The 115,343-nt window shown below is 51.8% G+C and carries 90 protein-coding genes, 1 other RNA gene and 1 riboswitch (2 of these 92 cut by a window edge); of the genes, 64 read left to right on the top strand and 27 right to left on the bottom strand.

Annotation, left to right across the window (positions count from 1 at the left end; translation table 11 throughout):
- Positions 1-779 carry the 5' portion of a RibD family protein gene (locus Q4606_RS12635; protein ID WP_303607746.1) on the bottom strand. 100 nt of this gene lie to the left of the window's left edge, so only the first 779 of its 879 coding nucleotides appear in the window; it begins with the start codon at positions 777-779; its stop codon lies off the left edge, out of view.
- Between the two features lie 116 nt (positions 780-895).
- Here Q4606_RS12635 and Q4606_RS12630 point away from each other — a divergent pair, with 116 nt between their 5' ends.
- Positions 896-1,312: a helix-turn-helix domain-containing protein gene (locus Q4606_RS12630; RefSeq protein WP_303596144.1), complete on the top strand. Its 417-nt coding sequence runs from the start codon at positions 896-898 to the stop codon at positions 1,310-1,312.
- A 30-nt stretch (positions 1,313-1,342) separates the two neighbouring features.
- On the opposite strand, the gene galU is transcribed toward Q4606_RS12630, so the two are convergent.
- On the bottom strand, positions 1,343-2,179 hold the full coding sequence (gene galU, locus Q4606_RS12625) for a UTP--glucose-1-phosphate uridylyltransferase GalU (RefSeq protein WP_303596143.1): 837 nt from the start codon (positions 2,177-2,179) through the stop codon (positions 1,343-1,345).
- Between the two features lie 319 nt (positions 2,180-2,498).
- Between galU and Q4606_RS12620 the strand changes: the two genes are divergently transcribed.
- From Q4606_RS12620 to prpF, 10 genes are all read left to right on the top strand, one after another.
- Complete coding sequence (locus Q4606_RS12620; protein WP_303607745.1) at positions 2,499-3,653, top strand: ShlB/FhaC/HecB family hemolysin secretion/activation protein; 1,155 nt, start codon at positions 2,499-2,501, stop codon at positions 3,651-3,653.
- A 115-nt stretch (positions 3,654-3,768) separates the two neighbouring features.
- On the top strand, positions 3,769-5,319 hold the full coding sequence (locus tag Q4606_RS12615; protein WP_303607744.1) for a glucan biosynthesis protein G: 1,551 nt from the start codon (positions 3,769-3,771) through the stop codon (positions 5,317-5,319).
- 38 nt (positions 5,320-5,357) lie between these two features.
- Entirely contained in the window at positions 5,358-5,627 is a 270-nt protein-coding gene (locus tag Q4606_RS12610) for a hypothetical protein (RefSeq protein ID WP_303607743.1), read from the top strand.
- Positions 5,620-7,743, top strand: coding sequence for a glucans biosynthesis glucosyltransferase MdoH (gene mdoH / locus Q4606_RS12605; protein ID WP_303607742.1), 2,124 nt, complete (start codon positions 5,620-5,622; stop codon positions 7,741-7,743). Before Q4606_RS12610 ends, mdoH begins: the two co-directional genes overlap by 8 nt.
- Before the next feature lie 50 nt (positions 7,744-7,793).
- The gene (locus Q4606_RS12600) at positions 7,794-9,380 is read left to right on the top strand and encodes a glucan biosynthesis protein (RefSeq protein WP_303607741.1); all 1,587 of its coding nucleotides are present in this window, start codon (positions 7,794-7,796) and stop codon (positions 9,378-9,380) included.
- A 119-nt stretch (positions 9,381-9,499) separates the two neighbouring features.
- The gene (locus Q4606_RS12595; protein ID WP_303596137.1) at positions 9,500-10,180 is read left to right on the top strand and encodes a GntR family transcriptional regulator; all 681 of its coding nucleotides are present in this window, start codon (positions 9,500-9,502) and stop codon (positions 10,178-10,180) included.
- Positions 10,181-10,227: 47 nt separating this feature from the next.
- Positions 10,228-11,115 carry a methylisocitrate lyase gene (gene prpB, locus Q4606_RS12590; RefSeq protein WP_303607740.1) on the top strand — a complete coding sequence of 296 codons (888 nt, stop codon included), beginning with the start codon at positions 10,228-10,230 and terminating at the stop codon, positions 11,113-11,115.
- Between the two features lie 25 nt (positions 11,116-11,140).
- Positions 11,141-12,271: a 2-methylcitrate synthase gene (gene prpC / locus Q4606_RS12585; protein WP_303607739.1), complete on the top strand. Its 1,131-nt coding sequence runs from the start codon at positions 11,141-11,143 to the stop codon at positions 12,269-12,271.
- A 75-nt stretch (positions 12,272-12,346) separates the two neighbouring features.
- Positions 12,347-14,959, top strand: a complete 2,613-nt coding sequence (gene acnD, locus Q4606_RS12580; RefSeq protein ID WP_303607738.1) for a Fe/S-dependent 2-methylisocitrate dehydratase AcnD — start codon at positions 12,347-12,349, stop codon at positions 14,957-14,959.
- A gap of 69 nt (positions 14,960-15,028) precedes the next feature.
- Complete coding sequence (prpF, locus tag Q4606_RS12575; RefSeq protein WP_303607737.1) at positions 15,029-16,207, top strand: 2-methylaconitate cis-trans isomerase PrpF; 1,179 nt, start codon at positions 15,029-15,031, stop codon at positions 16,205-16,207.
- 85 nt (positions 16,208-16,292) lie between these two features.
- Here the strand turns inward: prpF and Q4606_RS12570 are convergent, their stop codons facing one another.
- Positions 16,293-17,054, bottom strand: a complete 762-nt coding sequence (locus Q4606_RS12570) for a PEP-CTERM sorting domain-containing protein (RefSeq protein ID WP_303607736.1) — start codon at positions 17,052-17,054, stop codon at positions 16,293-16,295.
- A 277-nt stretch (positions 17,055-17,331) separates the two neighbouring features.
- Between Q4606_RS12570 and prpD the strand changes: the two genes are divergently transcribed.
- From prpD to Q4606_RS12555, 3 genes are all read left to right on the top strand, one after another.
- Positions 17,332-18,816, top strand: a complete 1,485-nt coding sequence (prpD, locus tag Q4606_RS12565; RefSeq protein WP_303607735.1) for a 2-methylcitrate dehydratase — start codon at positions 17,332-17,334, stop codon at positions 18,814-18,816.
- A gap of 170 nt (positions 18,817-18,986) precedes the next feature.
- On the top strand, positions 18,987-19,280 hold the full coding sequence (locus Q4606_RS12560; RefSeq protein ID WP_303607734.1) for a hypothetical protein: 294 nt from the start codon (positions 18,987-18,989) through the stop codon (positions 19,278-19,280).
- 81 nt (positions 19,281-19,361) lie between these two features.
- Positions 19,362-19,709 (top strand): PEP-CTERM sorting domain-containing protein, encoded by a 348-nt coding sequence (locus tag Q4606_RS12555; protein ID WP_303607733.1) that lies wholly within the window; start codon positions 19,362-19,364, stop codon positions 19,707-19,709.
- A gap of 65 nt (positions 19,710-19,774) precedes the next feature.
- On the opposite strand, the gene Q4606_RS12550 is transcribed toward Q4606_RS12555, so the two are convergent.
- Together Q4606_RS12550 and Q4606_RS12545 are read right to left on the bottom strand one after the other, a co-directional pair.
- Positions 19,775-20,815, bottom strand: coding sequence for an ExeA family protein (locus tag Q4606_RS12550; RefSeq protein ID WP_303607732.1), 1,041 nt, complete (start codon positions 20,813-20,815; stop codon positions 19,775-19,777).
- Between the two features lie 31 nt (positions 20,816-20,846).
- Positions 20,847-21,755: an XrtA system polysaccharide deacetylase gene (locus tag Q4606_RS12545; RefSeq protein ID WP_303607731.1), complete on the bottom strand. Its 909-nt coding sequence runs from the start codon at positions 21,753-21,755 to the stop codon at positions 20,847-20,849.
- A gap of 319 nt (positions 21,756-22,074) precedes the next feature.
- Here Q4606_RS12545 and Q4606_RS12540 point away from each other — a divergent pair, with 319 nt between their 5' ends.
- The 16 genes from Q4606_RS12540 (at position 22,075) to Q4606_RS12465 (ending at position 42,963) form a co-directional block, all read left to right on the top strand.
- Entirely contained in the window at positions 22,075-23,481 is a 1,407-nt protein-coding gene (locus Q4606_RS12540; RefSeq protein WP_303607730.1) for a TIGR03013 family XrtA/PEP-CTERM system glycosyltransferase, read from the top strand.
- A 39-nt stretch (positions 23,482-23,520) separates the two neighbouring features.
- Entirely contained in the window at positions 23,521-24,159 is a 639-nt protein-coding gene (locus tag Q4606_RS12535; protein WP_303607729.1) for an XrtA/PEP-CTERM system exopolysaccharide export protein, read from the top strand.
- Positions 24,159-25,748, top strand: a complete 1,590-nt coding sequence (locus tag Q4606_RS12530; RefSeq protein ID WP_303607728.1) for an XrtA system polysaccharide chain length determinant — start codon at positions 24,159-24,161, stop codon at positions 25,746-25,748. Before Q4606_RS12535 ends, Q4606_RS12530 begins: the two co-directional genes overlap by 1 nt.
- Positions 25,748-26,623, top strand: a complete 876-nt coding sequence (locus Q4606_RS12525) for a polysaccharide biosynthesis protein (protein ID WP_303607727.1) — start codon at positions 25,748-25,750, stop codon at positions 26,621-26,623. The genes Q4606_RS12530 and Q4606_RS12525 overlap by 1 nt, the downstream gene beginning before the upstream one ends.
- Before the next feature lie 3 nt (positions 26,624-26,626).
- Complete coding sequence (locus Q4606_RS12520) at positions 26,627-27,982, top strand: hypothetical protein (protein WP_303607726.1); 1,356 nt, start codon at positions 26,627-26,629, stop codon at positions 27,980-27,982.
- Between the two features lie 8 nt (positions 27,983-27,990).
- The gene (locus tag Q4606_RS12515) at positions 27,991-28,986 is read left to right on the top strand and encodes a polysaccharide deacetylase family protein (protein ID WP_303607725.1); all 996 of its coding nucleotides are present in this window, start codon (positions 27,991-27,993) and stop codon (positions 28,984-28,986) included.
- On the top strand, positions 28,983-30,809 hold the full coding sequence (locus Q4606_RS12510; protein WP_303607724.1) for a carbamoyltransferase C-terminal domain-containing protein: 1,827 nt from the start codon (positions 28,983-28,985) through the stop codon (positions 30,807-30,809). The genes Q4606_RS12515 and Q4606_RS12510 overlap by 4 nt, the downstream gene beginning before the upstream one ends.
- A gap of 21 nt (positions 30,810-30,830) precedes the next feature.
- On the top strand, positions 30,831-31,958 hold the full coding sequence (locus Q4606_RS12505) for a GNAT family N-acetyltransferase (protein WP_303607723.1): 1,128 nt from the start codon (positions 30,831-30,833) through the stop codon (positions 31,956-31,958).
- Positions 31,948-33,063 (top strand): FemAB family XrtA/PEP-CTERM system-associated protein, encoded by a 1,116-nt coding sequence (locus Q4606_RS12500; RefSeq protein WP_303607722.1) that lies wholly within the window; start codon positions 31,948-31,950, stop codon positions 33,061-33,063. The genes Q4606_RS12505 and Q4606_RS12500 overlap by 11 nt, the downstream gene beginning before the upstream one ends.
- Positions 33,060-35,405 (top strand): glycosyltransferase, encoded by a 2,346-nt coding sequence (locus Q4606_RS12495; protein ID WP_303607721.1) that lies wholly within the window; start codon positions 33,060-33,062, stop codon positions 35,403-35,405. The genes Q4606_RS12500 and Q4606_RS12495 overlap by 4 nt, the downstream gene beginning before the upstream one ends.
- Entirely contained in the window at positions 35,405-37,300 is a 1,896-nt protein-coding gene (asnB, locus tag Q4606_RS12490; RefSeq protein WP_303607720.1) for an asparagine synthase (glutamine-hydrolyzing), read from the top strand. The genes Q4606_RS12495 and asnB overlap by 1 nt, the downstream gene beginning before the upstream one ends.
- A complete protein-coding gene (locus Q4606_RS12485; protein ID WP_303607719.1) occupies positions 37,297-38,460 on the top strand; it encodes a glycosyltransferase family 4 protein in 1,164 nt (387 codons plus the stop codon). The genes asnB and Q4606_RS12485 overlap by 4 nt, the downstream gene beginning before the upstream one ends.
- Complete coding sequence (locus Q4606_RS12480; RefSeq protein WP_303607718.1) at positions 38,457-39,914, top strand: oligosaccharide flippase family protein; 1,458 nt, start codon at positions 38,457-38,459, stop codon at positions 39,912-39,914. Before Q4606_RS12485 ends, Q4606_RS12480 begins: the two co-directional genes overlap by 4 nt.
- Before the next feature lie 29 nt (positions 39,915-39,943).
- Complete coding sequence (locus Q4606_RS12475) at positions 39,944-41,071, top strand: glycosyltransferase (protein WP_303607717.1); 1,128 nt, start codon at positions 39,944-39,946, stop codon at positions 41,069-41,071.
- Positions 41,072-41,138: 67 nt separating this feature from the next.
- On the top strand, positions 41,139-41,867 hold the full coding sequence (locus Q4606_RS12470; RefSeq protein ID WP_303607716.1) for a GDSL-type esterase/lipase family protein: 729 nt from the start codon (positions 41,139-41,141) through the stop codon (positions 41,865-41,867).
- Complete coding sequence (locus Q4606_RS12465) at positions 41,848-42,963, top strand: acyltransferase (protein ID WP_303607715.1); 1,116 nt, start codon at positions 41,848-41,850, stop codon at positions 42,961-42,963. Before Q4606_RS12470 ends, Q4606_RS12465 begins: the two co-directional genes overlap by 20 nt.
- A 50-nt stretch (positions 42,964-43,013) precedes the next feature.
- Here the strand turns inward: Q4606_RS12465 and Q4606_RS12460 are convergent, their stop codons facing one another.
- Both Q4606_RS12460 and Q4606_RS12455 read right to left on the bottom strand, forming a co-directional pair.
- A complete protein-coding gene (locus Q4606_RS12460) occupies positions 43,014-44,069 on the bottom strand; it encodes an acyltransferase family protein (RefSeq protein WP_303607714.1) in 1,056 nt (351 codons plus the stop codon).
- A 34-nt stretch (positions 44,070-44,103) separates the two neighbouring features.
- A complete protein-coding gene (locus Q4606_RS12455) occupies positions 44,104-45,444 on the bottom strand; it encodes a putative O-glycosylation ligase, exosortase A system-associated (protein ID WP_303607713.1) in 1,341 nt (446 codons plus the stop codon).
- A gap of 879 nt (positions 45,445-46,323) precedes the next feature.
- Between Q4606_RS12455 and Q4606_RS12450 the strand changes: the two genes are divergently transcribed.
- On the top strand, positions 46,324-47,463 hold the full coding sequence (locus Q4606_RS12450; protein ID WP_303607712.1) for a hypothetical protein: 1,140 nt from the start codon (positions 46,324-46,326) through the stop codon (positions 47,461-47,463).
- 17 nt (positions 47,464-47,480) lie between these two features.
- Here the strand turns inward: Q4606_RS12450 and Q4606_RS12445 are convergent, their stop codons facing one another.
- The 5 genes from Q4606_RS12445 to Q4606_RS12425 are packed head-to-tail and all read right to left on the bottom strand — an operon-like array spanning position 47,481 to position 54,720.
- The gene (locus Q4606_RS12445; RefSeq protein WP_303607711.1) at positions 47,481-48,461 is read right to left on the bottom strand and encodes a glycosyltransferase family 2 protein; all 981 of its coding nucleotides are present in this window, start codon (positions 48,459-48,461) and stop codon (positions 47,481-47,483) included.
- Positions 48,458-49,828 carry a hypothetical protein gene (locus Q4606_RS12440; protein WP_303607710.1) on the bottom strand — a complete coding sequence of 457 codons (1,371 nt, stop codon included), beginning with the start codon at positions 49,826-49,828 and terminating at the stop codon, positions 48,458-48,460. The genes Q4606_RS12445 and Q4606_RS12440 overlap by 4 nt, the downstream gene beginning before the upstream one ends.
- On the bottom strand, positions 49,803-51,536 hold the full coding sequence (locus Q4606_RS12435) for a hypothetical protein (RefSeq protein ID WP_303607709.1): 1,734 nt from the start codon (positions 51,534-51,536) through the stop codon (positions 49,803-49,805). The genes Q4606_RS12440 and Q4606_RS12435 overlap by 26 nt, the downstream gene beginning before the upstream one ends.
- On the bottom strand, positions 51,530-52,132 hold the full coding sequence (locus tag Q4606_RS12430) for a DapH/DapD/GlmU-related protein (RefSeq protein ID WP_303607708.1): 603 nt from the start codon (positions 52,130-52,132) through the stop codon (positions 51,530-51,532). Before Q4606_RS12430 ends, Q4606_RS12435 begins: the two co-directional genes overlap by 7 nt.
- Positions 52,133-52,134: 2 nt before the next feature.
- A complete protein-coding gene (locus tag Q4606_RS12425) occupies positions 52,135-54,720 on the bottom strand; it encodes a hypothetical protein (protein WP_303607707.1) in 2,586 nt (861 codons plus the stop codon).
- Positions 54,721-55,234: 514 nt separating this feature from the next.
- On the opposite strand from Q4606_RS12425, the gene Q4606_RS12420 reads away from it, so the two are divergent.
- Positions 55,235-56,044, top strand: coding sequence for a THxN family PEP-CTERM protein (locus Q4606_RS12420; RefSeq protein WP_303607706.1), 810 nt, complete (start codon positions 55,235-55,237; stop codon positions 56,042-56,044).
- Positions 56,045-56,096: 52 nt separating this feature from the next.
- On the opposite strand, the gene Q4606_RS12415 is transcribed toward Q4606_RS12420, so the two are convergent.
- From Q4606_RS12415 to Q4606_RS12370, 10 genes are all read right to left on the bottom strand, one after another.
- Positions 56,097-56,936, bottom strand: a complete 840-nt coding sequence (locus Q4606_RS12415) for a PEP-CTERM/exosortase system-associated acyltransferase (RefSeq protein WP_303607705.1) — start codon at positions 56,934-56,936, stop codon at positions 56,097-56,099.
- A gap of 106 nt (positions 56,937-57,042) precedes the next feature.
- Positions 57,043-58,665 (bottom strand): FAD-binding oxidoreductase, encoded by a 1,623-nt coding sequence (locus tag Q4606_RS12410; protein ID WP_303596100.1) that lies wholly within the window; start codon positions 58,663-58,665, stop codon positions 57,043-57,045.
- A gap of 255 nt (positions 58,666-58,920) precedes the next feature.
- Positions 58,921-60,342 (bottom strand): exosortase/archaeosortase family protein, encoded by a 1,422-nt coding sequence (locus Q4606_RS12405; protein ID WP_303607704.1) that lies wholly within the window; start codon positions 60,340-60,342, stop codon positions 58,921-58,923.
- 120 nt (positions 60,343-60,462) lie between these two features.
- Positions 60,463-61,224 carry a DUF4114 domain-containing protein gene (locus Q4606_RS12400; protein WP_303596098.1) on the bottom strand — a complete coding sequence of 254 codons (762 nt, stop codon included), beginning with the start codon at positions 61,222-61,224 and terminating at the stop codon, positions 60,463-60,465.
- Between the two features lie 29 nt (positions 61,225-61,253).
- A riboswitch (cyclic di-GMP riboswitch) is annotated at positions 61,254-61,334 on the bottom strand.
- Between the two features lie 191 nt (positions 61,335-61,525).
- The gene (locus Q4606_RS12395) at positions 61,526-64,162 is read right to left on the bottom strand and encodes a tetratricopeptide repeat protein (protein WP_303607703.1); all 2,637 of its coding nucleotides are present in this window, start codon (positions 64,160-64,162) and stop codon (positions 61,526-61,528) included.
- 51 nt (positions 64,163-64,213) lie between these two features.
- Complete coding sequence (gene prsR / locus Q4606_RS12390) at positions 64,214-65,587, bottom strand: PEP-CTERM-box response regulator transcription factor (RefSeq protein WP_303596096.1); 1,374 nt, start codon at positions 65,585-65,587, stop codon at positions 64,214-64,216.
- Positions 65,588-65,689: 102 nt separating this feature from the next.
- Complete coding sequence (gene prsK, locus Q4606_RS12385) at positions 65,690-67,852, bottom strand: XrtA/PEP-CTERM system histidine kinase PrsK (RefSeq protein ID WP_303607702.1); 2,163 nt, start codon at positions 67,850-67,852, stop codon at positions 65,690-65,692.
- An 87-nt stretch (positions 67,853-67,939) separates the two neighbouring features.
- Positions 67,940-68,899: an SDR family oxidoreductase gene (locus Q4606_RS12380; RefSeq protein ID WP_303607701.1), complete on the bottom strand. Its 960-nt coding sequence runs from the start codon at positions 68,897-68,899 to the stop codon at positions 67,940-67,942.
- The gene (locus tag Q4606_RS12375) at positions 68,899-69,714 is read right to left on the bottom strand and encodes a lysophospholipid acyltransferase family protein (RefSeq protein WP_303607700.1); all 816 of its coding nucleotides are present in this window, start codon (positions 69,712-69,714) and stop codon (positions 68,899-68,901) included. Before Q4606_RS12375 ends, Q4606_RS12380 begins: the two co-directional genes overlap by 1 nt.
- A gap of 23 nt (positions 69,715-69,737) precedes the next feature.
- Positions 69,738-70,658, bottom strand: a complete 921-nt coding sequence (locus Q4606_RS12370; protein ID WP_303596092.1) for a D-hexose-6-phosphate mutarotase — start codon at positions 70,656-70,658, stop codon at positions 69,738-69,740.
- Between the two features lie 124 nt (positions 70,659-70,782).
- Between Q4606_RS12370 and Q4606_RS12365 the strand changes: the two genes are divergently transcribed.
- The 18 genes from Q4606_RS12365 to Q4606_RS12280 all read left to right on the top strand — a co-directional run bounded on the left by Q4606_RS12365 (position 70,783) and on the right by Q4606_RS12280 (position 88,064).
- The gene (locus tag Q4606_RS12365) at positions 70,783-71,424 is read left to right on the top strand and encodes a 2OG-Fe(II) oxygenase (protein ID WP_303607699.1); all 642 of its coding nucleotides are present in this window, start codon (positions 70,783-70,785) and stop codon (positions 71,422-71,424) included.
- A gap of 105 nt (positions 71,425-71,529) precedes the next feature.
- Positions 71,530-71,626: signal recognition particle sRNA small type (ffs, locus tag Q4606_RS12360), an RNA gene on the top strand.
- A 154-nt stretch (positions 71,627-71,780) separates the two neighbouring features.
- Positions 71,781-73,685 carry a DNA polymerase III subunit gamma/tau gene (dnaX, locus tag Q4606_RS12355; protein ID WP_303607698.1) on the top strand — a complete coding sequence of 635 codons (1,905 nt, stop codon included), beginning with the start codon at positions 71,781-71,783 and terminating at the stop codon, positions 73,683-73,685.
- Positions 73,686-73,689: 4 nt separating this feature from the next.
- Positions 73,690-74,013 (top strand): YbaB/EbfC family nucleoid-associated protein, encoded by a 324-nt coding sequence (locus tag Q4606_RS12350; RefSeq protein WP_144776667.1) that lies wholly within the window; start codon positions 73,690-73,692, stop codon positions 74,011-74,013.
- A gap of 33 nt (positions 74,014-74,046) precedes the next feature.
- Entirely contained in the window at positions 74,047-74,649 is a 603-nt protein-coding gene (gene recR / locus Q4606_RS12345) for a recombination mediator RecR (protein WP_303596089.1), read from the top strand.
- 44 nt (positions 74,650-74,693) lie between these two features.
- Positions 74,694-75,842, top strand: coding sequence for a ribonuclease D (rnd, locus tag Q4606_RS12340; protein WP_303607697.1), 1,149 nt, complete (start codon positions 74,694-74,696; stop codon positions 75,840-75,842).
- Positions 75,839-76,132 (top strand): YcgL domain-containing protein, encoded by a 294-nt coding sequence (locus tag Q4606_RS12335; RefSeq protein ID WP_303596087.1) that lies wholly within the window; start codon positions 75,839-75,841, stop codon positions 76,130-76,132. The genes rnd and Q4606_RS12335 overlap by 4 nt, the downstream gene beginning before the upstream one ends.
- Positions 76,129-76,575: a YcgN family cysteine cluster protein gene (locus Q4606_RS12330; protein ID WP_303596086.1), complete on the top strand. Its 447-nt coding sequence runs from the start codon at positions 76,129-76,131 to the stop codon at positions 76,573-76,575. Before Q4606_RS12335 ends, Q4606_RS12330 begins: the two co-directional genes overlap by 4 nt.
- Positions 76,575-76,919, top strand: a complete 345-nt coding sequence (locus tag Q4606_RS12325) for a hypothetical protein (protein ID WP_303607696.1) — start codon at positions 76,575-76,577, stop codon at positions 76,917-76,919. The genes Q4606_RS12330 and Q4606_RS12325 overlap by 1 nt, the downstream gene beginning before the upstream one ends.
- 30 nt (positions 76,920-76,949) lie before the next feature.
- The gene (locus Q4606_RS12320) at positions 76,950-78,980 is read left to right on the top strand and encodes a vWA domain-containing protein (RefSeq protein WP_303607695.1); all 2,031 of its coding nucleotides are present in this window, start codon (positions 76,950-76,952) and stop codon (positions 78,978-78,980) included.
- Between the two features lie 39 nt (positions 78,981-79,019).
- The gene (locus Q4606_RS12315) at positions 79,020-79,862 is read left to right on the top strand and encodes a MoxR family ATPase (protein ID WP_303596083.1); all 843 of its coding nucleotides are present in this window, start codon (positions 79,020-79,022) and stop codon (positions 79,860-79,862) included.
- Between the two features lie 22 nt (positions 79,863-79,884).
- Positions 79,885-81,063: a VWA domain-containing protein gene (locus Q4606_RS12310; protein ID WP_303607694.1), complete on the top strand. Its 1,179-nt coding sequence runs from the start codon at positions 79,885-79,887 to the stop codon at positions 81,061-81,063.
- Between the two features lie 352 nt (positions 81,064-81,415).
- Positions 81,416-81,976, top strand: a complete 561-nt coding sequence (locus tag Q4606_RS12305) for an AraC family transcriptional regulator (protein WP_303607693.1) — start codon at positions 81,416-81,418, stop codon at positions 81,974-81,976.
- Between the two features lie 21 nt (positions 81,977-81,997).
- Positions 81,998-83,386 (top strand): lipopolysaccharide assembly protein LapB, encoded by a 1,389-nt coding sequence (locus tag Q4606_RS12300; RefSeq protein ID WP_303607692.1) that lies wholly within the window; start codon positions 81,998-82,000, stop codon positions 83,384-83,386.
- Positions 83,383-86,229, top strand: coding sequence for an outer membrane protein assembly factor BamD (gene bamD, locus Q4606_RS12295; RefSeq protein ID WP_303607691.1), 2,847 nt, complete (start codon positions 83,383-83,385; stop codon positions 86,227-86,229). The genes Q4606_RS12300 and bamD overlap by 4 nt, the downstream gene beginning before the upstream one ends.
- Entirely contained in the window at positions 86,222-86,620 is a 399-nt protein-coding gene (locus Q4606_RS12290; RefSeq protein ID WP_303607690.1) for a hypothetical protein, read from the top strand. The genes bamD and Q4606_RS12290 overlap by 8 nt, the downstream gene beginning before the upstream one ends.
- Positions 86,621-86,622: 2 nt before the next feature.
- Positions 86,623-87,003, top strand: a complete 381-nt coding sequence (locus Q4606_RS12285) for a hypothetical protein (protein ID WP_303607689.1) — start codon at positions 86,623-86,625, stop codon at positions 87,001-87,003.
- A complete protein-coding gene (locus Q4606_RS12280; protein WP_303607688.1) occupies positions 87,000-88,064 on the top strand; it encodes an AgmX/PglI C-terminal domain-containing protein in 1,065 nt (354 codons plus the stop codon). The genes Q4606_RS12285 and Q4606_RS12280 overlap by 4 nt, the downstream gene beginning before the upstream one ends.
- A 17-nt stretch (positions 88,065-88,081) precedes the next feature.
- On the opposite strand, the gene Q4606_RS12275 is transcribed toward Q4606_RS12280, so the two are convergent.
- Positions 88,082-88,573 carry a MaoC/PaaZ C-terminal domain-containing protein gene (locus Q4606_RS12275; protein WP_303607687.1) on the bottom strand — a complete coding sequence of 164 codons (492 nt, stop codon included), beginning with the start codon at positions 88,571-88,573 and terminating at the stop codon, positions 88,082-88,084.
- Positions 88,574-88,758: 185 nt separating this feature from the next.
- Between Q4606_RS12275 and Q4606_RS12270 the strand changes: the two genes are divergently transcribed.
- From Q4606_RS12270 to dinG, 8 genes are all read left to right on the top strand, one after another.
- Positions 88,759-90,435 (top strand): AMP-binding protein, encoded by a 1,677-nt coding sequence (locus Q4606_RS12270; protein ID WP_303596074.1) that lies wholly within the window; start codon positions 88,759-88,761, stop codon positions 90,433-90,435.
- A gap of 5 nt (positions 90,436-90,440) precedes the next feature.
- Positions 90,441-94,181 carry an ATP-dependent RNA helicase HrpA gene (gene hrpA, locus Q4606_RS12265; protein WP_303607686.1) on the top strand — a complete coding sequence of 1,247 codons (3,741 nt, stop codon included), beginning with the start codon at positions 90,441-90,443 and terminating at the stop codon, positions 94,179-94,181.
- A gap of 123 nt (positions 94,182-94,304) precedes the next feature.
- The gene (locus Q4606_RS12260; RefSeq protein WP_303596072.1) at positions 94,305-95,426 is read left to right on the top strand and encodes a beta-ketoacyl-ACP synthase III; all 1,122 of its coding nucleotides are present in this window, start codon (positions 94,305-94,307) and stop codon (positions 95,424-95,426) included.
- Between the two features lie 145 nt (positions 95,427-95,571).
- Positions 95,572-96,279, top strand: coding sequence for a VacJ family lipoprotein (locus Q4606_RS12255; protein ID WP_303596203.1), 708 nt, complete (start codon positions 95,572-95,574; stop codon positions 96,277-96,279).
- A gap of 29 nt (positions 96,280-96,308) precedes the next feature.
- On the top strand, positions 96,309-97,799 hold the full coding sequence (locus tag Q4606_RS12250; RefSeq protein ID WP_303607685.1) for a DUF3336 domain-containing protein: 1,491 nt from the start codon (positions 96,309-96,311) through the stop codon (positions 97,797-97,799).
- Between the two features lie 100 nt (positions 97,800-97,899).
- Positions 97,900-99,642, top strand: coding sequence for an ExeA family protein (locus Q4606_RS12245; protein WP_303607684.1), 1,743 nt, complete (start codon positions 97,900-97,902; stop codon positions 99,640-99,642).
- A 3-nt stretch (positions 99,643-99,645) separates the two neighbouring features.
- Positions 99,646-100,383 carry a general secretion pathway protein GspB gene (locus tag Q4606_RS12240; RefSeq protein WP_303607683.1) on the top strand — a complete coding sequence of 246 codons (738 nt, stop codon included), beginning with the start codon at positions 99,646-99,648 and terminating at the stop codon, positions 100,381-100,383.
- A complete protein-coding gene (gene dinG / locus Q4606_RS12235; RefSeq protein ID WP_303607682.1) occupies positions 100,383-102,599 on the top strand; it encodes an ATP-dependent DNA helicase DinG in 2,217 nt (738 codons plus the stop codon). The genes Q4606_RS12240 and dinG overlap by 1 nt, the downstream gene beginning before the upstream one ends.
- 240 nt (positions 102,600-102,839) lie before the next feature.
- Here dinG and Q4606_RS12230 read toward each other — a convergent pair whose 3' ends face one another.
- Positions 102,840-105,542 carry a LuxR C-terminal-related transcriptional regulator gene (locus Q4606_RS12230; RefSeq protein ID WP_303607681.1) on the bottom strand — a complete coding sequence of 901 codons (2,703 nt, stop codon included), beginning with the start codon at positions 105,540-105,542 and terminating at the stop codon, positions 102,840-102,842.
- Between the two features lie 254 nt (positions 105,543-105,796).
- Here Q4606_RS12230 and cysB point away from each other — a divergent pair, with 254 nt between their 5' ends.
- Positions 105,797-106,774 (top strand): HTH-type transcriptional regulator CysB, encoded by a 978-nt coding sequence (gene cysB / locus Q4606_RS12225; protein ID WP_303596066.1) that lies wholly within the window; start codon positions 105,797-105,799, stop codon positions 106,772-106,774.
- Between the two features lie 23 nt (positions 106,775-106,797).
- Here the strand turns inward: cysB and Q4606_RS12220 are convergent, their stop codons facing one another.
- Positions 106,798-107,520 (bottom strand): phosphoadenylyl-sulfate reductase, encoded by a 723-nt coding sequence (locus Q4606_RS12220; protein ID WP_303596065.1) that lies wholly within the window; start codon positions 107,518-107,520, stop codon positions 106,798-106,800.
- A 242-nt stretch (positions 107,521-107,762) separates the two neighbouring features.
- Here Q4606_RS12220 and thrH point away from each other — a divergent pair, with 242 nt between their 5' ends.
- Positions 107,763-108,377, top strand: a complete 615-nt coding sequence (thrH, locus tag Q4606_RS12215) for a bifunctional phosphoserine phosphatase/homoserine phosphotransferase ThrH (protein ID WP_303596064.1) — start codon at positions 107,763-107,765, stop codon at positions 108,375-108,377.
- Positions 108,378-108,406: 29 nt separating this feature from the next.
- On the opposite strand, the gene pabB is transcribed toward thrH, so the two are convergent.
- Positions 108,407-109,792, bottom strand: coding sequence for an aminodeoxychorismate synthase component I (gene pabB / locus Q4606_RS12210; protein ID WP_368497466.1), 1,386 nt, complete (start codon positions 109,790-109,792; stop codon positions 108,407-108,409).
- Positions 109,793-109,979: 187 nt separating this feature from the next.
- Between pabB and Q4606_RS12205 the strand changes: the two genes are divergently transcribed.
- Together Q4606_RS12205 and Q4606_RS12200 are read left to right on the top strand one after the other, a co-directional pair.
- Positions 109,980-110,576 carry a hypothetical protein gene (locus Q4606_RS12205; protein ID WP_303607680.1) on the top strand — a complete coding sequence of 199 codons (597 nt, stop codon included), beginning with the start codon at positions 109,980-109,982 and terminating at the stop codon, positions 110,574-110,576.
- Between the two features lie 172 nt (positions 110,577-110,748).
- Positions 110,749-111,627, top strand: a complete 879-nt coding sequence (locus tag Q4606_RS12200) for a DUF6160 family protein (RefSeq protein WP_303596062.1) — start codon at positions 110,749-110,751, stop codon at positions 111,625-111,627.
- A 54-nt stretch (positions 111,628-111,681) separates the two neighbouring features.
- On the opposite strand, the gene Q4606_RS12195 is transcribed toward Q4606_RS12200, so the two are convergent.
- On the bottom strand, positions 111,682-112,248 hold the full coding sequence (locus Q4606_RS12195) for a hypothetical protein (RefSeq protein ID WP_368502315.1): 567 nt from the start codon (positions 112,246-112,248) through the stop codon (positions 111,682-111,684).
- A 349-nt stretch (positions 112,249-112,597) separates the two neighbouring features.
- Here Q4606_RS12195 and Q4606_RS12190 point away from each other — a divergent pair, with 349 nt between their 5' ends.
- Both Q4606_RS12190 and Q4606_RS12185 read left to right on the top strand, forming a co-directional pair.
- Complete coding sequence (locus Q4606_RS12190) at positions 112,598-113,635, top strand: DUF58 domain-containing protein (protein ID WP_303607678.1); 1,038 nt, start codon at positions 112,598-112,600, stop codon at positions 113,633-113,635.
- Positions 113,632-115,343 carry the 5' portion of a DUF3488 and DUF4129 domain-containing transglutaminase family protein gene (locus tag Q4606_RS12185; RefSeq protein WP_303607677.1) on the top strand. It continues 388 nt past the right edge of the window, so only the first 1,712 of its 2,100 coding nucleotides appear in the window; the start codon lies at positions 113,632-113,634; its stop codon lies off the right edge, out of view. Before Q4606_RS12190 ends, Q4606_RS12185 begins: the two co-directional genes overlap by 4 nt.

Here is a 115,343-nt window from a genome sequence, read left to right as displayed (position 1 = left end):
TCAATTTCCGGCAGGGAAAAGGCCGGCCTGCCACTGCCGATAATCATGGGAGCCACCATGACATGGAGCCGGTTTAACAAGCCAGCTTGCAGGAAAGACGAAACAGTCATGCCACCGCCTTCTATAAAAATCTTTCTCAGCCCGAGATCAGCAAGAACCTCAAGAATACGTTTCGGGTTCGCGAGTTCTTTTCCACTGCCGAGGCAAGGAATATCGATTACCGAACTCCTGCCGTAACCATCAATCATGCCAGGACTATAGTCGCCAGCAACCAGGCGCAGTGTCGGTGCAGCTCCGTCGGTAAACAGGTGATGGCTTTCAGGTACCCGACGATGACGATCAATAACAATTCTTACCGGATTGGCTCCGCTGGCACAGCGCACGGTCAGCCGGGGGTTATCCGTCGTTGCCGTGCCGGCGCCGACAATCACAGCATCGGAAAGGGCCCTGATGCGGTGCAGGTGGGTAATCCCATCGCCGCCGTTGATAAAACGGGAATTCCCGGTAACCGTTGCGATCCGGCCATCGAGACTTTGGCCGAGCTGACCGATAACGTGCCAGGGTGCGGATTCAGCAAGTGGACGGCACAAGGGTAAAAAAACACTCAGTAATGCGCGGGCTTCTTCTGTTGCTTCCTGCAGCAGCCGCCATTCTCCATTGCGGTGCAGCTTGAGTACCGGCTTATCGGAGTCTTGACGCGTTAGCGTTGCACCCGAAAGGTTCTCTGCTTGCAGAATAAGATTCCAGGCGGCTTCTGTGTCCAGTGCTTTAAAAGTCATAAGTTTCCTGGGTGGTTGCGTTCAAATCAGTATAGGCAGATTGTGCATAAAGCTATATGTACGTTACATTTCCTGATTAACTCACTTTTCCTGATAATTTTGCAGAGGCGAATACCATGCGTTACCTGCAGACATTCAACCGCCGGTTACGGCAGATGCGCGAGGCAGGGCGCTTATCCTGCCAGGATGTCGCCGAGATTTGTGGTGTAGAAGAAGCGCAGGTAATACGCTGGGAAGCTTCAGATGCCGGGCAACGTACCTATCCGGATTTAGCGGCGTTGTTGGATTTCTGTATAAAAACAGATACACCTCTGGAAGATCTGCTGGATCTGACAGCCCCCGGCGACGGTGGACAGCTCGAATTACCGGGGCTGGTGTTCAGCAACAGCGATGATCTCTCAATGGCGTTGAAAGAACTGGAGCAGGTGATAGACAGGGTTCAGCTTTCGGAGGAAGAGGCAGAAATGCTGCGCCGTTTCCGCAAGACGACTGCGGAAAATCGGCGCATGATATTGCAGATTTTGGGTACCTGAGCAGCAAATCGATCAGCTTGCTGCCCTTTATTACTGTTTCTTGTAGATGTTTTCGTATACGTAGTTGGTCGCTTCCACGAAGCCGTCAATGCTGCCGCAGTCGAATCTCTGGCCCTTGAACTGGTACGCCAGTACACAGCCATTTTTAGCCTGTTCCAGCAGCGCGTCAGTAATCTGAATCTCACCGTTTTTTCCCGCCGGCGTGCGTTCCAGAATGTCGAAAATATCCGGTGTCAGAATATAGCGCCCGATAATCGCCAGGTTGCTCGGCGCATCCTCTGGTGACGGCTTCTCAACCATGTCGGTAATGCGGTAAAGGCCATCTTTCATGGACTCACCGGCAATCACGCCGTATTTGTGGGTTTCATCAGCGGGGACTTCCTCGATCGCAACAATAGAGCAGCGGAACTGGTTGTACAGCTTGACCATTTGGGCCATAACGCCGTCTTCACCTTCACCAGGACCTACGCAAAAGTCGTCTGCCAGCACAACCGCAAATGGATTATCGCCCACCAGGTTGCGACCGCTCAGAATGGCATGGCCCAACCCTTTCATCTCAACCTGGCGGGTAAATGCAAAGGTATTGTTATCGATAAGATCGCGGATAGAGTTCAGCAAGTCTTCCTTGCCTGATCCTGCAATCTGATGCTCCAGCTCATAGCTGATGTCGAAATGATCTTCAATAGCGCGCTTACCACGCCCGGTAACAAATCCGAACTCATGAATACCGGCTTCGGATGCTTCTTCAACGCCGTATTGCACCAGCGGTTTGTTAACGATGGGTAGAATTTCTTTCGGCATCGCCTTGGTGGCTGGCAGGAAGCGGGTGCCGTATCCGGCAACTGGGAAGAGGCATTTTTTGATCATTCGGTTCATCCTTTGGTCAAGATTTGCAGCGTTTCCATGATTTGAATTGAGTTTAGCAAGTTATTTTGTGTGAAAGGAGAGGGTGCCGCGGGGTTCATTACATTTTGTAATTGCCGGGACGGGTAACTGTGTTCCCGTGATTTGCCTGATATTTCTCACATTTTACATCTGAATGTCGCCATAACCGGCTGTTTTTAATTATATTAAAATTGTAACTTTTGGCAGTTGCTACTGGATTCTGTCGGTGCGTTTTTTTAAAGTAGCAGGGCTATATTTAAAGCACCGTAATTCTTTCTTTTCATTTCATCGAGGCTTTTTCGTGGGACGCACTCTGCTGGCAGCCCTGATTTTTGGTTTTTTTACTTACCAGGTGTCAGCGAACAATTCGAAAACGCCCGCAGACTCCGCCTTGTGGGATCTCTATCCTGCAGATTTACTGCAGTCGGTCACCCAATATGTCGCTTCCCATATGGAGTTTTCAGGTAACTCCAGCCAAACCAACGACAGGTCTGATGGCAGCATAAACCTGATCAGCAATGATCTGATCTGGTCACAGCATGTGCTTGGTCTCAATTTCAGCGATTCTGTTGCCCGTGAGGGTCGTGCCGAATCTACAACACTGGCGCTGCGGTACGCTTTTCCCCTCGCAGGGAGCAATTTCCGGATCGATCTCGAGAATAGGGATTATGCGGGCGCAGTGAGCGGTTCAGGGCAGCGTTATGATACGCGTGGTGAGTACCGCAACCTGAAGGTAACGGGAAATCGATCGCTTTGGGCGTGGCAGGGCATTGAAATCGACAGTGTCTTTTCACATTCCAGTGGCAGTAGCAGTGCGTTCGAAGAGGCTTTGTGGGTTGAGAGCTCCACGCATCGGCTTTCGAGCTTTGGCCTGCAGGGCTCGGCGTCACGGGATCTGTTAGGCGGCCTTTATGCGACAACCTCGCTGACTGCTGTAGGTGGGGTTGATTCGGAAGAAATTGTGAATTCATCCGGCCGCCACAGCGATGTGGATGGCTTTCACAGGCTGGCCGTGGCAGCGTCTTTGAGTAGAGAAGTGTTGAGCTGGAATCTCGGGCTTAACGGGCGTTATCAGTTTGCACCTGACGACCTGCCAGCCTCCGAATACCTTCGCATAGCTGGCCCGGGACTGATGCGGGGCTTTAATGGGCAGTCGGTGCACGTGGCAAAAGGTGGATGGCTGCGAATGAACGCCCGTAGTCCGGATTATCACTGGCCGTTTGTATCCGAGCTCAATTCAACCATCACATTTTCCCTGCTGCAGGGGTGGGCACCGTATTCGGCCGCCCAATCGGATCGTTCTGGCACCACTAGTACCGGAGAGATTTCTCTGCAACTTTACTCCAGGGATTTTCGCGCCGACCTGAGTATTGGCCAAATGCTCAATGCCTCCAACGAGGCCTTGCTGATGCCCACCAGCCCTGATCTATCCTTATCATTCACTGTTGGCATCTGACTGCCGTTCCTGCTTTTGTTTATACCCTTTTTGACTCCTCGTTACTAAGATGTCACTTGAGGCCTGCCATACAGCGGGTGTTACATTTGAACGCTGGTTTACAAGGAGTTTCGTAATGACTGGCTCACGGCTATCCGTATTTTTTACTCTGATCACGTTGATAACATGTTCCGGTTACGCTCAGGCGTTCGGGTTCAAGGACGTAGCAGACAAAGCCCGAAATTTGGCCGGCGAAGCCTACCAAAAGCCAGCCCAGGCCCCCGACTTCCTCAGAAACCTTGGCTATTCCGACTACCAGTCAATTCGATTCAAGCCTGATCAGAGCCTCTGGCGGGCCAGCGGATCACGGTTTCAGGTAATGATGATTCCACAAGGTAGCTTTTACTCCAACGCAGTTGGTCTCAATGTGATCGATAGTGAAGGGGTCCGTCCGGTGGAGTTTGATAAAACCCGGTTCGATTACCCCAGCCCGGAACTTGAAAAGAGGGTTCCTGCTGATCTCGGATATGCCGGGTTTAAATTGACTTATCCTTTATCAGGGAAGGATGCTCAGAACCAGTTTCTGGTTTTCGGTGGTGCAAGTTACTTTCGTGGCGTGGGGGCAAACCAGACTTTCGGGCTTTCAGGGCGAGGCATAGCCGTGGATACGGGCTTGCCATCCGGTGAGGAATTCCCCGCATTTACTGAATTCTGGATGGAGCGTCCCAAAGCGGGCGCCGACGTTATGGTGGCTTACGGTTTGTTGAACGGCCCGAGCCTCACAGGCGCCTACCGCTTCGAAATTCATCCGGGAAAAAGCACGAGAATGGATGTCACCGCGCAACTGTTTTTCCGGGAAGACATCGATCAACTGGGGCAGGCACCTTTAACTTCCATGTTTTTCTACGGCGAAAACACCCTGCGCCCCAGAGGTGAGTGGCGCCCGCAAGTGCATGATTCAAAGGGTTTGCTAGTTAGTGATGGGGTCTCTGGGGAGTGGCTCTGGCGCCCACTTGTGAACCCGGCAAAGCTGCAGTTGAGTTATCTTCATGTTGAGGGTCTTGAAGGTTTTGGTCTGATTCAGCGTGATCGGGAGTTTGATGACTTTCAGGACAGCGAAGCCCGGTATGACCGCCGGCCAAGCATGTGGGTAAAACCACTCGGCGAAGATGATAGCGGTTGGGGAAAAGGTGAAGTCGTACTTGTTGAAATTCCGTCAGGTGCAGAGTCGAACGATAACATTGCTGCCTTCTTCAAGCCTGATCAGGCGGCGGTAGCTGGTGCAAGCCGCAACCTGAAATACTCGGTAACCTTCGGAGAGCCTGATATTACCGGGCAGCCCAATGCCCGGGCTGTAAGGACATTTGTTGGTCATGGAAATGCGAACGATGACTCGGGCGAAGCCTTGAGGTTGATTGTTGATTTCAAAGGCGGTGAGTTAGCCGGGCTGCGACCAGGTGCGGCTGTTGTCAGCCAGGTCAGCGGAGGAGAGGGCGTTGAAGTCATTGAGCACTTTGTAGAATACATCGAAGCCAGCGATGTATGGCGCCTGTCGATCCTGGCAGAGCCGACCACCGGGCAGCCATTCAGGTTGCGAGGCTTGCTTAATAAGGATGACAAACCCGTTACGGAGACATGGACCTATTTCCTCGGACCTGAAACAGACCTTCGCGGGAACCCCCGGTAGCTGGAACCAGAAGCGAAATAACAGGCAAGGAGACAAGCATGGAAGACATTTCCTTTCAGCAGGTTTTTGGCCGTGTATATAGCTATCTAAGTGAAGCAGGCGTCGAAATGACCAGTGAGCGATGCCGACAAATGCTGCAACTTATTGATGATGCTATGGCCGAAGTGGGAGAAGACAAGGGCGGGCATCGCCTTTTGGAAAACGTAATGGACCGGTTGCCTGATTACTTCTCTATCCCCGGGGCAATCATTCCCGCAGTAGCGCCACCGTTGTGCCGGGGCAGTATCGGGTACCGCAGCCGTGGATAACACATTAACGGCAGGCTCTGAAAAACACCGCTGGCGACTCGTTGCGAATATCCGACGGGCGGTATTGATGCTCTTTGTCTTTGGTCAGACTACAGTGGCATCCTATTACCTGCTCTGGGTATTGCCTTACCACGGGGGCACCCTGCTGGAATTGGGGATGCTGGCACTTTTCGCGATCCTTTATGCCTGGATTGCCGTCGGTTTCTGGACGGCAGTATTCGGCTTTCTGATTCGACTGATGGGCGGTGATCGCCATTCGATACTCAAGCGTCATAAAGAAGCGGAGTTGCTGAAAACACCGCTGGCAAAAACGGCCGTGCTACTGCCTATCTACCATGAGCCGGTGCACTGGACGCTGAGCGGTCTTAAAGCCGTATACCGGGATATCGAACGTACCGGCCAGATCGAGCATTTTGAATTCTACATACTTTCCGATAGCCGAGACCCTGACGTCTGGCTGGAGGAGCAGGTTGCATGGAATCAACTGGCCAAAGAGCTTGGCGGTGAGGGGCGCATCTTCTATCGCCGGCGCCCGGTAAACCTTAATTATAAAAGTGGCAACGTGGCCGACTTTCTCCGTCGTTGGGGAAAGCGTTGCAAGTATATGGTCGTGCTCGATGCAGACAGCCTGATGACGGGCTCCACCATTGTTCGCATGGTGAGGCTGATGGAGCGCGAGCCTGGCGTGGGTATCCTGCAGACCAACCCGAATATTATCAACGGTCATTCCTTGTTTGCCCGGGTTCAGCAGTTTGCCAACAGGTTTTACTCTACGTTGTTCGCCAGTGGCCTTGCAGCCATTCAGATGGGTGATGCGGCATTCTGGGGCCACAACGCCATTTTGCGTATCGAACCTTTCATGAAGCATTGCGGGCTACGCAAGCTACCGGGTATCGGGATCTTCGGCGGCCCGATCATGAGCCACGATTTTGTCGAGGCGGCTTATATGGGGCGGGCCGGCTACGAAGTCTGGCTGGAACCAGGTCTGGGTGGCAGCTTCGAAGAGTCTCCGCCAACCCTGGCCGACGAACTGGCACGAGACAGCCGATGGGCCAAAGGTAACCTACAGCACCTGTGGGTTATGTTGCGGGAGCCGGGCCTTCGGTTTGCTCATCGTATGGCGTTTCTCAACGGTATTATGGCGTACGTCGCTTCTCCTTTGTGGTTGGGGTTTCTGATTCTCACCACCATTGCGGCTGCCGATATGACACTGTCGCCCATCGAGTACTTTCCCGAGGGTCATCAGGGGCTGTTCCCGCTCTGGCCTGAGTGGAGGCCGGAATGGGCTCTGGGTCTTGCGCTGAGTACGCTGGCTTTGCTGTTTTTCCCGAAGTTTCTGGCCATTCTTGATGCCGTGATCCACAGGTTTACAAAAGAATTTGGCGGTCTTTTCCGGCTGTTCTGCAGCGTGATGCTGGAAATCGTGATTTCAGTGTTGCTGGCTCCAGTGCGTATGTGGGCGCACAGCCGCTACGTGGTATCGGCATTACTGAATGTTTCTTTGCAATGGGCGGGGCAGAACCGGACGGAAGAGACAAGCTGGAAGGAGGCTTTTATCACCCAGCTGCCTGGCATGCTTCTGGGCGGCGGATGGTCGGCATTCGCCTGGAGCCTGGATACCATGTTTTTCCTGTGGTCATTACCCGTGGCTTTGCCGCTGATCCTGGCCGCGCCGACGGCGGTGTATCTCAGTCGCAACTCCCTTGGCGAGGCGCTCAGAAAATGCCGCCTTCTGCTCATACCTGAAGAAATTAGAGCCATGCCACTGCTTGAAGACGCAGTCGCGTTTCGCTCTCGTGCCGTTACCGGCTCTCCACTCACACCCCTTGAGCAGGCCGTATTGAGGCTTGATCACAACTGTTTGCACCAGGCCTTGGCCTGGGATCACCGTTTGGGTTCTCGTGAGGTGGAGCTGAAATCGTGTGTGGCGCGCTGCCTTGGCGAAGGGCCGAATGCCTTATCACGCGCGGAAATGAGCCAAGTGGCAAGAGACCGCCAATCCCTGAAGGCATTGCATGAAGGTGCGTGGAGAGCTTCCCCCGCCAGTTACTGGGGCCGCGCCATAGGGCGCCTCAATACCCAGGCGAAAAGCTCGGGCGAAAGAAACATCGTTTGATACGAGTTGCACTTTAAGTCTGCCAGTTTGTCATTAAGAGGTGAGAGTTTATGGAACGACGAACGCTTATGAAAACCCTGATAGCCGGGCTTGGGGCCAGCGCGTTGCCGCTCAGCTCTGTGGTGTGGGCACAGGACACACAGCCTGGCACTGGCAATAACGAAAAACCCTTCAGCTATGCCTGGTTAAAAGGCTATGCACGGGACCTGGCAGCGCATCCTTACATTTCTCACGAGGGTGAACTGCCCCAGAGTCTGAAACAGATCTCCTGGGACGACTATCAGGCCATCCGTTTTCGCGAGGATCACGCGTTGTGGGCGGATAGCGAGTCTGCCTTTCAGGCGCAACTTTTCCATCTCGGACTGTATTTTCAATCGCCGGTTACAATCCATGAAGTCATTGACGGGAAAGCGACAGAGCTCCGCTACAACCCGGATTTTTTCGATTATGAAGGTGAGCAACCACTGGGGGACTTACCGGGCAATCTGGGTTATGCGGGCTTTCGGCTTCATTACCACACCAACTTCTCTCTGGATCTTGCGGCCTTCCTTGGTGCCAGTTACTTCCGCGCGGTGGGGTCGGAAATGCAGTACGGCATGTCTGCCCGAGGCCTAGCCATTGATACCGCTGTGGAAGGAGACGAAGAGTTTCCGAGATTTAGCGCCTTCTGGCTGGAGAAGCCTCAGCCGGGCAGCCAGGTGATCCGGGTTTGGGCCTTGCTTGATTCGCCGAGCACAACAGGTGCTTATGCGTTTGTTCTGGACCCCGGAAGCAACATGGTGATGGACGTTGATGTGGCGCTTTACCCACGGACGGAGATCAAACGGGCTGGCATTGCGCCTCTTACCAGTATGTATCAGGTTGGTGAGAACGATCGACGCATGCACTACGACTGGCGCCCGGAAATCCATGATTCCGATGGTCTGGCTATGCTGTCCGGCACCGGCGAATGGCTCTGGCGACCGCTTGAGAACCCGGCACATCTCCGTTTTAACAGCTTTACTGATAACAATCCCAAAGGCTTTGGTCTGCTGCAGCGTGACCGTAATTTTGACCACTATCAGGATGATGGGGTGTTTTACGAGCGCCGTCCGAGCGTTTGGGTGGAGCCGAAAGGCGAGTGGGGCAATGGCAGTATTGATCTGGTTGAAATCCCCACAGTGGATGAAACCTTCGATAACATTGTTGCATTCTGGCATCCGGAGCAGCCACTGCAGCCAGAGCAGGAATATTTGTTCTCATATCGATTGCATTGGGGGGAGCGGGCACCCGTCAACCCTCGTGAACTTGCGACGGTTCAGGCAACCCGCACAGGGTTGGGCGGTGTGATCGGGCAAAAGCGTGAATATTTCTCCTGGCGATTTGCCGTGGATTTTGCCGGAGGCGTGCTTGATATGCTGGGTGGCGATGCCGAGGTAGAAGCGGTCATCAGCGCCAGCCGGGGAGAGGTGGAAATAACCTCTGCGCGTCCATTGTCTGCAATCAACGGCTATCGGGCCATGTTCGACCTTGTGCCCGGCAATTCTGAAGAGCCCATCAACATTCGCATGTATTTGCGCCTGGGCGATGAGCCTCTTACTGAAACCTGGGCATACCAATACACGCCGCCACCGGCCTCTGAACGCAAGCTCTACTGATCAACCGTTGATCAGTGGCGAATGATCCGGGATTGTTAACAATGCGACTCAGGTATTGTTGACAATATCCGGTATCCGGCGTAGATTTCGACAACCTCAGCTATTATTGTTGACAAAATATGTCGGAACTCGCTTCACAAACCTACACCCGCGCCGATGAGGCTTTCGATTGTCTGCAAACAGCAATCGTCAAAGGGGATCTTGCACCGGGTGACAAAATCGGTGAGCTGGATCTCTGCTCCCGCTTCGAGCTGACGCGTGGCCCGCTTAGAGAGGCTCTTGGCCGTCTCGAATCCCGCGGCCTTCTGGTTCGTCGCCCCCATGCCGGTGTAAAGGTTGTTTCCGTCAGCGCCTCCGAGTTGGTGGAACTCTACCGCATAAGGGAAGTTATGGAGGGCTTGGCGGCGCGTCAGGCTGCCGAACGCATGACTGACCAGGAGATTGCCGACCTTCAAGCCACTCTGAATGCCCATGAAGCCATGATCGACGAGGCTCGCGGCCAGGCCTATTATCAGGCTGAGGGTGACTACGATTTCCACCATCGCATTGCCACAGGTAGCCGGAACACGAAACTGGCCCAAATGCTCCTCGGCGACCTCTATTACATGGTGCGTATGTACCGTTACCGTTTAAGTACCTCCGCCGGGCGTCCCCACCTTGCACTCGGGGAACACCGTCGTATTGTTGAAGCCATCGCCCAGCGTGATGGCGAACTCGCAGAATTTCTCATGAAAAGACACATCAACGCAGCACGCAAAAATATCGAAAAAAAGATTGAAGAAGGTCTTTTAACTATCTGAATTAAATAGCTAATCAAACGAACTATATCAAAAGAGAGGGAAATGATATGTCCAGCAAGCTCTCCCCGGGCGCACGTTTTCGCAAGGCCCTGAACGACAACAAGCCCCTGCAAATTGTAGGAACCATCAATGCCTACGCTGCCATGATGGCGGAGAAAGTCGGCCATCAGGCCATCTATCTTTCCGGCGGCGGTGTGGCGAATGCCTCCTATGGCCTGCCAGACCTGGGTATGACCAGCATGAACGATGTAGTGGAAGATGTGCGCCGCATTACCGCAGCCACCGACCTGCCGTTGCTGGTGGACATTGATACCGGCTGGGGTGGGGCATTCAACATTTCCCGCACCATTAAAGAAATGGAGCGCGCGGGCGCTGCTGCGGTTCACATTGAAGACCAGGTGGCGCAAAAGCGTTGCGGACACCGTCCGAACAAGGAAATTGTCTCCAAAGAAGAAATGGTCGATCGCATCAAAGCGGCTGCGGATGCTCGTGAAGACAAAGATTTCTTCATCATGGCCCGTACAGACGCGTTTCAGAAAGAAGGCCTTGAAGCAGCCATCGAGCGTGCGAAAGCCTGCATTGAAGCCGGCGCCGACGGTATTTTTGCTGAAGCCGTTACCGAACTTGAGCATTACAAAGCCTTCTCTGAGGCTCTGGGTGATGTTCCACTGCTGGCCAACATTACCGAGTTTGGCGCAACACCGCTTTATAACCGCAAAGAACTGGGCGAATCCGGCGCAAGCATGGTGCTGTATCCGTTGAGTGCCTTCCGTGCCATGAACAAAGCGGCGGTCACCGTATACGAGAATATTCTTGAGAAGGGCGATCAGAAAGATGTTGTTGATCTGATGCAGACTCGTATGGAACTTTACGATTACTTGAACTATCACGACTTCGAGCAGAAGCTGGATCAACTGTTCCAGCAATCCAAATAATTAAATAATTACGGGAGAGTGACCCATGGCAGAAGCAAAAAAACTTGGTGGCGCTGGCCTGCGCGGACAGGTCGCGGGCGAAACGGCATTGTGCACCGTTGGAAAAACCGGCACAGGTCTGACCTATCGCGGTTACGACGTAAGCGATCTGGCGGACAATGCCCAGTTTGAAGAGGTGGCTTACCTGCTGCTGCGCGGCAAGTTGCCGAACCAACAGGAACTGGATGCATACAAGGCAAAACTCCAGAGCTTGCGTGGGCTGCCCGAAGCCTTGAAGACCGTTCTCGAACAGATTCCCAAAGACGCTCACCCCATGGACGTGATGCGTACCGGCTGCTCCATGCTGGGCAACCTGGAAACCGAGATGGACTTCAGTGAGCAGGACGACAAGATCGACCGTCTCCTGGCAGCCTTCCCGGGCATTATTACCTACTGGTACCGCTTTGTTCATGACGGCGTGCGCATTGATACCGAAGGCACCTGTGACTCCATTGGCGGCCACTTCCTTGAGTTGCTGCATGGCAAAAAGCCAAGCGAGCTGCATGAACGGGTGATGAACGTATCCCTGATCCTTTACGCCGAGCATGAGTTTAATGCCTCTACCTTCACCGCACGCGTTTGCGCATCGACCCTGTCTGATATTCACAGCTGCGTAACCGGTGCGATCGGTACGCTTCGCGGCCCACTGCATGGTGGCGCCAACGAAGCAGCCATGGAGCTGATCCAGAAGTTCCAGAGCGCTGAAGAAGCGGAAGAAGGCTTGATGGGTATGCTGGCGCGCAAAGAGAAGATTATGGGCTTCGGCCACGCGATCTACAGCGAATCCGATCCACGTAACGTGATCATCAAGAAGTGGTCTGAAAAATTGGCTAACGAAGTAGGTGACACGGTTCTGTATCCAGTGTCCGTTCGTTGCGAAGAAGTCATGTGGCGCGAGAAGAAGCTTTTCTGCAACGCCGACTTTTTCCATGCGTCGACTTACCACTTTATGGGCATCCCGACCGAACTGTTTACGCCAATCTTTGTTATGTCCCGCGTATCTGGCTGGACTGCCCACGTAAAAGAGCAGCGTGCCAATAACCGGATTATCCGCCCGAGCGCGGATTACACCGGGCCGGAGCATGCAGAATGGCTGCCGATTGAGAAGCGGGCATAGAAAGATTTCCCCCTCTCCCTAACCCTCTCCCACAAGGGGAGAGGGGGCCAACATATTTCGATCAAGGGTATCTCCATGAACACCAACTACCGCAAACCCCTTCCAGGCACCGACCTGGACTATTTCGATACCCGCCAGGCCGTGGAAGATATCCAGGCCGGCGCCTATGACAAGCTTCCGTATACGTCCAGGATTCTGGCTGAACAACTCGTTCGCCGTTGCGACCCTGCTGCACTGACGGATTCTCTGAAACAGCTTATTGAGCGTAAACGGGATCTGGATTTCCCTTGGTATCCGGCTCGCGTGGTCTGCCACGACATACTGGGTCAGACCGCTCTGGTTGATCTGGCTGGCCTGCGTGATGCTATCGCCGAAAAGGGTGGTGACCCTGCCAAGGTGAACCCCGTGGTTCCCACGCAGCTGATCGTGGATCACTCCCTCGCGGTTGAACATGCTGGCTTCGAGAAAGACGCGTTTGAAAAGAACCGTGAAATCGAAGATCGTCGAAACGACGACCGCTTCCACTTCATCAACTGGACCAAAACTGCGTTCAAGAACGTGGATGTGATCCCGCCGGGTAACGGCATCATGCACCAGATTAACCTGGAGAAAATGTCTCCGGTGGTGCAGGCCCGTGCTGATGGTGAAGGCAAAAAGGTCGCCTTTCCGGATACCTGTGTAGGTACTGACAGCCATACGCCAATGGTTGACGCCCTGGGCGTTATCTCTGTGGGTGTGGGTGGCCTGGAAGCCGAAAGCGTAATGCTTGGCCGTGCCTCCATGATGCGCCTGCCGGATATCGTAGGTGTTGAACTCACCGGTAAGCTTCAGCCGGGCATTACCAGCACAGACATGGTACTGGCCCTGACCGAGTTCCTGCGCAAGGAGCGTGTCGTCGGTGCCTATCTGGAGTTCTTTGGTGAAGGTGCAGACAGCCTGACCGTAGGTGATCGGGCCACCATCTCCAACATGACGCCGGAGTACGGCGCCACTGCAGCCATGTTCTACATCGATGGCCAGACTATTGATTACCTGAAGCTTACGGGCCGTGAAGACGAGCAGGTGGCTCTGGTAGAGCAATACGCGAAAGAAACCGGTCTCTGGGCCGACGCCCTTAAGACCGCCGAGTACGAGCGAGTTCTGAAATTTGATTTGTCTTCGGTCAGCCGCACACTGGCCGGCCCATCCAACCCTCACGCCCACCTGCCGACCTCCGAGCTGGCAGAGCGTGGCATTGCAGGCGAGTGGGAACTGGAAGAAGGCAAAATGCCGGATGGTGCCGTTATTATCGCGGCCATCACCAGTTGTACGAATACCAGCAACCCGCGCAACATGGTGGCTGCAGGCTTGATTGCCCGTAACGCCAACAAGCTGGGCCTTACCCGTAAGCCCTGGGTTAAGTCTTCCCTGGCACCGGGTTCCAAGACCGTCAAAATGTACCTAGAAGATGCTGAATTGCTGCCCGAGCTGGAAAACCTCGGCTTTGGTGTCGTCGCATTTGCCTGTACTACGTGTAACGGCATGAGCGGCGCACTTGACCCAGCGATCAGAGATGAAATTGTTGATCGTGACCTGTATGCAACTGCAGTGCTTTCAGGCAACCGTAACTTCGACGGCCGGATTCATCCATACGCGAAGCAGGCATTCCTTGCATCGCCACCGTTAGTTGTGGCTTATGCCATTGCGGGCACCATCCGCTTCGATATCGAAAAAGATGCGCTAGGGTACGACAAAGACGGAAACCCGGTCACTCTGAAAGACATCTGGCCGGATGACGCGGAAATCGACGCCATAGTGAAAAAGTCGGTGAAGCCGGAACAGTTCCGCAGCACCTACATTCCGATGTTCGACATCACCCGTGATGCCCAAGCCAACGCCAATCCGCTTTATGACTGGCGCAAGATGAGCACCTACATTCGTCGCCCGCCATACTGGGAAGGTGGCATGGTTGGCGAGAAAACCCTCAAGGGTATGCGCCCGCTGGCGGTGCTGCCAGACAACATCACTACAGATCACCTGTCGCCCTCCAATGCCATCATGATGGACAGTGCTGCCGGTGAATATCTGCACAAGATGGGCGTACCAGAAGTCGATTTCAACTCGTACGCAACTCACCGTGGCGACCACCTGACCGCACAGCGCGCAACCTTTGCCAATCCCAAACTGTTTAACGAAATGGTTCAGGATGAAAACGGTAATGTGAAGCAGGGCTCTTACGCGCGTATCGAGCCGGAGGGTAAGGTCACCCGCATGTGGGAAGCCATTGAAACCTACATGGATCGCAAGCAACCGCTGATCATTATTGCCGGTGCTGACTATGGCCAGGGCTCTTCCCGTGACTGGGCGGCCAAAGGCGTCGCTCTGGCGGGTGTTGAAGCGATTGTGGCAGAAGGGTTTGAGCGTATTCACCGTACCAACCTGGTGGGTATGGGCGTGATGCCCCTGCAATTTGAAGAAGGCACTACTCGCAAAACCCTCGATATTGAAGGGACTGAAACCTTCGATGTGGAAGGCACGCCAGCTCCCGGCGCCAAGCTGACGCTGGTTATCCATCGCAAGAACGACAGCACCGAACGGGTGCCGGTAACCTGCCGACTGGATACCGCAGAAGAGTTGTCTATCTACTCAGCTGGCGGTGTGTTGCAGCGTTTTGCCCAGGACTTCCTGGAATCGGAAGGCGCAGCATAAAAACGGAGCCCTGGCTGCCGGAAAGTAAAGCCAGGGCTCCGGCTTCAATATCCTAATGAGAGCAACGAAATGACTCACGCTCCGCAAATCAGAATTCCCGCGACCTACATGCGTGGCGGCACCAGCAAAGGCGTCTTTTTTCGCCTTGAAGATCTTCCTGAAAGGGCCCGCACCCCGGGTCCCGCTCGGGACAACATGTTGCTGAGAGTTATTGGCAGCCCCGATCCCTACCAGAAGCAAACCGACGGTATGGGCGGCGCTACATCCAGCACCAGCAAAACTGTTATTCTGAGCAAAAGTACCCAGCCGGATCACGATGTGGATTACCTGTTTGGTCAGGTGAGCATCGATAAGCCTTTTGTGGACTGGAGCGGCAATTGCGGCAACCTGACCGCAGCCGTGGGCGCCTTTGCGATCAACAGTGGCTTCGTGGCCAAAGATCGTATCCCGGAAAACGGTACAGCGATCGTGCGCATATGGCAGGCCAATATCCGTAAAACGATCATTGCCAATGTGCCGATCACCAATGGTGAGGTTCAGGAAACCGGCGATTTTGAACTGGATGGCGTCACCTTTCCCGCCGCCGAGGTTCAGGTAGAGTTTATGGACCCCGCCGACGGCGAGGGCTCCATGTTCCCGACTGGCAATCTGGTCGATGAACTGGAGGTGCCAGGCGTTGGCACTCTGAAAGCCACCATGATCAATGCCGGCATCCCGACCGTGTTTATCAATGCGGATGAAGTTGGTTATAAGGGCAGGGAACTGCAGGATGACATCAACAGCGACCCCAAAGCCCTGGCAATGTTTGAAACCATCCGTGCCTATGGCGCCCTGAAAATGGGGCTGATTCAGAACATTGAAGAAGCTGCCTCTCGCCAGCACACGCCAAAAGTGGCTTTCGTGGCTCCACCGAAGGATTACACGTCATCCAGTGGCAAGAATATCGCCGCCGGTGATATTGATGTGCTGGTGCGTGCGCTGTCCATGGGCAAGCTGCACCACGCCATGATGGGTACAGCGGCTGTAGCTATAGCAACCGCAGCGGCCATTCCGGGCACGCTGGTGAACCTGGCTGCAGGCGGTGGTGATCGTACTTCAGTCACGTTTGGTCATCCTTCAGGCACCCTGCAGGTAGGCGCAGAAGCTAAGGAAGTGAACGGTCAGTGGACGGCCACCAAGGCTATCATGAGCCGCAGTGCCCGGATTCTGATGGAAGGATGGGTAAGGGTTCCAGAGGATAGCTTTTAAGCAAAAGCCATTTGGTCTTTCGACCAAATGGCTTTCATTTTCAGGAGAGTCTATTTAACTGCTTGAGACTCTGCATCAGGTCCTGTCAGGAGCGACGCGCCAAAAATCGGCGTCTTGCTCCAAAACCAATCAATCCCATCGCCAGCAGTGCCAGAGTTGATGGCTCAGGAACCGGTTGCGGATCCGGATCTGGTGTAACCTGACCAATGTCGCCGATTACCATATCATCGAATGCGAAAAAGTCACCGCCACCCGCATTGGTAAATGAAATGCTGGTGTATGTTTCCTCGAGATCGTAGAAACCGAAGAATAGAGTTGCATTAGCGCTATTCGGGATATTCAGAGAATGGGGGACCGTAAGCTCTGAGGTTTCTCCAACGGAGCTGGTGAGGTTCAGTATCATCTGATCGGTCACAAAGTCTCCGATATCGATACCGTTAAAGCCAAAGGCGCTCACCGGATCCACAAAATCAATCGTAAAGGCTCCCGTGGTGACTTCCCAGTAATTGACCCCGGATGTTGGAAAGCGTCCGGGACCTGAATTGCCAATAGAGCCTGTACCGGTTATCGTCGCATCCAGAGTTGTCCCGGTGCCGGGAAAGCTCAGGCTAAGAGGTGAGCTGTCGCCGGAAGAGAAGGATTCAAAGTCTTCGTTTCCCACACCGGAAAGATTTGACAGGAAATCATTCCTGGCTTGGGTAGAGTTAGGCCCTAGCACCCCAGCGGTCGCAGGATCTTCCCCGAAAAAAGTAATTGGTGCAGCCACTGCATTTGCTGCACCGCCCAAAAGAACAAGCGCCATTGATGCGCCTGCGATACGTCCACCGAATTGAAATTTCCTGCTCATTGGTTTCGTCCTTATCTATTTTTTTTGCCCGGTGTGCAATTGGGCGTTAAGAGGCCTCAAGCCTGCACCATGATTTAGCAATCAAGGGGCCAATACATAAATTTCTATTTAAATCAGTAGGGTGAAAATATCTTCACAGTCAGAAGTGTGAACAAGTGTTAAATTACCTGACAGTTTTTCTGGCTGTCGGGTCGGTATGTCGGGCTCGTATACACTGAATTTCCGGACAAAAAGGCTAGACTTCATTGGTGCGACCTAAACAAAGGAGAGTAACCCTGTGTCAGCAACATTCGATCTGAACGAACGCCCGGATTATGACGAGGTCCTACAGAAAATCGCTGACTACGTGCTTGGCTACAAGATTGCCAGTGACGATGCCTGGAAGACCGCACGTCACTGCCTGATGGATACCCTCGGGTGCGGCTTGCTCGCTCTGCGTTTTCCTGAATGCACTAAGCACCTGGGACCTTTGGTTGAGGGTACGGTTGTACCTCATGGATCCCGGGTGCCGGGTACGTCATTCCGTCTCGACCCCGTAAAGGCGGCATGGGACATCGGCTGCATCGTACGTTGGCTGGATTACAACGACACCTGGCTGGCGGCTGAGTGGGGTCACCCTTCGGATAACCTGGGTGGCATTCTGGCGGTTGCAGACCACCTGTCCCAGAAGCGGGTAGCTGAGGGTAAATCCCCTATCGCGATGAAAGCGGTTCTCGAGGCCATGATCATGGCCCATGAAATACAGGGCATTCTGGCACTGGAAAACTCGTTCAACAGGGTAGGGCTGGATCACGTTGTGCTGGTAAAAGTCGCCTCAACAGCAGTGACTGCCAAGCTTATGGGGGCTAACCGGGAGCAACTACTTTCCGCGCTTTCTCATGCCTGGGTGGATGGGCAGGCGCTGCGTACTTATCGTCACGCCCCTAATGCCGGGTCACGCAAGTCCTGGGCGGCGGGTGATGCGACATCACGGGCAGTTCGCCTCGCGGATATTGCCATGCGCGGTGAAATGGGTATTCCCAGCGCCCTCACGGCGCCCCAGTGGGGCTTCTACGACGTGTTGTTCAGCAAAACCAACAAGGATCAGGCTCTGAAGCCGGAAGACAAGCGTGAGTTTTCATTGCCTCAGGATTTCGGCTCCTACGTCATGGAAAACATCCTTTTCAAAATTTCCTTCCCTGCCGAATTTCACGCCCAGACGGCTGCGGAAGCTGCTGTAACGCTTCATCCACAGGTCAAAGACCGATTGGGCGAGATCGATCGAATCGTCATCACCACGCACGAGTCCGCAATCCGTATTATTTCCAAGCAAGGTAAACTGGCAAACGCAGCCGATCGGGACCACTGCCTGCAGTATATGGCTGCAGTACCACTGATTTTTGGCAATCTTAACGCAGAACACTACGAAGACAGCTTTCATGAGGCTAACCCGATAATTGATACGCTGCGTGAAAAGATGGAAATCATTGAAGATGAGCGTTACACCCGCGAATATCTTGAGGCAGACAAGCGCTCTATCGCTAACGCTATTCAGGTGTTTTTCAACGACGGCTCAAGTACTGACAAGGTTGCGGTGGAGTATCCCATCGGCCATCGCCGGCGCAGGAAAGACGGTATTCCGCTATTGGAAGAAAAATTCAAAGCAAATCTCTCAACCCGCTTTGTCGGGCAGCGTTGCCAGCAAATTTTTACCCTCTGTAATGATCAGGAGACGCTTGAGCGGACGCCAGTCAATGAGTTTGTGGGTTTGTTTGTCGTGTGAAGGCTTTACTAGGTAACAATGAGTGTCAGGAACCTTTACACTCCAAGTGTCTGATAGAAGTTAAATTTCTGAATATGATAGGTTATTTATTTTGGCATAGGGTTTGCAATTCTGTTGTAAAGGTCGCTTTAGGTTACTGCGACTAAACCAGGATGCTAGGAGTAGTACCAATGAAAACAGCCATTAAATTAGCAGTAGCGGGATTGACACTGAGTGTGTCTTCATTGGTTAGTGCCGTGCCAGTACTGACAATCAGCGATGAGGGCAATGCTGCCGCTACAGCTGCAGAAACGGCGTTTCTGTCGACATTAGGTGGAAGTGGTCTTACTGAGACCTTCGACAGAGGGTACACCGTAGGTGCACAGGATCTGACAATTGATTCAGTTCTTGTTGCGGGGACTTCTTTCACTAGCGTCACGCAGGGAGTAGGTGGTGCTTGTGATAATGGCAGTTTCAACTGTTAGGACGGGCTTGCTGTTCTCAACAACAGCGCCTCCCCATTCAGCGGTCGCTTTTCACTATCTTCGCCTAACTGGCTCGACAGTATGGATGCTCGTGAAATGGAAATTTCACCAACCGCAGGCTATAACGCTATGGGCTTCTATATGACCGATCCGAACGATTCGGGTGGCCGTTTCTCCATAGGCGGTGTGGATTTCAGTTTCGGTGATATTTTTGGCAGTGCGCTGGGTAGTGGTAAGGTTTTCTACATCAGCTTGTTTGATGCTGCCGGTCTTGGTGATATGAGCATTTTCTCTAACGCCAATGGCGACGGCTATGGGCTGGATAACGTAACCATTGGTTCTGTTGCGGTGCCAGAGCCAGGTACATTTGCACTCTTGGGACTTGGATTGTTGGGTCTTGGTGTTACACGGAAAAGAGCGTCGAAATAATCGTTCAGGGTTAGTTTGAACAAAAAATCCCGGGCTTGCCCGGGATTTTTTCGTTATAACCGGGCTTATTTGCGCCCGGGTGAGAGCGGTTTCACGTTGTCCGGCGTTCCAAAGCTTTGCTTTGGAGTGGATTGTTCTTCCGGGAAGGCATTGGCAAGGCGGCTCTCAATTCTCTCCAGTGCTTCTGCCATCCGCAGCAATGCGTTAGCCGCGCCGGCTAGCTCGCCTGTGTGTTGGTCGCTTTGTGCTTGTGCCGGGTGTTCCCGCTTCCGGAGTTCGGCTGTTTTGGGCGAATTCGTCGGTAGCTCGTCCCCCAGCAAATCCTTGCGAATGGATTTGAGATCATGGGGGTCAATAAACGGGCGGTCTTCCGAATAGGCGCACATCATCATGCCGTCGCACAACTTGTTGATCAGCCGTGGTATGCCTTTGCTCAGCTTGTGGATTTCGCGAACCGTATCGCCATCAAAAAGCTTGTTACCGCCGTGGCCGGAAACCAATAGCCGGTAGTCGATGTACTCGGCTGTTTCTGCGTAAGTGAGCCCTTCCAGGTGAAAGAACAGTTTTACACGCTGAGCGAGCTGGGGGATGTCCAGAACCGCTTGCTTCAGTTCCGGCTGGCCAAGAAGAATGACGCGCATTGAAGGCCCGCCCATGCTTTCCATGCCGGCCAGCATGCGGATGTCTTCCAGGTTTTCCCGGGTGAGATTCTGCGCTTCGTCGATGGTTAGTACCACCGGAGTGCCAGCGGAAGCCATTCTCTCCAGGTAATCTGTAATCTGAAACAGCATGGCAACCTTGCTGTCGTCGGCCACCTGCAGCCCGGCTTTCCGAAGAATCAGGCCAAACAAATCCTTTGATTCAAGATTGGTATAGGCAATATTGAGCAGCTTCAGATTGCCTTCAAGATTACGGACTGTCTTTTTCAGCAGGGTAGTTTTGCCCGAGCCAATCTCACCACTGATCACCACGAAGCCTTCAGAGCTCCAGATCGCTGAAGACATGTACACATAAGCCCGCGAATGCTGCTGGCTCATGTAAATAAAATCGTCTTCCGGTGTGATGCGGAAGGGGTGTCTGTGGAGACCGAAAAATTCAAGATACATATTCAGTTCCTATTCAGCTCTGTGCCCTGAATCAGGCGAGGCGGATCATCTGATCGCTGCGCAGCAGGGTTTTGTCTGGTTCATAGGCATTATAGCTTTCGCTCACGGTTCCGAACCGGAAATCACCGAGTAGTCGTTCGAGGCGATCGTGGCACTGATCAAGGTTAGTATAATGCCGGAAGCGTGAGAACCAGCTTGCGTTATTGTAACGTGGCTGCTCCGGGTCTATCTCCCAGGGGTGCAGATAAAACATCTGCGGGCGCGCTCCGAACCCCGATGCGTTGCGGAACAGGTAACGAAACACCGGGTAGGGGAACTGACGGAAATAACCGCCACCGGCGGCAGGTATGGAAAGCCCCATTATGTGGGCGGTGGTCAGTGGGAACTCACGGATGATTGCTCCGCTGGCAGTTTCTATCGAGTAGGGTGCAGACGGTGAACCGGGAATACCGTAACGGTCGTGTCGAATCGGGAAAATGCTCGAATCCCAAGTAAAGCCGGCCTCACTTAGTACATCCAGTGCCCAGAGTGATTCCCGGGTAATGGAGTAGCTCGCGGCTCGGTAACCTTCTACGGCTTTGCCTGTGATGTCTTCCAGCAAAGCTTTGGAGCGAATGGTTTCTTCACGAAACACGTCCTGAGTCTGATTATAAATCAGCTGGTGGCTGTACCCATGGGAGGCAATTTCGTGGCCGTGGTCAGACAGCTTGCGGATAAGAGCAGGAAATCTCTCGGCTACCCAGCCTAATACAAAGAACGTTGCCTTTACTTGATGTTTATTAAACAGGGATAGCAGGCGCTCCGTATTCTGTTCCACTCGTGAGGGCAGAGAGTTCCACTGGTCCGGATGAATTACTCCAGAAAGGGCTGCAACGTGGAAGTAATCTTCTACGTCTATACTCATGGCGTGCAAGGGTGAAGATGGTTCCGTACCGGGCATGGGATCTCCTGTCCAATGGTGCTGATAGCCTATGTTACTGACCATCTGTTTGCACCGATTGTTCAATTTTCACCTACTGACCGTGCAAATACAATTCTTGAAGCGAGTAATTTCCCGTTGCCAAGAAAAACAATGTAAAACTGTGTTACCAAAAGATACAATGAGTTGTGATTACGTCTTGGTCAGCGCAAAATAGGCCATAGAATAACAGGGAACCGGTGGCGCGGAGTCGCTCTAGTGTCAGGTTTGAGTGTTCGCCGCCGGAGAATTTGATGTTGGTCTGGCGCATGGAGTTGTGCAGACGACAAGGAAGTTCGGCGTGTCTTATATACGGTTTCGGAAGCATTACCTTCATATCCCTTATCTGGTGCTTGCGGCACTGGAGTTCGTTGCTTTATATTTGATTTTTACCTTTCTTGGGCTTCTGCTTTCGAGTGCAGGCGTTGGTTATCCTTCTGTAATCACAAGTCCTCTGTCGTCAGTCCTTTTCGCATTGATCCTGAGCTGTGGAACGCTTGCCATGGGCGGTTATCTTGCCATGGTTCATGAAAGCCTTTCCGCATTGTTTTTCCGCACTTTGGTCGCTTACTGTTTTGTGGGTGGCATCGGCCTGAAATTGCTCTACGTTATTGTTCCATCAGCTGACCCTGGAAGTACGAATCTGTTTTGGGCCGTTCTTCTGGCGTCGTTGGTGGTGATCCTGCTGCGTCTGGTTTTCCTCAAGATCGTTGACTCTGAGCAGCTCGTTCGCCGCGTCGTGATTTTTGGCGCCGGCGCTTTCGCAGCGAGCTTGCTGGATGAATATGAGCGAAATATGCGTGCTCTTGGTGTGCGGATCATTGGTTGTATCTCAGAAAACCCCGATGGCGCAGTGGATGCAGACAAATTGCTACCCACCCCCTATGACTTTTACCAATTCTGCCGTCAAAACCGGGTTTCCGAAATTGTCATTGCCCAGCAGGAGCGTCGGCGCAGTGAAGGTGGATGGTTGCCGGTACCAGAGCTGATGGAGTGCAAACTTCGGGGGATTGCCATAACCAGCGGCATCGATTTTTATGAGCGCGAACTGAAAAAAGCGAAACTGGATATGGTCCACCCATCATGGATTGTGTTTTCAGAGGGATTCAAGGCCTCAAAAACCCGCGATTTTGCAAAACGCTCTCTGGATTTACTCATCAGCCTTACGCTTCTAGGGGTGATGCTACCGTTTATTATTCTTACCGCCATTGCGGTGTTTCTGGAAACCGGACGCCCCATCCTTTACAGCCAGACCAGGGTTGGGATGCTGGGTCAAGAGTTTCGAATCTACAAGTTTCGTAGTATGCGTCAGGATGCAGAAAAAGATGGTAAAGCTCGCTGGGCATCCGCCAACGACAACCGTGTAACCAGGGTGGGCGCATTCATACGCAACACACGCCTGGATGAGCTGCCGCAGATCTATAATGTGATCAAAGGCGAAATGAGTATCGTTGGGCCGCGCCCGGAAAGGCCGGAGTTTGTCTCGGAACTGAAAGAAAAAATTCCGTTTTATGACACCCGGCATTATGTAAAGCCTGGCTTAATGGGCTGGGCACAGCTTAAATATCCCTATGGAGCATCGGTAGAAGACGCCCGGGGCAAGCTGGAGTACGATCTTTACTACTCCAAAAATCACAGCCTTTTGATGGATTTCCTCATCATGATCCAGACAGTGGAAGTAATCCTCTTGGGGAAAGGCGTTCGGTAATAAACAGACGAAGAAAAAACAAGGATTTGGAGGGCGTTTATGACTATTACTACGTTAATGCGAGCGGGATTAATTGCAGTTCTCGGGCTGTTCATTGCAGCGTGCTCTGGCCTGCCGTCTTCAGCTGAAATGCCGCCGGCATCAGAACTGGAAGCTGAGCCTTACGAAATTGGTGTAGGAGATACCGTCTCTGTGCACGTATGGCGCAACCCGGAGCTGGGTCAGTCCATCGTTGTTCGGCCAGATGGTTTTATATCTTTGCCTCTGATGGGGGATGTAAAGGCGGAGGGTAAAAAACCTGAAGACCTGGCCTCTGAGATCAGCACCACACTGGGGGAATATATTCGCACCCCGGAAGTTACCGTGATGGTCATAAATCCGCTAAGTAAAGAATTCCGAAACCGAATACGTATTACCGGACAGGTTGCTTCACCGCAATCCGTTGCCTTTCAGCCAGGCATGACCGTTCTGGACGTAGTATTGATGGCCGGTGGTATTACCGATTTTGCCGCCGATAGCCGTGCCACCCTGCATCGGCAGATCGATGGTGAGTACAAGAGTTTTGGCCTGGATCTTGAGGCCATTCTCACTGATGGTGACATGCGCACGAATCACAGCCTGCAGCCGGGCGATGTCATCAGCGTGCCCCGTAAACAACTGTTCCGGGGCGAGCTCTGATGGATATACAGTTCATAATTGATACCCTTCGTGCGGTAAAGCTTGAGCTATACCGGCACAGGCTGGCAGCGGTCATCATCTTTATGACCGTTACAGCAGGGGTGTTGACGCTGGGCTATGTAACACCGAAGAGCTATACCTCGCAGGCGGTGCTGTACGCAGACCAGTCCAATATCCTCCAGCCGCTGCTTCGGGGCCAGGCTGAAGTTACCCAGTTGGACCGCATCAACGAAGCGCGGGAAATGATGCAAAGCCGTTCATTTCTGGAGCAGATCGCTCTGGATACCGGGCTTATAAGGGGCGGTGAAACGGATGCGGACCGTAATGGAAAGATCAGTGCACTGCGTAAGCAGGTTGGTATTCGGGTATCCAACCGAAATTTTCTTGAGCTGAGCTATACCAGCGGAAACCCTGATGAGTCCTTCCAGGTTCTTAGTGCAGTGCTCAACCGCTTTGTTGAGCGTACCGTGCGTAAAAAGCGTTCCGAAAGTCAGGGAGCGTTCGAGTTTATCGATTCCCAGGTAAAAACCTATCAGGGCCAACTCGAAGAGGCCGAGCAACGGCTGAAGGAATTTAAATCCGGCAATCAGGATGGAACCGAAAGCAGTGTGCTCGCCAGGATTGAAAGCCTGCGAAGGGATATTGAAAATCTGAAGCTGGAAATTCAGCAAACTGAATCCGAAGTGCAGCTTACCCGCCGGCAGCTTGAGAACGAGCAGCCAGTGCGTCGCATTACTATCGACCCTGGCAAGTCCTCTGCCGAACGACGATTAGCCAATATGCGGCAGGAGCTGGATTCGCTGCTGTTGCGTTATCACGAACGCCACCCGGACGTCGTCAGTATTCAGGATCAGATTGCTGACCTTGAAAAGAGGGTGTCCACGCAAACCGATGATGATCGGGATGGTGGTGTAACCGAGGTTATGGAAAACCCGGTATACGAAAATCTGAAAATACAGCTGTCTGACAGCACCACACGTCTGGCGGTGCAGAAAAACCGTTTGGCTTCGCTGGAAAGGCTCCTGGTCGAAGGGTTCGAACGTTCCCAGCGGGTCGCTGAGAATCAGGCCCAGCTTTCAGAGCTCACGCGGGACTACGACGTTACCCGTGGCGTATATGAAGACATGCTTCAACGCAGGGAAAAAGCCAGGCTGTCCATGACTCTGGATGTACAAGGTGAGGGCGTAAGCTACAAGATTCAGGAACCGGCCTCCTACCCGACACACTGGGATGGGTTGCAGCTCTATCAAGTCGGCCTTGCCGGACCCTTCCTGGGTAGTGCCATGGTGCTGGGTTTGCTGGTTATGCTGGTGATGTTTGATCAGCGTTTACGCTCACCCCGGGCGCTGCAACTGGCGTTGCCGGAATCCATCCCAGTGCTGACCACCATTCCTCACTACCGTAGCACCTGGAAGGACCGTTTGCTGCGCAAGGATGTTCTCTCGATCCTGATCATACTGGCGGTTTTCATGGTCGCGTATTTAGCCGTTCTCGTCTTCAGTGTAATGGGTATTACCCCGGAACAGCTGATCAATAAAGCCAGCGAATTAATCGGGCTGGTATCTGGAGAAGCGGGAGGAGGCAATTGATGGATGACAACAAACTCTACAATGCACTTCTGAAAAGCCAGGATGAGCGCCGTCAGTTCGAGCGAGACAGGGGAGAAGCAAAAGCTGAGGATGGTTTTCGTAAAGAACGACCATACGCCGGCTCGGATCGGGACAAGCCGAACTGGACTCGTTTAGAGCATGATCGCAATGAATACCCGCCCACCGTTTACGATTCGTCGATGTCCCTTGGGTTAATCAGCAACCCCAATCCTTGGAGCCGTGAACAGTTGCGGGAGCGGAAAATAATTTATTCCGGCATGCCCGATAAAGAAGTAATGGACGCCTATCGCGAGCTGCGTATACAGCTGCGCAACCGCGCCGGCGAAGGCAATTTCACAGTGATGTTCAGTAGCCTGGGTAGCGGCTCTGGTGGGCTTCTGACGGCGTTTAATCTTGCCGCGTCTTTTGGGCTGGATTCCCATAGCTCGGCATTGCTCGTGGATTGCGACCCTTACAGCAATGAGCTGGAAGGCCTGGTTTCAGCTCCGATGGAGTATGGCGTTACGGATTTCGTTGGCGATCGATCGCTGACTATTAAGTCCATTATTTATCCCAGTGGTGTTGAGCGTCTTTCGGTGATTCCTGCGGGTACCCAGGCATCCTCTGCAGTTGAGTTGTTTTCTGCCGTACGAATGCGGGAACTGATTACTGAGCTGAAGGCCCGTTACCCGGATCGGTGCATAGTGCTGAATGCACCCCCTTTCCGGGAAAATACAGAGGGACGGATTCTTGAGCGCTTTGCCGATCAGATTGTCTTCGGTGTTCCTTTTGGAGAAGTTACCGGAGAGATCATAGCGGATTCTGTAGATGCACTCGGGTCTGAAAAATTCTCCGGCCTGATTTTTCAGGAGTAGCCCATGGAATCCAGAGCAAGGAACGCAGGCAAGTCCCGTATTACCCTTCGCTATTTGGGTGTTTTCTGCGCAGCCTGGCCACTTTCGGTGGCAGCGCAGAGCTTCAGTGATAATGTCGAAACATTCTCTGGTTCGGCCTCGGTGTTTACGGGCGTAAAACACACCCGAACGGATCAGGGAACGTCAACTGACACCAACACGGAACCCACGCTGGGTATCTCGGGGCAGATAGGTGGCTCGCTGGAAAGTGGGGCCAATTCACTTGCTTTGCTATATGGCGGAACTCTGGAAACAGATCAGGAGGGGTCCGGAGGCGGACTGAGAGACAACAGCTCCATCACCGGCGCCTCCCGCTATGCGTACTTTGATCCCGGTAGCCGCGTCGATTTCAATCTAGGCCACACGGTCAGCTCGGTGCGCAACGACACCGGGTTCGTGATAAACCCCTCCAGTTACGATACCCGGAATACCTTGAGTGCGGGTGCGGGGCTGCGTTTTTATCCGGGTGAACTTTCGACCCTGAGGTTTTTTGCCCAGGCAGGGCGCAGCTTTGGCGAAGATAACCTTAATGACCAAAAATCCTATACCGTTGGTAGCGAGCTTTCGCGAAGATTAAGTGAGCGTTCCACAGGTAGCCTTAACGTCAGTCGCAGCTGGTCTGATGAAGACAATACAGACATCACCATTGATTCCGCACAACTGGTATACAGCCTGCAGTTGGAAAGCGGGTCCTTCAGTGTCGGGGGCGGGGGCAGCAAAGCAGAAATCGAGTATGCCGGCGGTGGCACCACGAGTGAGTATGACGCGATGACGGGTTTCGTAGAGCGTGCCTGGGTCACCACCGACTGGAGTTCCGCTGTGAAGTACGACCGCAGTATGTCTGATAGCGCCACCGATTTGTCCCTGAACGTACCGCCTGAGTTTTCATTCATGCCGGATACCGTAAGGTTGAGAGACCTCACGGTCAGCGATTCACTGTCTATTACCCACAACAACCAACGGGTATGCGATGCCTGCGACCTTGGGGTATACGCTGCAGGTGCCATCCTGGAATCGCAACTTTCCGGAGCTACGACTCATGAGTACCGTGCCGGTATTAATCTTGGTTTCCAGTTAGACGCGCTTCAGAGGCTCAACTTCGGATATAGCTGGGAAGGCGATGCAGATGAAGATGCTGATGTGATCGTTGACGAAGTCCACCGAATCAACATGGGCTGGACCCGTCAGCTTGCTGAACACACAAGCTTTGGTGTGCAGCTCTATCAGTCTTATCTCCGTTCGTCACTGAGAAATAATCAGGACCAATACGAGCTGCGCTTTGTGTTGAGTCGCGGTTTCGCAATGAGCGGTCAGCGTTGATCCAAATTATGTTTGAACAAAAGAAAGAAATACGCCTGCCTCCGGAGACACCGCCACAACTGATCGTGGTGATTGATACTGAAGAAGAATTCGACTGGAGCGCGGAGCCAGATGCTAACGCCAATCGTGTGTCAGCCATGGCGCACATCGATCGGGCCCAGGAAATCTTCAACGAGTACGGCATTTGCCCCTGCTACGTAATTGATTACCCGGTAGCCAGTCAGCCCCAGGGGTATGGACTGCTGAAGCAATTCGCAGAAAAAGGACAGTGTGAAATCGGTGCGCATCTCCACCCCTGGGTAAATCCTCCTCAGGAGGAAGCGGTAACCCGGTCGAACATGTATCCGGGGAATCTTCCAGAAGCTCTGGAGCGGGAAAAACTCCGGATTCTTAGTGAAACCATTGAGCAGAATTTCGGCAGGGCGCCAGTGGCGTATAAAGCCGGTCGATACGGTTTTGGGCCGAATACCACGGGCATTCTCCAGGAGCTGGGGTTTGATATTGACCTGTCTGTCTGTCCACCCCTGGATTCCCGGGCGGATGGAGGCCCGGACTACCGCAAATATAATGCATACCCATTCAGGTTCGGCGGTGCAGACCGACCGATTCTGGAGATTCCCTGCACCGGAGGGTTTATCGGTTGGGCGAGCCCGTTAGCTGTTCCACTGTATGAGGTTGCGCAACGACTGCGCAAATTCAGGGCGCCGGGCATTCTGGCCCGTGTCGGTGCGGTAGACAGACTCATGCTGTCACCGGAAGGCTTTACGCCAGCAGAACACATCAAGCTTACCCGGGCCCTTTACAAGCAGGGCGTGCGCACTTTTACCTGGAGCTTCCACAGCCCGAGCGTTGTGCCAGGCCACACGACTTATGTTCAGAATGAAGCCCAACTGAAGGCGTTTCTGGACAGCTTTCGGCAGTTTTTCGATTTCTTTTTCAATGAATTAGGCGGACAGGCGTCTTCGCCAACCCGCATTCGCAAGTATATGGAGAGTAAGGCATGAAGGTGCTCGGGATATCCCCGCTAGACAAAGACTCAACGGTTTCAATTGTTGAGGATGGCAACATTCTCTTTGCCGCTGGAGAAGAACGGTTTTCGAGAGTAAAGCAGCAATCCGGCTTTCCACGCAAGGCACTGGAGAAGGCACTTTCATACACTGGTCTCTCCATGAGCGATTTTGACCAGGTGTGCTATCCGTTCCTTACTGCGGAGAATGAACAAAAGCTATTCACGAAAAACCTGGAAGATGAAAAAGCTTTTATCAAAGCATTCCAGCCCAAGGATCTTGGCCCTCAAATCAAAGAGGCACTGGGCCGCGTTCCTGATCGTAACCAGCCGATTCATGGCCTTGAGCACCCGAACGCCATTATGGAAAAGGGCTTTCTCCATAACTCCTACTACAACATGGCAGGCATTCAGAAGCTGGCGTCTAACAATGCAGCTCTGAAATCATCCAGGCACTGGGGTGAAGGTGCTACAGAGTCCTTCCGGCAATGGGAAGCTGAACTCAATCAAGGCTTGAACGAAATGGGCTGGACGAAGCCCGTAAAACGCATGGATCATCATCTATCCCACGCGGCCAACAGCTTTCTGTGCAGCGGCTATGAGCGTGCGCTGTGTGTAACCCTGGATGGTTATGGCTCAGGGCTTGCTGGCTCGGTTAGTGAAGCCCGCGATGGTAAGATTCATCGTCTGCATGGCTTGCCGTATCCAAATTCGCTGGGAACCTTGTACGAACACGTTACCTCGAGCCTCGGGTTCAAGCCCAGTCGCCACGAAGGCAAGATTGTCGGTCTGGCTTCGTACGGTGACCCGAGCATCCTGGGTGATATTCTGCTCTCTCGCATTGAACAGGCTCCGGGCGATTTCCGGATCTACGAAGCCAATAACGTGTTCTTCTCACGTTACCTCGCTTCGAAGTTTCCGAAGATCGACGTTGCAGCAGCCTATCAGTATGTCCTCGAAAAAGTGGCAACCAACTATATCCGCTACTGGGTCGAAAAAACCGGCATCGACACCATTGTGCTCTCGGGCGGCGTAACCGCGAATGTAAAACTGAACCAACGTATTTTTGAAATCGAAGGCGTGAATAACATCTTCGTGTACCCGAATATGGGTGACGGTGGCTGTGGCACCGGCGCTGCGCTCTATCACAGCTGGCCAGGTGGCGTTAAACCCTCTATTACCAACGCCTACATGGGGCCGGACTATTCCGAAGCCGAAATTGAAGCGGCTCTGAAAGCCGAGAACCTGAAATATCGCCGTCCGGAAAATCTTGCAGCAGAGGTTGCAGCGTTAATTCATGGCGGTGAAGTGGTGGCACGATTTGATGGTCGGATGGAATACGGCCCCAGATCGCTGGGCAACCGCTCCATTCTTTACCATGCCCGTGAGCCGGAAGTGAATCAGTGGCTGAACAAGCGTCTGGGCCGAACTGAGTTTATGCCGTTCGCACCGGTTACTCTCTACGAAGCCCGGGAGAAGTGCTACCACAACATAAAAGGCGCGGAGCACGCTGCGGAGTTCATGACGATCACCTTCGATTGCACTGATTTTATGCGTGAAAATTGCCCTGCTGCTGTTCATGTAGATGGTACAGCCAGACCGCAGCTTATCCAGCGCGAGGCCAATCCCGGTTACTACGACATCCTGAAAGAATACGAAAAACTCAGTGGTATCCCGAGCCTCATCAATACCAGTTTCAATATGCACGAAGAGCCGATCGTGAATTCTCCGGAAGATGGTGTCAGAGCCTTTATTCAGGGTGCTCTGGATTATCTTGCGATAGGGCCATTCCTGGTAAAACACCCGAACCCGGGGCACTGATCTGGTAGCGGATGTAACGCCATGACAGCAGGATTGCTGACAGTGACTACAGAGCCAGCGGCCGCGTGCGCAACTTTGCGAAGCGACTGGCTGGATCTGGAACGCCGGGCACAACCCACGGTGTTTCTTTCTTGGCAATGGCTCGGGCACTGGCTGAGTGTCTACAAGCCGGATGCTCTGGTACTGCGCGTAATGGAGGGTGAGCGCCTGATTGGTCTCGGATTAGTGGTCGAAACCGATGAGCGTCGCCACGGTGTGCTGAAATCCCGGTGTCTGCGCCTGCACCAGACAGGGCATAAACTGCTGGACCAGATCTGGATTGAGTACAACGGATTCCTGGCCGAACGGGGTAAAGAAGACGCCGTGGCAAAAGCCAGCCTGGAATATCTGTGCAATACCATGCCCGGTTGGGACGAGTTCATTCTGGGCGCCATTGATGCCGCTGAAGCGGACCAATACGCCAAAATCACAGGCCTATACAAACATCTGCGCTGGGAAGCGCCGTGTTTCGGGGTGGACCTAGATGGCTTGCGCCGCAACGGCGGCCACTATCTTGATACGCTTTCACGTAACACCCGCCATCAAATCAACCGTTCCCACCGACTGTACGGCGAACGAGGCGAAGTGAGGCTGGTGCGCCCGGATTCACTCGAAGAAGCGCTGGCCGTGTTTGACGCCATCGGTCCCAGGCACCTTGAGCGCTGGGGACACGGCCCTGATCAGAGCGGATTTGCCAACCCGGATTTCGTGCGTTTCCACCGCGAGTTGATTCGTGAGCAGTGGGCAGATGGGGGGGTTGACCTGATCTCTGTGATGGCCGGCGATGAGGAAATTGCCTTTTTCTATAATCTGCTGCACAACCAGGTGGTGTACTTTTACCTGGGCGGGATGGCCGTAGAAGACGATAATCGCCTGAAGCCGGGGTTAGTTGGCCACAGCTTGTGTATTGAGGACTACCGCCACCACGGTTTTCATTATTATGATTTTATGGGCGGTGATGAGCGCTACAAATCCAACCTCGGCCACTTCCATCGCAATCTGGTTCAGGTCGCGTTGCAGCGCCCGCGCTTCAAACTGAAGCTTGAAGACGTGGCAAGGCGGGCAAGGAACCGCTGGCTCGGGGAGGCGGGTACTGGCTATGAGCGTTGATATCCAGGTTCGGGCTTCACGCTTCAACGTTTTCCCGGCACACGAATACGATGAGTATGTGGCAGAACACCATCAGGCAACGCCTTACCATCTGAGTGCATGGCTGCAGGCGACCGAGAGTGCCTATGGCCATACCAGCTGGTTGATTACCGCGCATCACGAGGGGAACTTATGTGGTGTGCTGCCGATGGTAGAGGTAAAGCCCCCTATCGGAGGCGGCAGCCTGGTTTCACTACCATTCTGCGATCTTGGCGGCGTGCTAGTAGACAACGCTGGCATTCGTGAACGGCTGATTGCCGAAGCCAAAGTACTGGCAGACACAAATCACATCAAAATTCTGGAGCTTCGTGAGGGCGGACCGGTCCTTGAAATGGGGCAGGGGGATCCAGAAAAGCAAGGCAAACTGACGGTCCAGGCGCTGCCAGCGCACACCAAAGTACGAATGTTGTGTGACTTGCCCGAAAACAGCGAAGCCTTGTTCAAAAGCTACAAGCCCAAATTGCGCAGCCAGATCCGCAAGGCGGAAAAAAACGGTCTAAGGGCCGAGCTGCGCACGGAACCAGATGCCGTAAACCTGTTTTATGCTGTATTCAGCCAAAACATGCGCAGGTTGGGGTCACCGGTGCACAGTCTGCAGTGGTTTCAGGATCTGAAAGCCTCCTATAGCGATCAAATGTTGATCGGCGTTGTGTTTCAGGACGAGAAACCGGTAGGCGCGGGTATTGTGCTTTTGGGAAGCAAGCAAGCCTGCATACCCTGGGCGTCTACGCTGGAAGAGTTCAACCGGCTGGCGCCTAATATGCTCCTGTACTGGACACTGCTCAGCCACGTATGCGATCTGGGGTACACCTGCTTCGACTTTGGTCGCTCCACTCTGGGAGAAGGCACTTATCGCTTCAAGAAACAGTGGGGTGCAGAACCCTACGCATTAATATGGACTGAATATCGCAACGGAGATCAAGTGCAGAACAGCTCTGATGCGAATGGCAACAGGACCTCTGGCGTATCCCGCCTAAGGCCTTTTGTTGAAAATATCTGGCGACAACTGCCGCTGCCGTTTACCAATTGGCTGGGCCCAAAACTGAGACGATACATCACCTTATGACGTTTGTACTGCTGTTAACACTGTTGTGCCTTGCTGTTCCTGTGTACGTGTATTTTGGTTACCCGTCCATACTGTGGCTGCTGACGCGAGGCCTGCCGGATATCACACACCGCCGTGGCGACCAGAAGCCCTCTGTCGCAATGGTTATCTCCTGCTACAACGAAGAGGATGTAATCCGCGAGAAGTTGCAAAACGCCCTGGAGCTGGATTACCCGCGAGAACTGCTTCAGATTATCGTGGTGTCTGATGGCTCAGACGATGGCACAGACGAGGCGGTACAAGAGTTTGAGAATCAACGAATAGTACTGATCCGGCAGGAAGGTCGGTTGGGTAAAACCATGGGCATCAACCTGGCCATGGAGCAGATCGACGCAGACATCACCGTGTTCAGTGACGCAAACGCCATGTACGCCAGCGATGCGATCAGTAAACTCGTGCGCAATTTTGCTGATCTGGACGTCGGGTATGCCGTAGGCGCTGCGCTTTATACCGATGGCGACCAGGGCGCCAGTGCCCACAATGAAAACCTCTACTGGCGCTACGAGCTAGCGATCAAAGCCATGGAATCTCGCCTGCATTCCGTAGTGGGTGGAGACGGTGCCATCTACGCTATTCGTACCAAGCTCTGGACACCCTTGCAGCAGCAGGACATTAACGATTTCGTAAACCCGTTGCAGATCATCGCCAAAGGCTACCGGGGTGTGTTCGATGCTGATGCAAAGTGTTTTGAAGAAACCGCCGGCGATTTCGACCGGGAAGTGGCCCGCAAGGAACGAATAGTAAATCGCAGTATTCGCGGGCTTATGCGGATAGGGCAGGTAATGAATCCTGCCAAGGCCGGGATTTTTTCTTTTGAAGTTATCTCACACAAATTACTGCGCTGGCTGATCCCGCTGTTCCTGCTCGTGGGAGTAACCGGTAGCATTGTTCTGGCTTTTGCCGGCTTCGGTCTGTTTCAGCTTATTACCGCCGGAACGCTGTTGATCCTTGCTCTGACGTTGGTGGGGCACCTGTCCTCTGACCGAAACAAACTGCCAACCTGGATCGCCACGCCTTATTACTTTGTGATGGTGAATGGTTATGCCGTAAAAGGCATAGTGAGAGCCCTGCAGGGGCGAACTCAAGTTACGTGGAACAGTGCCAGAAACACCGAAAAAGGAATTTCCGGAGAGTTAGGCGCCGAGGCTAAGCTACGGGTACTTGAGTTCATTACCCCTGCGGGCTTCTACGGTGCAGAACGCTGGGTTCTGGCGCTCGCCAATAATATTAACCGGGATGATGTTATCTGTGACCTGGCGGTGACCCGGGAGTCTCCTGACCAGGATTTGTCAGTAGCCGAATACTACCCACACGATGACGGCCAGCAAGTTCATTATCTTGATATGCACGGCCGCTTTGATTTCAGGGTGGTTACGAGTTTGTGCGACGTCATCCGAAACCGCCAGATCGACGTTATTCATACCCACGGCTACAAATCCGACATACTTGGGCTTCTTGCCGCGAAGCGGACGGGTATCGCATGTGTAAGTACACCCCATGGGTTTTCGGGGAATGTAGGCTTCAAACTTGCGACCTTCATCCGTATTGGCACCCACATGCTTCGTTACTTTGACCGGGTTGTTCCTCTTTCTGAGGAACTGATGGATGATATGAAGCGGTTCAAAGTGCCACAGTCCAAAACCGCGTTTATCCGGAACGGTGTCGACCTCACAGAAATCGACGCGGCGCTGGCAGGCCTGCCTGAAGATAACGACCTCAACAAAGATTCACGAATCATCGGTTTTATCGGCCAGATGATCCCCCGAAAAGGCATACCAGACCTGATTGCAGTATTCGATCAGCTCTATCAACAGGCGCCAGACCTTCGCTTGCAACTCCTCGGGGATGGCGCTCAAAGGACCGGGTTGGAGCTGCAGGCCGCTGAATTGAATAGCGCTGACGCGGTTGAGTTTTTGGGTTTCCGCAGTGATCGGCTGGAACTGCTCTCAAAGTTCAGCCTGTTCGTCATGACCTCCTCTCTGGAAGGTATTCCCCGGTGCATGATGGAAGCCATGGCCGTAGGAGTGCCTGTGGTCGCTTATGATATTCCCGGTGTCGATCAGTTGGTGGAGCATGGCAAAACCGGACTGCTTGCGCCGTTCGGAGACAAGGCCGCACTCGAAGCATGTTGTAAACAGGTTCTCGATGACCCTGAGCTGGCCGGAACTCTCAGCCGCAATGCGCGTGAAATGGTTAACCAGCGCTATTCAGCCGCCCGCATGGCAGACGAATACGAGGTTCTGTTCCGAAAGCTGACAGAAAGGTCAGAGAGCATTGTGTCGAAACCTCAGGAGGCCAACTAATGTGTGGGCTGGCCGGTTTCCTGCGCACTGGTTCAATTCCTGACAGGGATGCACACCAGCGCTGGCTCGATAACATGGGGCAGGCAATCATTCACCGCGGCCCCGATGCCGGTGCAACCTGGCTTGACGACTCGGTTGGGCTGGTACATCGCAGGCTGAGCATTCTTGACCTCAGTGATGCCGGCACTCAGCCCATGGTGTCTGCTTCTGAGCGTTACGTGATTGCCTACAATGGCGAGATTTATAACTTTCAGGAATTACGTGACGAACTCATCAGCCAGGGCCACAGTTTCCGCACAAGAACTGATACGGAAGTTCTGCTTGTCCTTTACGAAATCCATGGGCCGAAATGTCTTCAGCTGCTGAATGGCATGTTTGCTTTGGCCATCTGGGACCGCACAGCTCGTAAACTGTTCCTGGCTCGGGATCGCCTTGGTAAAAAGCCATTGTACTTTTACGAAGCTGATGGACAGTTTGCGTTCGCCTCGGAGCTGAAAGCCTTAACCCCGGCCCCCTTTGTTAAAACTGAACTGCGCCATGACGCCATCAAAGACTTTTTCACCTACCAGTACGTCCCAGACCCGAAAACCATCTACAAAAACGTCCACAAACTGGCCCCCGGCTATTGGTTAGAGACGGACGGCATCCAAACACATCAGGAACAATACTGGGATGTATCTTTCGGGACGCCTTCAAGTGCCAGCCTGGGTGAATTGGAGGACGGCCTGTACAACCTGATTGATGACGCGGTTCGCCTGCGCATGGTCAGTGACGTACCCCTTGGAGCCTTCCTGAGCGGCGGCATCGACTCGAGTGCCGTTGTTGGTTTAATGGCTGGCCACACCAGCAAGCCGGTTACAACCTGTGCCATCGGGTTTGATTCAAAACGGTTTGATGAAGTCCATTGGGCAAAAAAAGTTGCGGAGCAATTCAAAACCGATCATCACGAATTCACGGTAAAGGACAATGTTGCAGAGAGTCTGAACAGCATTGCACGCTTCTTTGACGAACCCTTCGCAGACCCTTCCTTCGTGCCTACGTATTTTGTTTCACAGTTGGCGCGCCAGAAAGTCACTGTGGCACTGGCTGGTGACGGTGGTGACGAGAATTTTGCGGGTTATAGCAAATATTACACAGACCAGGTTGAAAACCGGTTACGGGGCCTGTTCCCGGCAGGAATTCGCCATAGCCTGTTTCCCGGGCTCGCCCGCCTCGCAGGAATGGTACACAGTGGCCCCACAAGGAAGGCTAAATCCCTTCTGGGAACCCTGGCACTGGAGCCGGATGAAGCGTTTTTTATCACCAACAGCTTTTTCCGTAGAGATGTGTGGAACGATTTGGTGACAGGGGAGCTGAAACGGGAAACCGGGGATTACGACCCTGCTGACATTACCCGCGCTCATTACAAGAATGCAGACACCGACGACCACCTATCCAGCATTCTCTATACAGACATAAAAACCTACCTCCCTGGGGATATTCTGGTGAAGGTTGACCGCATGAGCATGGCGAATTCGCTGGAAACCCGAGCTCCGCTTCTTGATTACCGGGTGGTGGAGTATGCCGCGCAGATACCAGCGGCCCTGAAACTTCACGGGAAAGAGAAAAAATACATTCTGAAAAAAGCTTTTGAGCGCATGCTGCCGGAAGACATTCTGTATCGTAAAAAAATGGGTTTCTCTGTGCCCTTGGCACATTGGTTACGCCATGAACTGAAACCTACCGTTGAGCAACTTTTGCTACCTTCAAATAGCGGTGTGGCCAACTTCTTTGAACCTGCAGGCATCCAAAAACTCTGGCGAAAACACCTGGCAGGCGATGACCAGTTCACACAGGAACTCTGGTCGCTACTGGCCTTTGAACTCTGGTGGCAGCAGTATCAGGTGAGCGTATGACGGTCGAGAAGGACAAGACAGTAATACAGCCGCCCAAAACGATACTGAGGGTCCTACACCTTACCTTCAACATGGGCATCGGCGGCACAGAACAGGTTATCCGGCAGCTTGTTCAGGGCATGGAGTCGGAAGGGGTTGAGTCTGAAATTCTTTGTATGGACGGTCAGATAGGATCAATTGGTGAAACGCTTGAAAAGTCGGGTATCCCGGTTCATAAACTGGCGCGAAAACAAGGGTTTGACCGATCGTTGATTAAAGCAATCCGGAAGCGGGTGAAGGAAGGGCAGTTTGATGTGGTGCACTGCCATCAGTATACGCCCTGGATATATGGGTGGTTGGCTTCTCTTGGAACGCAAGCCAAGGTGGTTTTCACAGAACATGGTCGCTTTTATCCTGACAGATACCGCTATAAAGCAATGTTTGTTAACCCTATAATGGCAATGCTTACGCCAGCGGTCGTGGCAATTTCAGGTGCAACCAGAGAGGCTCTTACAAGGTACGAATTTATACCGAAGCGAAAGGTACGAGTAATCTACAACGGAATCGCCCCTTTATGCAGGAGCGAGTTTGAATCGAAGAAAATCCGTAACGAGTTAGGAATTCCAGAAAAAGCATTTGTTGTGGGTACTGTTTCCCGGTTGGATCCTGTCAAGAACCAGCAGATGATGCTGCGCGCGTTTCGGGCTTTTTCGGAAGTACACCCAGATTCGTACCTGTTAATGGTGGGTGATGGGCCCGACAAAGCCATGCTTATGGCATTGGCTGAAAAGCTTGGAATTGATGGACGAACAATATTCACAGGCTTTATCAATAAGCCTGAACATCACTTGTCAGCTATGGATGTATTTCTTCTCTCTTCCCATACTGAAGGCACATCCATGACCTTACTGGAGGCTATGAGTTTGGGTATACCTGCAATAGCTACACGAGTGGGAGGGAATCCTGAAATAGTAGTGGATGGCATAACAGGAATACTGACGGACTCGGGGTGTGCGGCGGATTTTAGCAATGCAATGAGCAGGTTTGCCGAGAACAAACAGCTTTGTGAAGATTTTTCCAAAGCGAGTAGCAAAGTGTTTACCGAGAAGTTTACCCAGAAACGGATGATTCAATCATACATAATGGTATACGACGGTTCGGAGTTGTTGAGCACACCATGAGTACGATCAGAAGGCTGTGTCAGAGTTCCGGGTTGTTAGTAGGTATCCGCCTTTTCCAACGTTCTTTGGGGCTAATCAGTACACTTTTATTGGCACGGGTTCTTATGCCAGCGGACTTTGGTGTCGTGGCGGTTGCGGCACTGATCATTCATTTTTCGGAAGTCCTTTCCAACACAGGTATTCAACAGTATATCGTTCAGGCAGAAGAGGCGAACGATGAAACGATCAATACGGCGTGGACGCTAGATCTGATCTTGAAAGGCTCCGTTTGCATACTTCTATTTTGTTCTCTTCCAGGTATCAGCTGGTTTTATGACGACCCGAATATTGTTTACGCTGTTGGGGCCCTTATTCCGGTAATTTTAATCAGGGCCATGACAAACCCAGAACTTCATGTACAGCGTCGAAACTTAAGTTATGGTGTTATTTTCAGAATTGGCGTTATTTCGAAACTGATTAGTTTTCTAATGGTGATCGCGATTGCACTGATAACGCGGTCATTCTGGGCGATCATTGTCGGTGATCTCGTCACGAGTATCGTAAGTGTCTCCTTGAGTTATTTTTATTGCGCTAGACGCCCGAGTTTATCTCTTCGGAATGTGAGTAGGCAGTGGCTATTCTCAAGATGGATGCTGGCTAGGGGAAGTGTTGGCTATATCCGTGCACAAGTTGACACGCTCCTTATTTCGCAATTTTATTCACTTTCGCAATTGGGAAAATTCAATGTTGCAAGAGAATTTACCATTATGCCAGCGAATGAAATTATTCAGCCGGCCGTAGAACCGCTTTTAGCAACGTTTTCCAGCGTCCGGACGGATTACCAGAAACTAACACAACAGATCTCTCTCGCACTATTGGTCATATCGATATTTACAGCCCCTTTTGTTGCTTTCATATACCAGTTTTACGAGTCAATTGTATTCTACCTTTTAGGTGAAAATTGGAGTGAAGCTGCGCCATTAATGCAGGCCATGACGCCTCTGTTGTTTGCATTTGCCCTTGGAGGCATTCTTAATAATGTTTGTTTCGCGCTAGCAAAGATTAAAATCGTCTTTTGGTATGATGTTGTATCATTGATATTGATTTTTGGCACATTGTTGTCTGCTCAAGGTATTGCACTCATTAGTTTTATCTGGTTGAGAAGCTTTATTGGCCTTGTCGCAGTTATTATCTTTCTTTATATCTGTAGTCGCCTCGTCAGGGCAAGTTTTGCTGCTCAGATAATACTTTTGGTGGTTCCTTTAGTAGCATCGTTTGCTACAGCCTCGTTGGCATATCTTATGATTTTCCAGAACAGTTTCCTATTACTAGTCCTTAGCGGTGTATTCTTTGTTTTGTGCTATGGCATCGTGATGCTGGCTTTGGCGTGCTTTCTATCAAGATGGAGTCCTACCTGGAACTATATATACAAATACAGCCTAAAATTCTTGCATAAGTTGGGCAAAAAATTCTGAATTCACTGAGTTAGATTGAAAGGAATCTCATGAAAATTGCAATCTTCAGGACGGACTCCTCCACACAAGATCCAGCTTCATATAACTCTCAGGAAATGGGTTTAGCAAAGGGGTTTAAAAATCTCGGACACATTGTAGATATAATCATGGCGTCGTCATCTGACCGATACAATGAACAAGTTGTAGAGGGAAGCAAGGGCGCTATAAGGGTGCTTGAGCTTCCCTTTCGCTTGATCCCAGTGCTAAACGAACCCGTTTATCTAAAAGTTGGCAGGCTTCTGAGTAGAGAACAATACGACTACGTCCAAATAAACGAAGAAGGAAATTTTTCGTCTTACCTTATAGCTCGAGTTTGCCGAAAACATGGATTGAATTTCGGTATATATCAAGGAATGTATCGTGTCTTATCGGGACGGCGATGGACTCTCTACGAAGCTTTTCACCACAGGTTTTTTCGACCAATGCTGAGAAAGCATTCAGTAGGTGCGTTTTGCAAGACCAGTGAGGCTAGGAGGTTCTTGGATTCAAAGGGCTATGAAAATACTCATGTAGTGCCGGTAGGGCTGGATTTTTCTAAATTTGATAATGGTAAGAATCAGGATTGGAGAGCCCGCCTAAACATCGGAGCAAGTGAACAGCTTATTTTGTACGTGGGTAGGCTTGAGCAACGAAGGAACCCTTTGTTTATTGCCGAACTGGCGAGTAGCGCAAGAGGTGACCAGCATTTTGTAATTGTGGGTGAGGGGCCCTCCAGGGTTGATGTTGAAGTAGTCCAAAAGGAACGTAGCCTTAACAACCTTCACCTGATTGGTCTGCTGAGCCAGCAAGAGTTACCTTCTCTTTATGAGCAGGCTGACGTACTGATTTTGCCAAGCGACTATGAAATCTATGGAATGGTAGTGGCTGAGTCCCTCTTTTTCGGTACGCCGGTGCTAAGTACTAGAACTGCCGGACCGGTAGACATTATTGAGAAAGAGATTCAGGGGTGCCTTATGTCGAATATGGATGTGGAAAATTGGCTTACAACCCTAACGAATTACAGGGCATTTTTTCGTGATAGAGATAATGTTGCTGAGCGAATATCTTATGCAAAAAGTCGATTTGATTGGACGGAAATCGCCCGAGAATACCTTGTGCTCATATCCGATGCACAGTGATGTTACGAAGTTATTCAGTGAAAGGGCTGTGTTAAGCATACAATATTATTACTTTGAGAGGTGATGAGTGCTAACTGGAGCATTTAAGTTCAATGTTCTGATTCTCTCGCTTATATTGGCCACGCTAGGATATCTTACGTATCTAGTTTTCGAAGGCCGGACTGACCGAGATGGAAAGGTTACATATTTTCTCAAAAATACTGAGATAATCCAGCTTCGGCGGCTTGTTGACCTTCCTGACACTGCCATTCCGTTCTATGGAGACAGTCTTGTACACGGACTTGCTGTAAGTCGTGCAAATTTCTCATTAGAGAATTTCGGGATCGGCCACGATCATTCAAGCAACCTCTTGCATAGAGTTCGAGAGGGTGTCAACCATACACGGCTTTCAGAGTACGCCGTTGCTATAGGTATAAATGATATTAGCAACGGAGTGGCTGTTGGTAAGCTTTATCATAATATAGTAGCAATTGTTGAATCGCTTGCATTTTCCGATGCTATTTACTTACATACTGTTTTGCCTGTGGCAAACACTCGTGCCTCAGCTTCAGTAATTAACGAAAAAGTACGCAAAATCAATGATCTTCTATCCGGATTGTCTGTTCGTCATAAAAATGTAGTTATTGTTAATACTTACAAAGCGCTTGCGCCGACTGGCTTTCTTCCTGAAAATCTCCATATTGGTGATGGTTTACACCTAAATTCTTCGGCAAATCGTAAATGGATAGGCTTGCTTTCGGATGTACTAAGTGATCGACAACGTAAGGGTTGGGTTGATGGCAACAGAAAAAATTAACCTAGTGCAATTGACATGGTTGCGCGGGTTGGCGGCTTTCTGGGTGGTTTGTTCACATGTTAATCGGGCTGCAGAGGTTAAATATACACCACATGATGTGCCATCTCACAATATACTCCTTTCGGTTTTTGACTTAGGTACATTAGGCGTTGCTCTTTTTTTTACGCTCAGTGGTGTTACCCTTTTTTTAAGTAACCGGAAGATTTCAATAGAGTCACCCTTTCAATTCTATATTAAACGCTTTTTTAGGATTTGGCCTGCATACTTTATAGCGCTAGTAATCTACATTTTTGCAGGATTTATATTTAGAGAATGGTATGTTAGCGATCCCAATCTTTGGGTTGCCAAACAATTTACGGCCGATTACACCGGTTTAGATGTTGTTCAGTATTCACTTCTTACCTTCAATTTTACGGGGCCGAGTGGTTTGTTTAATAACGCTTTTTGGAGCTTGCCTGTTGAGTTTCAATATTATCTAATGTTTCCTATTCTTATTCTGATGCTGGGTCATATAGGAATTGCGGGGCCACTAATATTTGGTGCCTTTGTTTATTTAATATATAGATCTGGACTTGTTAATTTGCACAGTAACCTTGTATTTATTTTCGCTTTTACATTCTGTTCTGGGGTTTGTATTGGTTCAGCCTATAAAGAACTAGACTTTCGGATTAGCCTTGCGACTTTCTCAGTTACTAGTCTATCGATTCTGATTTTAAATGTTCTTATGGTGAATGGGATTGTCTCTCTTGAAGCATATATTATAATTCCAAGTGAGTGGGTATTTTTTGGAATTTCGGCTGTGGCGTTAGTGTTTTTGGCAACTTTTACCGAAATAAAATTACCTTTAACGTTAGAAAAATTTTTAGTGCGCTATGGAGAAATCTCTTATAGTACTTACCTTTATCATAATCTCGTCATCGGATTTCTTGTGATCGGAATGGGATTTTTTAATATTAATGATCCAAAACTAAAGTTAGCATACCTTTTCTTCACAACTTTGTTTATCACTTATTTCTTTTCGTTAATCTCATATCGATTTGTGGAGCAGCCATTTATAAAGCTAGGAAAAGTTGTCTCTAATAATTTGTTTTCATAGGTTTAGACTTAAATTTAAAAATGTGTTCTAACACCATTTTTGGATCAAAGTTATCTTCCGCCGTTTATTCGGCTGTATAAGATTGGTGCAATCCGTTTTAACGAATACCCTGCTACGACAGAAATAAGTATAGATAGGGGTAATGTTAAATAAAATAACAAGGAATCAGATACAAGAAGGCTCGCTATATTAATGCTGAAGGTGCTGATCGGTTTTATGTGATAAAGGAAGATAAAAAAGGAAAACGACGAAAGCCAGGTTAAAGTTTGGTTATCTCGAAGAGATTTTGATGCTATATAAAGTGTCGGTAATCCTAAAAGGATTATGGTCTTATAGAGAATGAGCGTAGCAGTGCCACCTCCATGAACTCCGTACCAGACCGAGAAATGTGGAGCTAAAATAACACGTAATATTGAAAGCGAAATAAATACTGGAATGATAACGCGTTTATGATTATCAATATTTATAAGTAGGTTTTCAAATGATGTTAGATTCTTTGCGAAAAAACAGCCTATAGAGAAAAAAAACAGTACCTCTATATTGACGAAATACCAACCGCTTAATTTTGGAAATACCTGGAATTCAACTAGCCATGACAGAAAAATAAGGATGAGGGTGTAGATAGGAAACCGGGTTATTAATATGTGAAGAATTGGGCAGAGTAATAGTACAATAATAATTAGGTCTCGAAGGAACCAAAATTGAATCGAGTTTGGATGAAGAAAATGATAGCCAAATAGGGAGAGCGAAGTTGAAATAGCTCTATATTTATAAAATTCTAATGCTAGATCATGGAAGAAAACAATAGAAACTGCTATTAAATAAGGGATAATGAGTGACCAAAAACGCTTAGTTAGTTGTAGCCAATAGTTCCCAAGTTTTGAAAAGTTTAGAAAATAAAAAAAACCAGCAGCAAAGCCAAAAAATGGAACTGCTACTCGAGCTAATGAGTTGGTAATCCATTCCTGGAGGTAATAGTTAAGATCTAAGCCCGTGCTTATGTCAATGTAGTGTTTGGAATTGTAATGAATTGCTACAACTAAAACTATGGCAATTAAATTCGCAGTCTTTAAGGTATCGCTAATTTGTTTTGTTAATCTAGCCACAGTAAGAAGCGCCCGAATAAGTATTAAAGTAGAGTTATTTAGGTGGTTTGGTTCTCGACAAGCTTTTTCTTCCGCGCGATGATGAAGGTGCCTCGCTTGAGGCCGCTGTAACATTCTGAAGCGCCGATGATATACCTATAAAATAAAATATCCATGGTGCGTAAGCTACTCCTATGAACATGCCGCAGACACAATAAATTATAATTATTTGATGGAGGACGGTTGCCAGATTTCGCAACGAACTTTCGCAATTTTCATCCCGGCTTAGTTTCCAGTTTAGATACCATGACCGGTAGATAAGCAGCATATAAACTAAAAGACCAATATATCCTTGTTCCCCTAATACTTCGAAAAATACATTGTGAAATGCTTTTGGTGTTGTTTCCTTTATTTCAATGTTCGTTGAATTCGGCAGGTATTGGTTAAGTTGACCAGTATTTGCTCTAAAGGAGTCAAACCCTCCTCCGGTAATAGGGCGATCTTTTACATAGTCAATCGTCCATTTCCAAACCAGGATGCGGCCTAATGCAGACGAATCTTCAGTCGCATTCTCAAGGGTTTGCATTCGTGACAAGTAATCGTCGGACACGAATACAAGAATACAAGCTGCAGCTACTACAGATCCAACCGCGATCTTTAATTTATGTCGGCTAGAGAGAAAGAAAAGAAAAAATAGAATAAATAATCCAATTAATCCCGTTCTGGCATACGTTCCAAGTATTGTCAATAAGCAACATGCGATCAGAAAAATGCATATATGCTTTAGAAAGCGGATCTTATTCCTAAACAACGAATGATTTCTGATATATATAAGAAGTGGGATCGTGAATACAGCTATCATAGACAGTGTACTAGTTTCAACAATTTCACTATCACCTAATCTAGTTGGAACTAGAGGCATACCGTAACCACCTTGTCCTAATGCAGTTCGGACACCACCAATAACTACGTAATAGGATACTCCTACGACCATTGCGCAAACCACAATTTCCATCTTTAATCGAGTATTTATTATAAATGGAATCACAATGGTCATTGCTATCGTTTTTATAACATAGTCATATTTAAACCAGGCCGGGCCCGGAAATTGAGCTATTGATGTGGTATAAGTTATCCAGAAAACAAAGAAAATAAGTAAAATTGTTATACCAATTTTTTTTGGTAAAACTAATTTTTTAATATTTATTAGGATTGAAAATGCTAGAATTGAAGTGAGAAGTAGTGATAAGGATGCGTTTGCCAAAAAACCGTAACTAAGATTTTGAGGCTTGAGTATATCAATGAAAATGACTGTATAAAGAGCCAGGTAAGGCGACCGCAGACCCAATAATGCGCATATGCCTATGGTGAAAATCCATAATATATCACTTAACATTGTTTTCTTTTTCTTCAATTACTGCATAGATAGAGAAGGAAATTGCTAAGTAGCAAACTAAAATTTTTGCGAGGATTGTTAGCATGTTAGCGTCCTAAATATAGATTTCTAATCATAGCCTAGGAGCGTTGTCAGTTCAATTGGCGATCGTCTTTGGCGTAGGTGAAGCTCAAATTTCGCGCCTGCGGGGTGTTTTTTGACTTCTAATTTACGGTTCATTCGCGTCTTAAGCCGCTTGGTTACTTGGCATATTTTCGTTAGGCTGAAATTCTTAGCCATCTTTTATTCATTATTTTACGAAGATTGGTTTCGCATCAAGGAGATTCCATTGATCTCCATCTCCATCATTGTAGTGGTCCAGTATAGTGGTTTAACGTTCCGTGGATTAATATAGTTGAGTAAGTCTGCCACACATAAACGATGTGTTGGTTTACCAGAAAGCAAAGATTTCATTCTTCTAAACCCAAACGGTGAATGTCCAATTTAGCGTTAGCGTGGGACACAAGATACCAAATTGGCGGTGTGCCTCCGGATCGGAGAGGTCACTATTCGACGAAGCGTTAACCAATTAGTCGATGAGAATCTTAAGGTAGTCCCGGGATTCTCGATCGGAAGTTTAGGACAAAAGGGTTTGGCGTGCTCGGATGATCGAGTTGCAGCTAAAGGAGATAGAGAGCCCAATTTGGAGAATAGGTTAATATGTCTGAATTTTCAGGGAGTTGGCGATTGAACGAATATTAGTTTCAACTCCCTAATTCGTTTCATTACAATAGTCTAACGAAATTAACATGCCGTTATCTTTCTGTTGTAATAAATCACTCTAAATGCTTTAGTTTCGTACTATGCTTGGTACTATAAAATTTAATTGGGGGGAATTCCATGCTAGTAGTTACTCTTTTCGAAAGAAAACTAGCTATACTGATGATTTATTTAGCATTTACGCCATTTTCATTAGCTAGCGAAACTATATTTTCCGAAAATTTTAATGATTTGCCGGACTGGACTTCGGACGAAATATACAAGTCTAAGAACCAACTGGACAATCTTTCTGTCCCGGGCGACTGGTACGCTGGTACATCTCGTCCAATTTGGTCCCCCGCAACTAGTCATGAGGATAGGCACGCAGTTGGTGAAATTCTTGCTAAAAACGCTGAAATGGCAAGAGGGGGAACGGGGAAATCACATGTCAACTGGAGGGAGTCATATAACCCGGGGTGGAGTCAATTCAATTCGGATAGTGTTTTGTTGAAGTATTTCCCTAACGGGTATGATGAATTATATGTTGAGTTTTGGATAACCTTTTCAAATGAAATGGTTCGTACCTATTATGAAGAGCAGTTGGGTCAGTCTAAGATTTTCCGTATATACCACTTCAATGGTGATGAATCAGCAATATTCGATTATTTTGGTGATGAAAACAAACCGAGCTTTAATTGGGATGTTTCTGGTGGAGCGTCTACTGGATATGGATTAAGAAATTTTCAAGCATATCTAGCTCGAGGTGATAATGATATTGCAGATTATATTAAAGGATTGCCCTCGAAAATTCTTAAAACGGGTGACGTTTCGCTTTCCTATACTACTGCCTCTTTAAATGGCCAAGCTGTTAATGGGGGTACGTCGCTTCTTTCGAATTTTAAAGATGGTGGAGTAATTGGAGGAGGGCCAGTTTCATTGGATCAAGTTTTTGGAACAGAAGAACAGTGGGTTAAAGTAGCATTTTACGTCAAAATGAACAGTGCGCCTGGTGCGGCTGATGGGGAGTTGATGCAGTGGATAGATAACAAACGAATTTTGCATGCCACCTCGATTCCTTGGGTTAGAGAAGGGTTCGACATGGTGAAATGGAATACCATCGGAATCGGAGGTAATGACTATTTTCAGGCGTATCACAACGATCTCCGTTATGAGGAATGGTACGCAATTGATGACGTCCTGGTATTGGACGGGATTCCTGAAGAGCTTTTGGGGCATAAATCAAATGCGCCTAACCCACCAGAGGGTGTTTTATTGCACTGAGAGATTTATTCTTAAATTTATTTTTTATATTTTTTTCTGTTTACTATTATTTTTAAAATTCCTAAGCTTCGCCCTGTCAGGTATATAAAATCTAGGTAGTATATTTTGCATATATCATTTAATCCCATAACGAATTGTTTAGCGCGAAATATTCGCTTGCAAGATAGCACGGCGGGAATGAGAAGCCAGGATAGTATAGAATAGATAATTATGGTTGAACTTTCGCCTAGAAAAAGTAGAGCTGTAATGAAGGTAGGCAATGTTAAGAAGGTTAGTGCTGCTATAAATATGGGATCTTTTATGGATTGAATAGTGTTTTTCGAGTAATATTCTGCATGCCAAATTTGGCGCTTGATAAATTGCATGGAGGTTTTGGCATTGCCAAGATGAGTGACTGTCAGTGAATTGTTGAAAATGATAGTTGCACCCTGAAATGTCAGGCAGTTATGTAGCTCGGTATCTTCGCCAGAAGATACTCGCTCATTAAAACCATTTATGCTGAAAAAGAGTTTTTTTGGTATGAGTGTGCTTGCGCCAATTAAATGCTTCGGCAAGTTCGGTCGGCCTTTGTACTCCAGCAGCCAAAATTTTTCAATCCATGTTGCGTTCGTGGGGAGCCTGATACCACCCCCATACGCACAGTTCGGCTTTTCTTTAATTAACTGCTCGGCCCTATTTAGCCAGTCTTTGTCCAAAAGGCAATCAGCGTCAATGAAAACAAGGATCTCACCAAGGGCCATAGTCGCACCGTAATTCCGTACAGCCCCAACATTTCCCTCCGGGAGCTCAAGTACCTTTACCTGGCCGGTGTTAAGAGCAATTTCACGAGTCCGGTCTTGAGATCCGTTGTCGACAACGATAACCTCATACCCATTGCTGTCGTAGTTGGACTCCAGAATAGACTTAAGGCATGAGCCGATGTGTTCTTCTTCGTTATAGGCCGGTATCACTATTGAAAAATAGGGCGAAGAGGTCTCTGTTTTCGTTAGTTCATTCATGTTTCTTTAATCACCGAGCGGAATTTCCCATTACGACCACGTGGAATTTTTTGTACATGCTCAACAGTAACGCGAAAGTCGTCTCCAAGTCTTTGTTTGCAGTTGGAAACAAGGATGCTTTCATTAAAGACAGCCATTGAATCTTTCACTAGCCTGATGGTGGCAGAGCCAGGCTGTTTTTGAACAACCTGCGCCTCCTGAATGCCATCAACACCTTTAAAAATATGGTCAATACGTCCTATTAGTCGCCCATCGCTGGTTTCAATGTAATCGTCGACCCTCCCGTTGACAGATTTCAGCCCCGGTGTGCCGGTGGTTGGTAAGGTTGGATCTGATAAGGTTGCCGTGTCGCCAAGGTTGTACCTGAGCAATGGCATTTGTTTGTTGGCCAAAGTGGTCGCAAGTAATCTGCCCGTATCGACGGAATCGGCACCTGCTTCAACCTCTGTAATGCCTATTATCGGGTTCGGCTTATAGATTCCTGTCTCGTCCTGGCCTGCAAATATCACGTATTCGGCGGTTCCGTAGTAGTCAAAAATCCTGCAGCCGAACACGGATTCAATTTTTTGCCGCTGCCATTGAAGGAGCGTCTCGGAGTTGGTAATGATTGCCTTTGCTTGAAAGCCTGGCGTTGAACTGGATCTTTGATAATGGGTCGCAAGATCATAGATTGCTGATGGATAGCCGATAAGTTCTTGAGGCTGAAACCTGTCCAGCTCCTTCTTATAGTGGGGAAACGTATGTTCGTTAATGTGGTAGCTGGAAAAAAGTCTCTGGTTTTCCGCCCGGTTAAAGCGCGAAAAAGGTGGATTCATGTCGTCAGCGGGTTTGAGCATTCTTCCTGCGAAGGTGGCTCGTTTAGCGCCAAAGGGAATACCATGAGCTTCTTCATGATCCACCAGTAACGCCATAGCCAGTTTGTAAGTGCGTTCATCAACATCGAGTGCCAGCGGTGTACCAGTGCTGCCGCTTGTATGCTGAACCATAAAAGGTTTTATCGGCTCTTTTGGTCGAAAATTATGACTCTGTTCCAGTATCGTCTGCTTGTTCAGGACGGGTATTTTTTGCAGGTCTTCTATCGCGGTAATGTCGTTTGAGCGTACCCCGTACTCGGCGAAGAGTTTCTGATAGTAGGGGACCTGGCTTGCGCAATAGGTCACCATCTGGTGCAGACGCTCGTCCTGAAATGCTTTTGTTTCTGGTGTGCTGAATCCCTTGATGTCTTCAAGCTCTTTGCGCAGCTCATGATATAAGCCTTTGTATCGCTTTTGATAAAGCTTGTATCCATAAGCGGATATCAGCAGATTTTGAAGCAGAGTGGGGCTGCGGAAGTAAATTTTTTCAGCGATTTTCATCGTGAATTGCATCCCCATTTTCCGTATTTTTTCTGCTCGCGGTTAGATAGTAATCTACGGTTTTAATCTTGCAGACCATATCCATTGTAGATCCGGCATCTATGCCATTTTTTTGATTCGAAGCTATTGTCTTTATCATCCGTTCTTTAGACCAGATGTCGGATTTTAGCGAATCTGTAGTGGTTTTGAAAAAATTTCCAGTATAAAGATGTTCGTAGTTAAACCATCCAAGGTTAGGGCGATTTCTCTTTAACTTGAAGAATGTCTTTTCAAAAACTATTCGTAGAACTCTTGATAGCTCTTGAATGACTATGGGGCGCTTCGCTTTTGCCAAAGTAGCGGCCATGGGGAATTCTAATAGGTCAGCATTTAGCTCAGAAATTACGCTTTGGGTTAATCTGTTTTGGATCCGTTGTTTGAAAGGAGTATTGTAGGCCAGTTTTAGTAGATCCGGATGGCTAAGAGGCGAGTAGTAACCCTGAAACGGTTTAGCCATACTCGGCTGCTTCATCATGTACTGGCGGCTTACATGGTCATAGTTGAACTTCTCGATTGCAAAGGAAAAGTCGTCAGTCGTTTCCAAGTAATTATCGAGTGTGCCATGGAGACTTTTAGTTATGCTTGTAGCCGTTTTACTAAATAGTCGCTGACCCTTTTCGCTGGTAAACCAGAACTGCTCGGGTGCCGTCATACTTTTCTTAATGTCGTTAATTATCTTTTCTTTTGAAACTATTTTCGGACTAATCAGGTGTAACGAATTAAAAGTTTTCTGGAAGCGGCTTCCAACGGTGGGGAAGCCATTGTGGCCTCCTAACCGTGCACCTATAACCCCACTGGTGATGGGTAGGAAAAACTTGTCCGATATAAGTTTGCTGGACAGGTGCCATATTGGCCAAAGGCAGTGGCCATGAAGTGCAAGCATTTCATCGAGCAAATCTGTATTTATTACCATCCCTTTGACATCTTTAAAATAATGATCCGTCCGCAAAGTACCTGATAGTTTTTTTGCAATGGTGCTTTCGCGACTGGAGATATCCCCATGGGTATAGGCAGCCGTTATCGGTGAGTGTCGCGGAGCTAAAAGCGTTCTGGAATCCCACCCTGCTGACATCATCAAAGCCATGGGCTTATAGGTTTGCATGATGCTGCTCAGCATTTCAGCAAATTTTTTCCCATTCTCAGGCAGCGTTTCCCCGTTTGGTATGCGCGTAGTCTCATCGGACAACTGTGTTGTAATATCCAGGGTGTCTGCACTTACCTCCATTTTTTGGTTAGGAAGTGTCTGCCGAATGCGTTTTAAAAAGGTGGTTTCCCTCAATGTATAGCCAAATGCAAGGTAGCAGTGAATGGCATCCCAGTCCGGCTGATCATTGGTTTCGATCAGGTTGTCCAGGCGGTTGGATAGCTTGATTGTAGAATCACTAACGCGGTAGTAGACAGGTTCCGCGCCGGCCAGATCTGTCCTTACAATCACTTTTTGGTTGGCGACCGAGTAGGTTACAGATGTACCGTTGACCGGGGAGTTGAAGTTAACAGTTTCGCTGTCCTTTCTTTCACCAAAGAACAGTTTGAAGTCTCCGGATTCCCCGAGTTGGTGACGGATATAGAAAGGGTTGGCACCCTCCACCTGAAGTAAAGCCAGAGAACGAGGGCCCGTTGATTCAGAGCGTTTATGATCACTAGTTCCAATGGTCACCAGAAATGAGTTTGGCTTCAACATTTGTTACTTTCCTTAGTTCTTGAGCTGATTCTGGCAGCTGGGTTTCCGCCCCAAATAACCCCGAATTCCGCTATGGGCCGAGTCAATACAGATCCCGCAGCAACTATAGATTTGTCACTAACATCGGCCATTACTATGGCGCAGTTTCCAATCCAGCAATCCTCGCCAATTTTAACTTTCGTATATTTGCCTCCCTGTTGCTGAATGGGCGTTTGGGAGTCGCTAAAGTTATGCTGCTCGTTACCGCTCAGTATGTGCACACCACTACCCAGGAGTGTGTTCTCTCCAATGGTACATTTTCCAATATTGCATTGAGGGCCGATGTACACCCCTTTGTGGATAGACGTATCGCGGTGGGAAAAGACGGTCAGAAATCCTACGAGAATGTCGTCTGAGGTTTCCGGGCAGGCGAGCCGGTAAAATGCCGCCCGAAGGTAAATTCCGGTTTTCCCTGGAATCAGACTGAGTAATTGAGAGAAGGTCTGGAATGTACCGTCCGGGTTGCCCAGCAAACTGAGAAGCAGGTACAGGCCATAGAATGGCACGGCCAGTAAAAGAAAGAGGTTTTTGATGGTTCTTTTTAATGTATGGCGCATGTTCAGTGTCGGTCCAGTCGCGTGTTTAACCAGCTCTTTTCGCGGGAGGGCCGAAATGTAACCAGGGCCCGAAGTGCCCGCCCGCCAATGCGTGAGAAGAGTAGTCTCCATGTGAGAACCGGAGGCGTCCAATGGTGTTGTGCCGGCGCAGCAGGATTATTCGTTGAGTCGCTTGAAGAGGCTGCTAATTGAGGGCCGTAATTCTGCATCAGAATGATGAGTATTCTGGAAAAATGACGCTCTTTGCTGTGTTTAAGTGTTTCAGTATGCTCCTGCAACCACTTCTGGCCCTGTTTCCGATACTGCTCGGCGTTTTCGTGGTCGAGTTCAGAGGCCTGGAACATAAGCATGGCTTTTCGTACGTCCTGGGCTACCCAGGTGTCATTCGGAAATTCAAGCTGACTCTTGTCCTCCATAAACGGGCGCTCATTGCTAAGCATCCAATGGGTGTAACGTAGCACCGATTCTTTAGTGTAGTCGTATTGCTCGTCGTAACTACCGATCTGAAGTTTTAAATAGAGATAGCGAAAAAGAGCCGCAAGGAGTACGAGATAAGACCACCTGTTTTCAACATCGAGCAAATCCCGGTTTTCTATCACATCCAGAGGGTGGATTGTTTTCCGGATAACTGCTTCGGCCTGTTGAAGCCATGATTCCTTCTCATCGAGAATCCAGGCATCCAGGAGGGTATTGAGGTAATTGCCGGTACCGCGATTGAAGCCATATCTATGGGTTGATACGGTTTCACCACGAATAATCTTTTTCAAGGCGGGAACTTCGCGTTTCTTCAAGGCAAGCATCTGTTCAAGAAAGCCGCCTTGGCCTTCATGAAGTGCTGTCATCCAACGAGCAAGCTCAAACACGGCCTGGCGGGACTTTTCATTCCCTGTGAGGTAATGATGGTAGAGGAGGCCCGTTGAATAACAATGCTCTTCAGCTGGGCCACCGCCGGTTTGTCCGGGGGTTGAGCTGGAATCGTTGAACCTCGAAAACGTTCGATGTGTTGCGGTATAGGCATCAAGGTAGTGGTCTGTATGCCAGAAAAGCCCGTTGTTGTATTCGCTTCTGTCTTCTTCAGTATGGTAGATATCTATATCTGTCACGTGCCGTGCCAGATCATCCATCAAGCGAAACCAGCGCTTATCGCCGGTGAGGGCAAATTGCCTTGCGAAACCATACAGTGGGTCGTACTGGTTATTGTAGTGAGATATGAAGGGTAGCTCGCCTTCAGCTTGGTAAAGAGATTCATGGTCCGCGAAAATATCGCCAAAATTTCGCCAGCCAAATTCGTCAATAACCTCTCTTTTCGCGAAAAAGTTAGAGTCGCCGTCTAGCCCTTCCGCTATGAGTTCATCAATTACCCCCGGATGAACATTGGCTTTGAACCAGGGGAAAACGTCTGCCTGCTCATAGCATTCGGGAGTAAGCACAGGTACAAGCGGTGCATAGGCAGTTGCAGGGATGCTATTACTGGCATTGTGATCCATCAGGAAGTGCAGAGTTTTCTGTTCTCCACCCTGTAACTCATAGGCATTCTTTGCATCTTTCGGGAACAGCCCGATTGTTAGCGTGTTTTCTTCTTTGCGGATACTCGTTGGAAAATTCTGCCAGAAGTCTGGTATAGCCAATGCCAGATGCCCGCCATCATAATCAATGCTAACCAGTGGATCAGCACGTTTGCCTTCATGTACCAGACTGTCGGGGCTTGATAGCCTGTATCCACAGAATTGAGTGCTCACTTCACCATTGCGGTTTATATGGTTGCGGCTTTGCCAGTTCCTGCCTCCGCTGGAATCCTGGTAGAGGTTGAACTCCGGCAGATGAAATACGTCAGAGGTTTTATCGGTCGCCTGGGGAGTTACCTGGGCCAGAATCTCAGCTGACAGCGTTGTTTCGACGGCAAGTTCCTGAAAGTACACTGAACCCGCATCTCCCAGGTCCCACAAACCGCCGGAATGTCGCGCACGTTTGGGGTTATGGGTTGTGAGTTCTACCTGAATGAGACCGGTTTCCAGGAAAATACGAAGTTCACAATCGAATTGTGCCAACAGGTCGTTATTCTGCGTTTGCCATTGGCCTTTTATACGGGCGGTGACGAAGACGGGGCCTTTCTTTGCAATTTCCCACGTGGAATCTGCTTTTGCAGAGCAGGGTGCGCCCGTTTCATCACGCAGAGTTACTTTCGAGTAAAAACTTTCACTACCGGTACTATTGAAGCGCCACGCTAGGGTGTCGGGCTTTAAATAGACGGAGCCAACGGGTGTTTGTACCACAAGGCCGTCAAGCGTCTGATTAAAATAGGGTTCTGGGTCAGGGGAGGAGGGTAGCTCTGTTTTGGCAAGGTTTAACTCTTTTGCACTGCCGGCATCCAGGCTGATCAAAAAACTGGCATGAACCCACCGGATGCTGCCGTCTGGCCAGTGAGCCAGAGGTTCAAGCTGAGCACAGACAGGTTGCTGGTCGTCCATAAGTGAAAGCTGGTGAGGCGTTTGTATGGCCCCCTTGGGCAGAGGAATACCAAGCCCTACTGGTTCAGAAACGCGTTTGATGCCGTTTTTTGCTTCTAATCGGATGGATATTTTTTCCATAGCTCTTCCTACTGCCTAACTCCCTGTTTGCTGCCTAGGATAGTTCGCCTCCGCAGTAACATAAAGCGACATTTTTTAGAGTCTCCAATTTAGGGAGCTGACAATTTTCAGGTAACTGTCTTAACAGAGATAGGAGCTTTGAGATAAGCCCAATCGTTACCCTTGGGGCGTCAGCATAATTTACGCCCGCTGGGCTTAATCAGCCGTTAAAGTAAGTTATTAATCCTGGAATGAGTAATGAACAGTATTTTAGTTCGTTTTCGTTCTGACGTGCCCTTTTGAATGCACCACTAAAAAGAACATGCCGCTCAAGGCGGGGTATATACATTTCTTTAACGTCGAAGATGTTTACACTTTTACCTACGTATCCGTTAATTTTCGATTTAACATTATTTTACGTTGTTGATAGGTAACCATTTTAACCACGTGGCATGGATGATGCTGTTTACTCCTCAGCGTTGATCGACTGATCTGAGTTTCAGCTGTCAGCGTCCACCTTCAAGGAGAGAACACAATGAACAAATCCTTAAAAAGAACGCTTTTATCATCCCTAGTCATACCTTTTGCATTAGGTGCGCAGTCAGCCAGCGCTGCTTTGGTTACCGATTGGGGCTTTAACGTCGAAAGTGTGTTCGATAACATTTCTGACACTGGCGGAACCGGCTCTGTTTCCGGCGAAGGCACTAATCTTCTCTCGTGGGGCGTTGGGGCGGGACCTCAATCATCTGTCGGGATTTCGAGCGCCAGTGCGCCAAGCGGTTTAATCACTGATGGAGGTTACGTAAATGGTGGGGTATTCACCCATACCAATAACGTTCTTCCCGCTGCGGGCACAGCGTTGAGCAGCTTTGACTTGATTTCTACCCTCACATTGACTCCATTCAGCCCCGCAGCTCCTTCGCTTCCAGCGGCCGATACGACGTTTGCGAGCTTCTTCACAGAAACACCTAATGGTGGAGCATGTGTCGAGCCAATCGGCGCTCCCTGTGCTGACATTTTCACCATTGCGGACGTGAGCGGTGCTGATCTCCTTTTGGATGGCAGCTATGAATTCAAATCCGAGTTCGATTATAGCGGCTACACCTACTCGTTGTTTCTGAACCTGGCTAACCTGACGGCCTTGGGTAACGATAGCTGCGCAGCAGCGGGTGCTCCAAACGGCTGTGTGGGGCTTGTGACGGCAGAGAATGCTGTTACCAACTTCCAGACTAAGTTCCGCATTACAGCCGTAGAGATGGTACCTGAGCCAGGCACTTTGGCTCTGCTGGGTATGGGTCTCGCTGGCCTTGGTCTGTCACGTAGAAGAAAAGCAGCAAAGGCATAATGTAAAAAAGCCCCGCTAAGAGGCGGGGCTTTTTTAATGATGCAGGATGAAATTACGCAACCTGTCTGGCGTTTAGCTTGTAGTCGGTGTCAGGTTTTGGCGGCAAATACCGTCCACCGTCAGTAACCAGAGACCACACATCCGGCCGGCGATTCCTCATGCCTTCAATCAGCGATGCGGCTTCGGTGAAGGCCGGACGGCGGCTGCCGTGATATTCCATTACGGGCCCCACGTGATCGAACTCCACACCAAACCGCTTTAACAGGCGCAGCTGTGCAGGTTCCATGACGGCCATCCAGTGGGTTATGCCGTGTTTGACCGACATCTGGAGAATTGCGCAAAAAAGCCCGAGGCTGATATAGGGCATGGCGCGTTTGCCATTTTCCGAATCGCTGTAGTATGCGGGCGCACTGATGCCGGAGACTGATTTCTCCTCCGTGAGTCGCCGACGAAACTCCCGGCTGACCGCCATTCGTGATATTTCTGCGATCTGTTGGCGGGGCGCCTCTGCAAGTGCTTCCTGTGCGGCCTGGTCCATACGGTGAAAACAGGGGCCTTCCATGGGAAAATCGGCCTGTTCGGGATTTTCGCCGGCCATAACGAGGCGAACGGCAGCAACGCTGTCGCCTGTCATTTTGTGACGAATCAGAGCGTGTGTAGATCGGGGATCATAATCATCATGTTCGCGTTTATCCGCGAAGCAATTTGGGTCCTCGAATGGGCGGTCGATGCAATAAACCTGGTAGCGCAGCTCGAAAACTTCGTTAATAGTCTCTGGTGACGTCGCCAGTTGGACGTTGAACACCGAGTTAAAAATGCTACTGACATCGGTCTGGGGCAGGTTGTTGTTAGTTATTTCTGCTTTAAGTTGATGAGTAAACCCTGAGTTCATTTTAAAATCCTCATTCTTTCCCGGTCCATGGGCTTTTATGCCGAAAAAGTAGTGCCGTTTTAAAATAGACAGGCGGCTTGCTACGGGTGTGTCGAGGTAACAGCAATCAGACCTCGGAACGCTTTACCCTGGGCACGTAACGTCCGGGTGCCAGGATGAAATTAGGGTCGACGGCAGCTTTCAGTTTGCTGGTCAGTCCAGAGTAAACAGAGCCACCGGTATTAAGAATGTCCATGGCGTCGATATTAAGGCGGTAGGGCAGAAAACCTTCCCGCTGTCCGGCGGCGTATAGTGCGCGATAGCAATCGTTGGCCCGCGCAGTTGCTTCCGTGTCATTTCGATCAAAAAGCAGCGGAACGGTGGAGTCAAAGCAGCGATCGTTTACGGTTGTCAATGTAATGAGGGGATTGACACCGTACTGGGGGCACACTCTTTCAACCATTTGGATATAGCGGCGAGCGTCATTGCTCCGTATTGGAACCAGAGGTGCGAACCATATAAGCCCACAGCCGTCCCGAGCGGGATTTTTGGGTTGCCCGGGAGCGGGCAGGGCGCCCGAACGCCAATATGCCAGTGCCAAAGCCACATCATTAGGGGTGCCGTGCATGATTTCCAGGGCGCCCGCGAGCGTATCGGCCATGCCTTTAACTCGTGTGCCCAGTCCGCCAGGCATTACGCGGGCAAATGTTCTTGCCATCTCAACTTTGCGCTGATTGATAAAAATGAGTCGGTCGGTAGCCGGCCCGAGAAGTCGCCGTAGCGTGCGTCTGGCCGCCCGGGCTACTTCCTTTGAGGCGTAAATCGCGCCAACTCCACTCCACGCTGGAACGCCATGGCGGTTGGCAAGACTTTCAACTTCGTGAGCCGGGAGCACACCGTCAACGGCCTTGTCTTCGGGGAAGGGTGTCATCATCGAGAGCATGCGCTGGCTGTTGAGCAGATTAATTGCCACAACCGAACCTCCGAGTGCTCGCAATACCTCCCGGACTGCCGGTACGAGGGCTTCCAGTTTTTCGTCTTCTTTCGTCGAAAAGAAAAATGCGGTCACTGTGTCGGGAACTGGTGCAAGAGCAATCGTCATGTTCACCACAACGCCGAAATTTCCCTGACTGAAAAGTCCATCGAGATAAGGGCCTAGCCCCCACTTGAAAAGCCCGTCGACTTCCGCACCGCCAAGTTCGCTGAGCGGCGTCCGATAAAGGGAGCCGTCGGGAAGGACTGCTTCTATTCTTGTTACCGCTGCAAAATGGTCCGTAATCGGTGTGATGCCATAACCCCGTTCAAGCGCGTTGCCAAGAATGCTGCAGGTGGGGCCCGCTCCGGTTACCGGGACCAGGTAGTTGCCGTCATGACTATCAAGGAATTCTCTGAGAGCGCCCTGGGTTACACCTGGCTCGACTGTGACTACACCCAATTCTGGGTCGAAACCGGAAATGCGATTGAGCCGGCTAAGATCAAGAATAACGCAGCCGTTTTCGACCGGGTTTGCACTTCCATAGCCCCAGTTATTGCCTGTACTTACGGGGTAAACTGCGACTTGCCACTTTTGCGCTACCTGAAGAACCGCTGCAACTTGTTCCTGGTTTTCTGGTCGGAGCACAGCCGGAATAGAGCGCTTTGTTCCGATTGTCGAAATACCAAAGTCTGCTGCACGAGCCGTAATGACTGCGGGCTCACCAAGAATAGTGACCCATTCGGCAATTGCAGACTCGGTTGAGGTGCGGTTCACTGGCGCTTCCAAATTGTATTGGTGACTTTACGAACACGTAATCAGATTCTGTGTCGTAGTGTTCATTAGAGGCGACGATTTTAATCGAGAAAGGGTTGACAAAATATGTCGTATAGTTAAGGGCGTGAAAACACCTTACCTAAAAGAATGGGCGTGCAAACAATTAGTTGGAGCGAAATCAGAAGAATTTGGCTAAGTGTAATTTTGTTAAATAATGTTAAATTGGTTGTTTTTTAACCTGATGTGAAGGTTTCATTAAAACTGGTTCTCAACTGAAGTTACTGTTGTGCGCATTCGAGGCAGCACCTCTGCGCAATCCCGGGGGCCGCAGAATGCCTGAATGGTGATCAATGCAAATCGTGTTTCACCTGCAAGTGCCGCAGGTATCTGCAATAGCTTGGCGTTGCGATAGCTCCAACTTGTGCGCGAGCCCACCTTATACCATTGAGCTACCAGTACCTTATTCCTGGTGAGGATGTTGCGATATACACGGAGACCTGGTTCCGGTTGTTCTTCAATGTGCCAAATGGAATTATCAAACAACTGCGGTAGGTAGGGCACGAGTTTTTCATCAGCACTCTTTTTGTGGCTCTGTGCGAATGATATCCAGGTGTTGGCGGAGTACCAGACTTGCTCATCAAGATCTCTGGGAAGAGCCATCGGTAAGGGCATTTTCTCAGGTTGGACTTGCTCGAAGTCTGGAAGGTTGATTGTCCATGCTGGTTTTTGGCTTGCTGTGTTTTGAGCGATTACGAGTGCAATCGGGCCAAGAACAACAGCGGCTACAATCGCAATAATGCCTTTCCTGTACACGGTGTCGCCGCTGACAAGAACGCTTTGCTTTGCTGCGCGCCTGCGAACCGGTGAAAAGTAGAGTGCCGGAAGGATGAAAGCCCCAAACACCATCCAGCCCATGGTTTCATGGTCCGCAATTATCTCGCTTTGCATGTCGGTTTCGTAAGCAACGACGACCAGGATGGTTATGCGAACCCAGTTTGCGACCAGGCCAATTAAGGCGGCGCTCAACAAAGTGATCAGCCAGCCGCGCCAGCGGTAGTCGTTAAGTATTGATGTCATCATGGCCAGCAGGATGGCAATCGCAAAATAGCGTATCCCCGAGCAGCCGTCGGCAATGAGAAGGCGACCGTAGGGCAGGGTGATGCTGTTACCTTCAATAAGGGCTGTCATACCGAACCAGCCAACCCAGGTTCCGACAACAATACTTGCAAGGTCTACAAGGGCCGGCACCACATCTGCCCATATTGGCAGTGAAAGTGAGAGAAGGAGAATGTAGGGAAGAAACTTCAGAGTTCTGGGGAACCCTAACAGTGCCCAGGCAGTTGCGAACAGGCCCGCAGGTAGCAACAGGTAGGCCAGGGTGTCTATGCGAACCAGTTCCAGTAACCCCCAAACCAGCGTTGTCACAATTAACAAAACTGCGCCGGCAAGATGGTAGGGTTTGAGCGGTGCTTGGCGGTCGATTTGCCCGGGCGGATGGATCAGCAAAAGGCCAAGAAAGATAATGGCTGTTGCAAGGCCGTGTGCCAAAACCTGTTCAAACTCAAGCCAGGCTTCTGCGAGTCTGGCCCAGGTGGGATAGAAAATAAGGACCGCAATCGCTGTAACGATTAGATAAGGCCTGGAGAGAGGTAAATTGTCTAACGTTTTCCTTAACATTGTTTGTCCGTCCAGACTGCTTATCAACCGACAGGATACTGTGTATTTCGTTTACATAAAACTCAAATTCAGAACAAAAAAAAGCCAGCCGAAGCTGGCTTTCTTATTAATCAACCGAAATCAGGCTTTCTGACGACGGCGAGCTGCACCAAGACCTGCAAGGCCGAGGCCGAGAAGGGCCAGGGTGCCGGGCTCAGGTACCGGAAGGAAGGACTCAACCATAACGACCATATCTGAATAGTCCCGATCAGAACCACTCAGCACGAGATCTTCCCACGCAAGAATAAAATTGTTGGAAGTGAATGACTTAAAATTACCGTCGCCATTCGGATCCATGTTCAGGGAGCCATCTCCACGATAGGTAACCATGTGGTTATCATTAACACCGTTGTTGTCTGAATCGCCGTTTAGCGCAGATTGAGAGTAGAAGGTGTTATTTTGCGGAGTTGTTAAATAGAAGCCAAAGTTCGAGCTGTTAAATGTAGAGCTGTTCTGCCCCGCATAGTCACCGATTTCATCGAAGTAAGTGGCTTTGAACGTGCTACCAATCTGTTGGAGGCGAGCAGTATCGCCGGTTGCAGCGCTGCCTGAGAAAAGCTCAAGCGTTGCGCCGGAATACAGATCGTAAATACCCAGTGTATTTGAAGTGGCAAATCCTGCGACTTCGAACATCATGAGGGCGTTGCCTGCGCTGACTGCGTCCAGTGTCCACACATCTGATGGCGAGTACTGGTCAGTAGTGACGTCTTGGTTGAACGTTCCGCCCTGAGAAGCACTGTTAAGGCCATTTTGAAGGCTGTTGCCATTGATCTGTGTGAGTGCGCTAGCAGAGCCTGCAAAAGCAATGAGACCTGCCGCGAGGACCAAGCGTTTAAATTCCATATCGATTTCTCCGATCTTTGTTGACGTTCCTTCGCAGCCAGGCTGTCTCTTTTTGTTTGAGATCCTTGGCTTTCCGTCCCATCCTCGCGAATGGTTTGGCGTTCAGTCAGAATGGTTTCTAACCTACTTTACAGTTAAGCTATAATCATGCCAATACAACAAGATGTTGATTTATAAAGTTATTCTGGTAGGTATTTAGCGGTACTGTAAAGAGGATCGACACTAAAATAAACAAAGGTCTGAAATGTTTACATTTCAGACCTTTGTTTTTTGTGTTCTTGAATGTTGTAGATAAAGTTTGTTACAACGACTTCTTCACGGTATCAAGGTGTGCCGATATCTCCGCATTCCCCGGCGCAAGGGAAAGCGCCTTTTCTATAGCGGTTTTGGCTTCTGCGTGCATGCCGTTCAGGTGGAGCACCCACCCATATGTATCCAGAACAGCAGGGCTGTTGGGTGCCAGCTCACTTGCCTGCCGTGCGAGATTCAGTGCGCGGTCGGAGTTTTTCTCGCGCAGCACCCAGGCCATATTGTTCAGCGTAGCCACGTTGTTTGGCTGTTGTGCAAGAATTTGCTCATAGTGGTTCGCTGCTGCAGTTTCCTGGTTATTGGACATCAGCCACTCAGCTCTCGCCATGTGCGCTGCAAGGCTTTGCGGGGTTTCGTTAAGCCAGCTTTCTGTGAGGCTGTCGACGGCGTCAGGGGCTTCGGTTTGTGCCAGCCCAAGTAGGGCGGGCATCAGTTGGACGTCTTTAGTGGCTTGCCAGCTTTCAGAAAGGTATTCATAAGCAGCTTCTGAGCCCTGCTGTTGCTGAAGCAACTTGGCCCGGGAAAGTCTGGTTGCAGTCACTTCTCCGAAGGTTTTCTCAACCGCTTCCAGTGCTGAGATGGCCTCTTCTGTTTTACCTTCTACCTCTGCAATTCCCACGGGTAATAGTGCAAACCTGAGGTTCTCTGGCTCAAGAGCAATGGCTTCGGCAGCTTTAGCCCTTGCTTCAGTCCATTCCTTATCGTTCGCGGCGGCCCGTGCTTCAGCAACGAGCAACTGGGCATATGCGCGTTTTACCGTTGCGGAGTCTGAATCCTTCAATGGTGACAGAGTTGCTCTCGCCTCTGTCAGTTGGCCCTGGTTGATATCAATCAGGGCGGTCAGCGTATCCGTGTTCTGTTTCAGTTCCGGGTGGTCTTTGGCGACACCAGTGAGCCAGGTCTTGGCCTCACCTATCGTATGATCCAGCGTATAGATTTGGCCTGCCTGCTGAAGGGGACGGATAACATCCGGAGTTATGGTGGCGGCGTCTACCAACAGGTTAACTGCACTTTCACGTTTGCCGGATTGTGCATAAAGGCTCGCGAGTGCAACTTTGGGCGCCTGTAATTGGGGGCTATCCTTAACCAGTTTTTCTAGTCGTGCTGCGGCTTGATCGGGGTTACCCAGCTTGGCATCTGCAAGGCTTGCCAGTAAAACGGCCCTTGGCTGGTCGCCGTAACCGTTAATTAAAGAGTCACGGATTTCGCCGGCTTCCTGCTTTTCACCTTGCTGGATCAGCACATTCATATAGGTGCTGGTGGTGGCCCAGTCTGCAGGGTTGGCGGTAAAGGCCATTCGCAACTGGCCTAGTGCCTGCTCGGCCTGGTTGTTCTGGAGGTAATGCCTTGCCAGCGCGAGCCGCAGGCGCACGCGCTCTGGCTGATTGCTAATGGCCTTGCTGAGGCTGGCAATACCGTCGTTCTCGTGGCCTGGGAGGCTGAGTGCCAGAATGCCATGCATGGCCAAAAGTTCGTTATCATTGGGTCGGGCTTCTATGGCGCGATCCAGTGTTTTCAGGGCAGCTTCCCGGTCTCCGGTATCAATCTGAGCCATTGTGGCGGCCCTGATGAACTGGGTAGGTGTTGTTTCCGGGTCCAGGTTTTCCTTAAGCAGCTGAGCGCCTTCCTCAAGTTCGCCGGTGCCTGCAGAAATAGCTCCAAGCAGCATGGCTGCCTGTTCGTTTTCAGGGTCCAGCTTGAGGCTGTCCCGCAGGATCGTTTTCGCCTCTTCAAAGTTGCCCTCTTTAAGGGCTGCGATAACGGCTTCACCTTGCTCCCGTGCACCGGTGTTAACATTTTCAGCCAAGATCCGGTTATAGATCTGGGCTTCGGTAATCTTGCCTTGCTCAGTGAGAACCCGGGAAAGCGTGGCAAGCACATTTCGGCGAATAGGTAGGAAAAAGTCGGATGTGGGGAGTACCCCTACGGCATCTGTCAGAGTAGCAGCTGCCTGTTCCAGTTGGTTCTGTTGATATTGAGCTACGCCTTTCCAGTATAGAACTTCTGGCGCCTGTTCATTTCCTGCTAGCCATCCGTCTGCGGTCTCTACCGCCTGTTGTGTATTGCCGAGGTTGAGTTGGGTTTGAAGAAGACCGGTTACCGCCTCTGTGTCGGCTGAGTTACTGGCGACGAGGTTGTCATATAGCGCCAGTGCTTCGGCGAGTTCTCCGGATTTACGCAAAGCCTCAGCCCGGATCAGAGAAGCTTCCAGTTGGTCTTCCGGGGAACTGGGTGTTTGAAGCGCCAGGGTTTCTACTGCGGAAAGATGTTTACCCTGTTCCACATAGGCGCGAGCGAGAGTGAGGGCCACGGCTTCAGGTTTTTCATCTATCCAGGGGGCGAGGAGTTCGGCGGCTTCTTTCGCGGCGCCTACCTGTAGATAGAGATCAGCCAGGCGAACGATGTGTTTCACGTCGTTCGGGTCTTTCTGGATGGCATTTTTGACTTCAAGCAGGGCCGAGCGGAACTGCCCCTGGTCCGCGTATGTTTCTGCGCGGGTAACGTGTGACATAGCTTCTGACGAGTCTGTGTTGTTGTTACAACCCGTCAGCAGGGGCACTGCGAGTAGAAGGCTGCCCGCCAGCGCCAGCCTTGAAAATGTTTTTAATGTTGTTTGCTTTGCGATCATGTATATCTGCTCCTTGATCCGCTCGCTGCCACCGGGTGCCTGGAAAGTAACTTAGATTTCCGGAGCTTCTGCCGAGGTGTCGATTTTGTATTTATCAGTGAGGTTGTAAAGGGTCGGGCGTGTCACACCCAAAAGCCGGGAGGCTTGCGTCATGTTGAAGCCGCTTGTTTGCAACGCTTGCATGATGGCTTTGCGCTCGGCCTGCTCGCGAACCTGGCGAAGGTTCAAGTGGCATGCTCCTGGCTCGTCGCTACCCGGCAATTCAAGATCTTCACTGGTAATCCGTTTGCCATCGGCCATGATAGTGGCCCGTTTTACCTTGTTGATCATTTCCCGGACGTTGCCGGGCCAGGCGTAACCGCTGATAGCGTTAATGGCATCTTCGGAGAAGGTGAGGTTTTGTCGGTCCATTGTTTTGCCGAGGGATTTGAGCAGGGACTGGGCTATGACCAGCGCATCCCCGTCTCGTTCCCTTACAGATGGCACATCCAGCGTTATTTCGCTTATCCGGTAGTAAAGATCCTCCCGGAAATCTCCGCTTTCGATCAATTGCTGCACATTGCGGTGCGTTGCGCACACCACGCGCACGTCTACGGGTATTGGTTTTACTGAGCCCACTCTGTCGACAACACGTTCTTGCAGAAAGCGCAGTAGCTTCGCTTGCAGGGGCATTGGCATATCGCCGATTTCATCAAGGAAGAGCGTACCGCCGTTTGCGCTTTCAATTTTGCCTTTTTTGGCTTGGGTCGCGCCGGTAAACGAGCCTTTTTCAAAGCCAAACAACTCGCTTTCAAGAAGGTTTTCGGGAATGGCGGCACAGTTGATAGCTGCGAAGACGTTTCCAGCCCGAGGGCTCAGGTCGTGCAGGGCTCGGGCGAGTACTTCTTTGCCTGTGCCGGTTTCACCCGTGATAAGGGTGGTCACATCAGTGGGGGCGACTTTCTCTAATGTCCGGCATACAGCCATCATTTGCGGGCTTGCCGCAATAATACCCTTGATGTTCGTGCCGTTGCCCTGGTGTGCGAGCGCCTGGTTTTCCTTTTCCAGCTCCGCAAGTCGGAAGGCTCTGTTTACCACAAAATTAAGAATATCGGCATCCAGGGGTTTCTGGTAAAAATCGGAGGCGCCCATGCCGATGGCCCTGACTGCGTTTTCTTTGTCTTCGCGGCCGGTTACCACAATCACTTTGGTCATGGGAGAAAGTCGCAGAATTTCTTCCAGAAGAGCAAAACCTTCCGTCGCACCACCCGGGTCTGGTGGCAGACCCAGGTCCAGTGTTACTACATCCGGCTCTTCCCGTCTGAGCGCCGCGAGAGCTGTTTCTCTGTCTGAGGCGGTTGTCACCTCCAGGTCCTCGCTGAAACACCAGCGCATCTGGCTTTGAAGCCCCGGGTCATCCTCTACAATTAGCAGTCGTCTAGTCACAACAGCAACAATTCCTTTGTTTGGGTGTTCCACTACTGATGATTCTTAACTGAACATTGACACTTTGCAATGATCGATTTGCCCGTTGTAGAGGGCTGTCATTTAATTGGCGATTTCTTTCGGGTCTTCCGCGTCGGAAATTGAGCGCTTCGCTCCATTCTCACTAGGTGTTCGAACCTCTCGTTCTGTTGGGCTGGCAAAAGAATCGCCCACCAGCGGAATTCTAACGGAGAAGCAGGAACCTACGCCGGGTTCGCTTGTTGCATCAACGGTACCACCCAGTTTTTGGATGTATTCCCGGGCCTGATAGGCGCCAATGCCCATGCCAGTAAGGCCTTTGGTGCTTTCAAAGGGTTTGAATAGTCGGCTGCTGATGAAATCTTCTGTCATGCCGCAACCTGTATCCTGAATAAACAGCACAACGTTCCCTTTGGCAATTTTAAGAGAAAGGGCAACTTCTCCATCTGGAGGTGTCGCATCCTGTGCGTTCTGGATCAGGTGCCCAAGAACACTCCGCAATTGTTCGGGGTCCGCTTTAATCGTGATTTCCGGCGGATCACCCTCAAGCCTTGGCAACGGCTGCTGCCGATCGTAGTGTTTCAGGAGGCTTGTAACGAGGCGGGTCAGGTCCAGTGCTTTGGAGTCATCATCGGCGCCTGCGGATGGTTTACGTATATGCTCAACCAGGTTGGTCATTTTGCTGACTGCATGGTCTGTGGTTTTAATCATGTCATCAACGAACGCTGGGTTGTTCCGGTGTTTTTGAGCGTTGTTCACTAAGAGAGAGAGTTGGGCAATCACTGTTTTCAGGTCGTGGACCATAAACGCAGAGGCTTTGCTGACCGCCTCGAATTGCATGGCTCGTGATAACCGGTGCTGGGCATCTGCCTGCGCCAGTAGATTGCAGGTCTGGCGGGCCACAACTTTGATCAGGTCGAAGTTCTCCCAGTTCAGATCGACCCTGGCGTAGGGTTGGCCAATCATGGCAATACCGTAGAGTTCATTGCCCAGGTACAGGGGTATTAACAGCCAGGCATCCGGAGTGCTGGAAATCGCGTCGGGGATTTCCAGCAGGTTATAACTCACCGGGTCCGCCCTGTACTCATCCAGATTGATAATCCACTCTTTCTCGGAAAAGAAGCGCACCAGATCCGAGTCTTCATCGATGATCATGTATTTGGGGGTGGCCAGGTTGGCGGACTCTTTGAGGGTGAATGAGCCCTGTTCGCTTTTGAGCCAGATAGCGCCGGCGTTACTTTCTACAAGGCCTGTGAGTATCCGGATTGCTCGAAGGGGAAGGGGAGGCTCATCGCTGAGATCCGACAGTTCTTTGGTCATCTTCAGCCATTCTTCACGGTAATCGTATTTATAGTCGAAAAAGTTCTGGCTGATGAGCACCATCAGCTTTGCCCGTATGCGTCGTGAAAGCAAAAGAGTTGCCAGGAAAACCAGTGCCACGGCGGATAGAAGGACCTGAAGAGCCTCCCCCCAATTTCCACCAAGAATTCGTATGTAATATCCACTGATGGAAAGCAGTAGAAGGTAGGCGCCTGCCAGAACCAGTGTGCCGACATGGAAAACGGCTGAACGTGAGAGCTGAAAATCGATGGGTTGTTTGCGGGTGTTAACTACGTTTATAGCGAACAGTGGCACCAGTGCCGCATTTACAAAACCGCGGGCGTTCCAGAAGGAATCAGCGATCGTGCCGAATAACAGCGCATCCGCGTACATGAAGAAGTCAAACAGGAATATGGTAGCTGTGCCGATGCACAGATATTTCATGCTGGACCGGCCGAAGGCGGGGGCGTTGCGCCATATCTGCTCCACCAGAGACAAACCAAGAAGTGATAACGCAATCTGGCCGATGAGCTTGGTTTTTCCGTCTACCAGTGCCAGGCCGAAAATAAATTCAAGGCTGCCGAGCGCCAGCAGGGTGATGAGTACAGTAATCGTTGCGATGCCGAGGAACTTCTTGACTTGCCCGCTCAGGCGCCCTAGCCGGAAGGTGTCCCGCAGCATTGCGAAGAGAAGCAGAATCCAGGCAGTATCGCGGAGAAGTTCCAGGAGGTATCGAATAAAAAAAGCCGGCTCTCCCCAAATACTTTGAGTAACGAGAGCAGAGGCCCACAGGGTTGTTACCAGTGCCGCAACAAACAGGGCCCGGTCTATGTCACGCCTTAGATAGCGAGTGCCCACGAGTAACGCGAGTATTGCAAATACTACTGCAGCCGCACCGTGGCTTATTACGCTCAGATCTGGAAGCATCTAATCCGCCTGTTCCTTGGATAGCTGTAGTTTGAGGCGGGCCGCAGCTCAGTGCAACTCCGGCTTGTTCCGGAGCTGCAGCTGCAACTATAGCGGTGTTTTATTATCCCGGTAAAACCGGAAGATTTCTTTCAGCGGCCGCTTGGGGCTGAAACCGAATTCTTCCGCAAAGGCCCGGCCGTCGATTATTACGGGGTATTTGAAAAAATCCATAAGGTAGGCAGGAAAGCTTCGCATGCGCAGTGCCCGCATCAAGAAACGAGGCAATACTGGCGGGACAGAGGGGACCGGGATCCGGGTGCAGCCGCATAGCTCCAGTGCCCGCTGGTAAGCAACCCAATCATCTGACGCCACATTGAATATTCCTCTGACCGGCTTCTGGTAAGCCAATACGATGGCATCTGCCATATCGTCAATGTGGATAAACTGCATCATGGGCGAAAAGCCGGCAAGTACCGGGGCGCGCTGACTGGAAAGCAAGGTGCTCATGGTATTGCTCACGCTCGGGCCTACGATATTGCAGGGGCGGAGAATGGCAATGTTCAGCTCCGGAAAGCGCCACAGATAAATGTTCGCCAGGTTTTCCAGTTCCACCGAGTCGATCAGATCTGCACTCAGGCCCGCGCTTTTCATGGGGGCGGATTCGTTGATCAGGGCGGGGTTGTATGCCATGGCACCATAGACATGGAAGGTAGACAGCACGACAATTCGCCGGATGTTGTACTTGTGGCTCAGGTCCAGCAGCTTCTGTGTGCCCAGAACATTGGCGTTGTAGCGCCGCATCCGGGTGAGCTGGCTTGAGCGGATCCGGCCCAGATGTATAACCCCGTCAAACTGGTAGCGGCGAAAGAGATCCTCAAAGTTGCGGTGGTTGAAATCGAGGCAGTAGCTGGGAATGTCATCGCCGAGCGGAACCTGTATTCGCGCATCGACGGCGACCAGATCACAGGTTTTGCGAAGCCGCTCGATTACCTGCTTTGCCAGTGCGCCAGCGGCGCCTGTTATCAGGACTCTAGGTTTACACTGCCTGGTCTTTGGAGCACTCATCAGAACACCCTTTTCCTTTCTTCCAGTCCTTTGTCGATCAGCCGGTTTATTTCGGCTTTAACCTGTTCGACGCGCTCTTCTATCTGGTCTTCCTGAAGATCCGCGTTATCGAAATACATGGGTGGTCCGAAGTTCAGGTGAACCTTGGCGGGCAACACTACCGGCATGGCAACAGGAACATAAGGGACCCCGAGGGCTTTGGCCAGAGGTTTGATGTTGGCGATGGCAGGTATGGTTTCTTCACAGCCCACCACACCGACGGGCACGATGGCAGCCTTATGCTTCATAGCCAGGTGCATGAACCCATTGCCAAACCGCTGAAGTTTGTAGCGATCCCGGTAGGGTTTGCCGGAGCCGCGTATGCCTTCGGGGAAAACAATGATGGCTTCGTTATTTGCGAGCATTCGGGCGCAATTCACCGGGTCGCCCAGTACTGCTCCGACTTCATTCAACAGATTGCCAAGCCAGGGTACCGTGGGGAAAAAGCGCTCAATCATTGCCCGTGGAATGCGTGGGTTTTTCTCTCTTGAGGCAATTGAGTAACCCACGAGGATGCCATCAATGGGGAGTTGGCCGCTATGGTTTCCTACAATCAGCACTGGCCCTTCCGCAGGCACCTGATCAACGCCGTGGGCTTCCGCGCGGAAGTACTTCTCATAAATCGGCTTTGTCAGAGAAAAGCCATACTTGAAGGTTTCGTTGTTGTAGCCCCAGGGGTCGTACCCCAATGAGCCTATTGGTTTGCGGATGCGATTGATTTGTTCATCCAGCTTCGCTGGAATCAGCCGGGATTTCAGAAACGATACCAGGCTCATGCATACTCCCTTATAAGCACTGTTCAGCCACGCCCTAACAACACGCCGAGTGTGTGGTTCTGGCCTTCATTAAGCACGCGATAATCACTTGCTGCATTGGCAGTTTCGACGCAGAGCATGGTCTTCCAGGCGGCGTCTGGAAAGTCGCTCAATGTAATGGCTTTGTCCGGGCCCGGGTTCCATACAACGGTAGAATCACTCCCAACCCCGGTCAGCTTGCGGCTGACACCAGGCGTTACGATCGTGAGCGGATCGCCGCTTTCGTATATCCGGTCTGTTTCGCCCTCGAAATACACGGCGCCATCCTGAGTGCAATATTCCCAGTCTTTGAGCGTATCTATGTAGTTGCTGAAACCAAGGCCCAGCACCCTTGAACGCGCAATACTGTTTGTAGGCAAGTAGGTATGCAGGGCCTGGCTTAATGCCAGAGGGCCTGTGCCGAGGTTGGTTGTGGTCAGGGCAAGCTGGCATCCTCTTACCGAGAAGCTGAACGTGATGAGGGCCAGGGCGTGGCCATTCCAAAGGTCGGAAAAATCGTCGTTTGCGTCCAGGGAAAGGCTTATTTCGACCTCGTGGGCGTTTTCTCTCACATCCTCCAGCTTCCAGAGGGCAGTGCGGGCAAACCCGTGTGGGTCGGGTGTTTTTACCCGCTTGCGTACTTCCGGTGCGTTGCGGGCGGGATCGCCAAACCAGGGCCAGCATATCGGGATGCCGCCCCGAATGGCGCGACCGGGCTCGAAGCGGACATCAGGGCTTAGCCATAGCCAGTCGGATTCGTTCTTCGGGATAAAGCGGGTGAGGTGCGCGCCTTGCAGGAACAGGGTGGCCTCGAAGAGGGGGTGGTGAACCTCCAGTGCTTCCAGTTGTCCAATTGTATTCCAGCGGGTAAAAGACCATTGTCCTGGTAACAGGGATAAAGGTGGCTTGTTGCTGCTCTCGGACATAAGGCTTGGTTCCGGGCTTAAGTGCATCTGCTTACTCAGAGAGTAAATCAAATCTATGTTTCGGGCGACAACTGACCGTAAAATAGTCCCACGAACCCGGGAAATACTGTTTGAAGGAGTGTCATTGGACAAAACGCAGTGGTTGGATGAACTTGCGGAAGGCCTGAGTGTTTACGGCTGGATGAGTTTTGACATAACGCCATGGCTGGGCACAGATCTGTTGCAGTCATTGCAGCGGGAAATCATTGCGCTTGATCAAAGTGATGCTCTAAAAATTGCCGGTATCGGGCGGGGCGCCGAGCTTGTCCGGGATCGCTCGGTGCGCCGGGACAAGATTGCCTGGCTGCAGGGCGATACGCCGTCTCAGGCTGGGTTGTTCGAGTTTCTCGAAAGTCTTCGTATGGGGCTGAACCAGCGACTCTTCTTGGGTCTGAAGCGGTTTGAGGCTCATTACGCGACTTATCACAGCGGGGATTTCTACCGGGCCCATGTTGATAGCTTTCAGGGGCGCGCCTCCCGGATTGTCAGCCTGGTGTTGTATTTGAACGATGATTGGCAGCCTGCAGACGGTGGAGCGCTTCAGATCTACAGTCGGGGAGACGGGGTTGAAGCCGGTAGTTTAGTATTGCCCGAGGCGGGCAGGGTGGCACTGTTCATGAGTGAGGAAATTCGCCATGAGGTGCTGGAGGCCCACCGCACGCGTTACAGCCTGGCGTGCTGGTTTCGGCAGGATGTGATTCCATTGCCGATATCGGCGGTGATATAGATTCTCGCGCGCACGGGTGGATTTGCCGTTGTAGTCCGCAAACCCTTTTGTTAACATTCGCGCCGCTTTCAGGGATATTGTCCTGAAACGCCGTTATGGTGGCTCCGCTGGTGCCTCCGCAACATGAAACCGTGAACCCGGTCAGGCCCGGAAGGGAGCAGCCGCAGCGGTGGAATTGTGTGCCGGAGTGTTGCTGGTGGGGCCACCCCCAGATTTCCTCCGTATACAGCCCTCCTGCTCAAGTTGAAATTCGCTCTCAAGCCCCTGATTTCTGCTTCTTAATAAACTCTTATAACTTCTTATAAAACGGCGACCATGCTAAGGTTAAAGGCGTTTTTCTCAGCATTTGGCGGATCATGAGCTACCAGGTACTTGCCCGTAAATGGCGCCCTCGCACCTTTGAAGATATGGTGGGCCAGGAACACGTTCTCCAGGCACTAATTCACGCTCTGGAAAACCAGCGCCTGCACCATGCCTACCTGTTTACCGGCACTCGGGGCGTGGGTAAAACAACCATCGGGCGCTTGCTTGCCCGTTGTCTTAATTGTGAAACCGGTGTTACTCCTCACCCTTGTGGTACTTGTGCCAGTTGCGTGGAAATTCAGGAAGGCCGGTTTGTTGATCTGATTGAGATTGATGCGGCATCCCGCACCGGTGTGGACGATATGCGGGAACTGACGGACAACGTTCAGTACGCACCCAGCCGTGGCCGCTACAAGGTGTACCTCATAGACGAGGTGCACATGCTCACGAATCAATCGTTCAATGCGTTTCTCAAGACTCTTGAGGAGCCGCCGGAGCACGTTAAGTTCCTGCTGGCGACGACCGACCCCCAGAAGCTGCCTGTAACCGTTCTTTCACGCTGCCTGCAATTCAATCTCAAGCGCATGACGCCCGAACACATTGCCGGGCATCTGACCCATGTTTTGACTGCTGAGAACATCCCTTTTGAAGAGCCGGCGCTATGGCTGTTGGCTCGCGCTGCCGATGGCAGTATGCGGGATGCTCTGAGCCTGACAGATCAGGCCATTGCCTTTGGTAACCAGAAGCTCTCGGCCAGTGATGTCAGCAGCATGCTGGGTACCATAGATCAGCGGGACATCGAACGGATTGTGAATGCGCTGGTGGAGCGTGACGGCCCGAGCCTGCTGGGGGAGATCAACCGGATTTCGGATTTTGCACCTGACTACAGCATCATCCTCGCGGATCTTCTTTCCCTGTTCCACCGCGTGACCATGGAGCAGGTTGTTCCCGGCAGTGCAGACAATACGCTTGGCGATGCTGCTCAGGTTCAAACTCTGGCGCGTAAGCTGAGTGCAGAAGATGCCCAGCTTTTTTACCAGGCTGCGCTTTTAGGCCGCAAAGATTTGGCAATTACGCCCGATGCCCGGATGGGCTTCGAGATGACACTGCTGAGAATGCTTGCATTCCGACCTGGCTCGGACCGGCGGGCACCACCTGCTGCGAATAACGCGGGATCCAGTGTCGACGGGGAGTCCCGGGACGAACCTGAGCCAGCACCTGTTCCCGCTCCGCCTCAGACTCCCGAATCAGAACCGGCTCCGAAGCAAGAGCCCGAGCCCGAGCTTGCCGAACCTGAGTCTGCACCTATACAGGAGGAGACTTCGCAAGGTTATGCTGACGCATCAGCCGATGACGCTTGGCTTGCAAGCCTTGATGCGCAGGCTGAAGCCACCCCTGATTATCCTGAATTAGAACCGGAGCCAGAGGTAAGGGCAGAACCTGAACCTGAACCAGAGCCGGAGCCGGAGCCGGAGCCGGAGCCGGAGCCGGAGCCGGAAGTGCAGGTAGAGGCCGAACCCGACCCTGAGCTTACCGCGGTTCCGGCTTCTGATGGGGAGTTTGTCTGGGAGCGGGATTTCCGCAATCTCGGGATTGTGGGCATGCCGGGTAATCTGGCCAGTCACGGTGCTATGTCCCATACCGGCGACACCATTACGCTGCTGATCGATGCAGGCCACGCGCGGTTGCTGAATGCCCGGCACGAAGAAAAAATTCTTGCCGCCTTGAGAAATCAGTTCGGCGACGCCACTCAGTTAAGAATAGAACAGGGCGACCCGGGGCCCAACACGCCGGCGGCTTTTGAAGAGCGGCTGCGCGTGGCCCGTCAGAGTGCTGCGGAGGAGTCGATCCGTAAGGATCCGCTGGTCAAATCCATCGTGGAACGGTTTGAGGCGCGGGTGGTCGAAGACAGTATTAGGCCAATAAAAGACAGGCCAACAGAGACAAGCAGGAGATAGACGTATGATGAACGATATGGGCGGCCTGATGAAAAAGGCCCAGAAAATGCAAGAAGAAATGCAAAAGGCTCAGGAAGAGGCGGCAAAAGCGGAAATTACGGGAGAGGCCGGCGCGGGCCTTGTTAAGGTCACCATGAACGGTCGCCACGATGTTCGCAAAGTGGAGATCGATCCATCCCTGATGTCTGAGGAGAAGGATATTCTGGAAGACTTGCTGGCTGCGGCTGTTAACGATGCGGTGCGTCGTGTTGAAGCCAACCAGAAAGACAAAATGTCGGGAATGATGTCTGGTATGGGCTTGCCACCTGGCTTCAAGATGCCGTTTTAAGGCTTTTCCGGAACTGAAGTTTGAGGATGTTTCATGGCGTTCAGCCCACTGGTTGATGAACTTGTCGAATCCCTCCGGTGTTTGCCGGGTGTCGGTCAGAAAACTGCCCAGCGCATGGCGTTTCACTTGCTTGAGCGGGCACGCTCCGGTGGCACGCGGCTTTCTGATGCGTTGAGCAAAGCCATGGAGGGTGTGCGGCGCTGCGAAAGCTGCCAGAATTTTTCGGATACCGAGGTGTGTGGTATCTGCGAAAATCCTGCCAGGCGCACCGGCGTACTCTGTGTGGTCGAAAGCCCGTCAGATCTTCTTGCCATTGAACAGGCCGGGGACTACAAGGGCAGCTATTTTGTGCTGATGGGTCACTTGTCGCCCATTGACGGTGTGGGCCCTGAGGAGATCGGTATAGAACGCCTTCTGCGCCGTGTGCGCTCAGATGGTGTTACCGAATTGATTCTTGCCACCAATCCGACCGTTGAAGGTGAGGCAACGGCACATTACATCTCCGACCGGCTTGATGGTTCCGACATTCTTATTACCCGTCTCGCTCACGGTATACCTGTAGGTGGCGAGCTTGGCTACGTCGATGGCTTTACACTCACCCATGCGTTTCGCGGCAGAAAACCTCTGCTGGACTGATTTCTGCGCCAATCTTCTCAAGGCGCTTTTAACTGGCTTTTTCTATGACCTTTTCTTTACCGGCTATTGTTGTGCCACCGGCTCCCGCAACCATTGATTGGATAACCCAGCCGGAGGAGCTGAACACTTGGCTGGACAGCGCTCCGGGCCACCCGCTGGTGCTGGATACCGAATTCGAGCGGGTGAGTACGTTCTATCCTGTTCCCGGTTTGGTTCAGCTCGGCCTTGGCGATCAGTTTTGCCTTGTAGACCCTGACGTTGCAGAGCAATCCGTCCGGTTCAGGGAAGTGATCGCAGACCCTGATTTCACCAAGTTGCTTTATGCAATGAGTGAGGACCTTGAACTGTTCCGCGACTGGCTCGGTATAAACCCAAAAGGTGTGGTGGATTTGCAGATTGGTGCTGCCATGGCAGGTGCCGGTTTTTCTCTGGGCTATGCCCGGTTTGTCGAGACGCTCTTTGGTGAGGAACTGGATAAATCGGTTACTCGCTCTGACTGGATTTCCCGCCCGTTGAGTGATGCTCAGCAGCGTTATGCAATTGATGACATACGTTTTCTGGCACCCATGCACGAGTGGATCACGGCTCATCTTCGTGAACGGGGGCTTGAGGCAGCTCTGGTGGAGGAGTCGACCCGATTTGCGGATGAGCTGGCAGGGCAGGACGATCCTGAAAAGCACTATCTTCGCCTGCGTGGAGGCTGGACTCTGAAGCCACAGCAGCAGCTTGTGCTCCAGAAGCTTGTGGTTTGGCGCGAGCTTGAAAGCAGAGAACGCGATCGCCCTCGGGGTCGGGTGCTGGCAGATCCTCTTCTCATTGCCATTGCAGATCGCTTGCCGGCATCGATCGGTGAGCTATCTGACATTCAGGGCGTTCCCGGGGGAGTTGTTCGCCGGTATGGTGAGGCCTTGCTGGCGCTTGTCAAAGAAGGGCTTAGCGCCGACAGTTCCGGGCTCGAGCGCATTGCGCCACCCCTGAACCGGGATCAGCAAATGTTTTTCAAGCAATTAAAGCGTTTTTTCAGAAGTGCTGCAGAAGCTGCTGATATTCCAGTTGAATTGCTTGCTCCGAGAAAACGGCTTGAGAAAGTTGTTCAGGACGGAACCCTGGCGGACAGCCCTTTTTTCCAGGGTTGGCGTGCACAGATTCTGGAGCCGGTAATGAACGATATCGAGGATTATCTGAAATCATGAAAGATCGGGAGTTCGTGTCTGTTTTTCGAAGCAGCAAGAAAAGCGACACCTATATTTATGTTCGTCGCGGACAGAAGTGGGAAGACTTGCCTGAGAGCCTGCGAAGTATTTTTGGTAGCCCGGTGCACTCGATGGATCTGGTTATGACGCCGGAGCGAAAGCTCGCGCGAACAACCGGTGAGCAGGTGCTTGGTGCAATTGCTGAAAAAGACTTTTTTCTGCAGATGCCGGAAGAGCGGGATTCGTACGTTATTGATTTTCGCACAAAGCCGGGCCTGAGAGATTCATGATTGCCCAAATTCCCTTCTGGCAGCGTAAGCGCCTGAGTGAGATGGCGCCTGACGAATGGGAATCCTTGTGCGACGGCTGCGGAAAATGCTGTCTGAATAAGCTTGAAGACGCAGATACCGGCGAGGTGTACCACACCGACCTGGTGTGCCGTTTTATGGATACGGACAATTGTCGATGTACGGTCTACCCGGAGCGCCTGAAAAAAGTTCCGGGATGCACGGTGCTGACACCGGATACGGTGAAAGACTATTATTGGCTGCCTTATACCTGTGCCTATCGAACGCTTGCAGAGGACAGGCCTCTGGCTGACTGGCATCCGCTGCGAAGCGGACGCCCGGATTCCGTGCATGAGGCGGGCGTCTCCATACGCCATAAAGTGATCTCTGAGGATCTCGTGGCCGAGGAAGATTGGGAAGAACACATCATTCACTGGGTTCTGTAATGATCGATACTGATACACAACTTGCTTACGGCATCTTCTGGGCCGCTTACGTAATTGCTTTCATCGTGTTTTTTTTCATGATGAAGAAGCTTTTCCGAGTCTTGCCGTTATATGGCCTTCGCACTCTGCTACTTGCGGCATTGGTGGCTTTGTTGCTAACGCCGGTTGAGTCTCCCGAGCTGGCGGGCTGGTGGATACCCGCTTGGCTTTTCGGAGGTTACGAACTCGTTCTGGGCGACGCAGACAATGCCGGCCGGGCAATGCTTAATCTGGGGATCGCGGGGCTTTTAATGCTCCTTGTCTGGATCCTGGACATGGTCCGTTACCGCTTATCACGCCGGTGAGATAACCCACACAAATTTTTGAGAACAATAATGCCGAGACTCCTTACGCTGGTTTTTTTCACTGTTTTATTGCTGCCCGTAACCTTGTGGGCGCAAGAGCCCACGAAGCTGACATTGCCGGAAAACCCTGATGTCCGGATTATCGTGGACATTTCAGGCTCTATGAAGGAAACCGACCCGAATAATTTGCGACAGCCTGCTGTAAGGCTGTTGGCCCGGGTGCTGCCAGAGGGAAGTACGGCTGGTGTCTGGACCTTCGGCCAGTACGTGAACATGTTGGTGCCACACGGTGAAGTGTCTGAATCCTGGCGTGAAACCGCTATTGCAGAGTCCGGTAAGATCAATTCTGTCGCTTTGCGTACCAATCTGGGCAAAGCGATCGAAGTTGCCAGCGATGATTTTGTTACCGGTGGTTCACTGGAGAATACGCACTTTATCCTGCTGACAGACGGCAAGGTAGATATTTCGGACAGCGCGGATGTAAACCAGACCGAAGAAGCGCGCATTCTGGGCGCGCTGTTAAATGATCTGGTGGCCAAGGGCGCGACGTTTCACCCGGTTGCACTTTCCGACCAGGCAGATGCGGGTTTTCTAAGGACACTTGCCGAGGAATCGCAAGGCAGTTTTCGTGTTGCCGATACGGCCGAATCGCTCAATCTGGCCTTTCTGGACGCCCTCAATACGGCAGCGCCCCAGGAACAGATTCCCATCGAAGGCAATGCGTTCACGGTTGATGGTGGTGTAAAGGAATTTACCGCGTTGATCTTCCGCGGCGAGACCAGTGGAAGCGAAGCGGAAGAGCCGGTCAGCCTTGAGCTGGTCCGGCCTGATGGTCAGAAGCTCCAGTTTGCCTCGCAGCCAGACAACGTTCGTTGGGCGCGGGAAACAGCCTATGACCTCGTCACGATTACTGAGCCCCAGGCCGGTGAATGGCGGGTAACCGGTGAGCTGGGTGAGGGCAGTCGTGTGACCGTTGTCAGTGATCTGAGAATGGTTGTAAGCCCTGTGCCCGCGACCTTCACTCCGGAATCACCGATTGATATTCGCGTAGCGTTTTTCGAGAAGACTGAAACGATAACCAACCCGGAGTTTCTCAACGTTCTGAGTGTAAAGCTCAGCGTGACCTCTGAAGACGGGCGCAGCGGAAGCAAGGCGCTTTCAGCGGATCAGCCCCCGGAAGACGGTGTTTACGCAGACACGATCAGCAAACTGCCGGCGGAGGGTCTATACAGAATAGACGTTGTAGCCGATGGCAAAACCTTTGCCCGGAAATTCACCGCAACAACCCGCTTTTTGGTGCCTGTAGGTATGGTTGAACCGACCATCGGGTCACCCATAGATACCAGTCTCGTAGAACAGTCTGAGCCTGAGCAGGCCAGTGAGATTGAACCAGCGGAACCCGATGAGCCGGCCCCGGCTGTTGAAGAAGAGCCTTTGGCGGAAGAAGCGCCATTGGTCGATGAAGTGCCTTCAGCCAATGAAGAACCAGTAGCTGATGAGAAGCCTTCACCCAATGAAGAACAGGAACCGGCATCAGCGCTGCCCATCCCACTGTGGATGATAGGAGCCGGAGTCGGAGCGCTCGTCATTATCGCATTGATCATTCTTCTTCTGATTCGCAAACGACGCTCTGCGGCAGCCGGAGAGGATACCGAGAATGCCGAAACTGAGAACTTCGATGATCTGAAACAGGAAATGGCAGATATAGAGGCGGAAACTCCGATTGTAATGCCAGAGCCAGAGCCAGAGCCAGAGCCAGAGCCGGAACCTGAGCCTGAGCAAGAACCGGAACCCGAGCCTGAGCAAGAACCGGAACCTGAGCCTGAAGTTGTGCCCGAACCTGTTCTGCAGCCAGAACCGGAAGAAGAGCCTACCGACGAAGATATTCCCGTTGCCAGTGCAGTTGTGGAGCCGGAAGAGGTTATCCCGGAGCTGGACGAGCCAGTGGACGAAGACGATGAAGAAGAGTTCGGTCTGGACGATTTTGATTTGTCCGAATTCGACGATTTGCCAGATTATGATGAGCCGGAAAACGATCCGGACGATGAACGGAAAAAATAACCTTTAAAAAATTCAAAGTAACCGACAGGAACCATACTGATGAAGTTTACCGGTACCGATAAGTATGTAGCCACCGATGACCTGCAAATGGCCGTAAATGCGGCCATTACGCTGCAACGCCCATTGCTGATCAAAGGCGAGCCCGGCACCGGCAAAACCTTGCTGGCTGAGGAGATGGCGAGCGCTCTGGGTATGCGCCTGATTCCCTGGCACATCAAATCTACCACTAAAGCTCAACAGGGCTTGTATGAGTACGATGCGGTGTCCCGTTTGCGGGATTCCCAGTTGGGTGATGAGAAGGTAAAAGACATCAGCAACTATATTGTGAAGGGCAAGCTCTGGGAGGCTTTTGAAGCAGAAGAGCAGGTCGTGCTGCTGATTGATGAAATTGATAAGGCCGACATCGAATTCCCTAACGATCTGTTGCTGGAACTGGATCGCATGGAGTTTTATGTATACGAAACCCAGCAGTTCGTTAAAGCCAATAAGCGGCCGATCATAGTGATCACCAGTAACAATGAAAAAGAACTGCCGGATGCCTTTCTGCGCCGTTGCTTCTTCCATTACATCAGCTTCCCGGATCACGACACCATGAAGAGCATCGTGGATGTTCACTTTCCAGGTATTCAGCAGCAGGTGGTCAAGGACGCTCTGGAAGTGTTCTTTGATGTTCGCAAGGTGCCAGGCCTCAAGAAAAAGCCTTCTACCTCGGAGCTGATTGACTGGCTGAAACTGCTGATGGCAGACGAACTGACAGCCAAGTTGCTTCAGGATAAAGACAGCAGTTCGGCGCTGCCGCCACTTTACGGCGCGCTGGTGAAAAACGAGCAAGACGTACACCTTCTGCAAAAGCTGGCGTTTATGGCCCGTCGTCGCGGCTGAAATTCGGCAAGAGTGCGGTTTTATGTTGATTGATTTCTTTCTCGAAGTGCGGCGGGCCAAAGTGCCTGCCAGCCTGCGCGAATTCCTCGATCTGCTGGAAGCGTTGCAACAGCGCCTCGCGTTTGCGGATATGGAAGAGTTTTATTACCTCGCCCGGCTATGCCTGGTGAAAGACGAGCGCCACTTCGACAAGTTCGACCTGGCCTTCAAGTCCTATTTTGAGGGGATTGAGCATCTGGATCAGATGCTTGAGGCCCTGATTCCTGATGAGTGGTTGCGCGCCGAGTTCGAAAAAAATCTGAGCGAGGAAGAGAAAGCCAAAATTGATTCACTTGGTGGTCTTGAAGAGCTGATTGAGACCTTCAAAAAACGCATGGAAGAGCAGAAAGAGCGCCATGCTGGTGGTAACAAGTGGATAGGTACCGGAGGAACGTCTCCTTTTGGTGCCGACGGGTACAACCCTGAGGGTTTCCGAATCGGTCAGAAAAAAGGCAGGCACGGGCGTGCAGTCAAGGTTTGGGAAAAGCGTGAGTTCAAGGATCTGGACGACAGCGTTACCCTGGGTATTCGGAACATCAAGGTAGCGCTCCGGCGTTTGCGCAAGTTCGCCCGGCAGGGTGCTGCAGACAAGCTTGATCTTGACGACACCATTCGCTCGACCGCCCGTAACGCAGGTTATCTTGATCTTAAAATGGTTCCAGAGCGCCATAATGCAGTAAAAGTGCTGATCTTTTTCGACGTGGGCGGTTCGATGGACCCGCATGTACGGGTGTGCGAAGAGCTTTTTTCCGCTGCGCGCCTCGAGTTCAAGCACATGGAGTATTTTTACTTTCACAATTTCGTTTATGAGAGCTTGTGGACGAACAACGTCCGGCGCATGAACGAGACAACAAGTACCTGGGATATTCTCCACAAGTACTCGCCGGACTATAAAGTGATTTTCGTAGGCGACGCTACCATGGCGCCCTATGAAATATCTCACGCGGGAGGTTCCATTGAGCATTGGAACGAAGAAGCTGGCGCGACCTGGTTTCAGCGAATCAACGAACATTTCCGCAAGGTGGTCTGGATTAACCCGCTGCCTGAAAGTTACTGGGGCTCTGGTGGCTCACTGGGTATGACTCGTCAGCTGGTGAACGACCATATGTATCCGCTCACTGTGGAAGGCCTGGAATCGGCCATGAAACATTTGAGCAAATAAAAAAAGCCGATGCGGTTGAGACATCGGCAAAGCTCGGCATATCAAGCGGGGATGCGTAAATGCATCCCCGCCCATCTGGTTTTAGCAATTTAAGGGCCATCAAAATATAAAGCCGTAAAATCAATGGCTTGAGCTAAACCTTATCCAGAATATTATGCATGGCTTTGGACGTCTCCTTTCCTGTACGTTAAATAATTCGACACTTCCTCCAATTGGCCGGTCAACAGACGGAACTCCGGATTTTCTATTTGGTGATCTGCTTACCGTTCTGCTTTGTTACCTGGTGTTACTCTTCTTGTCAGTTTGTGATCAACATACGAAAGGTTGAGAGGCGGCAGGGAGCAGGCGGCTTATGTTTGGCCCACAAAAAACACAAGAATGCCGGGGCAGGAAGAATAGAGGCTTAGCGTTTATATGCAGTGGCCTGACCACTCTTTCGCTAGTGTTCAGCCATGGCGAGGCCTTTGCGGCCTCTATCGATGAGGAGATCGCAGAACTGAAGTCCGCAGTCACAGCGCATGCGGATGAGGTCTTCAAGTTTGAACAGGGGGTGCTTCACCCCGTCGATACGCGACTGGCAGTTTTTCTGACACTCGCCAGCCGGGATGTCCTTGATCTGGATTCTGTAGAACTGTTTGTGAATGGCAAACCGGCAGCTTCGCACCTGTATACCGGTAAAGAGAACGCTTCTCTGCAGCAAGGAAGTATTCAGCAGCTTTTCATCGGTAATCTGGCTAACGGAGAGCATGAGTTAAAAGCGGTGATCACGGCTCGGGCAGCTAATGACCGTTTCGTGCGCCGGGAAACCTCTCATCGCTTTCAAAAACGCCCTGGCGTCCTCCGTTTACAGATGGCGCTGGAAGCTAAAGCGCCTGAATTTGAACCTCGTGTATCCGTTGTTGAGTGGAAGTAACCGGTGATGAGGTTATTGGCTATGCGCACCGGTCTGGCTGTTCTGTTTGTCTTGATGGCGGTCCCGGCTTGTAGCGAATCATCTGAACACCTTAAGCCAAGGCAACAGGCTCTTTTCGGGCAGGCCGAGGTTGCCCGTTCCCGCGGAGATTCTGAGGAAGCGGGTAAGATTCTTGCCGATATGGCTGCAGGGTACTGGTCTGCAGTTGGTTACCTTAATCTTTCATCTGACTACGCACGCAATGACCTGAACCCTTCCCGCGCTTTGGTTGCGTTACGAGTAGCGCTGGCCATGGCAGATAAGGATGCCGACACTCAGCGTAAAACCGATCTCCAGGCCCGTATTTTGCTGCGTGCTGGCTATCTTTCGTACAGCAATTCCGAGTATGAGAAGGCCATTGGTTTTCTTGAAAGAATACCGCTGAATAGCCACAAAACTCCCCAGGCGCTCTACTTTCATGGCCTGGCGCTGGCAGAACAAGGTCACCATCGCGCCGCCATGCAGAGCTGGCACCGAGCGAAGAAGTACCCACTCGCCTATCCCGGAGTTGCGGAAGCCTGGTTAGGAATGGGGCGTGGTTATGACCTGGCGGGGTATCTTGGGCAAGCTGGCGAGGCCTACCTGTCAGCAAATGCTGCCTATGAAAGTGAGCGCGTTACCCTACGAAAACTGGCACGCCAGATTGAAGATCAGGGTGCTTATAAGGCGCTGGTTCTAGATGCGCAAGGCTCTTTTTTCGATGAGTCTGGCTTTGGCAGCCCGAAAGTAGAATGGTTTCTGGCAGACAGTCGAACGCTTGCTCAGCCTCGTATGGCCTACCTGCTCGGCTTTATGGAGCAGCCCGCTTCGCAAGAAGCTGTAAGCCGGGTCGCGAATCTCGAACAGATGGAGGTTCAGCTCCAGGCTAATGTCCAGGACCTCGATGTTTTTATCGCTTCCATCACTGGCCAGCTTGAGTCATCAGATTCCCCAAACGAGACAGTAAAACAGGAAGCCTTTAATCGTGCTCATTCACGCTTACAGACCCGCCTGAATGTTCTGTTGGAGCGTTTGGGCAGCCGTGAGTTGAGCGCCGATCAGCATCAGCAGCTGAGGATAGCCAAGATGACGCTTTCGGATTCCGGGCGCCAGGTTGCCAAATTCCAGGACCGGTTTGCCAACCGTTCTCGGGATCTGAAAGCCTTGCTTGTCGAGGCCCGGCAGCTACGCGAAAGCTCACTGTCTCACCTGGAGTCTGTGAGTGCTTTGCGTGGGCCAGCAGAAGTTTTGCTTGATGAGTTGGCGCTGGGGTTTGTTAAAAAACAGGACAAAAAGATGATGGTTGCTCTGGACAAAGCAGAGCAGCAGATCGCCCATCTCTATGAGTATCTGGCCCTGAAGGAACTGGAGTCCGGGGAGCAGGGCAGATGAGGCTCCCAGGCTTTAAAGGCGAAAATTTGAGGAACCTGCGCGTTGCTGCACTGCCACTGTGTTTGTTTTTCAGTTTCGCCCATGGGCAGGAGTCTTTTCGCGTAGAACTAGGCAAGGACGGCGAAACCATTGCGGACATGCGCCCCGTATTTTTGAAGTTCGAGTCCAGACCGCTTCCTGCAATATCCCCTGCCGAGGTAGCCAGACGTTACCAGCGATTGTTCAATACGACTGGTGAGCCTTCAGTGCGTGTAGATGCATTGAACCGGCTGACTAATATTCGCGATCGCTCCGGTGAAGATATTGGGTTCAGCCCCGCGGAAGAAGCAGACGTTTACCGACAGGCGATTGAAAGCTATAAGTCCATTCTTGAGCGAGGCGTGTTTGGCGGGCGCCTTGATGAACTCCTCTACCAGATGGCAAAAGCCCACGCGTTAACAGGGCAGCACCAGGCCTCGGTAAAACGTCTGCAACAACTCGTGGGGCTGTATCCGGATTCGCCTTTGGTTCCGGAAGCCTGGTTCCGGATTGCCGAATCGGCATTTGCGGCTGGAGATTACGCGGAAGCCGAGGCCGGGTATCGGAAACTTGTTGATGGGAACGGCGATCCCGGTGAACTCGAAAACAAAGCGCGTTACATGCTCGGGTGGGCACTTTTCAAGCAGGGACCGCAGGCGTGGGAGCGGGCAGGGCGCACATTTGAGGAGGTGTTGGATGAATCCCTGCCAAACGCTGAAAGCCTTGCTCAGCTACCTGAATCGAGCGTAGACACCGTAGATGACACGCTACGGATTCTGGCGCTGATGGCCAGCCGCCTGGGCGGCGCAGAAACATTGATGGACTGGCTTCAGCCCGGAACCCCAAGCGTTTGGGCACCACTGGTATTCGATCGCCTTGCCGATTTCTATGCAGTACAAGGTGACGCCGAGGCCAGTGTCGCGACCAACCGGGCATTTGCAGAGTACTTCCCTGAGCATCCGCAGCGGGCCGGTTTTATGGCGCAGGTTGTCGACGTATGGAACCGGGCCGGTCAGTCTGAAATGGCCCGGCGAGCTATGGCTGACTACATTTCCCTGTTTGATGATCAAGGGGATTACGCTGGCCTTGAGGCTGGATACCGAGAAAAGTGGCGTGAGTTCAGCCGTTATCTCGCAGATTATTACTACGCACAAGGTGTGCCTCAGGCGGAAGATGGTGCAGCACAGTATTCGGTTGCAGCAGCCTATTACGAAGGGCTGGCCAGCCGCAGCAAAGCACCGGGTGAGCTTTTTCGTCTTGCGGGTGATGCTCGGCTACAGGCAGCGGATTATCTCGCTGCGCTCGCAAACTATCGCGCTGCCGCTTACGAGTTAACAGACTACGAATATGCTGCAGATGCCGGCTGGGCTGCAGTCGCTTTGGTTCGGGCAGGCACAAGGGATGAATCGGTTTCGGCAGGGTATGCGCCCGACCTTGCAGACCTTGCCGCTGAATTAGATCGGTACGCAGAACAATACGGTAGCGATGGGCGGGTTCCGGGTTTGTTGGCAGAGCTCGCAACTCACTGGCTGGAATCCGGGGAATATGAGCAGGCATTACGTTATGGCACTCAGGCTGTTGTTCACCAAAAGGCCGCACCTGATTCCCGATTCGCCGGCTGGCTGGTTACTGCCCAGGTGCGTCAGCATATGGCTGAGTACGGGCTTGCAGAGAGGGCCTGGCGCGAGGCAATAACCCTGGCCTCCAGGGAGTTCGCAACCGATGCTCTGAAACAGGGAATACCGAATCTGCAAGAGCAGCTCGCTACCGCGATCTACCGGCAGGGCGAACAGGCTGCCGACGCTGGCGAAGTTTCGATTGCCGTAGCGCATTTTCAGAGGGTTGAGACAGTGCTGCCGGGCTCGGAAACGGCTATCAAGGGGCGTTTTGATGCGGCAAACACGCTGCTCAGGGCCTCGCAGTGGCAGTTGGCGATTAATGAGCTCAACCGCTTCCGTAATGATTATCCGCAACACGCACTTGGCCCGGAAATAAGCGAAAAACTGGTTCTTGCTTACACCTCATCGGATCAACAGGAGCGGGCAGCCGGCGAGTTAATGTCTATGGCTGACGACCTCGGCCAACAGCCGCGATTGGAGGGTGATGTATGGGGTTATCGGTTACGGGCAGCTGAACTTTTCCATACAGCCGGAGAAGATGAACAACGCAATGCGGTTTACGAAGGTTATCTTGCCACCGGCCCGGTCGCACTGGAAGCGAATGAACATATCCGCTTGCAGACGATGCGCTACAGACTCATAGAAACGGGAAGCTCTCCCTCGCAATGGCGCGCTGATATGGTGTCCGCAGAGCTGAAAAGCAGCTGGCATTCGGAAGTTACGCTTAAGTGGGCGGCGGATGGCGCACTGAAACTGGGGGCAGAAGCCGCCGAAGAATTTGCCGGTATTGAGCTTAGCAATCCACTTGAGCAATCACTTGATCGCAAGCAGGCGGCCATGGCCAGGGCGCAGGCCAGTTTCCGCAATGCAGAGTCTCTTGGTGGATCACCAGTATTGTCGGAGTCACTGTTCCGCCGCGCCGAGCTTCACCGAATTATGGCCAGAGATTTGATGGCATCCAGCGCTCCGGAAGAATTGAATGAGCTGGAACAGATGCAGTACAGGATGTTGCTTGAGGAGGAAGCCTACCCATTTGAAGAGCGAGCAATTGCGTTGCATTCGCAAAACCATCGGCGCATCACAGCCAACGGGTTTAATTCCTGGATCGGAAAAAGTCTGGGCATGCTGGCAGAGTTGCACCCTGGTCGCTATAGCCGGTCTTTTCGCTGGATGACCGTTACGACAGAGGGCAAAGACGATGCCTGAACAGATTTCTTTCCGCTTGTTTGTGTTCAGGATTTGGATGTTGTGTGGCGCATTGGTTGCCGTTTTTATGTTGGCAGGCTGTGCCACGCAGTCTATGAAAGCTTCTGAGGCCATTTCACCGGAGCCGAATGATGTTGCAAGCCTGAATAATCAGGCGCTTATGTTTATGCAGCAGCATCGTTACGGTGAGGCCGCCATGCTGCTGGAGACCGGTCTTGAGAGCGCTCCAGACGTTGCCGACCTGCACTACAATCTTGCGGTGATTTCCGAGCTTTATCTGCTTGATCTCGACCGGGCACTCATACACTACCAGCGTTACCAGTCACTCTCCGCCAATGAAGACAAAAAGGTAACGGGCTGGATTACTGATCTAAAAAGAAGGCTGGAGTGATGATGGAAGCGGCGTTCTGGATTTATAACCGGGCCATTTTGAATGTCTTGTCCGGGCTACTCACTCTGATATTTGTAACGGCTCCGGCTCTTTGCGCAGCTTCGGATAAATCGGAATACCCGGGTATCGAGAGTATTAAGAATATTAAGAGCATTAAGAGTATCGAGGGTATATCCGCCAGCATGGGAGAAGATGAGCCCCGCGTGCTGAATATCTTGCCTTGGCGAGCACCCACACTACCACGCCGGCCGCGAGCGGAACTGGAAAACACCGCTCCGGAACTGGTGCAGCCTCTTGATCCGTTGGTGCTTGAACACCATCGTGAGTTTCGCCAGAACCTGGGTGTTACAAATCCAGCCGTCCGGCCAGGTGAATGGCAATGACGGCGATGAATACGATGCCTGTAAGTAGCGATTTTGGCGCCCTTGAGCATTTCGGGCGAACCTCTTTGTCATCGTTATCCTGGAGTAGGGAAGAGGGGGAGCGCTTGCGGCTGGTGCTCATCACAGCTTTGGCGCTTCTACTATTCGTTCCACTTGCCATGATGATTCCTGTACTCGATGTTCCGGAGCTTGAGCGGACAACAACTGAAACCTTGCCGCCTCAGCTCGCAAGGCTTGTGGTGAAGAGCGAAGCCCTTGAAGAACCAGCCCCTGAATTTGTTGAGACACTGGCTTTGCCTGAGCCAAAACCTGCCAAAACTGAAGCCATGGAGGCTGAGCCCGTAAAGCCTCAACCGGAACCAAAGCCCAAACCCAAGCCGATCACTCAGCTGTCAAAGGAAGTTCAGCCTGTGCCGGTGAAACAATCACCAAAGCCAACTGCCCAGCGTGTTGAATTGGCTCGTGAAAAAGCATCTCGTTCTGGCCTTCTGGCCATGAAAGACCGCCTGGCATCCATGCGCGAAACTGCGCCAGAAAAAGCCCCCGCCATACAGGCCAATGTGAATAGTCAGTCTGACACTGTCCGTACCGCTAATGCAGGAGTTCAAGGTTCTGCCGATGCTCTGCAGGGGAGTGGTGGTGTACAGGATGTCCAGGCAATACGCTTAGATGCAGAAGTTGCCGGCCACGAAGTAAGAAAAGTCGAAGCTGCTCGTCAATCGGAACCAGTTGTGGCCAGTACGCCAGCGCCTGATAAGACTCCGTCGATGGGTGAGCGGGCAATGAGTAACATTCGGCAGGTGTTTGATTCCGGCAAAACAGTACTCTATTCCCTATACCAGAGAGAGCTCAGGCAGGATCCGACCCTGGCAGGTAAGGTTCTACTGGAGCTCGTCATAGAACCCGACGGTTCGGTGTCTGCGTGCACGGTGGTAAGTTCGGAGCTTGAGAACCCGAAGCTGGAGCAGAAAATTGCCATGCGTGTGCGACTTTTCAACTTTGGCGCCGACAAGGTTGAAGCCCGGAAGGTAAGGTTTCCAATCGACTTTTTGCCGGGCTGAAATAGAGATTTTTGCGTTCAGTCACGACCTTCAATTGTGATTTTCGGAAGTGTCGGCTTGTAAAGGGAAACCTTCTCTGTTGGCGCAATAACCCTGGCTTCTCCGGTAACAACCTTTTGGTTGTTCTGGTTTGTCACGTCACACTTTAAAACAACCCGGTTTTTGGGGGCTTTGCGCAGCACTGTAAGGCCAACGGTCAGCGTGTCGCCGAGCTTTGCGGGGCGTTTGAACGACAGGCTTTGCTCCAGATAAACCGTACCCGGGCCTGGCATAACCGTCGCAAGTGCAGCAGAGACCAGGGCACCGCTCCACATACCATGGGCTACCCGTTCCTTGAACATAGAATGGGCGGCATATTCAGGGTCCAGGTGTACTGGATTAACATCCCCTGAAACAGCGGCAAACAGAACGAGATCATCTTCCGAAAGTGTCCGGGTAAACGTAGCGGTGTCACCCTCGTTTAGCTCGTCATAGGTAATGTTTTCAAGAGTATCAAGGGTGTCGCTCATCAAGTGCTCCGTGCTTAAGGTTGGCAGGGGGTAGTCCTTCTTGTTATGCGTCGAAACTACCTCATCGGTAACAAAACTGCTATTCTCTCCCGACTTTTTGAGGCTGATACTTATGTCGAGTTGATTTTTTGATCGCACGGCATTGGTAAATCATTATAAAGAAAAGCGCCAGACAGGAGATAGCGATGGATTTTGAGAAGTTCTATCAGGACAAATACCCTGCCAGTGTCCCACGCGAAGTCGATCTGAAAAAATACAACAGCATGGTGGATGTGTTTGATCAGGCGGTAAAGAAATACGGTGACCGCCCGGCTTTCAGTGCTGTCGGTGCAACTCTGACTTACCGCGAACTGGATACTCAAACCCGGAACTTCGCTGCCTGGCTGCAAAACAAAACCGATCTGAAACCTGGTGACCGTATCGCGGTCCAAATGCCCAACCTGACCCAGTATCCGGTTGTGGTGTTTGGTGCCATGCGTGCTGGCCTTATTGTGGTCAATACCAACCCGCTATATACCACGCGCGAGATGGAGCACCAGTTTAACGACTCCGGTGCCAAGGCACTGGTGGTGCTTGCCAACATGGCTGAAAACGCCGAGAAGGTTCTGCCCCATACCAGCATTGAGCATGTGATCGTTACTGAAATTGCCGACATGCATTCGCCTATCAAGCGCACGCTGATGAATGCCGTCGTCAAGCATGTTAAAAAGATGGTGCCACCGTTCAATATTCCGCAGGCCCATAAACTTCCGGCCGTACTCAGTGCAGGTGCCCGTGAGAAGTTTACTCCAGTTGAGTGTAAGCAGGACGACATTGCTGTGCTGCAGTATACGGGCGGAACAACGGGTGTCGCCAAAGGTGCGATGCTCACACACGGTAACCTGGTTGCAAACCTGCTGCAGGTTCGTCCGATGATGGAAGACACCATCATTGAAGGGCAGGAAACGGTGATTGCCCCTCTGCCTCTTTATCACATTTATTCGTTCACCCTGAACTGCGGCATCATGCTCGAAGCCGGCGGCCATAACGTGCTGATTCCTAACCCGCGGGATATTCCAGGTTTTGTCAAAGAGCTCAAAAACCACAAGTTCACAGCATTCCTTGGCCTGAACACCTTGTTTGTTGCCCTGTGCAACAACGAAGAGTTTCAGGATCTGGATTTCAGCCACCTCAAGCTTACGTCTTCAGGCGGTATGGCGCTGACCAGCGATACAGCGAAGATGTGGGAGCGGGTAACTGGCTGTCCCATCTCGGAAGGCTACGGCATGACCGAAACGTCTCCGGTGGTTACCTTCAATCCCCGCAGTGCCATACAGTTGGGCACCATTGGCTTGCCGGTTCCATCGACCCAGGTCAAAACTATTGATGATGATGGCAATGAGACTGCGCTGGGGACACCGGGCGAGCTGTGCGTGAAAGGTCCGCAGGTAATGCGTGGCTACTGGCAGCGCCCCGAGGACACGCAGAAATCCTTCACTGAAGATGGTTATATCCAGACCGGGGATGTGGCGTTGATTCAGGAAGACGGGTATATCCGAATTGTTGACCGTAAGAAGGACATGATTATCGTGTCCGGGTTTAACGTTTACCCGAACGAGATCGAAGATGTCGTGACCAGCCATCCGAAGGTGGTCGAGTGCGCAGCTGTTGGCGTCCCGGATGCCAAAAGCGGGGAAGCAGTGAAGGTCTACCTCGTTCCGACAGCCGAAGGTGTCACTGAGAACGAGTTGAAAGAGTTCTGCCGTGAGCGCCTCACAGCCTACAAAGTACCGCGCTTCTTCGAGTTCCGCGATGATCTGCCCAAGACTAACGTAGGCAAGATTTTGCGCCGCGAATTGCGTGATGAACCGGGGAACAAGTAATTACGGTGACTTTGCACTCTGATATCCGGGCTGCCCTGCACAAACCAATAAGTTTTCCGGCAGGGCTGCCGGTATCTGATCGCGTAGACGACATCCGGGAGGCGATTGAGAACCACCAGGTTGTCATCGTTGCTGGTGAAACTGGCTCCGGAAAAACCACTCAGATACCCAAAATCTGCATGAACATGGGCCGCGGGATTCGCGGCCTCATTGGTCATACCCAGCCGCGGCGCATTGCGGCTCGTAGCGTTGCATCCCGTATTGCTGATGAGCTTGGCGAGCAGACCGGTCAGCAGATCGGCTATCAGGTTCGTTTTGCTGACAATACTTCGAACCAGACCCGGGTCAAGGTAATGACCGACGGGATTCTGTTGGCGGAAGTCCAGCACGACCGCTATCTAAAACGCTACGACACACTGATTATTGATGAAGCCCACGAGCGCAGCCTGAACATCGACTTTCTGCTGGGCTACCTGAAACAGCTTCTACCCAAACGTCCTGATCTCAAAGTCATCATCACTTCTGCCACCATTGAAGTAGACCGTTTCAGCGAGTTCTTCAACAAAGCGCCTGTGCTTGAGGTGAGTGGGCGCACCTTCCCGGTAGAGGTTCGTTACCGGCCGCTCACTGGTGATGAAGACGATCGCGACCAGGGCTGGAATGATGGGGTTCTCGCAGCCCTTGATGAGATCGAACAGCACGAGCGCAGCGACAAGCTACCGCCGGGCGATGTATTGATATTTCTGCCGGGCGAACGTGAGATTCGCAACCTCAGTAAAGTATTGCGCCACGCAGAACTCCGGCACACGGAAGTCCTTCCTTTATATTCCCGGTTGAGCAACCAGGAGCAGAACCGGGTATTCCAGAACCATCGTGGCCGCCGGATCGTGCTTTCCACCAACGTTGCCGAAACGTCGCTCACGGTGCCGGGTATTCGTTACGTGATTGATACCGGTGTTGCGCGAATCAGCCGCTACAGCGTTCGCTCCAAAATACAGCGTCTGCCCGTTGAGCCGGTATCGCAAGCCAGCGCCAATCAGCGCTCGGGCCGTTGTGGCCGGGTTGCGCCAGGGATCTGTTTTCGTTTGTACGACGAAGCGGATTTTCTCAACCGCCCCGAATACACCGATCCGGAAATACTACGTACCAATCTGGCCTCCGTTATTTTGCAGATGGCCACGTCCGGCCTCGGTGAGATTCGTAATTTTCCGTTTCTTGAGGCGCCAGACAAGCGCCTGATCAACGATGGCTACAAGCTGCTTGAAGAACTGAGTGCTGTCGACGGTTCCCGGCGAGTTACGAAGCTCGGGCGCACCATGGCGAAGCTTCCACTGGATCCGCGCCTGGCCCGAATGCTGGTAACTTCCGCAGACCAGGGCAGCCTGGCAGAAACGCTGATTGTTATCGCGGGCCTGAGTGTTCAGGATCCGAGAGAACGCCCGCAGGATAAGCAGCAGGCTGCGGACCAGGCTCATGCGCCGTTCAATGATAAAGATTCCGACTTTATCACTCTGTTGAATATCTGGAATTTTTACGAGGAACAGCGCCAGGAGATTTCCCAGAATCAGCTCAAAAAGGTGTGCCAGAAGAGTTTTCTCAGCTGGATGCGTATGCGGGAGTGGCGCGACATTCATCGACAACTCACCCTGATTTGTCGTGATCAGAAATTGTCATTTAATAAAGACGCTGCTACCTACGACAAAATTCACAAGGCTATTCTGGCGGGGCTGCTGGGGCAGGTGGCGACCAAGGTCGAGAAAAAGGAATACCTGGCCACCCGTAATCGCAAGGTGTTGATTTTTCCCGGCTCGAAAGTGTCCAAAACCGGACCGAAATGGATTGTCGCCACAGAAATTGTCGAGACCAGTCGGGTGTTTGCTCGTATGGTGGCCGCGATTCAGCCCGAGTGGATAGAACCCTTGGCCGGGCATGTGGTGAAGCATCACTATTTCGAGCCTCACTGGGAGCAGAAGAGAGCACAGGTGATGGGTTTCGAAAAGATCACCCTTTATGGCCTGGATGTGGTGCCAAAACGCCGCATAGCGTTCAGCAAAATAGACCCCGTAGAGTGCCGCAATCTGTTTATCCGCCATGCACTGGTAGAGGGTGATTATCGCTCGAAAGCCCCGTTTATAAGCCGCAATCGCGAAATGCTGGCCAGTGTAGAGGATCTGGAAAAGAAAACCCGCCGCCGGGACCTTTTGGTGGACGACGAGGTGCTGGTTGGTTTTTACGATGAGCGCCTGCCTGCGGGGATCGTAAGCGGTCGTCATTTCGAAAGCTGGTGGAAAAGCCTCACGGCTGAACAGCTTCGCAATCTGGAATTGACCGAAGAGGATGTCCTGCAAAGGCCTGTTGACGCCTTGGCGGGTGACTTATATCCGGATTTTCTGGAGTGGGAGGGTGTCCGTTATCCCCTGAGTTACGAGTTTGAGCCAACCAGTGAGCGTGATGGGGTTACGCTCCAGGTGCCATTGATGGCACTGCGGCAAATTCCTTCCCGGCGCCTTGAATGGTTGGTGCCGGGGCTGCTTCGAGAGAAGTGTATTGCGTTGGTTAAAGGGCTTCCGAAGTCCCTGCGCCGAAACTTTGTGCCGGTTCCGGATTTTGTGGACGCTGCTATTGCCAACCTTCAGCCGTCGAACGAGCCTCTGGCTTTCCAGCTGGGCGATCAGCTGCGGCGGATGACTGGAGTGCGTATTGAGCCCGAAGCCTGGCCTCGGGATGAGCTGCCTCGTCACCTGAGAATGAACCTGAGAGTACTTGGGGATGGCGGAAAAGTGATCGCCGAAAGTCGTGAAACGGGTGAATTGCAGAGTCAGCTTGAGGGGCGTGCTGAAGAGGCTCTTGCGTCGGCAACAAGCGATACCCGGAATCAGGAGCCTGCGGGCGAGTACGAGGCTTGGGAGTTTGGCGAGCTGCCAGCTCAGGTGCAGACCGAAAAAGGCGGAATGCAGATCACGGTTTATCCTGCGCTTGAAGATTTGGGCAAAAAGGTTCGTGAGATTCGCTGCCTGGATCGCCTCACTGCAGAAGATACAACTCGCAAAGGGGTAGCGCGCCTCATACTTAACCGGTTTGGTAACACTCTGGATGACCTGGAGAGGAAACTGCCTCTCTTTAAACAGTCCGCCCTGATGTTTGCAACCGTCGGGCAGGCAAAGGTGCTTCTGGATGACTTGCTTGTTTCCACTGCAATGGAACACTTTTTACAAGGCAATGTCCCCAATAGTCGGGAGGCTTTTGATGCTCTGTTTGATCAGAACAGAGGCGATTTTATTCCTGCTTTGGAACAGGCGGACGAACGCCTTCACCGGGCGATGACCGGTTATCAGAAAGTCGCAAAACGACTGAAAGGCAAGATTAATCTGGCGCTTGCAAACAGCATGGCTGACTTGAAGTTTCAGATGCAAAACCTTGTTTATCCTGGGTTTCTGGTGGAAACACCCCCGCAATGGCTGGCGGAGTTTGGGCGTTATTTTGAAGCAGCGCTGGTCCGGCTTGAAAAGATGCCCAGGGAGATGGGGCGTGAACGGGAATTTTTGCATACCAGTGAATCGCTGTGGAGTCGTTACGCAAGCAAGCGCGACGAGCAGCGAAAACAGGGTGTTCGTGATCCCGAACTCGTTACCTACCGCTGGATGCTTGAGGAATACCGCGTTTCGTTTTTTGCTCAGCAGCTTGGAACGGTCATGACAGTATCGGTAAAGCGGCTGGACAAACAGTGGGAACTGACCCGGGTATGATCGGTCAAGCCCGCCTTTTGTAGTGGCTTCTGCGGGGCGGGCAAATCCCCGGGACTGTGTTAGTATTTCCGAAAGTACGATATTCCTGTCCTTCTGTTTCCATCTTCATGACGTGGGGTTAGCGTGATTAAAGCCGTCATTAGCGGAACCGGCCTGTATACACCGCCGGCAACCATTGATAACGATGAGCTGGTTGAAGCATTCAACCAGTTTGTCGAGATGTACAACTCTGAACATGCCCAAGAGATTGAGAGTGGTGAGGTTGAGGCACTTCAGCCTTCGTCCTCGGCGTTTATAGAAAAAGCTTCAGGTATCAAGCGCCGGCATGTTATCGACAAGTCGGGTATCGTCGATCCCAAGCGGATGGCGCCCTACATTCCTGAACGTGGTAATGACGAGCCTTCGGTTCAGTGTGATATGGCGGTTGTGGCCTGTAACGAAGCACTGGCTCAGGCAGGAAAGAAAGCCAGCGATGTGGACGCGGTTATCGTAGCCTGCTCCAACTTACAACGTGCCTATCCTGCGGTTTCTATCGAAGTTCAGTCAGCTCTGGGTATAGATGGCTTCGCCTACGATATGAATGTAGCCTGCAGCTCAGCGACATTTGGCCTGCAAGCAGCTGTTAACTCCGTGGAGAATGGCTCGGCGCGAGCTGTTCTTGTTGTCAGCCCTGAAATCTGCTCCGGCCATTTGAATTTCTGTGATCGCGACAGCCATTTTATTTTTGGCGATGCCTGTACAGCCATCCTGGTTGAGCGTGAGGAAAATGCCCCGGCAGGGCAGGGGTTTGAGATTCTTGGCACTCGATTGAAAACGACCTTTTCCAACAATATCCGGAATAATTTCGGCTTCTTGAACCGGGCTGATGAAGCCGGTGTGGGCAAACCGGATAAACTGTTTATTCAGCAGGGTCGTAAAGTATTCAAGGAAGTTTCACCTCTGGTTGCTGAAACTATCCAGAATCATCTTGAAAGTTTGTCGCTGGCACCTGAAGATCTGCGCAGAATGTGGTTGCATCAGGCAAACCTGAACATGAATCAGCTTATCGCCCGTCGGGTGCTTGGCCGCGACGCGGCAGAGGATGAGGCTCCGGTGATTCTTGATGAATATGCGAATACCAGCTCGGCAGGTTCAATCATTGCATTCCACAAACACAAAGATGATCTGAAAACCGGCGATACGGGTGTGATCTGCTCCTTCGGTGCCGGTTATTCCATTGGCAGTGTTGTCGTGCGCCGTCGCTGACTGTTATGCAGCGGCGCGTTAGCGCTGCTGCAAAGCAAAATCAACAACCCAAGAGTTGACCATGACAAATTTTTCACCCCGAGGCTGGTTGTTGGCCACGCCGCTGGTGGCCGTGTTGGCTATTGGAATGTCTGCACAGCCCGTCATGGCTCAGAGTTCGCAAGAGCCGGCCCGCGATGGCTCGGCTGTTCAGGTAAGCGCTGACGACCCTTATGAAAGTTGGAACCGCAAGGTTTACACTTTTAACGATACCATTGACCGCTGGGCTCTTAAGCCGGTAGCCACGGCCTACCGCACGTTTATGCCCGAGTTTGCTGACCGCGCCATAACAAACTTCTTCAATAACCTTTCAGAAGTCCGCAATTTCACCAATAGTGTGCTGCAACTGAAGGGTGAGTCTGCAGTTGTTGCCGCCGGCCGGTTTACCTATAACACAGTGTTCGGTCTTGGTGGGTTGATTGATGTGGCGACTGCATTTGACCTGCCGGAAAGGCCTGAGGATTTCGGGCAGACTCTGGGACACTGGGGTGCTGGCTCTGGCCCTTATCTGATGCTGCCCTTTCTCGGCCCTTCCAGCCCACGTCATCTAAGCGGGTTCGGTGTAGACGGTTTTGTGCTCCCCTCATTGTGGGACAACGTTGATAGCCCGGATAACTATTATGCGCGGGGCCTTCAGGTTGTGGATAAGCGGGCAGACCTGATTCCGGCTGAAGGTTTTATTTCCGGCGATACCTATATTTTTGTCCGTAACGCTTTCCTGCAACGCAGAGAGTTTCTGATAAACGACGGTAAGGTGACTCGGGACCCGTTCGCCAGCGATGACGATGAAGAGCTGATGCTTGACGATTTCTGATCCTGACGGGCAGTTGAAGGAGAGACACGGTGCTGCAAGATCCAAGGGTTCAAAAGTTCCGCAAGATGCTGGATGAAGCACCGAACTATGAGGTTTGGAAAGCCGCAGCGCTTGAGCTGGATTTTCGTGAAGGCAATGCCGAGTGGAAAGAGGATTTTGCCTCAGAGTTCTATAACTATGAATTGCTCTATGATCGCCTGAGTAATATCAAACAATATCGCCAGCAGAATGATTTTGATCGCCTGAAGCGGGCCCTGCGTGAAGGGCTGCATCACGACCTCGGTAATATGGGTAACCCGGCTCTGTATACTCACTCCAGAGTTGGTACCAAACACCTGATTGAAGAGTACATTGCCCAGGTGTGCGAAGCCCTGGACTTCCTGTGTGATAACCCGGTTCCGGGCTTTCCGGTTACCGATAAGCTGCAGTTTTTTCGGGATACCCTGACCAGCTATGGGCGGCCGACACTTTTGTTAAGCGGTGGTGCCAGCCTCGGCATGTTCCATTTTGGTGTGATCAAGGCGCTTTGGGAAAAGGGCCTGCTTCCACAGGTTGTGACAGGCTCAAGCATTGGTGCAATTATCGCCGGAATGCTCGGTGTGCACACAGATGCCGAAATCCCTGAAATGCTGGTCCCTGAAAACCATAACCTTAAAGCCTGGAAATGGCGCGGGCTGGTAAGCGCTATGCGAGGGGGCGGTTTGATGGATCAGGATCAGCTGCGTACCTGCCTGAGAACCAACATAGGCGAGTATACGTTTGAAGAGGCCTATCTGCGCACCGGCCGTTCGATCAATATGAGTGTTTCGCCGGTTCAGGCGCATCAGAAGGCGCGGTTGCTTTCCGGTTATACATCGCCATACCTGATGGTGTGGAGCGCAGCGCTTGCCAGTGCCGCGGTGCCAGGTATTTTTCCGCCGGTTACTTTGATGAAAAAGGACATTCACGGGCAAGCGCTGCCGTATATGCCCAGGCTCAAATTTGTGGATGGCTCGGTCGTCAGTGATCTGCCCATTGACCGCTTAATGCACCTCTACGATGTGAACTTCACCATCGTTAGTCAGACCAACCCGCACGTGGTGCCTTTTTTAAACGCCCGTGGTCAGGATGAAAAGCTCTCCCTGACCAGCTTGCCCTGGCACCTGATGAAATCCGAGTTGCAGTTTCATGGGCAGGGAGTTTTTGACTATCTTCGGAAACGGGCCAAGCCTGAGTTACTTCGGCAGATCTCTGGCCAGATGTACACCATCATGGCTCAACGCTATTCCGGAGACGTAACCATAGCGCCCACATACAGCTTCAAGCATTACCGGCGCATGCTTGCCGATCCCAAGCCTGAATTTGTGCGTGAAATGATATTGGCCGGAGAGCGCGCAACCTGGCCAAAAATCTCAATGATTCGCTCCCATGCGCGTATCTCAAAAACCCTGGAGCGCTGTGTGCGGCGCTTGAAACAACAGAACCGGCGTAGCGCTGCGGACCTTCGACTGATAAACAGTGTGGATTCCGCGCCATCCTGAGATGACAGGCCTGCGAAGCGGGCGGTATGATACGCTGCTGAATAGCCCGGCTTGGCAACTGCCCGATCAGCCCGGTGCCTGAGCATTTTACTGGACGCCCATGTATTACGATTTCTTCGGCTTCAAAGAACCGCCGTTCTCTATTGCGCCTGATCCCCGTTACCTTTATCTGAGCGAACGTCACAAAGAGGCGCTTGCGCACCTTATGTACGGTGTTCAGGGCCAGGGCGGCTTTATTGTCATTACCGGAGAAGTTGGTACCGGTAAAACAACAGTGAGCCGGTGTTTTATTGAAAATGCGCCAGCCCATGTTGATATTGCCCTGATTCTCAACCCCCGGCTTTCTGCGCGGGAATTGCTTGCTGCAATTTGTGACGAGCTTGAGATTACCAACCCGGCGGGGGCCAGCATCAAACAGCTGGTGGACCTGATCAATCGAGACCTGCTCACGGCCCATGCTGCCGGCCGGCACAAGGTTCTGATGATTGATGAGGCGCAAAATCTGTCTGCCGATGTGCTCGAGCAACTGCGCCTGCTGACCAATCTTGAAACCGCCGAGAAAAAACTGCTGCAGATCGTGTTGTTGGGTCAACCAGAGTTGCAGCAGATGCTGGCCCTCCCAGAGCTTCGACAGCTGAACCAGCGTGTAACGGCCCGCTACCACCTGGATGCGATCAGTCCCAACGAGCTCCCCGCCTACCTTAGCTACCGACTTGGAGTGGCGGGTATGCGGGGCGACGTGTTTTCTCCCTCCGCCGTCCGTAAGCTCTACCGCCTGAGTAATGGTATACCTCGCCTGATCAATCTGATCAGTGACCGTGCGCTTCTGGGTGCTTATGCCGAAGGTGAACATGAACTGACACCGGCACATATCCGGCAGGCAGCAAAGGAAGTCGGTGGCAGCAATCTCGGGCCAAAGCCGGGTCGGGCCGGAGGTAAACAGGGTTTTTCCGGTTATCTCATGCTTGCCGCATCGCTGGTTCTGGCGATCATCAGCACCTTCTGGCTCTATCAACAATGGTTCGGGCCAGAAGCGGTAGCTGAATCGGACGAGTTAGTCGTGGAGCAAGGCGGGACGGTTCAGCGCGAAAGCGAGCCCGAAAGCCAGGTTGTCGGTAACAATGGGGACCAGCCTGGGGAAGAACAAGCGGCAGGTGTGGCGCTGCCTTTCACTGAAGCCGAACGCCTTGCGAACGCTGCCCCGAGCGAGCTCTCTTTCGAATTCCCGGAGCAAGCCCAGAACCTGGCGGAAGCTTTTACAGGGCTGTTTGAGCTCTGGGGCATCGACTACAGTCCTCAGGCGTTTCCGGTCGCCTGCGATTTCGCTCGCGAATCCGGCCTCGGCTGCCTTGAACGACAGGGTAGCCAGCGAAGCCTGATGTTTCTGGATAGGCCGGCCATATTGTTGCTTCAGGATGATGCAGGTAATCGTGGATACGTTGTGTTGCAACACCTCAATGGCCGGCTTGCCGACATTACCCTGCCCACAGGGCCGGTTCAGGTGCCTTTCTCAAGCCTGGAGCCGTACTGGTTTGGGGAATATCGGGTGCTATGGCAGCTTCCTGATCATATGAAAAGTTCTCCGGTCGACGGTGAGGGTGCAAGCGAAGAGCTCTGGATTGGTGGGCGCATGATGGAGCTCGCAGACGCTCATAGTAAGTCCCTTGCCGACAACGCAAGAATCAAACGCTTGTCGGGGAATGAGCAGGTGCGCTGGTATCAGTCGTTAAAGGGCCTGACAGTCGACGGTATTGCAGGTGCAATGACGATCATTCAGATCAATAACGATCTTAATGCAGATGTTCCGAGGTTGTCAGCTACCCGATCCGGGGGGGAAGAATAGAGTATGTCCTATATTCTTGATGCCCTCAGAAAATCAGAAACGGAACGCCGTCAGGGCAAGGTGCCGGATCTAGGGCAACAGGTACAGCTGATTCACCGCCCCAAAAAGCGGCGGATCTCTCCGGTGGTCTGGGTGGCGCTGGCGTTACTCGTAAATGCTGCCGTGCTGGCAGTTGTTTTCTGGCCGGAACGCACAAACCATTTGCCAGTCGAGCCGGAGGCGCCAATAGCTAAGGCTGAACCCGCACTGGAGCAACCGTTGAAACCGGAATCTACAGAGCCGAAAATCTCTGGCGGTGCGCCTGTTCGCCCAATCCCGGAAGATATTCCGGAGGCGCAGACGGACATTGTATCCCGGCCAGAACCTGAGCCCGAGATGGAGCAGATAGCAGAACCCGCCCGGGAGCGGCCAACGATTATTACTCCTTCAATTCGTTCGGAGCGGCAGGTGCCGGCATCAAGCGGAGAGGATTCACGCACAGGTATTCGTGAAAGAGTGCCGCACCTTGTAGAGTTACCGCTTTCATTCCAGAAGAGTATTCCTGACCTGATGTTTAACAGCCATATCTATTCTTCCGATCCCTATGCCAGTCGGGTGATGATCAACGGAAACTACCTTCGACAGGGAGAGTCTTTTTCCGGCATTACCGTAGAGAAAGTAACTGAGGATGGTGTCGTGCTGAGCAAACAGGGCAGAAGCTTCCGTGTAGGCATAGTTCGTGACTGGGTGAGCCCGCGCTGATGGCTTTGAGCGACGACATCAAGAGCGAGATTCAGCAGGGTTACCGGGATGTATTGGCGGGCAAGGGTATTCGCGCCCGCTATGGTCAGCGCCTGATGATCGCTGAAATCGCCCGCTATATGGGTGATATCACCGAAAATGATGGCCAGCGTACCTCTCCGCCTGCAGCATGTGTTGTTGAAGCCGGCACGGGCACAGGTAAGACGCTGGCCTACCTGATTGCCGCGATTCCTGTTGCGAGAGCTCTGGGCAAAACCCTGGTGATCTCGACCGCTACTGTGGCATTGCAGGATCAGATTGTTCTGAAAGACCTGCCGGATCTGAAAAAACACAGCAAGATGAACTTCACCTGGACGCTTGCCAAAGGTCGCGGGCGATATCTATGCATGTCGCGCCTGGAATCGCGGCTGCACGATGAAGGTAATGGCGACAGCGACACCATGCCATTATTCCTTCTGGATAACCCCGGAACCGAAGAGCCGGGTACCCGGGCATTCTTTGAAGAAATGCTGGCAAGCTATGGTTCCCGAAAGTGGGATGGTGATCGGGATCACTGGCCTGAGCAGATACCCGACGATGTCTGGCGCCAGGTCACAACCGATCACCGACAGTGCACGAACCGCCACTGCAGCTACTTCGACAGCTGTGCTTTTTTTGATGCCCGTAAAGATCTGGATGAAGTGGATATTGTGGTGGCCAATCACGATCTTGTGCTTGCCGACCTGGCCTTGGGCGGTGGTGCCATATTGCCGGAGCCCGAGAACGCACTGTTCATTTTTGATGAAGGCCATCACTTGCCGGACAAAGCACTGAACCATTTTGCGGCGTCTGTGCCTCTAAATTCCACGCGCCAATGGCTCAAGCAGTTATCCCAGGCATTGGCCAAAATGCAGCCTTATCTTGCGCCTGCTACCCAGGCAGCCAAGAGTATTGATCGTATCAGTACCGCTTCTCGCGATGTGGATCTTGTTCTGGCACGGGTCTATGAGGAAGCCGAACAGAACACCGGCTGGGAGTTTAACGAAGAGCGCCGTTCAGCGCAGTGGCGTTACCCGGAAGGAGAGTTACCAGAAGTGCTGGCAGACCTGGCAGCGGAAACCCGGATTGCCACAGCCAATCTGGTAAGGCATCTGGGCGTCCTGGCGGATGAACTGCAAGGGGCTTTTGATGAGCGTAAACAGCACGAGATTGATCGCGATACCGCTGAAGCCTGGTATCCGGTTATCGGTGCTTTTCACAGCCGGTCTGAAGACCAGTTGCGCCTCTGGACGGCGTGGACAGAGCAGGTTGGTGGCAGCAAAGCGCCGGATGAAGGTGAGCAGGGTGCTGCTGACGAGTCGGGCACCGGCGAACAAAAGGCCAGAGGCCGGATAAACCGAAGCCCACCTCCGGCTCGCTGGAGTGTTCGACAGCGCTGGGATCATGCTGAAGATATTACGCTGTTCAGCTCGCCGGTACTGGCAGATAACCTGCTTTACTCAAGGCTTTGGTCACGCGCCTACGGCGCCGTGCTTACCAGTGCGACCCTGACAGCACTTGGTCGTTTTGACCGGCTACAGGCGAGAGCCGGATTACCGGAAGCGAGCCGCTTGCTGGTTGTGCCCAGCTCCTTCCGGTACGGAGAGATGGCGACCGTTGAAGTGCCAGCCATGGCTTGTATGCCCACTGATGACGGGTTTTCGGATGAGCTGATAAAGCGCCTTCCGGAGGTCTGGGCTGGTGAGACGGCCACGCTTGTATTGTTTACCTCTCGCCGTCAGATGCATCAGGTGCGGGATGCGCTGGCGCCTGACCACCCGGAGCTGATCGTTACTCAGGATGACATGTCCCGGGGTGAGGTTCTGCGTCAGCACAGGAACCGGATTGATGAGGGTAGGCCGAGTGTGTTGTTCGGGGTGGCCAGCTTCGCCGAAGGTATCGATTTGCCCGGTAAGTATTTGCACCACGTAGTGATTACGCGGCTACCTTTCTCGGTGCCAGATGATCCTATCGAAGCTGGTCTGGCTGAGTGGATTAGTCAACGTGGAGGCAATCCGTTTATGGAAATCACAGTGCCGGACGCCTCCATCAAGCTCGTACAGGCGGTTGGCCGGTTGCTGCGTACAGAGGAGGACACCGGCCGGGTTACGATCCTTGATCGTCGCATTGTCGCCAGGCGCTATGGACAACTATTGTTGGATTCTTTGCCACCGTTTCGCCGGATTATCGAGCGTTAGAAAAAAAAGAGCCAGCCCGAGGGCTGGCTTGATTCGAAGGGGTCCTGGAAGAACCCATGTGTAGAAGCAATGGTTTACAAGAAGTCTGAAGGCCTGAAGTTTCAGAATTCAGAGGGAGGAGTTGCCTGCCCTTGGAAACAATAATAGAGCAGTAGGGGGCTTAGCCGAATCGTCCAAAGGGCGTAGTGCGATGTGAAAGTTCTGGCTGAATGTGATGTGTGTCACGAAAGCTTCAGCAGGCTATTGGGTAAAAATGCCCAGTTCCCGCGCCCGGGCAAGCGCTTCCGTTCTGCGCCCAACATCGAGTTTGCCATAAATGTTACGTATGTGAGCCTTTACCGTTGCCGGTGCAACGCTCATACGTTCAGCAATATCTTTATTCGAATGGCCTGCGTTAATCAGTTCGAGTACTTCCAGCTCACGTTGGCTCAGAGGGTCGGCAAGGCTCGCTTGGTCGCTGTCTGTCCTATTTACCTCTTTGTGGGTTTTAAGCAGCGACTTTACGCTTCGCTGCCAGTTTCCGCGGGCCTTCAGGCCAGGTAAATCAAGGAGCAGGTTCCTCAAATGCGGGCTTTCTTCAGCGAACAGACGAACGAAACCAGCCTCAGCTGCCAGGGCGACGGCCCGTTCGAACTGTTCTTGACTGCGTTGGTCCTGATTGGCTAGAGCAAGAGCTTCACCATAAACGAGAAGCGCTTCTACCAGGTGCCGCACATGGTCATTACGTTCGGCTTCCGGAATCACTGTCTCAAGCACCTTCAGCGCCTTTTCTGGCTTACCTTCCGCAACCATAAGCCGGGCAAGGCTGATACTGTTCTGTTCCCGATGCAGTGGGTTGGTTGCGGGGTTGCTATTCAGTGAATCCAAACTTCGGCGAGCCTGAATTGTCTGGCCCGCTGCCAGGAAGCACCTGGCCAAAAGGGCTGCGCTGGCCGGAGGCTCAAAGACAATCTGCTCTCTGCGCTTCCGGCCCAGTTGTTCCGCGTCTTCAAGAAACTCGATTGCGTCTTGATAGCGGCCTTCACTGAAGGCCAGGTGCCCGCGGACATGTTGAATGATGACATGTTGTCCCGGCTCTGTGCCCTGAGCTACATGATCCAGTAAAGGCGCAAGGTGAAAAACTGCATCCTGTGGTTGATTTCGCTCCCGGTAGATCTCGGTGAGAGTGGCATTGAGCCAACATGAAATCAGTCTGGGCTGGGACGGGTCCGCATAGTGGAGGCCTACCCATCTCTGGATTTCAGTGCAGGTATCCAACGCGAGGTCCATATCTCCACGGTTGTATTGTATCCAGGCGAGCAAACCGCCGCTGGAGAGAACTGTGCTGGGCTTGCGCTCAATCTGCCCGTAATGGACAGCGGATTTCAGGGACTCTTCAGCGCCCTTGAGATCGCCTTTGCCATAGTCATCGAGTCCTAGCCCGTAATAAGTAACCGATTTCAAGGGGATTCTTGTGTGATCAATATCGGCAAGAACCTGACGCGTAAGATCACTGGCGCTTTTTTCATCACTTCGCGACCGGGCGAGGTAGGAGCGTATAAGGGATATCTCACTTTGCAGGCCTAGCGCGCCTTCGGCGTCTGGAGCTGAGTCTGCGACAAGACGGTCTAGTAAGTCTTCAAGGCTGCAAAGTAGCGGCTCCAACTGCTCAAGCCGGTTGGCAAAGAAGCGACTCCAGATACGCAGCATCTGTAGCTGTGCGTTTTCGGCTACCTGATCTGCTGGGAGTGCATCGAGCCAGGCCAGCACAGGCAAATGGTAGCCTCCGTGAATCAGGTTGTTGCCGTGGGCCGCAAGAACTTCCGCAAGCCAGGACCAATCCTTCCTTCGCACAATTTGTGCAATGGCTTCCTGAACTTGCCCATGTTCCAGAAGCCATTCTATCGTTCGTTGCCAGAGCAACTGGGAGCGGGCGAAGTCTGTGTAGCGGATACGCTGTTGCAACGCATCACGGAACAGGTCGTGGTAACGGAACCATTCGTTGTGATTGTCCAGCGGGACCAGAAACAGGTTCTGTGAAAGCAAAGTCTCCAGCTTTTCCTGACCGTCATCAGTGTTGCGGATGGCGTTGCACAGAGATGCGCAAAGCCTTGGGCAATTAGCGGTATCCAGCAAAAAGGCAACGATTTCATCAGGCTGCTTATCAAGTACTTCACTGAGCACGTAGTCGCTGATGTGCCGCTCATCAATACTGAGTGAAGGCTTGTTTCTGTCCGCGCTCGCATGCTCGCCATTTAGCAGGGTGCTGTTACTACCTGATAACGCAGAGAGCTGCATGGCGGCGACCCAGCCTTCTGTGCGGCTGAAAATTGCTTCTACATCCTGTTCTGAAATGTCGAGCCCCATTGTCTGGTGGAAAAAATCACGGGATTCGTCTTGGGAAAAGGCCAGCAAAGCGGGGTGGATCTCTTGTATCCACCGGCTGACACGCCAGCGGCCCAGGGGAAGGGGAGGTTCAGTTCGGGATGCCAGAGTAACTGTGACGCCTGGAGGAAGGTAGTCCACAAAGTAGCCGATTTGTTGCTGAATCTTGTTGCTGGCAATGAAATGAAAATCATCCAGAACAAGAATCCAGGGCCCACCGTCGGATGCAAGTGCATTGATCAACGCGGTGATTGCACCGTTTAGATTGTCGTCTGCGTTGTCGGAAAGATTTTTATGACAGGTTTCAAGTCCAGTGAGGCCCGCATGCTCGAAGGCAGCGGCGACGTAGTGCCAGAACCGGTGTGGCTCGTTGTCCTGCTCATCCAGGGACAGCCAGGCGATCGGCCCTGTAGAACGGGAACACCACTGGCTCACCAGTGTTGTTTTACCAAACCCGGCTGGTGCGATCACAAGGTTCAGGCGCTTGGGGGCGCTCGGTGCCAGCAGTGAGCTGAGGCGTTCGCGCTTTACAGCGCGGGGGTCAGAAGCAGGCCTCAGGAATTTGGTGGTTAACAGCATTGCTTTCCCGGATACCGGATAAATGTTGATATCGGATTGTGTGCTTTGTCTCTGTCAAGTCAAGAGCTGGCGAAACAAACATGAACGTCATAAGCTGCGCGAGTGCAATTTTGGTCTAAACTGAGGCAGAGTGCTGTCCTATACTGAAATAGAATGAAAAATAAAAACGTTATGCGTATTCTAGAGCATTGTCAGAATATCTACATTTATATGCAGCCCGCCACAGGCCGGAAGCTCAGGGAGCGACAGAGTCAATGAAACTACAACAGTTGCGCTATATCTGGGAAGTTGCGCACCATGATCTCAACGTGTCGGCAACAGCCCAGAGTCTTTTTACTTCTCAACCGGGTATTTCAAAACAGATCCGCCTTCTTGAAGATGAGCTCGGCCTGGAAATATTTGCCCGTAGCGGTAAGCACCTGACTCGTATCACCCCGGGTGGGGAAATCATTGTGCGCGAAGCCGGTGAGATTCTTCGTCGTGCGGAAGGCATTAAAAAGATCGCTCAGGAATTCAGCAACCAACGCAAGGGTGACCTGAGCATCGCCACAACGCACACTCAGGCTCGGTATGCGTTGCCGCCCATCATCAGCGGGTTTATTGAATCCTATCCGGATGTGTCACTGCACATGCACCAGGGCACGCCGATGCAGATTTCCGAAATGGCGGCAAGCGGCGCCGTTGATTTCGCCATAGCGACTGAAGCTATGGAGCTCTTCAACGATCTCATCATGATGCCTTGTTACCGCTGGAATCGAACGGTGATTGTTCCCAAGGATCACCCTTTGGCGCAGTTGCCCGAGTTGACGCTGGAGAAGCTCGCAGAATATCCGTTGGTGACTTACGTATTTGGCTTTACGGGACGTTCAAAACTTGATGAAGCGTTCCAGTCTAAAGGTCTGACGCCGAAAGTTGTGTTTACTGCAGCCGATGCCGACGTTATCAAAACCTATGTGCGTCTGGGCCTTGGTGTAGGCATCATTGCGAGCATGGCGTTTGACCCCAAAACCGATCCGGATCTGGTTGCGCTCGATGCCAAAAAGCTATTCCGCCCGAGCATTACGCGGATTGGTTTCCGCAAGGGCACCTTCATGCGTGGCTACATGTACGATTTCATCCAGCGGTTCGCGCCGCATCTGACAAAAGAAGCTATTGATGAAGCCGTTGCTCACCAGAGCAGCCGCAGCGAGATAGAAGCCTTGTTCAAAGACGTGGAATTACCCACTTACTAAGCAGGGGCAGGACCCGCCAGTCTTTACTGGCGGGTTATCAGATTACCAGCATGCAGACCACATTCTTTTTGCGTTGCTTCTTCCCACCACCAGCGGCCTTCGCGCTCATGCTGTCCGGGTAAGACCGGGCGGGTGCAAGGCTGGCATCCGATGCTGATAAATCCTTTTTCGTGGAGCTCGTTGTAGGGGGCTTCTGACATCCGGATGTAATCCCACACTTCTTTCGAGGTCCAGTTGGCCAGCGGGTTGAACTTGATGAGTGTTTTATCGGGGCCCGAGAAGGTTGAATCCTCTTGAATGACCGGTACGTCGTTACGGGTACCCGGGCTTTGATCCTTGCGCTGGCCGGTAATCCAGGCATCAACGCCTGCGAGCTTGCGTTTGAGGGGGTTGACCTTGCGAATGCCACAACATTCACTGTGACCATCCTCGAAGAAACTGAACAAGCCTTTTTGATTCACCAAATCCTGAACTTCATTTGTGTCTGGAAACAGAACTTCGATGCTAATCCCGTAGTGCTTGCGAACGCGCTCGATGAATTCATAGGTTTCCGGATGTAGGCGGCCGGTGTCCAGAGTAAATACCCTGAGATTATCCGTCAGCTTGTGGGCCAGTTCGATGAGTACCACGTCCTCGGCACCACTGAAAGAAATCGCGATATTGTCGAAGCGTTTGAAGGCAGCCTTCAGAATAGCTCTTGGGCTCTCGCTGCCAAGTTGGTCCTGTAGCTCACGGATATTGTTCATAAATCGTTATTACCTGATGCGAGTTTCGGTGAAGGTTAGCATTAAATGCCTAATTCCATGAAGGAATGACAATCTATATGGTTATGCCCCGCTTTACACATATATGCTGAATACCTTGCGATTTTATTGCGATGTACGATGCATTCTTTGCCCGTTTTTTTTATGATACCGCGTCAACGAAAGCGGAGCAGGCCTTGCTCCCATTCGGAATTCTCACCTGGAAGATGAATCAGGAGATCACTGTGGAACTGGCATGTCTTGACCTTGAAGGCGTATTGATCCCGGAAATCTGGATCGCGTTCGCGGAAAAAACCGGTATCGAAGAACTCAAGGCGACTACCCGCGATATTCCTGATTACGATGTGTTGATGAAACAGCGCCTCCGAATTCTGGATGAACATGGCTATGGCTTGCCTGCAATTCAAGAAGTGATTGGCACACTGGACCCCTTGCCGGGCGCCCGGGAGTTTTTGGACTGGCTTCGCGAGCGTTTTCAGGTTGTGATTCTCTCCGATACTTTCTATGAATTCGCTATGCCGCTGATGAAAAAGCTGGGTTACCCTGCGCTGCTTTGCCATAAACTGGAAGTTGCAGAGAGTGGCCAGATTACTAACTATCTGCTGCGCCAGAGAGACCCCAAACGGCAGTCGGTACGCGCGTTCCAGTTGTTAAATTACCGCGTAATTGCGGCGGGTGATTCGTACAACGACACTACGATGTTGGGGCAGGCAGAAGCGGGCATTCTATTCCATGCACCTCAGAATGTGATTGAAGAATTTCCTCAGTATCCGGCTGTACACGAGTTTGAAGACCTGAAGAAAGAATTTCTGAAGGCGAGTGCTGTTCATAGCAACTGATATATAAGCTCGTTGAATCAGGGCGGTTGCTAGTCGTCCTGGTTCAGGCTTTCTAGAAAATCCATCAGTGGTTTCACTTTGGTGAGTGTTTCCTGATACTCGCTTTCCGGGCTTGAGTCCGCAACTATTCCTCCACCGCCGCAACAGCGGATAGTTCCTTTCTCTTCTGATGCATCCTCTTCGCTGTTGTCTTCGCACAGCATGGTCCGAATTGCGATGTTGCTGTCCAGCGTTCCGTCCAGGCCGCGATAGAATACGGACCCGCAGTAGGGACCGCGCCAATGGGGCTCCAGCTCCCGGATGATTTCCATAGCACGGATTTTTGGAGCGCCTGTAATAGAACCTCCGGGAAAAGCATCGAACAGAGCTTGCATGGGTGAGGCGCCGGGTGCCAGCTCCGCGCGAATGTGGCTGACCAGATGGTGAACATTCCGGTAAGACTCGAGTGCAAACAGCTTGTCTACGGTCACCGACCCTGGCGTTGCGTGGACGCTGAGATCATTGCGCAGCAAATCTACAATCATCAGGTTCTCAGCACGGTCTTTCTCCGAAGCTTCCAGTTCAGCGGCATAGGCCGAATCGGCTGAGGGGGTATTTCCCCTCGGACGGGTACCTTTGATCGGGCTGGTCTTTATGGTTCGGCCACGAATCTCCAGGAAACGTTCGGGGGAAATGGATAGGACCGAACCCGAGCCAGTTCTAAGAAATGCGCTGTAGGGCGTCGGATTCGCCTCGGCGAGTGCTTTGAAGGCCAGCCAGGAGCTACCTGTGTAGCTGCCTTTAAATTCCTGGGAAAGGTTGGCTTGATAACAGTCACCAGCGTTGATGTAGTGCTGCACCGCTTCAACACCTGCTTTGAACTCTTGGGCGTGCTGGCGGGCCTTGAAGGGTAATGTCATTTTCCATGCAGTTGTGTTGGGAGTTGGTGCGGAAGATAGCCAGAGCGCTAGTAGGTTGCACGTCGTTTCCGGGCATTCTGGGTGTACCCAGAGTTGGTAAGTATCGGTTTCCCGGTTGTGGCTGGCGCTCCAGAGATAAAAGCCGGCAAAGAGCAGGGGAGTCGCGGGTACAGGGCAGAGTGCCGATAGGCGTTTCTCTCTGATGTACCCAAACTCATAGCTCAGCATGCCTATCCACCCACCCGTGAGAGTGGGTTGCTCGCCGTGCATCGGAACTTGGTACCTCTGAATCAGGCCCTCCATTTCTGACGCTAGCATGCCTGTGTTTAGGGAGTCTCTTTCGCTGGGCTTTATAAACTTCGTGGCAATGGCACCAGCTGTAAACCCACTGAACGAACCTCGTCCATCGCCACCCCCAACACTTCCAAGGTAGGCAAAGTCTGCCTGGCTGGCGGCATGGGCAAGCAGTTGCTCATACATTTCGCGGGTAAGAAGAGAGGAAACAGGAAGTGCCAAATTAACCCCGGTTAATTAGAAGAATGATACTCAGGCCACAAAACGGGCATTGTCGGCTCCAGAGGGCCACTGGTCTAATGAGTACGCTCAAAAACGACAGGTGCCAGCCCGGAATAAGAAAACGCCATTCTAGCGGAGTTGGCCAGTCTTAGCGTGGAAAATTAACGCGACTAAAACAGGAATAATAATGATGCCCTACCTTGGAAAATCCCTGCTGAGTGCCATTTTGGTGACTGCCTTTGCCTTTACATCCGCCTTGAGTGCAGAAGAAACATCTGGCGGTCAACTTTCTGAAGAGCAGGAGTTGGCGATAAAGCAGGAGTTGTCTAAATATGCCGTTCTCGGCCAACAGCAAATACTGCACCTGACCCAACAGGCAATTGAAGAGTATTCAGACACATTGACGGACCCGGTCCCCAATATGCCCTCTGCATGGATGCTCCTAGAAGATGGCACGACGATCAAACGCATCGACCTTGATGGTCAGGCGGAGGAGGCGCCCGCTCAATTACGCATTTTGATGTACCGCGCAGCCTTAAAGTCTGTGGCTCGCCGGGGAAAAATACACGCGACTGCGATTCTTTACACCGGAAAACTGCGTGAAGACAGCGAAGATGAAGCCCTGGTGATCGAGTACGAACACCGCCTGGGTATTGCAGGAAACAAGGTTATTCCCTACCAGATCGAGAATGGCAAAGTGGCCTATGGGGAACCGGTTACCAGTGAAAAACCTTTCCAGATTTTTTACGACAGTAGGGCTGATACGACAGGCAATGCCAATTGATTTGAGACTCAGTCGCGCTTTGTTACAGGCTGTAAGTGATGGGTTAAGAATTGTGAAAGCAGTCACGGACTAGGACTGTTAAACAATCTTAAATGGATTCGTGGGGTGCTGAACTCCACACCCAAAACTAAAAACTCAGATAACAACAAAATGAGTTTATAAGGAGATAACAATGAAAGGCCTGAAAAAAATTGCTCTGGTAGCAGCTATTACTGCTGCACCCTTTGCAGCCAACGCGGAACTGCAAGCTTTGAACGATACCGCGATGGGCGACGTTACCGGTCAGGCCGGTGTCACCATCGAGCTGGAAACCAAAGTCAGCATCGGTCAGTTCAAATATACGGATGAAGGCTCCTTCGCGGTTAACGACATTGTGCTCGGTGGTGCTGGTGTAACGGCTGACGGCGCGACCGCCGGCTACGGCGATTTGCTGGACCAGCTGAAAATTGACATTGACGTTCTCGATGATGGCGATGCCAAGATTCATGTCGGTACACTTGACGGCGCTCCGATTGACTGGGGTCTGGAAATCGGTTCCATGGAATTGCTGGCAGGCGGGACCGGTTCAGATAGCACAACTCTGATTTCCAACCTGAGTGGTTACGGTAACCTCGCACAGCTGGATATTCAGGTTGATACGGCAACGGATCATCTGAACCTTGTGGCGGCATTTGACGTTACTGATATGGACTTCGATGTGGAGTTCCTGGGGGTTGGTATTCGCGACTTGGCGATCACCGGCGCCGGCGGTAACTTCGACTATGACGGTGACGGTTCTGTGATGGCTGCTGACGCGGACGGTGAGTTTGGACTGGCGCCAACATCTCAGGAAGCTCAGGTGTTGGCAGGATTTGCTAACGTTAACCTGGACATCTATAAAGGTTCAGGCTTGGGTGCATCCACTGCAACTGATGTTCTGCGTGTTGACGTAAACAATGTCTACATGGACGTAACAGTTGGAGCTGTTGAAATCGGTGGCACTTCCATTGGTTCACTGGCCATCGACAACCTGGCTGTAACCGACACCAAGCTGGCTGTTTACGGTCACTAATCTGACCTGAACATCAGTCGTGTTGAAGCGCCCCGCATCGCGGGGCGTTTTTTGTTATTGATCAGGTACCTGAATCGAAAGATCGAACCCGCCGCCAGGCCTGGGTGTCAGCCGGATGGGTCCTTCGTTAATTCCTTGTGGAATGTTTATCTGGTCGATTCCCGGCGGAGTGCCAATGGAGAAGTTCAGGTTCTGGCCGTCAAACCCGATGCCCAGCTGATCGTTAAGAAAGGTCTGGGTGAAAGGTTCATCCGGAATCTCCATCTGTTGCCCGAAGATCAGCGGCGGAATGGTTGGCGTGAACTCTGCCGGTGGCTGGGCTCTTGCCAGTTCCTCCTGGGGCAGAAGCAGGGCGCGACGAAGAAACTCTTCTTCTGCATTGGCAAGGGCATCTGACTTCCCTTCTTCAGAAAGTCGCTGGAGCGCTTCGCGATAGGCTTCTTCTTCTGCTTCTGTGACGACGGGCTCACCCGGTGAGATCGTAAGGGCGCGAATGATACGTTGGCGATCGGCTTCCGATTTTCGGTTTTCTCTCGGTACTACGATGACCGCAGAATCTTTTACATAGGTTTCAACCATCTCATCGGACGTCATTGCCTGAACGCCTGCAAAAGCCGGCATTGCAGCTGCGGCAGCAAGTGTGGTTGTTATAGCTGCAGCAATCCGTGTGGCTGTTGAGAAAACTGGCGCGTAGACAGGTGCGCCGTTTGGAAGATTCTTAGGTTTCATAATCCGGCCTCTTGCTGCAATAAGCTCAGGTAGGAGGCGTGTCTGAGGTTACAGCAATCAGTACGCTTCTCATTCCGAGTATTCGGGTTGTCAGACAGTATTTCAAGCTCAGGCAGGCCGGTTTGTGATCAGGATCCTTGATTCGTCGTACTGTTATAAAATTCAGCACTAAGACGGGTAAGATACCCGTTCGCGTTTGCTGATTTGAACTTTTCAGAAATAAACCGGCCTCAGGGGCACAATGCGCAAATTTATTCATAGCCGCTGGCAGCGTTGGGTTAATCGCCGAATTCCACGTTCTGATGTCCAGCTACTTACCCAAAGAAACCTTTTCATTTTGCCAACGGCAGCTGGTGTGGTGTTCGGTATGTTGTTGCTGATCATGCTGATTACCGGCATTAACTATCAGAACAGCTTGATCTACCTGGTAACTTTTCTGCTGGGCGCGGTGTTTGTGGGTGCCATGCACCAGACCCACCGAAATCTTTCCGGACTTGAATTGACGCTTGTTCAGGCAGGCGAGGGGTTTGCTGGTGATGAAATCCTTTTTCGTTTGCGAGCAGCCGCTGGAAAAGACGATGCTGTGGCAATTTCTCTTTCCGGCGATGATGTATCTGTGCGTGTGGGCCATGTGCCGTCTCACCAATCGGTCGATGTAGCTTTTCCAGTGCCTTCTGCGTTCCGAGGGTATCTGCGGCCAGATCAGATAAGGATTGAAACCCGCTTTCCTTTTGGTTTATTGAAAGCCTGGTCGTGGATGCGACCACATTCCGCTGCTGTGGTTTTTCCACGCCCGCTTGCGGCCCCCGAGGTGATCAGTGCGGTAGACGATGCCGATGAAGCTGCCAGTTCCCGCTCGCCGGAAGGCAATGACCACGCAGAAATAAGACCCTGGCGTGAGGGCGACATGAGCCAGCGCGTAATGTGGAAGAGGTTTGTGCGCAGTGGGCAGATGGTGGTTGCAGATTGGGAAGCGGATAAGGGGAGCCCCCATTGGCTGGATTTCAATGCATTTCCGGGCGCAGACCATGAATTGCGCCTCAGCTATCTCTCCTGGCTTGTTCTTGAACGCGGTAAAAACGGTGCCAGATTCGGTCTTAACTTGCCGGGCCAGGTGATAGAACCGGACACCGGCCCGGCCCATGTTACTCGTTGCCTGCGGGCCCTGGCGATCTGGGGCGAAGAGAAACCAAGGGATGCGTTTGCAGAGCCGCATGGAACGCGCAGTGCCAGCGATCCGGCAGGGCGTTCAGCCGCAACCTCAGGAGTTCGGTCATGAGTTTTTGGAACCGTCGGACCGATGAGGCAGAACAACAAGGTGATGGTTTGCCTTCGCGGGCCTTGTTTTGGTTGATCCTGAGTTTTTCCTTGCTCCTGCTGCCTCAGCTTGATCGTTTGCCCCCGTGGCTGATCGTGGCGTGTATTGCCTTGGCAGGTTGGCGCTGGCTTGCGCAGCAGGGGCGTGTGCGTCTACCGGGGCGCTGGTTGCGCACGAGTATCATGCTTTTATTGGTGGCGGTTTATCTGGTTCGCGTGCAGGGAAGTTTTACCGTTGATACTGCTGCCTCATTCTTTGTGCTGGCGGTTGGCTTGAAGTGGCTGGAAACCCGAACGCCACGCGACTTTTATGTGCTCTTCTATATTCTGGTGTACCTGGCTGCAGTGAACTTTCTGTTTCATCAGGAAATTCACTGGGCGCTGATTAATATAGGTTCGATTGCACTGTTACTGGTTGGTCTCCAGGTGCTCAATGCACCGGAACTCCCCGGAGGTTTGAAGGCGGGTTGGAGCAGGCTGGGCGTTATGCTGTTGAAGGTACTGCCGGTGGTTGTACTGCTGTTCGTGTTTTTCCCCCGGATGGCCCCGTTGTGGAGCGTGCCCTTGGTGTCTGGACAGGCACGCACCGGGATCAGTGACACCATGCGTCCAGGGGACATATCCAATCTTGCGCAAAGCAGTGAACGGGCCTTTCGGGTAACTTTTGGTGGCTCAATGCCTGAGTATCGGGACAGGTACTGGCGCGGGCTGATTCTGGACAATCTTGACGATGGAACCTGGCGCCAAAGCAGGTACGAGCCTCGTCGCCGGCCCGGGCGGGTGAGCGTTGATGGCGGCGTTGGCCAGCTTGCTCCCCTGGAATACGATGTATTGATGGAACCCACGGATCAGCGCTGGGCTTTTGCTCTTGAAGGGTCGGTAGCCGTTTCGGATAACGTAATAAAAGAATCCGATGATCTTTTCCGCTTCCGCAGGCCGGCAGACAGCCCGGTTCGCTACAGGTTGGCCCGTGAAAACGCCGAAAGAACTTCCGAGGCGTCCCTGACACCGGGCGAGGCCCGTAGATTCCTTCAGCTTCCTTCGACGGGTAACCCTCGGGCGCGGGCCCTGGCTGATGAGCTGAGGCAGTCAAGCAATGATATTGGCGTGATTCGCACTTTGCTGACTCGTTTCAGAGAGCAGCCTTATTATTACACTCTACGCCCACCTCAAATGCCGGAAGATGGCATCGACAGTCTGCTTTTCGATGAGAAACGGGGATTCTGCGCTCACTATGCCGGCGCGACAGCCTTTGTTTTACGTTCGGCGGGCATTCCCGCGCGGGTCGTCGTCGGTTACCAGGGTGGTGAGAGTGGTGTAGGTAACGAATACCTTATCGTTCGCCAATATGATGCCCACGCTTGGGTTGAGGCCTGGGTTGAAGGTCAGGGTTGGGTGCGTATTGATCCAACGGCGGCCATAGCGCCTGACCGGATTGAGTCCGGTTTGCGGGAAGCAGTGGCTGAGGAGGGCTCGTTCCTGGAGAACGATTGGACCTCTGCCCAACGTTACGGCGATGTTGCGGTTATCCAGTGGGCCAGCCTGCAGCTTGATCGGATTAACTATCAATGGCAGCGGTGGGTGGTTGGTTACCAGGGCCAGAGTCAGATGGATCTGATGTCTCGACTGCCCGGCGGGTTCGGGATGCGCGAACTGGGGTATCTTACAGC

The organism is Marinobacter sp. 1_MG-2023 (assembly GCF_030549045.1).
Classification (GTDB): Bacteria; Pseudomonadota; Gammaproteobacteria; order Pseudomonadales; family Oleiphilaceae; genus Marinobacter.
This window is presented reverse-complemented; position numbering and strand designations above follow the sequence as displayed.

Bases quoted from the DNA above. Each gene is read 5' to 3' on its own strand.
- Q4606_RS12630 (WP_303596144.1), top strand. From the start codon at position 896: ATGCGTTACCTGCAGACATTCAACCGCCGGTTACGGCAGATGCGCGAG.
- galU (WP_303596143.1), bottom strand. From the start codon at position 2,179: ATGATCAAAAAATGCCTCTTCCCAGTTGCCGGATACGGCACCCGCTTC.
- Q4606_RS12615 (WP_303607744.1), top strand. From the start codon at position 3,769: ATGACTGGCTCACGGCTATCCGTATTTTTTACTCTGATCACGTTGATA.
- Q4606_RS12610 (WP_303607743.1), top strand. From the start codon at position 5,358: ATGGAAGACATTTCCTTTCAGCAGGTTTTTGGCCGTGTATATAGCTAT.
- Q4606_RS12600 (WP_303607741.1), top strand. From the start codon at position 7,794: ATGGAACGACGAACGCTTATGAAAACCCTGATAGCCGGGCTTGGGGCC.
- Q4606_RS12595 (WP_303596137.1), top strand. From the start codon at position 9,500: ATGTCGGAACTCGCTTCACAAACCTACACCCGCGCCGATGAGGCTTTC.
- prpB (WP_303607740.1), top strand. From the start codon at position 10,228: ATGTCCAGCAAGCTCTCCCCGGGCGCACGTTTTCGCAAGGCCCTGAAC.
- prpC (WP_303607739.1), top strand. From the start codon at position 11,141: ATGGCAGAAGCAAAAAAACTTGGTGGCGCTGGCCTGCGCGGACAGGTC.
- acnD (WP_303607738.1), top strand. From the start codon at position 12,347: ATGAACACCAACTACCGCAAACCCCTTCCAGGCACCGACCTGGACTAT.
- prpF (WP_303607737.1), top strand. From the start codon at position 15,029: ATGACTCACGCTCCGCAAATCAGAATTCCCGCGACCTACATGCGTGGC.
- Q4606_RS12570 (WP_303607736.1), bottom strand. From the start codon at position 17,054: ATGAGCAGGAAATTTCAATTCGGTGGACGTATCGCAGGCGCATCAATG.
- Q4606_RS12560 (WP_303607734.1), top strand. From the start codon at position 18,987: ATGAAAACAGCCATTAAATTAGCAGTAGCGGGATTGACACTGAGTGTG.
- Q4606_RS12555 (WP_303607733.1), top strand. From the start codon at position 19,362: ATGGATGCTCGTGAAATGGAAATTTCACCAACCGCAGGCTATAACGCT.
- Q4606_RS12550 (WP_303607732.1), bottom strand. From the start codon at position 20,815: ATGTATCTTGAATTTTTCGGTCTCCACAGACACCCCTTCCGCATCACA.
- Q4606_RS12545 (WP_303607731.1), bottom strand. From the start codon at position 21,755: ATGCCCGGTACGGAACCATCTTCACCCTTGCACGCCATGAGTATAGAC.
- Q4606_RS12535 (WP_303607729.1), top strand. From the start codon at position 23,521: ATGACTATTACTACGTTAATGCGAGCGGGATTAATTGCAGTTCTCGGG.
- Q4606_RS12530 (WP_303607728.1), top strand. From the start codon at position 24,159: ATGGATATACAGTTCATAATTGATACCCTTCGTGCGGTAAAGCTTGAG.
- Q4606_RS12525 (WP_303607727.1), top strand. From the start codon at position 25,748: ATGGATGACAACAAACTCTACAATGCACTTCTGAAAAGCCAGGATGAG.
- Q4606_RS12520 (WP_303607726.1), top strand. From the start codon at position 26,627: ATGGAATCCAGAGCAAGGAACGCAGGCAAGTCCCGTATTACCCTTCGC.
- Q4606_RS12515 (WP_303607725.1), top strand. From the start codon at position 27,991: ATGTTTGAACAAAAGAAAGAAATACGCCTGCCTCCGGAGACACCGCCA.
- Q4606_RS12510 (WP_303607724.1), top strand. From the start codon at position 28,983: ATGAAGGTGCTCGGGATATCCCCGCTAGACAAAGACTCAACGGTTTCA.
- Q4606_RS12505 (WP_303607723.1), top strand. From the start codon at position 30,831: ATGACAGCAGGATTGCTGACAGTGACTACAGAGCCAGCGGCCGCGTGC.
- Q4606_RS12500 (WP_303607722.1), top strand. From the start codon at position 31,948: ATGAGCGTTGATATCCAGGTTCGGGCTTCACGCTTCAACGTTTTCCCG.
- Q4606_RS12495 (WP_303607721.1), top strand. From the start codon at position 33,060: ATGACGTTTGTACTGCTGTTAACACTGTTGTGCCTTGCTGTTCCTGTG.
- asnB (WP_303607720.1), top strand. From the start codon at position 35,405: ATGTGTGGGCTGGCCGGTTTCCTGCGCACTGGTTCAATTCCTGACAGG.
- Q4606_RS12485 (WP_303607719.1), top strand. From the start codon at position 37,297: ATGACGGTCGAGAAGGACAAGACAGTAATACAGCCGCCCAAAACGATA.
- Q4606_RS12480 (WP_303607718.1), top strand. From the start codon at position 38,457: ATGAGTACGATCAGAAGGCTGTGTCAGAGTTCCGGGTTGTTAGTAGGT.
- Q4606_RS12475 (WP_303607717.1), top strand. From the start codon at position 39,944: ATGAAAATTGCAATCTTCAGGACGGACTCCTCCACACAAGATCCAGCT.
- Q4606_RS12465 (WP_303607715.1), top strand. From the start codon at position 41,848: ATGGCAACAGAAAAAATTAACCTAGTGCAATTGACATGGTTGCGCGGG.
- Q4606_RS12455 (WP_303607713.1), bottom strand. From the start codon at position 45,444: ATGTTAAGTGATATATTATGGATTTTCACCATAGGCATATGCGCATTA.
- Q4606_RS12450 (WP_303607712.1), top strand. From the start codon at position 46,324: ATGCTAGTAGTTACTCTTTTCGAAAGAAAACTAGCTATACTGATGATT.
- Q4606_RS12445 (WP_303607711.1), bottom strand. From the start codon at position 48,461: ATGAATGAACTAACGAAAACAGAGACCTCTTCGCCCTATTTTTCAATA.
- Q4606_RS12440 (WP_303607710.1), bottom strand. From the start codon at position 49,828: ATGCAATTCACGATGAAAATCGCTGAAAAAATTTACTTCCGCAGCCCC.
- Q4606_RS12435 (WP_303607709.1), bottom strand. From the start codon at position 51,536: ATGTTGAAGCCAAACTCATTTCTGGTGACCATTGGAACTAGTGATCAT.
- Q4606_RS12430 (WP_303607708.1), bottom strand. From the start codon at position 52,132: ATGCGCCATACATTAAAAAGAACCATCAAAAACCTCTTTCTTTTACTG.
- Q4606_RS12425 (WP_303607707.1), bottom strand. From the start codon at position 54,720: ATGGAAAAAATATCCATCCGATTAGAAGCAAAAAACGGCATCAAACGC.
- Q4606_RS12420 (WP_303607706.1), top strand. From the start codon at position 55,235: ATGAACAAATCCTTAAAAAGAACGCTTTTATCATCCCTAGTCATACCT.
- Q4606_RS12415 (WP_303607705.1), bottom strand. From the start codon at position 56,936: ATGAACTCAGGGTTTACTCATCAACTTAAAGCAGAAATAACTAACAAC.
- Q4606_RS12405 (WP_303607704.1), bottom strand. From the start codon at position 60,342: ATGTTAAGGAAAACGTTAGACAATTTACCTCTCTCCAGGCCTTATCTA.
- Q4606_RS12400 (WP_303596098.1), bottom strand. From the start codon at position 61,224: ATGGAATTTAAACGCTTGGTCCTCGCGGCAGGTCTCATTGCTTTTGCA.
- Q4606_RS12395 (WP_303607703.1), bottom strand. From the start codon at position 64,162: ATGATCGCAAAGCAAACAACATTAAAAACATTTTCAAGGCTGGCGCTG.
- prsK (WP_303607702.1), bottom strand. From the start codon at position 67,852: ATGCTTCCAGATCTGAGCGTAATAAGCCACGGTGCGGCTGCAGTAGTA.
- Q4606_RS12380 (WP_303607701.1), bottom strand. From the start codon at position 68,899: ATGAGTGCTCCAAAGACCAGGCAGTGTAAACCTAGAGTCCTGATAACA.
- Q4606_RS12375 (WP_303607700.1), bottom strand. From the start codon at position 69,714: ATGAGCCTGGTATCGTTTCTGAAATCCCGGCTGATTCCAGCGAAGCTG.
- Q4606_RS12370 (WP_303596092.1), bottom strand. From the start codon at position 70,658: ATGTCCGAGAGCAGCAACAAGCCACCTTTATCCCTGTTACCAGGACAA.
- dnaX (WP_303607698.1), top strand. From the start codon at position 71,781: ATGAGCTACCAGGTACTTGCCCGTAAATGGCGCCCTCGCACCTTTGAA.
- Q4606_RS12350 (WP_144776667.1), top strand. From the start codon at position 73,690: ATGATGAACGATATGGGCGGCCTGATGAAAAAGGCCCAGAAAATGCAA.
- recR (WP_303596089.1), top strand. From the start codon at position 74,047: ATGGCGTTCAGCCCACTGGTTGATGAACTTGTCGAATCCCTCCGGTGT.
- rnd (WP_303607697.1), top strand. From the start codon at position 74,694: ATGACCTTTTCTTTACCGGCTATTGTTGTGCCACCGGCTCCCGCAACC.
- Q4606_RS12335 (WP_303596087.1), top strand. From the start codon at position 75,839: ATGAAAGATCGGGAGTTCGTGTCTGTTTTTCGAAGCAGCAAGAAAAGC.
- Q4606_RS12330 (WP_303596086.1), top strand. From the start codon at position 76,129: ATGATTGCCCAAATTCCCTTCTGGCAGCGTAAGCGCCTGAGTGAGATG.
- Q4606_RS12325 (WP_303607696.1), top strand. From the start codon at position 76,575: ATGATCGATACTGATACACAACTTGCTTACGGCATCTTCTGGGCCGCT.
- Q4606_RS12320 (WP_303607695.1), top strand. From the start codon at position 76,950: ATGCCGAGACTCCTTACGCTGGTTTTTTTCACTGTTTTATTGCTGCCC.
- Q4606_RS12315 (WP_303596083.1), top strand. From the start codon at position 79,020: ATGAAGTTTACCGGTACCGATAAGTATGTAGCCACCGATGACCTGCAA.
- Q4606_RS12310 (WP_303607694.1), top strand. From the start codon at position 79,885: ATGTTGATTGATTTCTTTCTCGAAGTGCGGCGGGCCAAAGTGCCTGCC.
- Q4606_RS12305 (WP_303607693.1), top strand. From the start codon at position 81,416: ATGTTTGGCCCACAAAAAACACAAGAATGCCGGGGCAGGAAGAATAGA.
- Q4606_RS12300 (WP_303607692.1), top strand. From the start codon at position 81,998: ATGCGCACCGGTCTGGCTGTTCTGTTTGTCTTGATGGCGGTCCCGGCT.
- bamD (WP_303607691.1), top strand. From the start codon at position 83,383: ATGAGGCTCCCAGGCTTTAAAGGCGAAAATTTGAGGAACCTGCGCGTT.
- Q4606_RS12290 (WP_303607690.1), top strand. From the start codon at position 86,222: ATGCCTGAACAGATTTCTTTCCGCTTGTTTGTGTTCAGGATTTGGATG.
- Q4606_RS12285 (WP_303607689.1), top strand. From the start codon at position 86,623: ATGGAAGCGGCGTTCTGGATTTATAACCGGGCCATTTTGAATGTCTTG.
- Q4606_RS12280 (WP_303607688.1), top strand. From the start codon at position 87,000: ATGACGGCGATGAATACGATGCCTGTAAGTAGCGATTTTGGCGCCCTT.
- Q4606_RS12275 (WP_303607687.1), bottom strand. From the start codon at position 88,573: ATGAGCGACACCCTTGATACTCTTGAAAACATTACCTATGACGAGCTA.
- Q4606_RS12270 (WP_303596074.1), top strand. From the start codon at position 88,759: ATGGATTTTGAGAAGTTCTATCAGGACAAATACCCTGCCAGTGTCCCA.
- Q4606_RS12255 (WP_303596203.1), top strand. From the start codon at position 95,572: ATGGCTCAGAGTTCGCAAGAGCCGGCCCGCGATGGCTCGGCTGTTCAG.
- Q4606_RS12245 (WP_303607684.1), top strand. From the start codon at position 97,900: ATGTATTACGATTTCTTCGGCTTCAAAGAACCGCCGTTCTCTATTGCG.
- Q4606_RS12240 (WP_303607683.1), top strand. From the start codon at position 99,646: ATGTCCTATATTCTTGATGCCCTCAGAAAATCAGAAACGGAACGCCGT.
- dinG (WP_303607682.1), top strand. From the start codon at position 100,383: ATGGCTTTGAGCGACGACATCAAGAGCGAGATTCAGCAGGGTTACCGG.
- Q4606_RS12230 (WP_303607681.1), bottom strand. From the start codon at position 105,542: ATGCTGTTAACCACCAAATTCCTGAGGCCTGCTTCTGACCCCCGCGCT.
- cysB (WP_303596066.1), top strand. From the start codon at position 105,797: ATGAAACTACAACAGTTGCGCTATATCTGGGAAGTTGCGCACCATGAT.
- Q4606_RS12220 (WP_303596065.1), bottom strand. From the start codon at position 107,520: ATGAACAATATCCGTGAGCTACAGGACCAACTTGGCAGCGAGAGCCCA.
- Q4606_RS12205 (WP_303607680.1), top strand. From the start codon at position 109,980: ATGATGCCCTACCTTGGAAAATCCCTGCTGAGTGCCATTTTGGTGACT.
- Q4606_RS12200 (WP_303596062.1), top strand. From the start codon at position 110,749: ATGAAAGGCCTGAAAAAAATTGCTCTGGTAGCAGCTATTACTGCTGCA.
- Q4606_RS12195 (WP_368502315.1), bottom strand. From the start codon at position 112,248: ATGCCGGCTTTTGCAGGCGTTCAGGCAATGACGTCCGATGAGATGGTT.
- Q4606_RS12190 (WP_303607678.1), top strand. From the start codon at position 112,598: ATGCGCAAATTTATTCATAGCCGCTGGCAGCGTTGGGTTAATCGCCGA.